The 115,008-nt window shown below is 72.5% G+C and carries 102 protein-coding genes, 3 tRNA genes and 1 pseudogene (2 of these 106 running past the window's edge); 35 read left to right on the plus strand and 71 right to left on the minus strand.

Features of this window, described 5'->3' with window-relative positions; all coding sequences use genetic code 11:
• The 3 genes from AB0F98_RS03285 to ftsY form a co-directional block, all read right to left on the minus strand.
• Positions 1–165, minus strand: partial view of an ammonium transporter gene (locus AB0F98_RS03285; protein ID WP_357727857.1) — the 5' portion only. It extends 1,200 nt beyond the left edge of the window; 165 of the gene's 1,365 nt are visible here — the first part of the coding sequence; its start codon is at positions 163–165; the stop codon falls past the left edge of the window.
• A 232-nt stretch (positions 166–397) separates the two neighbouring features.
• Entirely contained in the window at positions 398–1,237 is an 840-nt protein-coding gene (locus tag AB0F98_RS03290) for an aminoglycoside phosphotransferase family protein (RefSeq protein ID WP_357729060.1), read from the minus strand.
• Positions 1,238–1,267: 30 nt separating this feature from the next.
• Positions 1,268–2,458 (minus strand): signal recognition particle-docking protein FtsY, encoded by a 1,191-nt coding sequence (ftsY, locus tag AB0F98_RS03295; RefSeq protein WP_357727860.1) that lies wholly within the window; start codon positions 2,456–2,458, stop codon positions 1,268–1,270.
• A 151-nt stretch (positions 2,459–2,609) separates the two neighbouring features.
• Here ftsY and AB0F98_RS03300 point away from each other — a divergent pair, with 151 nt between their 5' ends.
• From AB0F98_RS03300 to AB0F98_RS03320, 5 genes are all read left to right on the plus strand, one after another.
• Positions 2,610–4,379 (plus strand): alkaline phosphatase D family protein, encoded by a 1,770-nt coding sequence (locus tag AB0F98_RS03300; protein ID WP_357727863.1) that lies wholly within the window; start codon positions 2,610–2,612, stop codon positions 4,377–4,379.
• A gap of 25 nt (positions 4,380–4,404) precedes the next feature.
• On the plus strand, positions 4,405–4,842 hold the full coding sequence (locus tag AB0F98_RS03305) for a MarR family transcriptional regulator (protein WP_076470503.1): 438 nt from the start codon (positions 4,405–4,407) through the stop codon (positions 4,840–4,842).
• A 147-nt stretch (positions 4,843–4,989) separates the two neighbouring features.
• Positions 4,990–6,591 (plus strand): MDR family MFS transporter, encoded by a 1,602-nt coding sequence (locus AB0F98_RS03310; protein ID WP_357727867.1) that lies wholly within the window; start codon positions 4,990–4,992, stop codon positions 6,589–6,591.
• 10 nt (positions 6,592–6,601) lie between these two features.
• On the plus strand, positions 6,602–7,096 hold the full coding sequence (locus tag AB0F98_RS03315) for a universal stress protein (protein WP_357727869.1): 495 nt from the start codon (positions 6,602–6,604) through the stop codon (positions 7,094–7,096).
• A gap of 45 nt (positions 7,097–7,141) precedes the next feature.
• Positions 7,142–7,663 (plus strand): DinB family protein, encoded by a 522-nt coding sequence (locus tag AB0F98_RS03320; protein WP_357727872.1) that lies wholly within the window; start codon positions 7,142–7,144, stop codon positions 7,661–7,663.
• A gap of 113 nt (positions 7,664–7,776) precedes the next feature.
• On the opposite strand, the gene AB0F98_RS03325 is transcribed toward AB0F98_RS03320, so the two are convergent.
• The 3 genes from AB0F98_RS03325 to AB0F98_RS03335 form a co-directional block, all read right to left on the minus strand.
• Positions 7,777–8,397: an HAD-IA family hydrolase gene (locus AB0F98_RS03325; protein WP_357727875.1), complete on the minus strand. Its 621-nt coding sequence runs from the start codon at positions 8,395–8,397 to the stop codon at positions 7,777–7,779.
• Positions 8,394–11,990, minus strand: coding sequence for a chromosome segregation protein SMC (smc, locus tag AB0F98_RS03330; RefSeq protein WP_357727878.1), 3,597 nt, complete (start codon positions 11,988–11,990; stop codon positions 8,394–8,396). Before smc ends, AB0F98_RS03325 begins: the two co-directional genes overlap by 4 nt.
• Positions 11,991–12,358: 368 nt before the next feature.
• Positions 12,359–12,553, minus strand: a complete 195-nt coding sequence (locus AB0F98_RS03335) for a hypothetical protein (protein ID WP_076470495.1) — start codon at positions 12,551–12,553, stop codon at positions 12,359–12,361.
• Positions 12,554–12,911: 358 nt separating this feature from the next.
• On the opposite strand from AB0F98_RS03335, the gene AB0F98_RS03340 reads away from it, so the two are divergent.
• Entirely contained in the window at positions 12,912–14,408 is a 1,497-nt protein-coding gene (locus tag AB0F98_RS03340; RefSeq protein WP_357727882.1) for a CAP domain-containing protein, read from the plus strand.
• Positions 14,409–14,576: 168 nt separating this feature from the next.
• Positions 14,577–15,413: an endo alpha-1,4 polygalactosaminidase gene (locus AB0F98_RS03345; protein ID WP_357727885.1), complete on the plus strand. Its 837-nt coding sequence runs from the start codon at positions 14,577–14,579 to the stop codon at positions 15,411–15,413.
• Between the two features lie 78 nt (positions 15,414–15,491).
• Here AB0F98_RS03345 and mutM read toward each other — a convergent pair whose 3' ends face one another.
• The 8 genes from mutM to rsmD all read right to left on the minus strand — a co-directional run bounded on the left by mutM (position 15,492) and on the right by rsmD (position 20,867).
• On the minus strand, positions 15,492–16,349 hold the full coding sequence (mutM, locus tag AB0F98_RS03350; protein ID WP_357727888.1) for a bifunctional DNA-formamidopyrimidine glycosylase/DNA-(apurinic or apyrimidinic site) lyase: 858 nt from the start codon (positions 16,347–16,349) through the stop codon (positions 15,492–15,494).
• Positions 16,342–17,160, minus strand: coding sequence for a ribonuclease III (gene rnc / locus AB0F98_RS03355; RefSeq protein ID WP_357727891.1), 819 nt, complete (start codon positions 17,158–17,160; stop codon positions 16,342–16,344). The genes mutM and rnc overlap by 8 nt, the downstream gene beginning before the upstream one ends.
• Entirely contained in the window at positions 17,157–18,140 is a 984-nt protein-coding gene (locus AB0F98_RS03360) for a phosphate acyltransferase PlsX (RefSeq protein ID WP_357727894.1), read from the minus strand. The genes rnc and AB0F98_RS03360 overlap by 4 nt, the downstream gene beginning before the upstream one ends.
• A gap of 114 nt (positions 18,141–18,254) precedes the next feature.
• Complete coding sequence (gene rpmF, locus AB0F98_RS03365; RefSeq protein ID WP_076470490.1) at positions 18,255–18,428, minus strand: 50S ribosomal protein L32; 174 nt, start codon at positions 18,426–18,428, stop codon at positions 18,255–18,257.
• A 5-nt stretch (positions 18,429–18,433) separates the two neighbouring features.
• Positions 18,434–18,997, minus strand: coding sequence for a YceD family protein (locus AB0F98_RS03370; protein WP_355147601.1), 564 nt, complete (start codon positions 18,995–18,997; stop codon positions 18,434–18,436).
• A 109-nt stretch (positions 18,998–19,106) separates the two neighbouring features.
• On the minus strand, positions 19,107–19,604 hold the full coding sequence (locus AB0F98_RS03375) for a hypothetical protein (protein ID WP_076470488.1): 498 nt from the start codon (positions 19,602–19,604) through the stop codon (positions 19,107–19,109).
• Positions 19,605–19,818: 214 nt separating this feature from the next.
• Entirely contained in the window at positions 19,819–20,307 is a 489-nt protein-coding gene (coaD, locus tag AB0F98_RS03380) for a pantetheine-phosphate adenylyltransferase (protein ID WP_357727899.1), read from the minus strand.
• Positions 20,304–20,867 (minus strand): 16S rRNA (guanine(966)-N(2))-methyltransferase RsmD, encoded by a 564-nt coding sequence (gene rsmD / locus AB0F98_RS03385; protein WP_357727902.1) that lies wholly within the window; start codon positions 20,865–20,867, stop codon positions 20,304–20,306. Before rsmD ends, coaD begins: the two co-directional genes overlap by 4 nt.
• Positions 20,868–21,159: 292 nt before the next feature.
• Between rsmD and AB0F98_RS03390 the strand changes: the two genes are divergently transcribed.
• Positions 21,160–22,308 (plus strand): LPXTG cell wall anchor domain-containing protein, encoded by a 1,149-nt coding sequence (locus AB0F98_RS03390; protein WP_357727905.1) that lies wholly within the window; start codon positions 21,160–21,162, stop codon positions 22,306–22,308.
• Positions 22,309–22,414: 106 nt separating this feature from the next.
• On the opposite strand, the gene recG is transcribed toward AB0F98_RS03390, so the two are convergent.
• Positions 22,415–24,613: an ATP-dependent DNA helicase RecG gene (gene recG / locus AB0F98_RS03395; RefSeq protein ID WP_357727908.1), complete on the minus strand. Its 2,199-nt coding sequence runs from the start codon at positions 24,611–24,613 to the stop codon at positions 22,415–22,417.
• Positions 24,614–24,649: 36 nt separating this feature from the next.
• Entirely contained in the window at positions 24,650–26,260 is a 1,611-nt protein-coding gene (locus AB0F98_RS03400) for a DAK2 domain-containing protein (RefSeq protein WP_357727911.1), read from the minus strand.
• A 218-nt stretch (positions 26,261–26,478) separates the two neighbouring features.
• Between AB0F98_RS03400 and rpmB the strand changes: the two genes are divergently transcribed.
• The gene (gene rpmB, locus AB0F98_RS03405; protein ID WP_013284551.1) at positions 26,479–26,670 is read left to right on the plus strand and encodes a 50S ribosomal protein L28; all 192 of its coding nucleotides are present in this window, start codon (positions 26,479–26,481) and stop codon (positions 26,668–26,670) included.
• Between the two features lie 184 nt (positions 26,671–26,854).
• Positions 26,855–28,108 carry an ATP-grasp domain-containing protein gene (locus AB0F98_RS03410; protein WP_357727914.1) on the plus strand — a complete coding sequence of 418 codons (1,254 nt, stop codon included), beginning with the start codon at positions 26,855–26,857 and terminating at the stop codon, positions 28,106–28,108.
• A gap of 73 nt (positions 28,109–28,181) precedes the next feature.
• Here the strand turns inward: AB0F98_RS03410 and AB0F98_RS03415 are convergent, their stop codons facing one another.
• Positions 28,182–28,649, minus strand: coding sequence for a GNAT family N-acetyltransferase (locus tag AB0F98_RS03415; RefSeq protein ID WP_357727917.1), 468 nt, complete (start codon positions 28,647–28,649; stop codon positions 28,182–28,184).
• 18 nt (positions 28,650–28,667) lie between these two features.
• Positions 28,668–29,606 (minus strand): thiamine-phosphate kinase, encoded by a 939-nt coding sequence (locus AB0F98_RS03420; RefSeq protein WP_357729063.1) that lies wholly within the window; start codon positions 29,604–29,606, stop codon positions 28,668–28,670.
• A gap of 146 nt (positions 29,607–29,752) precedes the next feature.
• Here AB0F98_RS03420 and AB0F98_RS03425 point away from each other — a divergent pair, with 146 nt between their 5' ends.
• Positions 29,753–29,986: an Lrp/AsnC ligand binding domain-containing protein gene (locus tag AB0F98_RS03425; protein WP_076470483.1), complete on the plus strand. Its 234-nt coding sequence runs from the start codon at positions 29,753–29,755 to the stop codon at positions 29,984–29,986.
• A gap of 45 nt (positions 29,987–30,031) precedes the next feature.
• The gene (locus AB0F98_RS03430) at positions 30,032–30,631 is read left to right on the plus strand and encodes a DUF3515 domain-containing protein (protein ID WP_357729066.1); all 600 of its coding nucleotides are present in this window, start codon (positions 30,032–30,034) and stop codon (positions 30,629–30,631) included.
• Between the two features lie 69 nt (positions 30,632–30,700).
• Here AB0F98_RS03430 and AB0F98_RS03435 read toward each other — a convergent pair whose 3' ends face one another.
• The gene (locus AB0F98_RS03435) at positions 30,701–31,807 is read right to left on the minus strand and encodes a D-alanine--D-alanine ligase family protein (RefSeq protein WP_357727920.1); all 1,107 of its coding nucleotides are present in this window, start codon (positions 31,805–31,807) and stop codon (positions 30,701–30,703) included.
• 125 nt (positions 31,808–31,932) lie between these two features.
• Between AB0F98_RS03435 and AB0F98_RS03440 the strand changes: the two genes are divergently transcribed.
• Positions 31,933–32,193, plus strand: a complete 261-nt coding sequence (locus AB0F98_RS03440; RefSeq protein WP_357727923.1) for a hypothetical protein — start codon at positions 31,933–31,935, stop codon at positions 32,191–32,193.
• 87 nt (positions 32,194–32,280) lie between these two features.
• Here the strand turns inward: AB0F98_RS03440 and AB0F98_RS03445 are convergent, their stop codons facing one another.
• Positions 32,281–32,499 (minus strand): hypothetical protein, encoded by a 219-nt coding sequence (locus tag AB0F98_RS03445; protein ID WP_350787020.1) that lies wholly within the window; start codon positions 32,497–32,499, stop codon positions 32,281–32,283.
• Positions 32,500–32,775: 276 nt separating this feature from the next.
• On the opposite strand from AB0F98_RS03445, the gene AB0F98_RS03450 reads away from it, so the two are divergent.
• Together AB0F98_RS03450 and AB0F98_RS03455 are read left to right on the plus strand one after the other, a co-directional pair.
• Entirely contained in the window at positions 32,776–33,621 is an 846-nt protein-coding gene (locus AB0F98_RS03450; RefSeq protein ID WP_357727927.1) for a helix-turn-helix transcriptional regulator, read from the plus strand.
• A gap of 5 nt (positions 33,622–33,626) precedes the next feature.
• Positions 33,627–33,827, plus strand: a complete 201-nt coding sequence (locus AB0F98_RS03455; protein ID WP_357727930.1) for a DUF397 domain-containing protein — start codon at positions 33,627–33,629, stop codon at positions 33,825–33,827.
• Positions 33,828–33,905: 78 nt separating this feature from the next.
• On the opposite strand, the gene AB0F98_RS03460 is transcribed toward AB0F98_RS03455, so the two are convergent.
• The 5 genes from AB0F98_RS03460 to AB0F98_RS03480 form a co-directional block, all read right to left on the minus strand.
• Positions 33,906–34,955 carry an ROK family protein gene (locus AB0F98_RS03460; RefSeq protein ID WP_357727933.1) on the minus strand — a complete coding sequence of 350 codons (1,050 nt, stop codon included), beginning with the start codon at positions 34,953–34,955 and terminating at the stop codon, positions 33,906–33,908.
• A gap of 122 nt (positions 34,956–35,077) precedes the next feature.
• Positions 35,078–35,866 carry a putative protein N(5)-glutamine methyltransferase gene (locus AB0F98_RS03465; RefSeq protein WP_357727937.1) on the minus strand — a complete coding sequence of 263 codons (789 nt, stop codon included), beginning with the start codon at positions 35,864–35,866 and terminating at the stop codon, positions 35,078–35,080.
• A gap of 164 nt (positions 35,867–36,030) precedes the next feature.
• Complete coding sequence (locus AB0F98_RS03470; RefSeq protein ID WP_357727940.1) at positions 36,031–37,152, minus strand: cystathionine gamma-lyase; 1,122 nt, start codon at positions 37,150–37,152, stop codon at positions 36,031–36,033.
• A 7-nt stretch (positions 37,153–37,159) separates the two neighbouring features.
• Entirely contained in the window at positions 37,160–38,176 is a 1,017-nt protein-coding gene (locus AB0F98_RS03475) for an NAD(P)H-dependent glycerol-3-phosphate dehydrogenase (protein WP_357727943.1), read from the minus strand.
• Positions 38,173–38,904 (minus strand): lysophospholipid acyltransferase family protein, encoded by a 732-nt coding sequence (locus AB0F98_RS03480; protein WP_357727946.1) that lies wholly within the window; start codon positions 38,902–38,904, stop codon positions 38,173–38,175. Before AB0F98_RS03480 ends, AB0F98_RS03475 begins: the two co-directional genes overlap by 4 nt.
• A gap of 127 nt (positions 38,905–39,031) precedes the next feature.
• Here AB0F98_RS03480 and cofC point away from each other — a divergent pair, with 127 nt between their 5' ends.
• The 4 genes from cofC to AB0F98_RS03500 all read left to right on the plus strand — a co-directional run bounded on the left by cofC (position 39,032) and on the right by AB0F98_RS03500 (position 43,282).
• A complete protein-coding gene (gene cofC / locus AB0F98_RS03485) occupies positions 39,032–39,670 on the plus strand; it encodes a 2-phospho-L-lactate guanylyltransferase (protein ID WP_357727949.1) in 639 nt (212 codons plus the stop codon).
• A gap of 27 nt (positions 39,671–39,697) precedes the next feature.
• Positions 39,698–39,895 carry a cold-shock protein gene (locus AB0F98_RS03490; protein WP_076470471.1) on the plus strand — a complete coding sequence of 66 codons (198 nt, stop codon included), beginning with the start codon at positions 39,698–39,700 and terminating at the stop codon, positions 39,893–39,895.
• A gap of 54 nt (positions 39,896–39,949) precedes the next feature.
• Positions 39,950–42,271 carry an RNA degradosome polyphosphate kinase gene (locus tag AB0F98_RS03495; RefSeq protein WP_357727952.1) on the plus strand — a complete coding sequence of 774 codons (2,322 nt, stop codon included), beginning with the start codon at positions 39,950–39,952 and terminating at the stop codon, positions 42,269–42,271.
• A gap of 141 nt (positions 42,272–42,412) precedes the next feature.
• On the plus strand, positions 42,413–43,282 hold the full coding sequence (locus AB0F98_RS03500; protein WP_357727955.1) for an NUDIX hydrolase: 870 nt from the start codon (positions 42,413–42,415) through the stop codon (positions 43,280–43,282).
• A gap of 183 nt (positions 43,283–43,465) precedes the next feature.
• On the opposite strand, the gene AB0F98_RS03505 is transcribed toward AB0F98_RS03500, so the two are convergent.
• The 3 genes from AB0F98_RS03505 to leuC all read right to left on the minus strand — a co-directional run bounded on the left by AB0F98_RS03505 (position 43,466) and on the right by leuC (position 46,317).
• Positions 43,466–44,098: an HU family DNA-binding protein gene (locus AB0F98_RS03505; protein WP_357727959.1), complete on the minus strand. Its 633-nt coding sequence runs from the start codon at positions 44,096–44,098 to the stop codon at positions 43,466–43,468.
• A gap of 166 nt (positions 44,099–44,264) precedes the next feature.
• The gene (leuD, locus tag AB0F98_RS03510) at positions 44,265–44,858 is read right to left on the minus strand and encodes a 3-isopropylmalate dehydratase small subunit (protein ID WP_357727962.1); all 594 of its coding nucleotides are present in this window, start codon (positions 44,856–44,858) and stop codon (positions 44,265–44,267) included.
• A gap of 13 nt (positions 44,859–44,871) precedes the next feature.
• Positions 44,872–46,317 carry a 3-isopropylmalate dehydratase large subunit gene (leuC, locus tag AB0F98_RS03515; RefSeq protein WP_357727965.1) on the minus strand — a complete coding sequence of 482 codons (1,446 nt, stop codon included), beginning with the start codon at positions 46,315–46,317 and terminating at the stop codon, positions 44,872–44,874.
• 49 nt (positions 46,318–46,366) lie between these two features.
• Here leuC and AB0F98_RS03520 point away from each other — a divergent pair, with 49 nt between their 5' ends.
• Positions 46,367–47,053 (plus strand): IclR family transcriptional regulator, encoded by a 687-nt coding sequence (locus tag AB0F98_RS03520; protein ID WP_076470465.1) that lies wholly within the window; start codon positions 46,367–46,369, stop codon positions 47,051–47,053.
• Between the two features lie 223 nt (positions 47,054–47,276).
• Here AB0F98_RS03520 and AB0F98_RS03525 read toward each other — a convergent pair.
• From AB0F98_RS03525 to AB0F98_RS03540, 4 genes are all read right to left on the minus strand, one after another.
• Positions 47,277–47,349: transfer RNA gene (locus tag AB0F98_RS03525), tRNA-Glu, on the minus strand.
• Between the two features lie 150 nt (positions 47,350–47,499).
• A tRNA-Glu gene (locus tag AB0F98_RS03530) sits at positions 47,500–47,572 on the minus strand.
• 127 nt (positions 47,573–47,699) lie between these two features.
• Positions 47,700–47,771, minus strand: a tRNA-Gln gene (locus tag AB0F98_RS03535).
• A gap of 108 nt (positions 47,772–47,879) precedes the next feature.
• Positions 47,880–48,683 carry a fumarylacetoacetate hydrolase family protein gene (locus AB0F98_RS03540; RefSeq protein ID WP_357727968.1) on the minus strand — a complete coding sequence of 268 codons (804 nt, stop codon included), beginning with the start codon at positions 48,681–48,683 and terminating at the stop codon, positions 47,880–47,882.
• Between the two features lie 226 nt (positions 48,684–48,909).
• Between AB0F98_RS03540 and AB0F98_RS03545 the strand changes: the two genes are divergently transcribed.
• Both AB0F98_RS03545 and AB0F98_RS03550 read left to right on the plus strand, forming a co-directional pair.
• Positions 48,910–50,274 (plus strand): hypothetical protein, encoded by a 1,365-nt coding sequence (locus tag AB0F98_RS03545; protein WP_357727971.1) that lies wholly within the window; start codon positions 48,910–48,912, stop codon positions 50,272–50,274.
• A 34-nt stretch (positions 50,275–50,308) separates the two neighbouring features.
• On the plus strand, positions 50,309–51,202 hold the full coding sequence (locus AB0F98_RS03550; protein ID WP_357727974.1) for a 3-methyladenine DNA glycosylase: 894 nt from the start codon (positions 50,309–50,311) through the stop codon (positions 51,200–51,202).
• A 47-nt stretch (positions 51,203–51,249) separates the two neighbouring features.
• Here the strand turns inward: AB0F98_RS03550 and AB0F98_RS03555 are convergent, their stop codons facing one another.
• The 9 genes from AB0F98_RS03555 to AB0F98_RS03595 form a co-directional block, all read right to left on the minus strand.
• The gene (locus AB0F98_RS03555) at positions 51,250–51,849 is read right to left on the minus strand and encodes a TetR family transcriptional regulator (protein ID WP_357727977.1); all 600 of its coding nucleotides are present in this window, start codon (positions 51,847–51,849) and stop codon (positions 51,250–51,252) included.
• A 212-nt stretch (positions 51,850–52,061) separates the two neighbouring features.
• A complete protein-coding gene (locus tag AB0F98_RS03560; protein WP_357727980.1) occupies positions 52,062–53,060 on the minus strand; it encodes an aldo/keto reductase in 999 nt (332 codons plus the stop codon).
• Between the two features lie 302 nt (positions 53,061–53,362).
• Positions 53,363–53,788, minus strand: a complete 426-nt coding sequence (gene arfB / locus AB0F98_RS03565) for an alternative ribosome rescue aminoacyl-tRNA hydrolase ArfB (protein WP_357727983.1) — start codon at positions 53,786–53,788, stop codon at positions 53,363–53,365.
• Between the two features lie 9 nt (positions 53,789–53,797).
• The gene (locus AB0F98_RS03570; protein WP_357727986.1) at positions 53,798–54,097 is read right to left on the minus strand and encodes a hypothetical protein; all 300 of its coding nucleotides are present in this window, start codon (positions 54,095–54,097) and stop codon (positions 53,798–53,800) included.
• Between the two features lie 134 nt (positions 54,098–54,231).
• Positions 54,232–55,098: a trypsin-like peptidase domain-containing protein gene (locus AB0F98_RS03575; RefSeq protein WP_357727989.1), complete on the minus strand. Its 867-nt coding sequence runs from the start codon at positions 55,096–55,098 to the stop codon at positions 54,232–54,234.
• Between the two features lie 54 nt (positions 55,099–55,152).
• The gene (locus AB0F98_RS03580) at positions 55,153–56,112 is read right to left on the minus strand and encodes a VWA domain-containing protein (protein WP_357727992.1); all 960 of its coding nucleotides are present in this window, start codon (positions 56,110–56,112) and stop codon (positions 55,153–55,155) included.
• A complete protein-coding gene (locus AB0F98_RS03585) occupies positions 56,109–57,086 on the minus strand; it encodes a DUF58 domain-containing protein (RefSeq protein WP_357727995.1) in 978 nt (325 codons plus the stop codon). The genes AB0F98_RS03580 and AB0F98_RS03585 overlap by 4 nt, the downstream gene beginning before the upstream one ends.
• A 26-nt stretch (positions 57,087–57,112) precedes the next feature.
• Positions 57,113–58,159: a MoxR family ATPase gene (locus AB0F98_RS03590; RefSeq protein WP_357727998.1), complete on the minus strand. Its 1,047-nt coding sequence runs from the start codon at positions 58,157–58,159 to the stop codon at positions 57,113–57,115.
• Between the two features lie 194 nt (positions 58,160–58,353).
• Positions 58,354–58,851 (minus strand): hypothetical protein, encoded by a 498-nt coding sequence (locus tag AB0F98_RS03595; RefSeq protein ID WP_357728001.1) that lies wholly within the window; start codon positions 58,849–58,851, stop codon positions 58,354–58,356.
• A 366-nt stretch (positions 58,852–59,217) separates the two neighbouring features.
• Here AB0F98_RS03595 and AB0F98_RS03600 point away from each other — a divergent pair.
• Positions 59,218–60,180 (plus strand): annotated as a pseudogene (locus tag AB0F98_RS03600) (endonuclease/exonuclease/phosphatase family protein); the annotation flags it as partial.
• 71 nt (positions 60,181–60,251) lie between these two features.
• Here the strand turns inward: AB0F98_RS03600 and cimA are convergent.
• Entirely contained in the window at positions 60,252–61,835 is a 1,584-nt protein-coding gene (cimA, locus tag AB0F98_RS03605) for a citramalate synthase (protein ID WP_357728004.1), read from the minus strand.
• A gap of 499 nt (positions 61,836–62,334) precedes the next feature.
• Between cimA and AB0F98_RS03610 the strand changes: the two genes are divergently transcribed.
• The 3 genes from AB0F98_RS03610 to AB0F98_RS03620 all read left to right on the plus strand — a co-directional run bounded on the left by AB0F98_RS03610 (position 62,335) and on the right by AB0F98_RS03620 (position 64,249).
• Positions 62,335–62,865, plus strand: a complete 531-nt coding sequence (locus AB0F98_RS03610) for a carboxymuconolactone decarboxylase family protein (RefSeq protein ID WP_357728007.1) — start codon at positions 62,335–62,337, stop codon at positions 62,863–62,865.
• A gap of 123 nt (positions 62,866–62,988) precedes the next feature.
• Complete coding sequence (locus AB0F98_RS03615) at positions 62,989–63,447, plus strand: PRC-barrel domain-containing protein (protein ID WP_357728010.1); 459 nt, start codon at positions 62,989–62,991, stop codon at positions 63,445–63,447.
• A 61-nt stretch (positions 63,448–63,508) separates the two neighbouring features.
• Positions 63,509–64,249 (plus strand): tyrosine-protein phosphatase, encoded by a 741-nt coding sequence (locus AB0F98_RS03620; RefSeq protein WP_357728013.1) that lies wholly within the window; start codon positions 63,509–63,511, stop codon positions 64,247–64,249.
• Between the two features lie 75 nt (positions 64,250–64,324).
• Here AB0F98_RS03620 and AB0F98_RS03625 read toward each other — a convergent pair whose 3' ends face one another.
• Both AB0F98_RS03625 and AB0F98_RS03630 read right to left on the minus strand, forming a co-directional pair.
• A complete protein-coding gene (locus AB0F98_RS03625) occupies positions 64,325–65,422 on the minus strand; it encodes a branched-chain amino acid aminotransferase (RefSeq protein ID WP_357728016.1) in 1,098 nt (365 codons plus the stop codon).
• A gap of 276 nt (positions 65,423–65,698) precedes the next feature.
• The gene (locus AB0F98_RS03630) at positions 65,699–66,730 is read right to left on the minus strand and encodes a 3-isopropylmalate dehydrogenase (RefSeq protein ID WP_357728019.1); all 1,032 of its coding nucleotides are present in this window, start codon (positions 66,728–66,730) and stop codon (positions 65,699–65,701) included.
• 223 nt (positions 66,731–66,953) lie between these two features.
• Between AB0F98_RS03630 and AB0F98_RS03635 the strand changes: the two genes are divergently transcribed.
• Positions 66,954–67,799, plus strand: a complete 846-nt coding sequence (locus AB0F98_RS03635; RefSeq protein ID WP_357728022.1) for an FAD:protein FMN transferase — start codon at positions 66,954–66,956, stop codon at positions 67,797–67,799.
• 315 nt (positions 67,800–68,114) lie between these two features.
• Positions 68,115–68,471 (plus strand): hypothetical protein, encoded by a 357-nt coding sequence (locus tag AB0F98_RS03640; protein WP_357728025.1) that lies wholly within the window; start codon positions 68,115–68,117, stop codon positions 68,469–68,471.
• 163 nt (positions 68,472–68,634) lie between these two features.
• Here the strand turns inward: AB0F98_RS03640 and serA are convergent, their stop codons facing one another.
• From serA to AB0F98_RS03665, 5 genes are all read right to left on the minus strand, one after another.
• Positions 68,635–70,233: a phosphoglycerate dehydrogenase gene (serA, locus tag AB0F98_RS03645; RefSeq protein ID WP_357728028.1), complete on the minus strand. Its 1,599-nt coding sequence runs from the start codon at positions 70,231–70,233 to the stop codon at positions 68,635–68,637.
• Between the two features lie 452 nt (positions 70,234–70,685).
• Positions 70,686–71,699: a ketol-acid reductoisomerase gene (gene ilvC / locus AB0F98_RS03650; RefSeq protein ID WP_350787076.1), complete on the minus strand. Its 1,014-nt coding sequence runs from the start codon at positions 71,697–71,699 to the stop codon at positions 70,686–70,688.
• Between the two features lie 101 nt (positions 71,700–71,800).
• The gene (ilvN, locus tag AB0F98_RS03655) at positions 71,801–72,316 is read right to left on the minus strand and encodes an acetolactate synthase small subunit (protein ID WP_357728032.1); all 516 of its coding nucleotides are present in this window, start codon (positions 72,314–72,316) and stop codon (positions 71,801–71,803) included.
• A 27-nt stretch (positions 72,317–72,343) separates the two neighbouring features.
• The gene (locus AB0F98_RS03660) at positions 72,344–74,224 is read right to left on the minus strand and encodes an acetolactate synthase large subunit (RefSeq protein ID WP_357728035.1); all 1,881 of its coding nucleotides are present in this window, start codon (positions 74,222–74,224) and stop codon (positions 72,344–72,346) included.
• Positions 74,225–74,409: 185 nt separating this feature from the next.
• Positions 74,410–76,851 (minus strand): bifunctional diguanylate cyclase/phosphodiesterase, encoded by a 2,442-nt coding sequence (locus AB0F98_RS03665; protein WP_357728038.1) that lies wholly within the window; start codon positions 76,849–76,851, stop codon positions 74,410–74,412.
• Between the two features lie 110 nt (positions 76,852–76,961).
• Between AB0F98_RS03665 and ilvD the strand changes: the two genes are divergently transcribed.
• A complete protein-coding gene (gene ilvD, locus AB0F98_RS03670) occupies positions 76,962–78,809 on the plus strand; it encodes a dihydroxy-acid dehydratase (protein WP_357728041.1) in 1,848 nt (615 codons plus the stop codon).
• Between the two features lie 159 nt (positions 78,810–78,968).
• Here ilvD and AB0F98_RS03675 read toward each other — a convergent pair whose 3' ends face one another.
• The 4 genes from AB0F98_RS03675 to AB0F98_RS03690 all read right to left on the minus strand — a co-directional run bounded on the left by AB0F98_RS03675 (position 78,969) and on the right by AB0F98_RS03690 (position 85,967).
• Complete coding sequence (locus AB0F98_RS03675; RefSeq protein ID WP_357728044.1) at positions 78,969–80,660, minus strand: SulP family inorganic anion transporter; 1,692 nt, start codon at positions 80,658–80,660, stop codon at positions 78,969–78,971.
• Positions 80,657–80,995, minus strand: coding sequence for a metalloregulator ArsR/SmtB family transcription factor (locus AB0F98_RS03680; protein ID WP_076470437.1), 339 nt, complete (start codon positions 80,993–80,995; stop codon positions 80,657–80,659). Before AB0F98_RS03680 ends, AB0F98_RS03675 begins: the two co-directional genes overlap by 4 nt.
• Positions 80,996–81,101: 106 nt before the next feature.
• Positions 81,102–83,543 carry a glycoside hydrolase family 2 protein gene (locus AB0F98_RS03685; protein ID WP_357728048.1) on the minus strand — a complete coding sequence of 814 codons (2,442 nt, stop codon included), beginning with the start codon at positions 83,541–83,543 and terminating at the stop codon, positions 81,102–81,104.
• Between the two features lie 57 nt (positions 83,544–83,600).
• Positions 83,601–85,967, minus strand: a complete 2,367-nt coding sequence (locus AB0F98_RS03690) for a GGDEF domain-containing phosphodiesterase (RefSeq protein WP_357728051.1) — start codon at positions 85,965–85,967, stop codon at positions 83,601–83,603.
• 215 nt (positions 85,968–86,182) lie between these two features.
• Here AB0F98_RS03690 and AB0F98_RS03695 point away from each other — a divergent pair, with 215 nt between their 5' ends.
• Positions 86,183–86,560 (plus strand): PH domain-containing protein, encoded by a 378-nt coding sequence (locus AB0F98_RS03695; RefSeq protein ID WP_355151372.1) that lies wholly within the window; start codon positions 86,183–86,185, stop codon positions 86,558–86,560.
• 31 nt (positions 86,561–86,591) lie between these two features.
• On the opposite strand, the gene AB0F98_RS03700 is transcribed toward AB0F98_RS03695, so the two are convergent.
• Positions 86,592–87,518 carry a 2-hydroxyacid dehydrogenase gene (locus tag AB0F98_RS03700; RefSeq protein WP_357728055.1) on the minus strand — a complete coding sequence of 309 codons (927 nt, stop codon included), beginning with the start codon at positions 87,516–87,518 and terminating at the stop codon, positions 86,592–86,594.
• A gap of 164 nt (positions 87,519–87,682) precedes the next feature.
• Here AB0F98_RS03700 and AB0F98_RS03705 point away from each other — a divergent pair, with 164 nt between their 5' ends.
• Complete coding sequence (locus tag AB0F98_RS03705) at positions 87,683–88,858, plus strand: PQQ-dependent sugar dehydrogenase (protein WP_357728058.1); 1,176 nt, start codon at positions 87,683–87,685, stop codon at positions 88,856–88,858.
• 22 nt (positions 88,859–88,880) lie between these two features.
• Positions 88,881–90,449 carry a metallophosphoesterase gene (locus AB0F98_RS03710; protein ID WP_357728061.1) on the plus strand — a complete coding sequence of 523 codons (1,569 nt, stop codon included), beginning with the start codon at positions 88,881–88,883 and terminating at the stop codon, positions 90,447–90,449.
• A gap of 396 nt (positions 90,450–90,845) precedes the next feature.
• On the opposite strand, the gene AB0F98_RS03715 is transcribed toward AB0F98_RS03710, so the two are convergent.
• From AB0F98_RS03715 to AB0F98_RS03785, 15 genes are all read right to left on the minus strand, one after another.
• Entirely contained in the window at positions 90,846–93,206 is a 2,361-nt protein-coding gene (locus AB0F98_RS03715; RefSeq protein ID WP_357728064.1) for a pyruvate dehydrogenase, read from the minus strand.
• Between the two features lie 98 nt (positions 93,207–93,304).
• Positions 93,305–94,798: an Asp-tRNA(Asn)/Glu-tRNA(Gln) amidotransferase subunit GatB gene (gene gatB, locus AB0F98_RS03720; protein WP_357728067.1), complete on the minus strand. Its 1,494-nt coding sequence runs from the start codon at positions 94,796–94,798 to the stop codon at positions 93,305–93,307.
• A 13-nt stretch (positions 94,799–94,811) separates the two neighbouring features.
• Positions 94,812–96,287 (minus strand): Asp-tRNA(Asn)/Glu-tRNA(Gln) amidotransferase subunit GatA, encoded by a 1,476-nt coding sequence (gene gatA / locus AB0F98_RS03725; RefSeq protein WP_357728070.1) that lies wholly within the window; start codon positions 96,285–96,287, stop codon positions 94,812–94,814.
• A 70-nt stretch (positions 96,288–96,357) separates the two neighbouring features.
• The gene (gatC, locus tag AB0F98_RS03730; protein WP_357728073.1) at positions 96,358–96,663 is read right to left on the minus strand and encodes an Asp-tRNA(Asn)/Glu-tRNA(Gln) amidotransferase subunit GatC; all 306 of its coding nucleotides are present in this window, start codon (positions 96,661–96,663) and stop codon (positions 96,358–96,360) included.
• Between the two features lie 159 nt (positions 96,664–96,822).
• Positions 96,823–99,426 carry an EAL domain-containing protein gene (locus tag AB0F98_RS03735; protein WP_357728076.1) on the minus strand — a complete coding sequence of 868 codons (2,604 nt, stop codon included), beginning with the start codon at positions 99,424–99,426 and terminating at the stop codon, positions 96,823–96,825.
• Between the two features lie 202 nt (positions 99,427–99,628).
• The gene (gene ligA / locus AB0F98_RS03740; protein WP_357728079.1) at positions 99,629–101,764 is read right to left on the minus strand and encodes an NAD-dependent DNA ligase LigA; all 2,136 of its coding nucleotides are present in this window, start codon (positions 101,762–101,764) and stop codon (positions 99,629–99,631) included.
• Positions 101,765–102,008: 244 nt separating this feature from the next.
• The gene (locus AB0F98_RS03745) at positions 102,009–103,016 is read right to left on the minus strand and encodes an ADP-ribosylglycohydrolase family protein (RefSeq protein WP_357728082.1); all 1,008 of its coding nucleotides are present in this window, start codon (positions 103,014–103,016) and stop codon (positions 102,009–102,011) included.
• Positions 103,017–103,064: 48 nt separating this feature from the next.
• Entirely contained in the window at positions 103,065–103,424 is a 360-nt protein-coding gene (locus tag AB0F98_RS03750) for a VOC family protein (protein WP_357728085.1), read from the minus strand.
• Between the two features lie 36 nt (positions 103,425–103,460).
• Positions 103,461–104,465: a methionine synthase gene (locus AB0F98_RS03755; protein ID WP_357728088.1), complete on the minus strand. Its 1,005-nt coding sequence runs from the start codon at positions 104,463–104,465 to the stop codon at positions 103,461–103,463.
• A 48-nt stretch (positions 104,466–104,513) separates the two neighbouring features.
• Positions 104,514–105,587: a tRNA 2-thiouridine(34) synthase MnmA gene (mnmA, locus tag AB0F98_RS03760; RefSeq protein ID WP_357728091.1), complete on the minus strand. Its 1,074-nt coding sequence runs from the start codon at positions 105,585–105,587 to the stop codon at positions 104,514–104,516.
• Between the two features lie 177 nt (positions 105,588–105,764).
• A complete protein-coding gene (locus AB0F98_RS03765) occupies positions 105,765–106,940 on the minus strand; it encodes a cysteine desulfurase family protein (protein WP_357728094.1) in 1,176 nt (391 codons plus the stop codon).
• A gap of 439 nt (positions 106,941–107,379) precedes the next feature.
• The gene (locus AB0F98_RS03770; protein ID WP_357728097.1) at positions 107,380–108,339 is read right to left on the minus strand and encodes an electron transfer flavoprotein subunit alpha/FixB family protein; all 960 of its coding nucleotides are present in this window, start codon (positions 108,337–108,339) and stop codon (positions 107,380–107,382) included.
• A gap of 11 nt (positions 108,340–108,350) precedes the next feature.
• Positions 108,351–109,130, minus strand: a complete 780-nt coding sequence (locus tag AB0F98_RS03775) for an electron transfer flavoprotein subunit beta/FixA family protein (RefSeq protein ID WP_350793672.1) — start codon at positions 109,128–109,130, stop codon at positions 108,351–108,353.
• Positions 109,131–109,546: 416 nt separating this feature from the next.
• On the minus strand, positions 109,547–109,954 hold the full coding sequence (locus tag AB0F98_RS03780) for a hypothetical protein (protein ID WP_357728101.1): 408 nt from the start codon (positions 109,952–109,954) through the stop codon (positions 109,547–109,549).
• Positions 109,955–109,956: 2 nt separating this feature from the next.
• Complete coding sequence (locus tag AB0F98_RS03785) at positions 109,957–110,754, minus strand: GNAT family N-acetyltransferase (protein ID WP_357728104.1); 798 nt, start codon at positions 110,752–110,754, stop codon at positions 109,957–109,959.
• A 41-nt stretch (positions 110,755–110,795) separates the two neighbouring features.
• On the opposite strand from AB0F98_RS03785, the gene AB0F98_RS03790 reads away from it, so the two are divergent.
• From AB0F98_RS03790 to AB0F98_RS03800, 3 genes are read left to right on the plus strand one after another with little or no spacing between them, the layout of a single operon-like run.
• A complete protein-coding gene (locus AB0F98_RS03790) occupies positions 110,796–111,188 on the plus strand; it encodes a DUF202 domain-containing protein (protein ID WP_355146306.1) in 393 nt (130 codons plus the stop codon).
• Positions 111,185–111,559 carry a DUF202 domain-containing protein gene (locus AB0F98_RS03795; RefSeq protein WP_357728107.1) on the plus strand — a complete coding sequence of 125 codons (375 nt, stop codon included), beginning with the start codon at positions 111,185–111,187 and terminating at the stop codon, positions 111,557–111,559. The genes AB0F98_RS03790 and AB0F98_RS03795 overlap by 4 nt, the downstream gene beginning before the upstream one ends.
• Positions 111,560–111,585: 26 nt before the next feature.
• A complete protein-coding gene (locus AB0F98_RS03800) occupies positions 111,586–112,038 on the plus strand; it encodes a PLD nuclease N-terminal domain-containing protein (RefSeq protein ID WP_357728110.1) in 453 nt (150 codons plus the stop codon).
• Between the two features lie 113 nt (positions 112,039–112,151).
• Here AB0F98_RS03800 and AB0F98_RS03805 read toward each other — a convergent pair whose 3' ends face one another.
• Positions 112,152–113,774 carry an acetolactate synthase gene (locus tag AB0F98_RS03805; RefSeq protein WP_357728113.1) on the minus strand — a complete coding sequence of 541 codons (1,623 nt, stop codon included), beginning with the start codon at positions 113,772–113,774 and terminating at the stop codon, positions 112,152–112,154.
• A gap of 179 nt (positions 113,775–113,953) precedes the next feature.
• Positions 113,954–115,008 carry the 3' end of a kelch repeat-containing protein gene (locus AB0F98_RS03810; protein ID WP_357728116.1) on the minus strand. The gene runs 2,848 nt beyond the window's last position, so 1,055 of the gene's 3,903 nt are visible here — the last part of the coding sequence; its start codon lies off the right edge, out of view; it ends in the stop codon at positions 113,954–113,956.

Below are 115,008 nucleotides of genomic sequence, written 5' to 3' on the forward strand. Positions count from 1 at the left end.
GAGCCCCATCGACGAGAAGCTCATCATCATCATGTTCAGGACGCCCTTGGACCGGTTCAGCCCGCCGTAGAACAGCGCCAGCCCCGGCGTCATGAGCAGCACGATCGCGCTCGAGATCAGCAGCCACGCGGTGTTGCCGGTGTCGATCGTCGGTGCATCAGGCACGCTGGCCTCCTATAGGTGGAATTCCCTCCTTTGCGGCTTCCGGGGCAGCGTCGCCCGTACGCCGGCTGCCGAGAGCCTGATCGTCTGCTGTTTCACCTGGGGACTCCGGTGGGTTTCCGTTCCATGACGGGTTGTTTCGTATGTGTGACGGCCGGCATCCGCCCGGGAGGTATCGGCGGTGACGGGTCGGTCAGAGCTCGACCCACGACCCGAGGACGCTCCCGGGTGCGGTTCAGCGCAGTGCGTACTCCAGCGCGTGCCGCTCGTAGTCGAGCAGCCGCAGGTCCCGCATCGGCCGGCGCAGGTGCCCCTTGTGCACGATCCGCACGAACGCCGGGTCCCCGGCGGCGGCCATCCGGCGGATGCCTTCCACGTGGTCGACGATCCGCTTGCGGATGGTGCGGATCAGCCGGTGCCGGTCGCGGGGGATCAGCCCGTACGCGTCGGCGAAGAGGCGCAGCCGGCGCGGCCTGTCCGGATGCCTCCAGCCGAGGGTGATCGAGTCCCGGTCGGCGAAGATGGGCACCCAGGTCCAGGCCGCGTACGCGACGTCGTAGATCCGGGCGCCCGGCGAGGCGAGGTCGAAGTCGATCAGACCTAGGGTGCCGTCCGGCCGCCAGATGACGTTGTGTGGGGCGGCGTCGTGGTGGCAGATCACCTCGGTGTCCGGCGGTGGCGGCCCGAACGAGCGCCAGACCGCGTTCTGCGGCGGCACGAAACCGTACTGGGCGTCGTGGAACATCCGCAGCATGGTGGCGACGGTCACCAGCGCCTCGTCGGTCACCCAGTGCGGGGCGAGCGGGTACTCCCCGCACTCCCCCTCCAGGTACGACAGGACCTCCCGGTTGCGCTCGTCCATGCCGAGCGCGCGGGGCGCCCCGGTGAATCCGACGTACTCCAGATGGCGCAGCAGGGCGTGCACCGAGGGGGTCCACGGCCCGGCGTTGCGCCGCACCGTGTCACCGACCCGGACGACGGTGCTCACGTTCCCGCCGTGCAGCGGGATCTCCTGTGACGTCACGTACGGTCTCCCCAGGCGCCGCGAGGAGTGGTTCGGGTCGCGCCAGTCCACGTATGCGCGATCGTCAGTGCCCACCCGAGCCTACGCGTCCCGTGCCGCGGGTTCGGTGCCGAGCAGCGCGTCGACGAACTGGGCCGGGTCGAACGGCGCCAGGTCGTCCGGCCCCTCGCCGAGACCGACCAGCTTCACCGGGATGCCGAGCTTGCGCTGCACGGCGATCACGATGCCGCCCTTGGCGGTGCCGTCGAGCTTGGTGAGCACCACGCCCGTCACGTTGACCACCTCGGTGAACACCCGAGCCTGCTCGAGGCCGTTCTGGCCGGTGGTGGCGTCCAGGATGAGGATCGTCTCGTCGATCGGGCCGTGCTTTTCCACCACCCGCTTGACCTTGCCGAGCTCGTCCATGAGGCCGACCTTGTTCTGCAGGCGGCCGGCGGTGTCGATGAGCACGGTGTCCACGCCGCTGTCGATGCCGCGCCGCACCGCGTCGAAGGCGACGCTGGCCGGGTCGGCGGCCTCCGGGCCGCGGACCGTCTCGGCGCCCACCCGGCTGCCCCACGTCTCCAGCTGGTCGGCGGCGGCGGCGCGGAAGGTGTCGGCCGCGCCGAGCAGCACGCTCCGGCCGTCGGCGACCAGCACCCGGGCGATCTTGCCGCAGGTGGTGGTCTTGCCCGCGCCGTTGACGCCGACCACCATCAGCACGGCCGGTACGCCGTCCTTGCGGGCGGTCTTCAGCGAACGGTCCAGCGTCGGGTCGAGGGCGTTGACCAGCTCGGCGGCGAGCAGCACCTGCAGCTCGCCGGCGGTACGCGTGCCCAGCACCCGGGTGCGCTCGCGCAGCCGGTCGACGATCTCGCGGGTGGCGTCGACGCCGACGTCGGCGGTGATCAGGCTGTCCTCGATCTCCTCCCAGGTGTCCTCGTCGAGGTGCTCCCGGCTGAGCAGGCCGAGCAGCCCCTTGCCGAAGACGGTCTGCGAGCGGGACAGCCGGGTGCGCAGGCGGACCAGGCGGCCGGCGGTCGGCTCCGGGACCTCCAGCACCGGCGCCGGAACCTCCACGACGGGCGGCGCCTCGACCAGCACTCCCGTTGAGAGATCCGACTCCGGTGCCTCGACGGGCGGACCGGCTAGATCCTCCTCCGCCCGTGTGTCGATCTCCGTCGTCGGCAGCGGTGGCTCCGGGCGGCGGCGCAGGCGCGGCACGACCAGCCCGAGTGCGCCGAGGACCAGCACACCGAGCAGGACGAGTGCGATGAGGAGGTAATCCGTCATGCCGAAATCCTGTCAGATGCCGGCGACGACGTCCCAGCCACCGCACCCGGGACCTGTCCGGTGGCGGCGGTAGTCTCGGTCACAGCCAGCAGTGGTGCGACCGCCGGCCGGGTAGGGAAAGATGAAGTCCGCTCATCCCGGAGGTCCTGCCATGCCTGCCCCCCACCTGCTCATCGGTCCGCTGCTGCGCCGGGTGGTAGGGACACGCGCCACCGTCTGGGTCGAGACCGCCGCGCCCGCCGTGGTCCGCGTCCGCACCGCGCACGGCGCCGGTGGCAGCGCGCACACCTTCACGGCGTACGACCACCACTACGCGCTCGTCGTCGTCGAGGGACTGGACCCGGACAGCGCCACGACGTACGAGGTGCTGGTCGACGACGAGGTGGTGTGGCCGGAGCCCGGTTCCGGGTTCCCGCCGAGCGTGATCCGCACCCGGGCCGCCGACGACCGGGACCAGCCGGTGCGGTTGCTCTTCGGCTCCTGCCGGGAGACCACCCAGCACGCCACCGCGCGCAAGCTGCCCCCGGACGCGTTGGACGCGTACGCCCGGCGGCTGATGGTCGACTTCGAGCCGACGGCGCTGCCCGATCTGCTGGTGCTCCTCGGCGACCAGGTCTACGCGGACGTCACGTCACCGACGGTGCGCCGGCTGCTGCGGCGGCGCCGTCGCCGCCCGCGGGGCGCTCCGGCCGACCAGGTGGTCAGCTTCGACGAGTACACCAAGCTCTATCTGGAGTCCTGGCGCGACCCGGAGATCCGCTGGCTGCTCTCCACCGTGCCGAGCGTCATGATCTTCGACGACCACGAGATCATCGACGACTGGAACACCTCGGCGTCCTGGCGGGCCGACGCCCGGCGGCAGCCGTGGTGGGCCGAACGGATCGGTAGCGGACTCGCGTCGTACTGGGTCTACCAGCACCTCGGCAACCTCTCACCCGACGAGATCGCCGCCGACCCGCTGCTCGCCAAGATCGTCGCCGCCGAGGACGCCACCGGCGTGCTGCGCGAGTTCGGCGAGCGGGTCGACGAGGAGTCCGACCTCGCGCACGACACCGGGCCGAGTTGGTCCTCGGCCCGCGACCACGGGGTTCGCTCCGCTCACTCCGCGCCCGGGCCCGTGCACGCGCGCAGTTACCAGTGGAGCTACGCACTCGACCTGGGCCGGACTCGGCTGGTGATGCTGGACAACCGGTGCAGCCGGGTACTTGCGCCGACAAACCGGGTGATGTTGCCGCCCGGCGAGTGGTCCTGGTTCCTCGACCAGGCGCACGGCGTCTACGACCACCTGGTCGTCGGCGCCTCGCTGCCCTGGCTGCTGCCGCCGGGCATCCACCACGTCGAGGCGTGGAACGAGCGGCTGGCCGACTCCCGGCGGCCCTGGGTCGCCCGCGTCTCCGAGAAACTGCGTCGCGGGCTGGACCTGGAGCACTGGGCCGCGTTCCGCCGGTCGTTCGAGGCCCTCGGTGCGACGTTCGCCCGGATCGGCAGCGGCAGCCCGGGCCGCACGGGTGACCGGGTGGGCGCCGGGCCGGCGTACGCCCCGCCGGCGTCGATCAGCGTGCTCTCCGGCGACGTACACCACTCGTACGTGGCGCGCGCCCGGTTCGACGATCCGTCGGTGACCACACCGGTGCATCAGCTCACCTGCTCCCCGATCCACAACCAGGTGCCGGCCGCGATGCAGCCGCTGATGCGGATCGGCTGGTCCCCCGGCCCTACCGGGGCGGCCTGGGCGCTGGCCCGGTCGGCGGGCGTACGCAGTCCGGGCCTGCGTTGGCGAAAGTTGGCCGGTCCCTACTTCGGCAACGCCATCGCCACTCTCGTGCACCAGGGGCGGGACGCCGAGGTGATGATCGAGGGCACGACGAGCGACGGTCACCTGCGACCGGTCATGCGCCAGCGGCTCACCGACGCGGCCTGACCGTCGGCCCCGTACCCTCTAGGCCGTGGACGAGCACCTGGAGACGCTGCGGGCGGTCGAGCACGAGCTGACCGCCCTGCTGCGACGCGGTCGGGCGGTTTCCTGGGAGGTCGCCCGGGAGGTGCACCAGAATCTCGAACCGAACGCCTACGGGCTGCTGCTCTGGCTGCGCCGGTGCGATTCGATCCGGCTCACCGACCTGGCCGGCCGACTCGGCATCGGCAAGGGCACGTTGAGCCGGCAGATCCGGGCGCTGGAGGAACTCGGCCTGGTGCGCCGTACGCCGGACCCGACCGACCGACGCGCCTCCCAGCTGAGCCTGACCGAGGAGGGCCGGCAGCGCTTCGACGCGGCGCGGGCCGCGCGGATGGATCACATCCGGCGGGTGCTGGAGAGCTGGCCGGATCGGGACGTGGCGGAGTTCGGGCGGCTGCTCGGTCAGTTCAACGACGCCTGGTCCTGATCTCACGGGAAGGGGAATATCGGATACGTCCGGTTAGTTGTTGCTCCAGGCAACCAAAAGTTGCCTCAGGCAACTCTCTACCGGCCGGCCTCGGCGCCACCCCGCCGAAACGCCGCCCCTCCCCTCGACCAGCCCGGAGGCTGCACGATGAGCCAGGCGACAGCGCCCCCACCAACGACCGCCCTGAACATGTCCCACCGGCAGGTGCTGGAGGCCCTCTCCGGCCTGCTGCTGGGCTTGTTCGTCGCGATCCTCTCCTCGACGGTCGTCTCGAACGCGCTGCCGCGGATCATCACCGAGCTGGGCGGCGGTCAGTCCGCGTACACCTGGGTGATCACCGCCGCACTGCTCGCCACGACGGCCACCACCCCGATCTGGGGCAAACTAGCTGATCTGATGAGCAAGAAGGCGTTGATCCAGATCGCCTTGCTCATCTACGTACTCGGGTCGGTGCTCGCCGGCGCCGCCCAGGGCACGGGTGAACTCATCGCCTGCCGGGTGCTACAGGGCGTGGGTGCGGGCGGCCTCACCGCCCTGGCCCAGGTGATCCTGGCGACGATCATCGCGCCCCGCGAGCGGGGCCGGTACAGCGGCTACCTCGGCGCCGTGATGGCCGCCGGCACGATCGGTGGCCCGCTCGTGGGTGGCGTGATCGTCGACACCTCGTGGCTCGGCTGGCGTTGGTGCTTCTACGTCGGGGTCCCGTTCGCCGTGGCCGCCCTCGTCGTGCTCCAGAAGACGTTGCGGCTGCCGGTGGTGAAGCGCAAGGCGCAGATCGACTGGTGGGGTGCCACGCTGATCACCGCTGCCGTCTCGGTGCTGCTGATCTGGGTCTCCCTCGCCGGCGACCAGTTCGCGTGGATGTCCTGGGCGACCGTGGCGATGGTGGGCGGCGCGCTGGTGCTCGGCGCGCTCGCGATCCGGATCGAGACCCGCGCCGCCGAACCGATGATCCCGCCGCACCTGTTCCGTTCCCGGACCATCGCCCTGGCCACCGTCGCCAGCGTCGCGGTCGGTATCGGCATGTTCGGCGCCTCCGTCTTCCTCGGCCAGTACTTCCAGCTCAGCCGCGGAGAGAGCCCGACCATGGCTGGCCTGATGACCCTGCCGATGATCCTTGGCCTGGTGGTCTCCTCCACGCTCTCCGGTCGGGTGATCAGTCGGACCGGACTCTGGAAGCGGTACCTGGTCACCGGCTCGGCGCTGCTGACCGTCGGATTCGCGCTGCTGGGCACGCTCCGCGCCGACACGAACTTCGCGCTGCTCAGCGGCTACATGGCGTTGGTCGGCATCGGCCTGGGCATGACCATGCAGAACCTGGTGCTGGCCGTGCAGAACACCGTCCGCCCGCACGAGCTGGGCGCGGCCAGCAGCGTGGTCGCGTTCTTCCGCACCCTGGGCGGCGCCGTCGGCGTGTCCGCGCTCGGCGCGGTCCTCGCCCACAACGTGAAGGGCTACCTGGCCGACGGTCTCGCACGGCTCGGGATCCCGGCCGCAGGCTCGGGGGGCGGTGCCCTGCCGGACGTGCACGCGCTGCCCGCCCCGATCCGGGCGGTGGTGGAGGGCGCGTACGGCCACGGCGCCGGCGACATATTCCTCGCCGCCGCACCCTTCACCCTGCTCGCGCTGATCGCGGTGAGCTTCATCAAAGAGGTGCCCCTGCGCCGGCACAACGACGACGTGCCAGTTGTTGACAGTGAGAGGAAACTGACGGTGGCCACCGCCACGCGTACCGACGAGCAGAGGTGAGGGAGAGGTCATGAGCGTCGGAGCCCCCGACCGTGAGCAGTACGGCCCGCAAGCCCAACCGCAGCCGTTCGAGCGTGGAACAGACGGCCCGCGGGTGGTGCTGGTCGGCGTGGACGGCACCCGCACCTCCGAGCGGGCCGGCTGGTACGCCGCCGGCCTGGCCCGCCGGCAGGGCGCCTCGCTGGTGGTGGTCTTCGTCAACGCGCCGAACGGTCTCGTCGCGATGATGCCCGGCGTGGACGCCGCCGCCATCCAGCGCAGCCAGGACGAGCTGACCGCGGAGCTGCGCAAGGACATCAAGCGCGCCGCCCACGAGCTGGGCCTGCCGATCACCTTCGAATGCCGGCGCGGCGACCCGTACAACGAACTGCGCGACGCCGCCGACGAGTTCCAGGCGGACATGGTCGTCGTCGGCGCGTCGGAGCAGGCCGGCCACCGGCTGGTCGGCTCGGTCGCCACCCGACTCGTCCGCACCGGCCGCTGGCCCGTCGTCGTGGTGCCCTGACAAACCCACTGGCCCGTTCTCAGGGGCCCGGAGAGGATGGTCGGCATGACTTGGACCGCACCGGCCGTCGTCCGGACCCCTGAGATCACCGTCGGCGACGAGCGCGCCATGCTCGAGAGCTGGCTCGACTACCACCGGCAGACACTGCTGCTCAAGTGCGCGGGACTGACCGCCGAGCAACTGCGCACGGCCAGCGTCGAGCCCTCCGGGCTCACCCTGCTGGGGCTGGTCCGCCACCTGGCCGAGGTGGAGGCCTGGTGGTTCCGGGAGAACTTCGCCGGCGAGACGGTGGACTACCCCTACTTCACGCCGGACAACCCGGACGCCGACCACGACGTGCGCCACGCCGACGCCGAGGCCGACCTCGCCACGTTCCACCGCGAGGTCGAGCTGGCACGGGCCGCCGCGGCCGGCCGGACGCTCGACGAGACCTTCACCGAGGTGGGCCCGAAACGGCGCACGTTCAACCTGCGCTGGGTCTACCTGCACATGATCGAGGAGTACGCCCGGCACAACGGGCACGCCGACCTGATCCGCGAGCGGATCGACGGCGTCACCGGCGACTGAGGCCGGCGGTCAACAGCCAGCTCAACGCTGCCGTGCCCACACCGCCGTTCACCGTGACGGAGGTGCCGGGACTGTGCTGATCCGGGCCGGCCAGAACCGCCGCCGCGGTCGGCTCAGTAGGCCAGCGCGGCTCGCAGGTAGCGCAGGTCACCGTGGCCGGTCCAGCGGTGGGCGGAGAGCCCGGCCGCCCGGGCACCGCGTACCGACCAGTCCTCGTCGTCGGTGAAGAGCACCCGGCCGGGCGGGGTGGCGACGGCCTGGCAGGCGGCCTGGAAGTACTCCTTGGCCGGCTTGTTCACGCCGAGCCGGTACGAGCTGACCACCGCGTCGAACTCGCCGGTCAGATCGAGCGCGGCCAGGTCCTCCTCCAGCCGGTCCGTCGCGTTGGTCGCCAGACCGACGCGGATGCCGCCGGACCGGGCGTCGCGGATGAAGTCGAGCAGGTCGCCGTCCACCTCGCCCCGATAGCTCTGCCACTCCTCGACCGCGGCCCGGGCGCGCTCCGTGCCGCCGGCGGGTCCCGTCAGCGCGTCGGCCACGCTGGTCATCCAGTCCGCGTGGCTGACCTGCCCGGTGAGCACCGGCTGGAGCCGCCCCCACTGCATGGCGATCTCGAGGAGCACGCCCCCGGCCAGGCCGTAGCGCTGCTCCACCCCGGCGGCGACCGCCGGATCCCAGCGTCGCAGTACGCCGTCGAAATCCACCAGGAGCGCCGTCGCGCGTTCCCGACTCACCCGTTCTTCTCCTGCCCGTCGTCGGCCCGGTTGAGCCGCTGGCTGATCACCTGGGTCACGCCGCCGCGCATGGTCACTCCGTAGAGCGCGTCGGCGATCTCCATTGTCCGCTTCTGGTGCGTGATAACGATCAGCTGGCTCTTCTCCCGCAACTGGGCGAGGAGCGTGATCAGCCGGCCGAGGTTCACGTCGTCGAGGGCGGCCTCCACCTCGTCCATGATGTAGAACGGGCTGGGCCGGGCCCGGAAGATCGCCACGAGCATGGCCACCGCGGTCAGGGACCGCTCACCGCCGGAGAGCAGCGACAGCCGCTTGATCTTCTTGCCCGGCGGCCGGGCCTCCACCTCCACGCCGGTGGTGAGCAGGTCCTCCGGTTCGGTGAGCACCAGTCGGCCCTCGCCGCCGGGGAAGAGCACCTCGAAGACCTGCTCGAACTCGCGGGCGGTGTCGGCGAACGCGCTGGCGAAGACCTCCAGGATCCGGTCATCGACGTCCTTGACCACAGTGAGCAGGTCCCGGCGAGTCGCCTTGAGGTCCTCCAACTGCTCCGAGAGGAACTTGTAGCGCTCCTCCAGCGCCGCGAACTCCTCCAGCGCCAGCGGGTTCACCTTGCCGAGCAGGGCCAGCTCGCGCTCCGCCTTGGCGGCTCGTTTCTCCTGCACCGGGCGCTCGTAACGGACCGGCTCCGGCACCGGCAGGCCGTCCCGCTCGGCGGCGGCCACGTCGGCCTGGGTGGGTGGGACGAGCTGTCCCGGTCCGTACTCGGCGACCAGGGTCTCCACGTCCAGGCCGAAATCCTCCGCCGCCTTCGCCTCCAGCTGCTCGATGCGCAGCCGTTGCTCGGCGCGGGCCACCTCGTCCCGGTGCACCTGGCTGGTCAGCCGTTCCAGCTCGGCGCCGAGCCGCTTGGCCGCGCCGCGTACCTCCTGCAGCTCCGCCTCCCGCGCGGCCCGCTCCCGCGCCACCTCGTCGCGCTGCTCCTCGGCCGCGGCGATCGAGGTGGTCAGCTGGACGAGGGCCGCACGCGCACCCCCGGCGACCGCCCGGGCGATCGCCGCGCCCCGGGTCCGGGCGGCGCGCCGGGCCGCGGCCCGCTCCCGCGCCGCCCGCTCCGCCGTCGCCTGCCGCAGCAGCGAGTCGGCCCGGCCGGCGATCGAGGCGACCCGCTCCTCGGCGGTACGCACCGCGAGCCGGACCTCCATCTCGTTCTGCCGGGCCTGGGGCACCATCGCGGCGAGCTGGTCCCGCTCGTCGGTGGAGGGCTCGGCGTCGAGCGGGGTCTCCTCGGCCAGCCGGAGCCGCTCCTCAAGTTCGTCAAGGGCCAGCAGGTCCCGCTCCCGGGCCGCCTCCGCGCGGGCCCGGGACTCGCCGAGGCGCTCGCACTCCGCCTTCGCCGAACGGGCCGCCGCGCCCAGCTCGGCCAGCCGGCGCGCGGCGGCGTTGCGGTGGCTCTCCGCCTCCCGCTTGGCGGCGGCGGCGTGCTGCACCACCTCCTTGGCGGCAGCCACCTCGGCCCGCGCCTCCGCCAGCTGATCCCGCAACTCGGCCGCGGTCTGTTCGGCGACCGTCCGGTTCGCCCGGGCCTCCTCGACCGCAGCCTGCACCTCGATGTAGCTGGGCGCCTTCGCCGAACCGCCCGCCGCCGCGTACGCGCCGACCACGTCACCGTCGGGCGTGACCGCGCGCAGCTCCGGGTTCTCGGCGACCAGCTCGGCGGCCGCGGCGAGGTCGTCGACCAGCACCACGTCGCGCAGCGCGCGGTGCACCGCCGGCCGCAGCTGTTCGGCACACTCGACCAGGTCCGGGGCCCAGCGCGCGCCGTCCGGCAGCTTCGGGCGCAGCGCGTCGACCGGGCCGGCCATGCCCGGGCCGGCGGGACCGCCGACCAGCAGGCCGGCCCGACCGGCGTCGGAGATCTTCAACAGCCGCATCGCCTCTACGGCCTCGTCCACACCGGTCACCGCGACCGCGTCGGCCAGGCCGCCCAGCGCGGCGGCGAGCGCGGCCTCGTGGCCCGGCGCGACGGTGAGCAGGCCGGCGAGGCTGCCGAGCAGGCCCGGCACGTCACCGGCCCGAGCGAGCAGGGCGCCGGCTCCGTCCTTGCGGCGCAGGCCCAGGGCGAGCGCCTCCTCACGTGCCTTCCAGGTGGCGGCATCCTTCTCCGCGGCGCGCTCGGCGTCCGTCAGGGAACGAACGGCCGCCTGGACCCGCTCGTGTGCGGTCACCGCTTCGGCGTGCCGCTCGTCGAGGTCGGCATTGTCCCGGTCCGCCTCGGTCGACTGGGCGGCCACCGCGTCCAGGTCGGCCTGCGCCTTCTCGGCCCGGCCCAGCGCGTCGGCATGGGCGGCGGCGAGCCGGTCGATCTCCTCCCCACCGCTGGTGGTCCGGGCCCGGGCGGAGTTGACCTGGCCCGTGAGCCGCGCCAGCCCTTCCCGCCGATCCGCGATCGCCTTGGCCGCCGCGACCAGTTCCCGCTCGGCGGCGGCGAGCTGCCGCTCGAGCTCCTGCCGGTGCTCGACGGCCTCGGCGAGCCGGATCTGGTCGTCGGTGAGCGCGGCGCGCAGCTCCTCCTCCTGCTCGCGTACCCGCTCCGCCTCCGCCTCGAGCTGGTCCGGGTCACGGCCCGGGCGCTCGTCGTCCGGGGTCGCGCTCAGATGCCGCAACCGTTCCAGAGCCAGCTGCTCGATCGACCGGAACCGTTCCTGGAGCGCGGAGAGCTTGTACCAGGTGTCCTGCGCGGCGGCCAGCAGCGGGGCATCCTCGGCGAGGGCCGCCTCCAGTTCACCGAGGCGTCGCTGCACCTCGGTGTGTTCGGCCTCGACGTACTCGCGCCGCTCACGCACCGCGGTCTCGTCGGCGATCTCCTTGTCGAGGGTGGTGCGGAGCGTGGCGAGGTCGTCGGCGAGCAGCCGCAGCCGGGCATCGCGCAGATTGGCCTGGATGGCGGCGGCGCGCCGGGCCACCTCGGCCTGCCGGCCCAGCGGCTTGAGCTGACGGCGCAGCTCAGCGGTGAGGTCGGTGAGCCGGTTGAGGTTGGTCTGCATCGCGTCGAGCTTCCGCAGCGCCTTCTCCTTGCGCTTGCGGTGCTTGAGTACGCCGGCCGCCTCCTCGATGAAGGCCCGCCGATCCTCCGGCTTGGCGTGCAGCATGCCGTCGAGCCGGCCCTGACCGACGATGATGTGCATCTCCCGGCCGATGCCGGAGTCGGAGAGCAGCTCCTGGATGTCGAGCAGGCGGCACGAGTCGCCGTTGATCTCGTACTCGCTCTCGCCGGAGCGGAACATCCGGCGGGTGATGGAGACCTCGGTGTACTCGATCGGCAGCGCGCCGTCGGTGTTGTCGATGGTCAGCGTGACCTCGGCCCGGCCCAGCGGCGCCCGCCCCGCGGTGCCGGCGAAGATGACGTCCTCCATCTTGCCGCCGCGGAGCGCCTTCGCGCCCTGCTCGCCGAGCACCCAGGCGATGGCGTCGACGACGTTGGACTTGCCGGAGCCGTTCGGACCGACCACGCAGGTGATCCCCGGCTCCAGCTTGAGCGTCGTCGCGGAGGCGAAGGACTTGAATCCCTTCACCGTCAGGCTCTTGAGATACACCTTCTCGATCCTCGTCCGGTGGCCGCCGTACCGTCGCCGGCTGCGCGGACCTGGTGAACTCGCAGACTAACCCGGCAGACCCGAGGCCCCGCTACGCGACCCGCCCCGAGGCGTCGCCGTGCGGGCCCGGGTCCGCTCCCCGGCACCCGGATCCTCCGGCGGCTCGTATCCGTCGACAAACACAAACGTTATTCGCGCCGGGGCGGAATCGTCGCACGTTTCCCTCAGTGATGATCGTGCCACTCAGCGGAACGGCGACAAGATCGAAAAATGGGCACCCGGGAAAGACGTGGAGACAAAGCTGCGCGCCGGCACGGATGTGTCGGCGCGCGTTTTGCGTGGTGCGATTCAGTTTTCCGACGCGATGATCAGGTGAGCGCGGGCTCGGCGAGCCGGAGCAGATCGTCCGCCTCGTTCGCTGCGGCAGCGAGCCGATCATTCTCGGCACGCAGACGCGTGAGCTCGAACTCCAGTGCCTGAACCCTGGCACGCAGTCGGGTGACCTCGTCGAGCAGACGCCGGTCGGGCGCTGCACCTACGTGGCCGTAGAGGGCCTTCGCCATGTTGACTCCTTGATATGCGCTGCCGGAAAGGCCGGCCAACGCGCGCCCATGTGTTCGCGACTACCATTCCAGGCTGTATCTGGGCATGGCCGGGCGCGACTGGCGACACCTATATATTGAGCCGCAAACCCCCTTGTCGTCAAGTTTTCGCAGGCCGTAGATCATCTCCACGTCGACCTGTCCACTCGTTGGGGGGCTGCCACGAGGCACGGACACGCTCTGTCCGGACTCCCTAACAGTACGCCCGCGATGGCGGGAAGTGCGTCCCCGGGTGACCGCTATCCCCTTAACTCTTTCTTAGCCGCGTTGCCGCAGGTCGCAGGGCACCCGTAGCGTCAGCGCGGCCCGCAACCGACCCGTGGAGGCGACAGGCGTGTACGGCTGGACCGACCCGAACGACCCGGAAGGCGCGAAGCGGCGCCGAGAGCCACCCACCGACGAACCGGCCTGGCTCACCGACCGTCCCGCACCCCGGTCGGCATACCTGTTCGGCGACGACCCCGACGCACCGGCCGACACCCGGCACGACGAGCGTTCGACGGACACCTGGCGTAACGACCAGCCGACGAGCACGTGGCGCGACGAGCCGACCGGCCGATGGGCGAGCGAACCGGTGCCACCGGTCGAACAGTCGTCGGACGCTCACCGCGACCTCCCCACCGGCGCCTGGTCCGCACCGGATGCGTCCTGGTCCGCGCCGCACCGCGGCTGGTCGGGCCAGGAGCCCGATCACCAGCCGACGGAACAGATTGGCGGATGGCGCTCCGCCGACCGGCCCGGCTCCGGGGAGGCGACCCACGGCTGGTCCGACGGGATCCGGCCGGACGAGCGCCCAGCCGGCCGCACCGGTTGGTCGAGCGAATCGGCCGGTTGGTCCGGCGAGGCCGGGGACCGCTCCGGCGGGGCGACCGACGGCTGGTCCCCGGGGTACACCGCCGAGCAGCCGGCGTACGGCGTACGACCGGACCGGTGGGACGCCGACCCGACGACCGACTCCCGGCGGCCTGCCGTCGACGACACCGCCCAGCTGTACCCGGTCAGCACGGACGCGGCCGACGGCCAGCCACGCACCGCCCCGGCGCAGCCGGCTCCCGAGGGGCGGCACCGTTCCCGGCGTCGGCTTCCCCGGCCGCTGCTCATCGGTGGCGCCGCGGCGGCCGCCACCCTGGTGGTCAGCCTCGGCGTCGGCGCGATCGCGCTGCCCGGTGGTGGCGGCGGCGAGGTCGACGCGACAGCGGTGGACGACACCGTCGCCGCCGCGCCGGTCGTACCCACGGAGGCGGCACCGGCCCCGGCGACCACCTCCGCCTCCCCGACGGCCTCGCCGAGCACCGTGCGCCCCACACCCTCGGCCAGCCGGACGACCCGGCCCACCCCGTCGCAGGCCCGGACCACGGCACCCTCGCGGCGCAGCGTCGAGCGCAGCATCGCACCGAGTAGCGGCGGCGCCACGAACGCCCCGAGCGGCAACGTCAGCGCCCAGGCGCGCGAGGTGGTCGACCTGGTCAACGCCGAGCGCGCCAAGGCGGGCTGCAAGGCGCTGAGCATCGACGACAAGCTGATGACGGCGGCCCAGCGGCACAGCCAGGACCAGGCCGACCACGAGAACATGTCGCACACGGGCAGCGACGGCAGCGACCCCGGCGACCGGATCGACCGGGTGGGCTACCAGTGGCGCACCTACGGCGAGAACGTGGCCTGGAACCAGAAGACCCCGGCCGCCGTGATGGACGCCTGGATGAACAGCCCCGGACACCGGGCCAACATCCTCAACTGCGCGTTCACCGAGATCGGCGTGGGGATCGCGAGCAGCAACGGGCCGTACTGGACGCAGGACTTCGCCGCTCCGCGCTGACCGCCGGAGGGACCGCGCGCGACGCTCCGCCCGGCCGGGTGGGGCGTCGCCACGCGAACCGGCGAGTCGTCCTCGGGTCCGTGCTCGTTCACCGGGTGAGGTACGCCGACATGGGGCGGCGTACCGGTGCGGGCGGCGAGGGCGCCGTCCGGGACCCGGGAGCTGCCGATGCGGATCCGGCTGCGACGAGGCGCCGGCCGACTGCGCCGAGTGCTGTCCACCGGCGTCGCGCTGGTCCTGCTCGTCCCGGTGTGTGCCTGCCGGATCGAGCTGACCCCGCCCGGGTCACCGACCCCCTGGCCGGCCGCGTCGGCTCGCCACTGGCAGTGGCAGTGGCAGCTCAGCGGACCGGTCGACCCGGATGTGGACGCCGACGTCTTCCTGCTCGACGCGGTGCGCACCACCTCGGCCGAGACCGCCGAGCTGCGCGCGCGTGACCGCCGCCTGATCTGCCAGGTGCACGTCGGCTCGGTGGGCGCCGACGAGCCGGATGCCAGTCGCTTCCCGGCGGGCGTCCGGGGCTCGGCCGGCCATCGCCCGCAGAGCCGCTGGCTGGACGTACGACGGTGGGACGTGCTCGAACCGGCGTTGGCCGACCGGTTCCGGCTCTGCCGCGGCAAGGGCTTCGGCGCGGTCGCGCTGGCCGACGCGGACGCCTACCTGTACCGCTCGGGTTTCCCCCTCGACTTCGACGACCAGCTGGAATTCAACCGCCGGTTGGCCGGGCTCGCCCGCTCGCTGGACCTCTCCCCCGGGCTGATGAACGACGTGCCCCAACTCGCCGCGCTCGCCCCGGACTTCGACTTCGCCGTCAACGAGGAGTGCGTACGGCTGGCCCAGTGCGGGAAGCTGCTGCCGTTCGTCGACGCCGGCAAGCCGGTCTTCCACGTCGAGTACACCGGCACGACCGAGGAGTTCTGCGTCACCGCTGTCGGCTACGGCTTCGCCTCGATGCGCAAGCAGCGGGCCCTCGACGCCTGGCGGGAACCCTGCGCGCTGCCCTGACAGCCCGGCCGCGCCCGCGCCGGAATCGCCGCTCCCCGCGCGACCGCGGTGGTCAGCCGCTCCCCGCGACCGCGGTGGTCAGCCGCGAAGTGTCGTCCGGGGCCGCGGCTGGCAGCGCGGGCAGCTGTACGAGGACCGGTTCATGAACGGTTCACGACGGATCGGGGTGCCGCAGCGCCGGCACGGCTCGCCCTCGCGTCCGTAGGCGTTGAGCGACCGGTCGAAGTAGCCGCCCTCACCGTTCACGTTGACATAGAGGGCGTCGAAGCTGGTGCCGCCCGAGGAGATCGCCTCTCCCAGCACGTCGCGGACGTGCCCGAGCAGCCGTTGCGCGGCCGGGCCGGTCAGCGCGTCGGTGGCCCGGGCGCCGTGCAGCCGGGCACGCCAGAGCGCCTCGTCGGCGTAGATGTTGCCGACACCGGAGATCAGCGTCTGGTCGAGCAGAGCGCGCTTCACCTCGGTATGCCGCCGGCGCAGCGCGGCCACGAAGGCCGCGTCGGAGAAGAGCGGGTCCATCGGGTCCCGGGCGATGTGCGCGATCTCGACCGGCAGTTCCGCCCCGCCCTCGCTCACCGCCAGCCCGCCGAACGTGCGCTGGTCCACGAAGCGCAGCTCCGGGCCATCGTCGGCGAACCGGAACCGGACCCGCAGATGCGGCTCGTCGGGCGCGTCGGCGGGCTGCAGCAGCAGCTGACCGGACATGCCGAGATGCCCCACCACCGCGTCGCCACTGTCCAGCGGCAGCCACAGGTACTTTCCCCGGCGCCGTACGTCCAGCACGGTCCGGCCGGCCAGCACGTCGGCGAAGTGCACAGCGCCCAGGAGGTGCCGGCGTACGGCCCGCGGGTGGCGTACCTCGACGGAGCTGATCCGGCGTCCGGTCACCCACTGGGCGAGCCCCTGCCGGATGGTCTCGACCTCGGGCAGTTCAGGCACGGATCGGGTCCGATCCGGCAGCGTCGTCGCCCCGCGTACCGTCGGCATCATCCGATCGGTCGGTCACCCCGGCCTCGGAGTCGGCCTGCCCGTCCTGCTCCGCCTGCTCGGTGAGGGTCCGCCAGGCCGCCTCGGCGGCCCGCTGCTCGGCCTCCTTCTTGCTCCGCCCCTCGGCGCCGCCGTACCGGTTGCCGGCGACCACCACCCAGGCGGTGAACGTCTTCAGGTGATCCGGTCCGGTGCCCTCGATCCGGTATTCAGGTACGCCCAGCCCGAGCGCCGCCGTGAGCTCCTGCAGGCTGGTCTTCCAGTCGAGCGCGGCACCCCGTCCGGCCGACTCGGCCATGAGCGGGTCGAAGAGCTTGTGGATCACGGTGGCGGCGGTGTCCAGGCCGTACTGGAGGTAGATCGCGCCGAGCAACGCCTCCAGCGTGTCGGCGAGGATGCTCGCCTTGTCCCGGCCACCGGTGGTCTCCTCGCCCTTGCCGAGCAGCAGGTAGGCACCCAGCCCCTCGGGGCCGAGGCCACGGGCCACGTCGGCCAGGGCCCGCATGTTGACCACGCTCGCCCGCAGCTTGGCCAGCTGACCTTCGGGCAGGTCGGGATGGTTGTGGAAGAGCGCCGTGGTGATCACCACGCCGAGGACCGAGTCACCGAGGAACTCCAGCCGCTCGTTCGTGGGCAGGCCGCCGTTCTCGTACGCGTAGGAGCGGTGGGTCAGCGCGCGCTCCAGCAGCTCCGGGTCCAACGAGATGCCGAATGCGGCCTCGAGGTGCCCGACGGACGCCCGTCGCCGCTTGTCGTTGCTCATGGTGTGGTTACCTCGGTGTCGATGATGTGGTCGTGGCCCTTCCAGGCGTGCCCGGCGAGCAACGCGGCCATCTGGTCGGTGGCGCGGTGCCGCCACAGGTGGGCGGCGAGTGCGATGCCGGACGCGACGTCGGCGGCGACGGCGGCACCGTGGCAGACCACCACCGTGCCGGAGACGCCGAGCAGGGCCGCGGCCCGGGGAACGCCGCCGCCCGCCGGGGGGCCACCGGCCATCGCGTACGCGCCCTCGACCGCCTTGAGCAGCACGTTACCGGTGAACCCGTCGGTGACCACGACGTCGGCACGCGCGCCGGACGAGACGTCGTACCCCTCGACGAGACCGACGTAGCGGGCATTGCAGGGCAGCGGTTCGGCGGCGAGCACAGGATCGGCGGTGCGCCGGGCCCGGTCGCCCTTGCCCGCCTCGGTGCCGACGGAGAGAAGTCCGACCCGGGGTGCGTCGACCGCGTGCGCCACGGCGGCGTACGCGGCCCCGAGCACGGCGTGCCGGGCGAGGATGCCCGCGCGGGGCTCCAGGGAGCCACCCACGTCGAGCAGCACCACGGGACCGCCGACCGCCGGCAGGGTCGCGACGAGAGCCGGGTTACGAATCGTCGGCCAGCGACCGAGACCGAGCGCGGCGGCGGTGACGGTGGCGCCGGTCGAACCGGCGGACACCATGGCGTCGGCGGTACCGTCGCGTACCGCGGCGACGGCTTCGCGAACGGTGCTCGCCTCGCGTGCGGCGCTGGGGTGGTCGGACATCCGGACCGCGGCGCGAACCGGGCGCACCGTGACCCGGGCCCGGTCCACCGGGTCCAGGGCGGCGATCACCGCGTCGGCGGCCTCGGACGGGCCGACGAGCAGCAGATTCAGGTCCGGATCGGCGCGTACGGCCCGCAGAGCGCCGTCAACCACGACGGCGGGAGCGTCGTCCCCGCCGAGGAGGTCAACGGCGATCCGCACGGTGCCCGGCTCCATCGGAACGCCGGCCGGAACGGACCGGCCGGCGTCGGAGGGAGCCGGGGCACCGGGCGATTGCCAGGGCGCGCGCGCCGCCCGACCAGGGGTCGGGGGCGTCACTCGGCGTCCAGGTCAGACCTCGAGGACCTGACGGCCGTTGTACGTGCCGCAGACGGAGCAGGCGGCGTGCGGCAGCTTCGGGGACTTGCACTGCGGGCACGCCACGGTCGCGACCGCCGCGGTCTTCCACTGCGCCCGGCGGGACCGGGTGTTGCTGCGCGACATCTTGCGCTTGGGGACGGCCACGGTTCTTACTCCTCTTTACGGGTCAGTTGCGACAGGCTTGCCCATCGCGGGTCGATCTGCTGGTGGCTGTGGTCGGCCGGCAGATCGTCCCAATGCACCCCGCACTCGGGGCACAGGCCTGGGCAGTCCTCCCGGCAGAGCGGGTTGGTCGGCAGTGTGAGCACCACCGCGTCCCGCAACGCGGGTTCCAGGTCGATCAGATCGCCCTGCATCCGGCCCACCTCGTCCTCGTCGGTCGTGGTGTCCGTGGTGCTGTTCTCGTACGCGTACAGCTCCTGGATCCGCACGACCACCGAGTCGTTGATCTCGCGCAGGCAACGGCCGCACTCGCCCCGAACCGGACCACTGACGGTCCCCGAGACGAGCACACCCTCGGACACCGACTCCAACCTCAGGTCGAGGTCGAGGTCCGCGCCCTCCGGCACGCCGATCAGCTCTACGCCGAGGTCCTCCGGTGCCGGCACCACCTGCTTGACCGTACGCAACGCGCCAGGCCGACGCGGCAGGTCCCTCGTGTCGAGGACCAGCGGCGACCTGGGGTCGAGTGGGTTCGGCGTGTGTTTAGGCATAGTTAGACTCCGGCCGTACGAGGCCGACAAACGAGGTTACCTGGGCGACCGCCGGGCCGTCGAACCGGGGGCGACGCCCACCGCGCGTACCGGCTGGCTGTGGTGCCGCTCAGAAGGGTAGCGGGCGCTCCGCCTCGTCACCGCCGAAGGTTCCGATCTCACGCAGCGCATGCATCTTGTCGCGGCCGCGCTCGATCGAGGCGAGCGCCCGGGTGAGGAACTGCTCGAAGTTGGCCAGGGCGGTGTCGACGTAGTCGTCGACCTCCTCGCGCAGCCGCTGGGCCTCGGCCCGCGCCTCCGCGATGATCCGCGCACCCTCGTGCTCGGCGGAGACCGTGATCTCGTTCACCGAGACCAGGCGGGCGTGTTCTGCCTCACCCTCGCTGATGATCCGGTCGGCCTCTCGCTTGCCGGCTTCCATGATCTTGTCGCGCTCGTCCAGCAGCGCGGCGGCCCGACGCAGGTCGGCAGGGAGTTCGGCGCGCAGCTCGTCGAGGGCGGCGATCATCTCGCCGCGGTCGACCATGCAGTTGTTCCGCGACATCGGGACGGACCGCGCCGTATCCACCATGGCGATCAGTTCGTCGATGCGATCGAGCGGGTCCACCGGTACCTCACTCCTGTCGTTCGTCGGCCGATCTCCATGATGCGGGCTACGGCCAGTTTCCCGCTCCACCCATCATCTCGCGCGGCGCGGCCCGACCGCTCCCCCCGGCGGCCCGGCGAGTCGAGCCACCCGGCGGGTCCGGACCGACTCGCGACACTTCCCAACCAATCGCCCACGAGAGGCGGACGATGGCCCCGACCGTCGAACCGGCGGGTCAGGGGCGTGTGGGCGGGGAAAGGCGGGCGAGAAGCTCGGAGCGGACCCGGTCGGGGACGTGCGAGGAGACGTCGCCGCCCCACTTGGCCACGTCCTTCACCAGGCTGGAGGAGAGGAAGGAGTAGAGCGGGTTGGTGGGCATGAAGAGCGTCTCGACCCCGGCCAGCCCCATGTTCATCTGCGCCATCTGGAGCTCGTAGTCGAAGTCACTGACCGCGCGCAGACCCTTGACCAGCACGCTCGCGTGCTGCGCGCGGCAGAAGTCGACGAGCAGCCCGCGGAAGGACTCCACCCGGACGTTGTCGTACGAGGCGGTCACCTCGCGGAGCATGTCGATCCGCTCCTCGACGGTGAACAGGCCACTCTTCGACTGGTTGACCAGCACCCCGACGATCACCTCGTCGAAGAGCCGGCTCGCCCGGCCGATGATGTCGAGGTGTCCGTTCGTGACCGGGTCGAAGGAGCCGGGGCACACCGCACGTCTCATGATCGGCGACCGTACCAAAGTGTGGTCTCCCCGTAACGACGACTGCGCTCGCCGGTGACACCCGGCACCCAGCCCAACGGGGCACTCCGGCTGGACCGTTCCACCACCACGAGGGCGTCCGGCGCCAGCCAATCGTGCTCGACGAGGGCGGTCAGCATCGCCGTGATCTCCTCGTCCGACACGGCGTACGGCGGGTCGGCGAAGACCACGTCGTACGGCTCGCCCCCCGGCCCGCCGGCCAGCACCGTGGCCACCCGGCCGGTCACCAGGCGGACGGCGGGGCCGGCCCCGAGGGAGGCGACGTTGTCCCGGATCACCCGGGCCGCCCGGGCGTCCGCCTCCACCAGCAGGACGTGCTCGGCGCCCCGGGACAGCGCCTCCAGTCCGACGGCTCCGGAGCCGGCGTAGAGATCGGCGACGCGTGCGCCACTCAGGTCGACCTCTGTCTGCACCGCACTGAACAACGCCTCCCGCACCCGGTCGGAGGTCGGCCGGGTGCCCGCGCCGGGCGGCGCGGCGATCCGCCGCCCGCCGAACGTCCCCGCCACGATCCGGGTCACGGTCTCCCCCTGTCCATGCCCACGACGCTACGCGACGGCCGGCGCCCGGCGGACGCAGCGGGTCCGGCCTAGAAACTCGTACGGAGCAGCACCACCGACATCGATGCGGAGTCGCGACATGACTACTCGTAAATCTAAGATCACGGATCTACAACATCATCCTTAAGGATCGCTGAGCGCTGTAACGCGCAGCGCCGTATCGCTATGGTCTGCCGGGTGTCGGGCACGGCGTGACCACTCCGCCCCGCCCGACACGATCTCCTACCTCCAATCCCCCAGTCATGGAGTAGACGTGAATCGTCTGAGCTTCCGACGCGCCGTGGCGGTAGCCGCCGGCGCGCTGCTCGGCCTTGGCGGCGTCGCCACGTTCGCCGCCCCGGCCAGCGCCCACCACAGCGAGCTCAAGGTCACCGCCGAGTGCGACAGCGCCACGGGTGAGTGGGTCACGACCTGGACGGTCGGGACGGTCGCCCCCGAGGGTGTACGGAACTACAAGCTGATCCAGGCCGACGCCGTGAGCAAGATCGGCGAGCAGGTCGACCAGTTCACCATCGACGGCATCCAGGCCAGCGCCATGGAGGGCACGGAGTACCCGTACGCGGTGGGCGAGCCCGTGGTGGGTCAGGCCCGGCTGGCGAACGACGTCACCGAGGCGTCGCTGACCGTCCGCGCCAAGTGGGACAACGGGTTCACGGAAAACGAGGCGAAGAGCACCTCGATCAAGTTCAGCGAGAGCTGCGACAAGGTCGTCACCCCGCCGCCGTCCACCGCCAGCCCCAAGACCACGGTGACCGCCGACTGCACGGGCGACGTCGCGGTCAAGCTGGAGAACGGCGAGGAGGCGACCAAGCCGGCCTCGTTCACCGTCACCGGCACCGACGGCTTCAGCGAGAAGGCGACCGTCGAGCCGGGCAAGAACAAGACCGTCAAGGTCCCGGCCGAGAACGCCGGCAAGATCACCGTCACCGAGGAGGGCCAGGAGGAGCCGCTCTTCGACGACAAGCCCGCCGCGGCCGAGGACTGCGTCAAGCCCGGCGAGCCGTCGGGCGGCTACCTGTCGACCTGCGACGAGCTGCTCTTCGAGATCTCGAACCCGACCGACGGCGAGACGGTCACCCTCACCTTCACCCCGAACAAGGGTGAGGCCAAGACGCTGACCGTCGAGCCGGGCAAGACCGGCACCGTCGCCTTCAAGGCCGAGGAGGGTCTGACCGTCACCCCGACCGGCGACGGCCTCGACGAGACCGAGCCGATCGCCTGGGAGAAGCCCGAGGAGTGCGACACTCCGGCTCCGGGCCAGGGTGGCGGCGAGGACGAGCCGACGCTGCCGCTGACCGGTGCCGCCACCAGCGCCATCATCGCCGGTGCGGCCGTGCTGCTGGCCGCCGGCGTGGTGCTGTTCCTGGTGGCGCGTCGCCGTAAGGTGCGCTTCACCGCCTGAGCACCAGTGAACTGAACCGAGGGCGCGTCGACCATCCGGTCGGCGCGCCCTCGGCGTACGTGCACGGCCCTCGCCGCCCCCGCCGGGCCATCCCGGTCGGGGTGCGTCACCCCTTCTCCAGGTACTCCGCCCGTTCCTCGTCGACCAGGGCGGCCACCGAGGCAGCCAGCGCCGGATGCGCGGTCAACTCCGGATCCTCCTCGACCAGTGCGATCGCCTCGGCCCGCGCGTCCCGGATCAGATCCGCGTCGCGCAGCAGGGACAGCAGGCGTAGGTGCGATCGACGCCCGGACTGGGTCGCACCCAGCACGTCGCCCTCACGGCGCTGCTCCAGATCGAGTTCGGCGAGCTTGAAGCCGTCCGTGGTGGAGGCCACCGCGTCGAGCCGTTCCCGGGCGGGAGTGCCCTCCAGCGCCTCGGTGACCAGCAGGCACAACCCGGCCGCCGAACCCCGCCCGACCCGACCTCGCAGCTGATGCAGCTGGGACACGCCGAACCGGTCGGCGTCCAGCACGATCATCACGGTGGCGTTCGGCACGTTCACCCCGACCTCCACCACAGTGGTGGCGACCAGCACGTCGAGCTCCCCGGCGGCGAACGCCCGCATCACCGCGTCCTTCTCGTCGGCGGGCAGGCGCCCGTGCAGCACGCCGATCCGCAGCCCGTGCAGCGGCCCCTCGGCCAACAGCGGCGCCACCTCGGTCACCGCCAACGGCGGACGCCGCCCGGAGTCGTCCTCCCGGGGCGCCTCCTCCTCCGCGGCCGGCCCGTCACCGATCCGCGGGCACACCACGTACGCCTGGTGCCCGGCCGCGACCTCCTCGCGCAGCCGACGCCAGGCGCGGTCGAGGAAGGCCGGCTTCTCGGCGGCCGGCACCACGTGCGAGCCGATCGGCGACCGCCCCTGCGGAAGCTGGGAGAGGGTGGAGATCTCCAGGTCGCCGTAGACCGTCATCGCCACGGTGCGCGGGATCGGAGTCGCCGTCATGACCAGCACGTGCGGCGGCTGGTCGGCCTTGGCCCGCAACGCGTCCCGCTGCTCCACCCCGAAGCGGTGCTGCTCGTCGACCACCACCAGCCCCAGGTCGGCGAAGTCGACTCCTTCGTAGAGCAGGGCGTGCGTACCGATCACGACGCCGGCGCGTCCCTGCGCCACCTCGGCGAGCGCCCGGCGTCGGGCCGCCGCGCCGAGCGAGCCGGTGACCAGCTCCACCCGGGTCGCGTCGGGTGCGGCGTCCAGCTCCCCGGCCCGACCGAGCGGGCCGAGCAGGTCGAGGATGCCCCGGTAGTGCTGGGCGGCCAGCACCTCGGTCGGCGCGAGCAGCGCCGCCTGCCCGCCGGCGTCGACGACCTGGAGCATCGCGCGCAACGCGACCACGGTCTTGCCCGAGCCGACCTCGCCCTGGAGCAGCCGGTGCATCGGATGCGCGGTGGCCAGGTCCGCGGCGATCTCCCGACCGACGGTCTGCTGCCCGGAGGTCAGCTCGTACGGCAGCCGGGCGTCGAACGCGTCCAGCAGCCCGCCCGCACGCGGCTCCCGGGCCTTCGCCGGCCAGTCGGCGGCCCGGTGCTTGCGCTGCACCAGCGTCAGCTGCACGGCGAACGCCTCGTCCCACTTGAGCCGGCGCCGGGCGCGGTAGAGCTCCTCCTTGCTGGTGGGCCGGTGGATCTCCCGCAGCGCGGACCCGATGCCCACCAGATTTCGGCTGCCCCGCACCGCCGCCGGAAGCGGATCCTCCGGCGGGGTGAACGTGTCCAGGACCACCCGGACGCACCGGGCGATCACCCAGGTCGGCACCGCCGCGGCCGCCGGGTAGACCGGGATCAGCGCACCGGCGAACTCCTCGACCTCCTCGTTGGCCGCCGCCTCGCCCTCGCCTCCCTCACCGAGCAGGACGTACTCCGGGCCGTTGAGCTGCCGCTTGCCCCGGAACTCGGTGACCTTGCCGGCGAAGAGCCCCCACCGCCCGGGGCGCAGCTCGCGCTCGCGCCAGGCCTGGTTGCCGAAGAAGGTGAGGGTGAGGACACCGCCGGAGCCGTCGCCCACCGTCACCTCGAGCAGGTTGCCCCGGCGCTGGCGCATCGGCCGCACCGCGGTGCGCTGCACCTGGGCCAGCACCGTCACCTGCTCACCGACGTCCAGGGAACGGATGTCGGTGTGCTCGCCGCGCTCGTCGTAGCGGCGCGGGAAGTGGTAGATCAGGTCGCCGGCGGTGTGCAGGTCGAGGTGGGACGCCAGGGCCTTGGCGGTCTTCTCCCCGACCAGCTTCTTCAACGGCGTGCCCACCCCGGCCGCTTCACTCATGACGCTCACCCGCGCCGAATCCGATGATCTGCTCGCTCATTCGACCCCCACCAGGAGCGGATAGTGCGGTTGCCCACCCGGGTACGCGTGCACCTCCACGAACGGCCAGCGACTCCCTACGTGCGCGCGGACCGCTTCGACGAGCCCGGCCGGTGCGTCGGCTCCGGAGATCAGGGTGACCAGCTCGCCGCCGCCGCCGAGCATCCGGTCGACCACCGCGACGCAGGTGCCCACGAGATCGGCGCCGATCAGGTGCACCTCCCCGTCGACCAGGGCCAGCACGTCGCCGGGCGCGCACGGCCCGGCGACGGTGAGCGCCGCGCGACTGGCGTGGCAGACCTCGGCGTAGCGGCAGGCCCCCGCCGCCTCGGCCATGGCGATGACGTCGTCCTCGAAGCGTCGCCCCGGGTCACGGACCGCCAGGGCGGCCAGCGCCTGCACCGGGGAACGGGTGGGCACCACACTGACCTTGACACCCAGACGGTGCGCCTCCTTCGCGGCGGCGCTCGCCACCGCTTCGGTGTTCCCGTCGTTGGGCAGCACCACCACCCGCGCCGCACCGGTGGCCCGGATGGCGTCCAGCAGCTCACCGGTGGACGGGTTCCCCGGAACCACCGTGGCACCCTCGCCGCGGAAGAGTTCGGCGATCCCGGCGCCGGGCGCCACCACCACGGCCGCCCGGCCGTCCGTGGCGGAGGGCGGTGGCGCGGTCTGGTCCGCGAAGCGGGTCACCGAGATCCGGTGCGGCCGGCCGGCGACCACACCCGCCTCGATCGCCGCGCCGACGTCGTTGACGTGCACGTGCACGTTCCAGGTGCCGACGTCGGCGGCGCCGTCCCCGACGATCACGACGGAGTCGCCCAACGCGTCGAGCACACCGCGCATCCGGTCGACCGCCGCCCGATCGGCGTCGAGCAGGAACTGCACCTCGTACGCGTACCGGTCGGAGCCGGCCTCCCGGACGGCGGTGGCGGGCGGGACGACCGCCCGCGGTGCGGGCACCGGCCGGGCCGGACGCTCCCCGGTCACGACCTCGACCAGGGCGTCCAGCAGCAGACACATTCCCCGGCCGCCCGCGTCGACGACGCCGGCCCGGGCCAGCGCGGGCAGTTGGTCGGGGGTGCGCGCCAGCGCCGCCGCGGCTTCCCGCGCCGCGGCCCCGGCCACGGCGCACAGGTCGTCGGTGTCCGCCTGCGTCGCCGCGGCGGCCGCCGCGGCGACCACGCTGAGCAGGGTGCCCTCCACCGGTCGGGTCACCGCCCGATAGGCGGCGGCGGTCGCGTCACCCAGCGCGGACGCCAGCGCCCGCCCACGTACCGCCGGCACCGCGCCGGCCGCGTCGGCGAAACCACGCAGGATCTGCGAGAGGATCACCCCGGAGTTGCCCCGGGCGCCGAGCAGGGCACCCCGGGCCATCAGCCGCAGCGCGTGCCCGTGCGGCGTGGCCTCGCCGTCGGGGAGCGTGTCCAGGTCCATGGCGAGCGCCTGCTGGGCCGAGGTCAGCGTGAGCACCATGTTCGTGCCGGTGTCGCCGTCGGGCACGGGGTAGACGTTCAACTGGTCGATCTCGGTCTGGTGCCGCTTGAGCGCGGCCAACCCGTCCGCGCACCAGCGGCGGACCGCGGCGGCGTCGAGGGTGTCCAGCACGGCGAGAAGCCTACTGGCGGCGGCGGACACCCGCCGGGCTCGCCCGGCGTGTCCCGCGGCCGCCCGCTATCCTGCTCGGCGGCTCCGGCACGCTGACCGGCGCTCGCCGCCCCGGCCCGGTTGGGCAGACCGGCAGGTCATCGGGTAACCTGGCCAGGTTGCCCGGGCAGCACCTGCGGCCGGCGACCTCATGAACGTTTCAATCTCAGGAGTATCCCGTGGCTAGCGTGTGCGACGTCTGTGGCAAGGGGCCGGGCTTCGGCCACAACGTGTCCCACTCGCACCGGCGGACCAACCGCCGCTGGAACCCGAACATCCAGTCGGTGCGTACCCCGGCCGGTGGCGGCACCACCAAGAAGCTGCAGGTCTGCACCTCGTGCATCAAGGCCGGCAAGGTCACCCGCGCCTGATCCGGCGGTAGCCGACCACACCCGATCACGACCAGCCGGCGGACTCAGGTCCGCCGGCCTTGTCGTATATCCGAGGTCTGACAGGTAGCCGACGAGGCATAGACCATCGCCGTGTGTCCGGTTAGGGTCTCCCTGCGCTGAGCGCCGGATCGTCCGGTGCGGCGCTCACGGGGAGGGGCAGGCCGTGCAGGACCTGGGCCGGGAGCAGATGATCATCGTCGGGGCCTCGCAGGGAATGCTGCGCTGGCTCGCCGACGATCTACCCGCCGGAAGCGTCGTGCTCATCGAGGAACCCGACGTGATCCGCCGCCGGGACATCGGTCGCCTCACCACGGAGCTGCCCTTCATCTCCCGGGTCGTCCCCGCCGAGTACCAGACGGGCCTCGACGCGGACGCCCTGATCGCGCGCGAGCCCGGGCTCACCAACGCCCGGCTGGTGATGCCCGGTTTCGAGTGGTCGGTGGCTGCGAGCGCCAGCCTGGCCGAGGCGCTCGGGCTACCCGGCGCCGGGACCGCTGCCGCCGAGATCTTCACCGACAAACACCGGATGCGGCTGCTGGCAGCCGAGGCCGGCCTCGCCAACCCGGCGTTCGAGCTGGTCGACGACCCGGCCGCGGCGACCGCGTTCGCCCGCCGGCACGGCGGCCGGTGCGTGCTGAAGCCCACCCGCCGCTCGGGCAGCCTGGGCGTGCAGATCCTCACCGATCCGGAGCTGATCGCCGACGCCTGGGCGGAGACCGCCGATCCGATGCTCACGCCGGAGGTCGCCGCTCGCGGGCTGCCCAGCGCCGTCCTCGTCGAGCAGGTGCTCGACGGACGGGAACACAGCGTCGAACTGCTGGTCGTCGACGGTGAGGTCATCTTCGGCAACGTCACCGACAAGCGGGTGATGCTCGGACGACGCCCGGTGGAGGCGGGGCACACCGTGCCGTCCCTGCTGCCCGACGACGCCCAGCAGGCGCTGCTCGGCGCGGCCGCCCGGCTGGGCCGGGCCGCCGGCTTCGGCACCGGCGTGCTGCACAGCGAATGGATCATGGCTGACGGCGTCCCGACCCTGATCGAGTGTGCCGCGCGGCTCCCCGGCGACATGATCACCGCGCTGATCTCGATCGCGTACGAGTGCGGGTTCGTCGAGGCTTACCTGCGGACGCTGCGCGGCGAGCGGCCCACCCTACCCACCAGGACGACCGGCGCGGCGGCGACGGAGTTCCTGGTCGCCCCGCCCGGCACCGTCACCGCCATCGAGGGCGTCCGGGCGGCCCGCCGGGTCGCCGGAGTGCTGCACGTGCAGTTCGATGTCGCGATCGGCTCGGCGGTCGCCGAGGTGACGCACTCGCTGGCCCGCAGTGGGCACGTGACGGCCTGGGGTGCCGACCCGACCGAGGCCACCGCGGCGGCCGGCAAGGCTGCCGAGCAGATCCAGATCGTCACCGCTTGAGGCCTGTTTCATCAGGCTCGCCCGAGCGAGCCGAGGTCCAGGCGGCGGTCCGGCGGTGCCGGACGGAGCGGTGTCAGAGGGTACGGCCGAACGAGATGCAGCCCGGCGAGTCCTTGTAGTAGCCGAAGTTCGGGATGCGCTCGTAGCCGGCCGAGGCGTACATGGCGACCGCCTCGGGCTGCTGGTCGCCGCACTCCAGGATCATCCGCTTGCGCCCGTGGGCGAGGGCCGAACGCTCGATCGCCGCCAGCACCGTCCGGGCCACGCCGCGCCCCCTGGCCTCGGGGGCGGTGTACATCCGCTTCAGCTCGGCCGTGTCGCCCTCCGCGCCGTGGCCGCGCCAACCGCCGCAGCCGACGGGCTCACCGTCGAGGTAGGCGACGAGGAACGTGCCGTCCGGCGGGACGAACTCGGCCGGGTCCACCGGCGTCTCGTCGCCGCTGCCGCCGTACCGCGCGCCCAGGTCGGCCAGCGCGGCCCGGATGAGCTTCTGCGCCACCGCCGAGTCGAACGGCACGACGCGGATATCGATCTCACTCACCGGCAAAGGGTACGACCCTCATCGGAAGTGGTCCCAGCCAGGCGATCCTGTGTACGGGCTCCCGTCGACCGTCACCCCGGAACCCGCGGTCACCTCGCCGATCGGCCGCCACGGCGCGGGCAGGGCCACGTCCGGCGGGAAGGTCGCGGCCAGCGCGTGGTCCTCGCCGCCGCTGAGGAGCCAGGCGTACGGGTCGGCGCCCAGCGCCTGCGCCGCGTCGCGCATCTGCGGGGGCACCTCGAACGCGTCCCGCCGCACGTCGACAGCGACCCCGCTGGCCTTCGCCACGTGTCCCAGGTCGGCCAGGAGCCCGTCCGAAACGTCGATCATGGCGGTGGCCCCGAGTTGGGCGGCTTGCGGCCCCGCCGGGTAGGGCACCTCCGGCCGGCGGTACGCCTCGACGAGCAGCCGGGGCGTACGGAACCCGCGGGAGAGCACGGTCAGCCCGGCCGCCGCGTAACCGGTCCGACCGGCGAGGGCGACGACGTCGCCGGGACGTGCGCCGGAGCGCACCACCGGCGCTCGTCCGTCGAGGTCGCCCAGCGCGGTCACGGCGATGGTCAGCGTGGGGCTGGCCGACATGTCGCCGCCCACCACGCTCGCGCCGACCGTGGCCGCCTCGGCCGCCAGCCCGTCGGCCAGTTCCTCCGCCCAGCTCAGTTCGAGCTCCGCCGGCATGCAGAGCGCGACCAGCAGTGCGGTCGGGGTCGCACCCATGGCCGCGATGTCGGCCAGGTTCGCCGCCGCCGCCCGATGCCCGATGTCCCGGGCGCTGCCCCAGTCCCGCCGGAAGTGCCGCCCCTCGACCAGCACGTCGGTCGACGCGGCGACCCGGCCGTCCGGGGCGGCGATCACCGCCGCGTCGTCACCGGGCCCCAACAGGGTGGCCGGCCCGTGCGACAGGCGGGCGGTCACCCGCTCGATCAACCCGAACTCACCGACCGCTGCGACGCTCACTCGGTCACCCTCGTTCCGCTCCTGCTGCCCGGCCCCGCCGTGCTCGCTCAACGCATCTCCTCGACCACCGATAGGGATCGGACCTGCACCGTAGGGTAGTTTCACCCTTCGGGCCGCTCGACGCGGCGACGGAGGGAGGTCGAGTCGTGGTACAGGCGTACATCCTCATTCAGACGGAGGTCGGCCGCGCGCGTGACGTGGCCGGCCGGATTGCCGACCTCGCCGGCGTGGTACGCGTCGACGCTGTCACCGGCCCGTACGACGTGGTCGTCCTCACCGAGGCGAACACCGTTGACGAGCTCGGCAAACTCATCGTCAGCAACGTGCAGATGGTGCCCGGCATCACCCGCACCCTCACCTGCTCCGTGGTGCGTCTTTAAGTGGACAAGATCACTGAATCCCCCACCGACGACCGGACCGACGAGCTGTCGGACGAGGCGCCTACGGGTGCCCGGCGTGGCCAGGAGGGCACGAACCGGCGCGCGGCCCTGATCGCGACGTTGGTCGCGCTGCCGATCACGCTGCTGGTGGGCGTGCTCGCCTTCATCCAGCTCGCGCCGGACTCGCCGGCGCCCGAGCCTAGCCCGTCGGCCACCGCTGCCCGGCCGCAGTCGACCGCGCCGGTCGAGATGGCCGCTCCGGCGCTCGCCAACCGGCCGGCCGTCCTGTGCCGTGCGCTGCTCTCCCAGCTGCCACCGACCGTCCGCGATCTGCACCAGCGTCCGGTGACCGCCGGTCCCGAGCAGAACGCCGCCTACGGGGACCCGGCGGTCACCCTCGCCTGCGGCGGCACCGAGCCCTCGCTCCCGCCCACGTCCGACGTCTACTCGGTCAACAAGGTCTGCTGGTACGCCGACGAACAGCCGGACGCCACCGTGCTCACCACCGTCGACCGGGAGACCGCGGTGACGGTGCGGGTACCGCGCGAGTACGGGGCGGCGTTGCAGTGGGTGCCGCAGATCTCGGACACGATCGTGGCCGCGGTTCCGTCCGGCGGCGACATTCCCGCCGGCTGCCGCGGCTGACCTCGCCCCACCGGGCGGGCCCGCCCGCCCGGTCCTGGTCGCCCGGCACCTGCGGCGGTTGCTCGGGCGTCAGCGCAGGCCGACGCCACGGGCGAGGGCGGTACGGACCAGGCGGTCGACCAGTTTCGGATATTCCAGCCCCGACATCGCCCACATCTTCGGAAACATCGACGACGGCGTGAAGCCCGGCATCGTGTTGACCTCGTTGAGGTAGACGTCCAGTTCGGGGGTGACGAAGAAGTCGGCCCGGGCCAGGCCGGCGCAGTCGAGCGCGGTGAAGGAACGTACCGCGTAGTCCTGGATCTCCCGGGTGACCCGCTCGGGCAGGTTGGCCGGGACGTCGTACTCGCAGGACGTCGCCGAGTCGATGTACTTCGCCTGGAAGTCGTAGAACTCGTGGTCGGCGACCAACCGGACCTCGGCGATCACCGACGCCTCGGGGCTACCGCCGGCCTCCCCCTCCAGCACGCCGCACTCGACCTCGCGGCCGACGATGGCGCTCTCCACGAGCACCTTCGGGTCGGTCTGCCGGGCGAGGGCGACCGCCGCGTCCAGGTCGGACCAGTCGTTCACCTTGCTCACGCCGACAGACGACCCGGCCCGGGACGGCTTGACGAAGACCGGCAGGCCCAGCCGTTCCCTGTCGGCGTCGCTCAACGTCATCCCGTTGCGCAGCACCGCGTACGGGCCGATCGGGATGCCCTCGGCGGCGCAGAGCTTCTTGGTGAACTCCTTGTCCATGGCGGCGGCCGAGGCGAACACGTTCGCCCCGACGTACGGGATGCCCGCCATCTCCAACATGCCCTGGATGGTGCCGTCCTCGCCGTACGCGCCATGCAGGACGGGGAAGACCACGTCCACGTCGGCGAGCGCGCGGGGACCCTCGATCTGGTCGAGGACCATCAGCCCGCGCCCGGTGGGGTCGGCGCGAAGCACCAGGTCCACGCCGGAGTCCGCGGTGATCTCCGGCAGCTGCCGGGCCCGGATGACGAGTTGCTCCGGCTCGCCGTCGGTGAGCACCCACTGCCCGGCCCGTGTGATGCCCACCGGCACCACCTCGTACTCGTCCGGGTCGAGGGCGCCGATCACGCCTCCGGCGCTGACGCAGGAGATGCCGTGCTCCGGGCTGCGACCGCCGAAGACGACGGCCACGCGGGTCTTGCCAGGGGTGCTCACTCCGGTCACCTCTCGGGTCGACGGGCGCTGGTCCCTCACCGGTGACCTTACTGTGCGTGGTGGAGGCTGCGGGCGATACCAGCCGAGACGCGGCGACCTCCGAATTCGGTCAGCAGGTGTTTACGGTGAGTAGCAGCCCAGAGTGCATGCATCCGCGCACCGCCACGGTGCGCGGGTACGCCCGGCGCCCCCCACTAGGCTGCGTGGCCCGCGACCCGGGCGACGAGGATGCTCAGGCGTCGATGCAGCGGCCGATCGCGCGCATCGGTCTACGCCGGATCGTGTCGGCGACCGAGGACTACTCGGGGGCGGACCTGGCGCACCTCCGCGAGACCGCGGCCGAGCACGCGATGGCGGATCGGTCCGCACCGGCGAGGTACGCATGATCGAGCAGCGGGGCTTCGACCGGGCCCTCGGGGAGGTTCCTCCGTCGACCCGGCCCTTCGGCGCCGGCCGCGGTGGCTCCGATGTGGTCAGTCACGGGAATGTCGCCGTCCGACGGCGATCACCTTCACCCGCTGCCGGCCGGCTCGGACCATGCCCAGCGCCATGAAGGCGCCGGCGATCCGCTCGGCCGCCTCGCGGTTGCTGGCACCGACAACCTGGCGGCGCCGTTCCGGAGAGGTCCGCTCGTTGCGGCCGTTCCCTTCGAACGGGCGCACGTCGGTGAGCACCACCAGGAAGCGGGTCATCGCCGGCTCCCGGGGGGGCCGGGGTGGACTCGCGGACCGGTACGCACGCTCACTCCCTTCCGCCAGGTGGGAACGGCGCGGCACGCGGCGATCGGGTACGGGGGAGAAACCCGACCGCCGCGCGCCCCATCCCCTCCGGTCGCTCACCACCACCGTCGCCACGACAACCGGCGGTGAGGACGCTGTAACAGATTGACAGGTGTGCAGGCGTGAATGCAACTCTCACTGGCGTTCTCTCATGTACCGATTCCCAGAAAAATGTGCAACCATCGATGTATGGCTCCGAAGACCGCCCGCGCCCGCCGTCTCGGGCTCGCCCTGCGCACCCACCGGGAGGCAGCCGGCCTGACCCTGGAAGCGGCGGCCGACGAAATCAGCAGCACCCGTAGCACCCTCTCGCGCTACGAGAACGCCCAGTCACCGGTCAAACCCGCGACCGTACGCGCCCTGCTCACCCTCTACGGCGTCGCCGCGGAGGAGATCGCCGCGGCGGTGCAGCTCGCCAAGGACGCCCGGAAGCCCGGTTGGTGGGTGTCCTACTCGTACCTCCTGGATCGCCGCACCATCGACTTCATCGCCCTGGAGGCCGAGGCGACCGGCATCGCCAACTTCGAGCCCTCGGTGGTGCCCGGCCTGCTCCAGACCGCCGACTACATCCGCGGCGTCATGCGGGGCGGCCCCCACACCCTCAGCGACGACCAGGTGGAGCAGCGGGTCAAGCTGCGCCTCGACCGTCAGCAACGACTCACCGGTGACGCCCCGCCCATCCTCGACGCCATCATCGACGAAGGCGCGCTGCTGCGACCGGTCGGCGACCGACCGGCGATGGAAGGCCAGCTCCGGCACCTGGTGAAGATGGCCGAGCTGCCGAACATCACCGTCCAGGTGATCCCGATCGCCGCCGGCTACCACCGGGGCACCCGTGGGTCGCTGCACATCCTGGAGTTCGCCGACCCGGAGGACCCGATCATCGCCTCCGTGGAGACGGTGGCCGGTCAGATGATCCTCGACGGTCCCGGTGACCTGCGCACCTGCACCAAGATCATGGAGCACCTGCGGACCGTCGCGCTCAGCCCCGCCGACAGCCGCGACAAACTTCTCGACCTCCTGAAGGGACGGTAGGACGGATGACACCGACGATCAGCGCGGCCCTGGCCGCGGCCGCCTGGCGCAAGAGCAGCCGCAGCGGCGACCAAGGCGCCTGCGTGGAGGTGGCCCTGATCCCCGACCTGGTTGCCGTACGCGACTCCAAGGATCCGCACGGCCCGGCGCTCCTCTTCACACCGGCGGCCTGGGCCGCGTTCGCCCAGGCACCGCCGCAGCCCTGACCTCCGGCGTCCGGCCACCGCTGGCCGGACGCGCGGACCCGGCCGGCCGCCGGTGGGCGGTGGCCGACCGGCCCGCGCTCAGGTCATCACCGGCCGGGGCGCCGGACCGCCGCGCAGCGCCTCCAACGCGGCGATGGCCACGCCGCGCGCGCCGGCCATGTCCCGGTCCGGTACCAGGGCGAAGGTGGCGACCGCGGCCTGCTCCTCGCGCAGCGTGGTGTGCTCGCGAACGGTCGCCAGGAACCAGTCGCGGAATTCCGGCGCCGCCTCCACCACGCCGCCACCGACGAAGTACGCGTGCGGATCGGTGAAGTTCGCGGCGATGGTGAACAGCCGGCCGATGGCTGCCGCCTGCTGAGTGAAGATGGCACGGGCCAGTTCGTCGCCCCGCTCGCCGTAGCCGCGCACCAGACGTGCCGCCCGGCCCAGCGGCTCGGCGGCCAGCGGATGGTCCGGATACCGGCCCAGCCAGTACGGCAACAGGTTGCGCTCGATGGCCGTCAGCGAGGCGACGCTCTCCACGTCTCCGCCGAACCCGCAGGCACAGGCCGGCACGGGCTGGTCCGGGGCGAGCAGTCCGGTGAGCGGGATGTGCACGTGACCTAGTTCGCCCGCCATCCCGGCCGCCCCGGAGATCACCCGGCCGTTCTCCACCACCCCACCACCGAGACCGGTGCCGACGATCGCGGAGACCGACGACCGGACCATCGCGTCGGCTCCGAAATGGACATGGTGGGCGTAGAGCGCGGCCGCGTTGCCGTCGTTGTGATAGGTCACCGGCAGATCGAGTCTCCGCTCGAGCGCACCGCGCACGTCGAAGCCCCGCCAGGCGGGTTCGGAGAAGTTGGTCGAACCACGTGAGGAGATCACTCCGGTGGCGCTGGCCGGGCCGGGGGTGTCCAGTCCCACCGCGCGTACCAGCTCACGCGGCACACCCGTGTGGGCCAGGACGCCGTCCAGCGCGCGGGCCAGCGCCTCGATCGCCGCCTCCGGCCCGGCGTGCACCTCGCTCGGGATCTCCACCAGCTCGTCCACCAGGAACCGACCGTCCACCGTCAGGACTGTGGCGTTGTTGCTGCTCCCGCCGTTGTCCAGCCCGACCACCACCGGCACCCCTGCGCTGCCCACGCCCACCCCTCCCCCCACGAACCTGATCAGAGGCTAGTTCGATCTCCATCGGCCCACCAGGCTCCGGCCGGCCCCGTGGTCGGATCGGGTGACCGGAACACCCGACCCGAACGAGTGCGGGCTCAGGCCGGGCGGCGACCGGTGACCGCCGTGGCGTCCCGTTCCTCGTCGTGCCGTACCCGAGGCACCAGGCCGGCCGCGGTGAACGCCGCGCTCAGCGCGTCGGCCTGCCTCTCGGACGCCTCCACGACCAGGTGTCCACCGGGCGCGAGCCAGTGGGCCGCACCGGCGGCCACCCGGCGCAACACGGACAGCCCGTCCGGGCCACCATCGAGCGCCACCGGCACCTCGTGCAGACGCGCTTCCTGTGGCATCAGCGCCACCGCCGCCGTCGGCACGTACGGGGCGTTGGCGACGACCAGGTCCAACCGGCCCCGCCACTGCTGCGGCAGCGGTGCGAACAGGTCGCCCGCGAACACCGGGACGGCCAGGCCCGCGAGGTTGCGTCGGGCGCAGGCCACCGACGCCGGGTCTATGTCGACGGCGGCCAGCCAGCGTGGTTCGAGCCGCCGCGCCAGAGCCAGCGTGGTCGCGCCCGAGCCACAACACAGGTCGGCCACGGCCGGGGACGGGCCGGCGAGCTCCGCCGCGACCTCCACCAACAGAGCGGTACGCCGGCGGGGCACGAACACGCCCGGGTCGACGGCGATCCGCAGCCCGCAGAACTCGGCCCAGCCGAGCAGGTACTCCAACGGTTCACCGGCGATCCGGCGTTCGACGAGGCCGGCCAACGCCACTGGGGACTCGGCGGCGTCGAGCAGCAGCTCCGCCTCGTCCTCGGCGAAGACGCAACCGGCGGCACGTAGCTGCCGCACCAGGGCGGAACGATCGAGGTGGGACGGCACGGTCATGGCAAACCTCCGGGGATGCTCGTCGGCGCCCCCGGTGGCCGCTATCGGCGCGGCCTGGACTCGGAGGGGAGCGCCGGTCCTGCTGTCGGTCGGATCGGACTCACCTCCTCAGGTCGGGGGCCCGGCACCGGGCCACCCGGAACGATAACCAACCGCGGCGGCGATCAGTTGGTCGGGCCCGCGGCGTCCAGCGCGGCGGCGATGTCGGCCACCAGATCGGCGGTGTCCTCCACGCCGCAGGAGAGGCGGACGAAGCCCGCGGAGGTGTCGTCCCCCCACTGGGCCCGCCGGTCCGCCGTGGTGTGCAGGCCGCCGAAGGAGGTGGCCGCGACGACCAGCCGGGCGGCGTCGATGAACCGGGCGACCCGGTCGGCGTCGCCGAGGTCGAAGGAGAGCACCCCCGGCATCCGGCGCATCTGCGCCGACGCCACCGGGTACGCCGGATCTTCCGGCCGGCCCGGCCAGCGCAGGCCGGTCACGTCCGCGCGGCCGGCGAGCAACGCGGCGACCGCCTCAGCGTTGGCCGACTGCCGGCCCAACCGCAGGTCCATCGTCGCCAGCGAGCGATGCGCCAGCCACGCGTCGAACGCGCCCGGAACCGCCCCGGTGGCGTTGCGCCAGAGCGTGACCGCCTCGATCAGCTCCGTCGACCGGCTGGCCACGTAGCCGAGCAGCAGGTCGGAGTGGCCGGTGAGCGCCTTGGTGCCCGAGGCGACCACCAGGTCCGCGCCGAGGTCCAACGGTCGCTGCCCGAGCGGGGTGGCGGTGGTGTTGTCCACCGCGAGCAGCGCGCCCGCCGCGTGTGCCAGGTCGGCCAGCGCGGCCACGTCGACCACGTCCAGCCCCGGGTTCGCGGGAGTCTCCACCAGCACGAGCCGGACCCCCTCCAGCGGTGGGTACGGCCCGACCGTCGGCACGAAGACCACCCGCACGCCCATCGGCTCCAGCGTGTCGGTGGCGAAGGCCCGGACCGGAAAGTACCCGTCGGCGGGAAGCAGCACCGTGTCACCCGGACGCAGCACGGTGAGCAGCAGACCGGTGATCGCCGCCTGCCCACTGGCGAAGACCCGGCAGTCACCGCCCTCCAACTCCCCGACCGCGGCCTCCAGCAGCCGCCGGGTCGGGTTGTCGGGGCGGCCGTAGCCGTTCGCCGCGCCCGCCGGCCCCTGCCACGGGTCGAGGTGGTACGGCGCGGCGAAGACCGGGCCCGGCAGGAAGGGCTGCCCCGGCGCCGGCTCGGGCAGGCCCGCGTGCACGCAGCGGGTGCCGTCCCCCAGCTCGCTCATTCGGTCCTCACTCATACGACTCGGGCTTGGCGGTACGGCTCATCAACGTGTCGACCGCGATCCGGGGATCCATCCCCTCGTGGCAGATCCGCTCGACCTGCTCGGTGATCGGCATCTCCACACCGTGGGCCCGGGCCAGGTCGCGGATCGAGAGGCAGCTCTTCACACCCTCGGCGGTCTGCCGGGTGGCGGTCTGCGCCTGCTCCAGCGTCTCGCCCCGCCCCAGGTGCTCACCGAAGGTGCGGTTGCGCGCCAACGGCGAGGAGCAGGAGGCGACCAGGTCGCCCATGCCGGCGAGGCCGGCGAAGGTGATCGGGTCCGCCCCGAGCGCCACGCCCAGGCGGGCGGTCTCGGCCAGCCCCCGGGTCATCAGCATCGCCCGGGTGTTGTCGCCGAAACCCATCGCGGTGGCGATGCCGTACGCCAGGGCGATCACGTTCTTGACCGCCCCGCCCAGCTCGCAGCCGATCACGTCGTCGTTCGTGTACGGGCGGAGGTAGGGCGTCCGGATCGACGACTGCACGAGCGCTGTCCGCCGGCTGTCCGTACCGGCCACCACGGTCGCGGCCGGCTGCTCGGCGGCGATCTCCGGAGCCAGGTTCGGACCGGAGACGACCACGACCCGCCGCGCCGCCACCCCGGCGGCCTCGACGATCACCTCGCTCATCCGCTTGGTGGTGCCGAGTTCGATGCCCTTCATCAACGACACGAGCGTGGCGTCCGGGTGTACGTGGCCGGCCCACTCGGCGAGGTTGGCGCGCAACGTCTGCGACGGTACGGCCAGCACCACCAGCTCGGCGTCGGTGATCGCCTCGGCGGCGTCGGTGGTCGCGGTCACGTGCTCCGGCAGGACCAGGTGCGGCAGGTACTCCGGGTTGCGCCGCTCGGCCCGCAGGGTGTCGGCGACCGGCTGCCGCCGCGCCCAGATGGTCACCTCCCGGCCGGCATCGGCGAGGATCTTGGCGAACGCGGTGCCCCAGGAGCCGGCACCGAGCACCGCGACGTGTCCGCTCCGCTCGCTCACGCCGACTCGCCCTGCTGCTGGCGCTGCGAACGGTTCGATCGCTCCCAGAGCGGCGGGGGTGTGCCGCCGCGGATCTCGGCGAGCATGTCCCGCAGCCGCAGCATGATCGTGTCGCTGACCTCCTCGAGGACGACCCGACCGGGGGCGGCGCCCGCCCACCGGCTCAGGTCGATAGGCGGGCCTGCCACCACGGTCACCGGGATCCGCGGGCGCAGGCTGAGCCGGCTCGTCCGCGGGTCGAAGATCCGCTCCGGACCCCACATCGCGACCGGGACGACCGGAGCGCCGGTGGCCAGCGCGAGCCGCGCGGCGCCGGTCTTGCCCCGCATCGGCCACAGGTCCGGTTCCCGGCTCGTGGTGCCCTCCGGGTAGATCACCACGGCGTCGCCGGCCTGGACCGCCTTCACCAGCGTCGCGAGCGACCGGGCCGCGTCGACGGTGCCCCGCTCCACCGGGATCTGGCGGCAGCGGTGCAGGATCCACCCCAGCACCGGCACCCGGAACAGGCTCGCCTTCGCCAGGTACTGCGGCCAACGGCCCGCGTCGAAGATGAAGTGCGCGGAGACCAGCGGGTCGGCGTGCGACAGGTGGTTCGCCACGATGATCACGCCGCCGTCCTGCGGCAGGTGTTCCATGCCCTGCCAGGTCCGCCGGGTCCACACCGACATGATCGGCTTCACCAGCATCGCGGCCAACCGTGGCCAGAATCCCAGTCTCCGCCGTGCCACCGCGCCTCCTCGTGCCGCTCGGGGTCCGCGCACCGGACCGCCGGCGCTCCCCGCAGCGGAAATCATGCCTGCTCGCCCATGGTGCGGGCCAGCGAGGGTACCGACGACCAGCTGGCAGGATTGTGGCGTGAGTCAGCCGAGGTGGGCCGTGGTGGTGCCGGCGAAGCGCCTGACGGCGGCGAAGAGTCGCCTGCGTGGAGCGCTGCCGGGCGTACCCCACGAGGAGTTGGCGTTGGCCCTGGCGGCCGACACGGTCCGCGCGGTGCGGGCCTGCCCGGTGGTCGCCGACGTGCTCCTCGTCACCGACGACGCCCGGATCGGCGCCGTGGCCCGGGAACTCGGGGCCCGGGTGCTGCCGGATCCGCCGACCGCCGGGCTGAACGCGGCCTTCCGGCACGGCGCGGACGTCGCGGGTGCCGGCTGGGTGGCCGGCCTCACCGCGGACCTGCCGGCGCTGCGTCCCGCCGACCTCGCCGACGCGCTCCGTGCCGCCGCGGACGGCCCGACGGTACGGCGGTACGTGGCCGACGCCCCGGGTGACGGGACGGTGCTGCTCACCAGGCCGCCCGGTGTGGCGCTGCGACCCCACTTCGGGACGCGCTCGGCGGCGGCGCACGCCGCGAGCGGGGCGCTGCCGTTGACCGGCGAATGGCCGAGTCTGCGGCGCGACGTGGACACGGCGGCGGACCTGACCGCCGCCGCCCGGCTCGGGTTGGGGCCGCACACCGCCGCGCTCACCGTCGACTGCGCCGCCGCACCGGGCTGAGCCGGTCCGCCGGTGTACGGTGCTCGCATGCAGGGCACGGTGGCCACCTACGACGCGGCGACCCGCAGCGGCGTGCTGCTCCTCGACGACGGCACCGAGCTGCCCTTCCCGGCACGTGCCTTCGACGCTTCCGGCCTGCGCCTGCTCCGTCTGGGCCAGCGGGTACGGGTGGAGACCGACGCGGCCGGCGAGGTGCTGCGGGTGACATTGCCGACGATGATCTGACCAGTCGGCTCGAAGTTCATTTTGCGTTCACCCGTATCGGGTGATTATGGGCGGGTGAGCACCCCTCGCGAGGATCCCGCCCAGCCCGTCACCGAAGAGTCAGCGGCCCGTAACGGCAACCGGCGGCGCGGCACCGACGGCCGCTTCCGCGCCGACCGTCCGGCCGAGCACGCCCGCGCCGAAACTCCCGAGGCCGACGCGGCGGCCGCCTCCAGCGGGTTGGAGGAGGTGCTCGACCCGGTCGCCGAGGCCGGGCCGGTGAACCTGCCCCCCGTGACGGCCGCTGCCGGGGAGGACCCGCCGGAGGCGGCCCCGCTGCCCGAGGATCGGTTCCTCAACCGGGAACTCTCCTGGCTCGACTTCAACGCCCGGGTGCTCGCCCTCGCCGAGGACCCACGCACCCCGCTGCTGGAACGCGCCAAGTTCCTGGCCATCTTCGCCAGCAATCTGGACGAGTTCTACATGGTCCGGGTCGCCGGACTGAAGCGCCGTCTGCAGGCCGGGCTGCCGGTTCGTGGCGGGGATCGGATGCCGCTGCGCACCCAGCTGGGCCTGATCGCCGAGAAGAGCGCCGCCCTGGCGGCCCGGCACGCCGCGACCTTCGTCGAGGACGTGCTCCCGCAGCTCGCGGACGAGGACATCCGCATCATGCGCTGGGGCGAACTGGACGACGCGGAGCGGGACCGGCTGCGCGCGTACTTCCGCGAGCAGATCTTCCCGGTGCTCACGCCGCTGGCGGTCGACCCGGCGCACCCGTTCCCGTACATCTCGGGGCGGTCACTCAACCTGGCCGTGGCGGTACGCGATCCCGACGGTGGGTCGGAGCTCTTCGCCCGGGTGAAGGTGCCCAACAACGTGCCCCGCTTCGTCCGCGTACAGCGCGACCGGCCCGGCGTGCGGATGCTGCCGGTGGAGGACCTGATCTCGGTGCATCTCGGCCAGCTCTTCTCGGGCATGCAGGTGGTCGAGTGTCACCTGTTCCGGGTCACCCGCAACGCCGAGGTGGAGGTCGACGAGGACCGGGACGAGGATCTGCTCCAGGCCCTGGAACGGGAGCTGGCCCGGCGGCGGTTCGGCCCGCCGGTACGGCTGGAGGTGGCCGCCTCGATCACCGACTACATGCTCGACCTGCTCGTCCGCGAACTCGACATGGACGACCAGGACGTGCTGCGGGTGCCCGGCCTGCTCGACCTTTCCGCGCTGTGGCAGCTCTACGGGGAGGCGGACCGGCCGGACCTGAAGGACAAGCCGTTCGTACCGGCCACCCACCCACGGCTCACCGAGGGCGAGGTGCCGCGCAGCGTGTTCGCCACGCTGCGCGACGGGGACATCCTGGTGCACCACCCGTACCACTCGTTCGCGACCAGCGTGCAGCGCTTCATCGAGCAGGCCGCCGCCGACCCGAACGTGCTGGCCATCAAGCAGACCCTCTACCGCACCAGTGGCGACTCCCCCATCGTCGACGCCCTGGTCGACGCCGCCGCGGCGGGCAAGCAGGTGGTGGTGCTGGTGGAGGTGAAGGCCCGCTTCGACGAGGTGGCCAACATCGGCTGGGCCCGGACGCTGGAACGGGCCGGCTGCCACGTCGTGTACGGCCTGGTGGGGCTGAAGACGCACTGCAAGACCGCGCTGGTGGTACGGCAGGAAGGCAACCAGATTCGCCGCTACTGCCACATCGGCACCGGCAACTACCACCCGAAGACGGCCCGGCTCTACGAGGACTTCGGGATGCTCACCGCCGACCCGGAGATCGGCGCCGACCTGACCGACCTCTTCAACGTCCTCACCGGCTACAGCCGGCAGACCGCGTACCGCCGGCTGTTGGTGGCGCCGCAGGGCATCCGCCGTGGCCTCATCGAGCGGATCGAACGGGAGATCGCCCACGTCCGGCTGGGCATGCCCGGCCTGGTCCAGTTCAAGGTGAACTCGCTGGTCGACGAGGCCGTCACCGACGCGCTCTACCGCGCCTCCCAGGCCGGCGTCCACGTCGACCTGCTGATCCGCGGGATGTGCACGCTGCGGCCGGGGGTGCCGGGGCTGTCGGAGAACATCCGGGTCCGTTCGATCCTCGGCCGTTTCCTGGAGCACTCCCGGATCTTCCGATTCGGAAACAACGGCGACGCCGAGTTCTGGATCGGTTCGGCCGACCTGATGCATCGGAACCTGGATCGGCGGGTCGAGGCGCTGGTGCAGGTCACCGACCCGGTCGCCCGGGCCGAACTGGACCACGTGCTGACCGCCGCGATGAGCCCCGATGTGGAGGCGTTCGAGCTGGCCGAGGAGGGCACGTGGACCCGCCGGGCCGGTACGGCGGAGGATCCGTTGGCCCATCTTCAGGAACTGCTGCTGACCCGCGCCGGTGGCACCCCGGGCTGACGGCCACGGGGCATAGGCTGACGACGTGAGGCGAGAGCGACGCGGGAACGCGACGGGCGGGGGCCGTACGCCGTCCGCGCCGCCGGCCGTCGCCTCGTGGGTACGGCCACGGCCCGGGTCCACGCGAGCCGGACTGCCGCGATGACCGAGATCCGCGCGGCCGGCGGGGTCCCGTGGCGACCTGGTGCCGGCGGAACCGAGGTGTGCGTGGTCCACCGGCCCCGCTACGGGGACTGGACGCTGCCGAAGGGCAAGCTGGAACCGGCCGAGCACCCGCTGGTTGCCGCCGTCCGCGAGGTGGCCGAGGAATCCGACGTGCGGGGGGTGCCGCAGGTCCGGCTGCCGTCCGCGCACTATCGCAGTGAGGGCCACCCGAAAGTCGTCGACTACTGGTCGATGCGGGCGGTGGCCCACGGCGGCTTCCAGCCCGACACCGAGGTCGACGAGGTGCGCTGGCTTCCCGTAGACGATGCGGCCCGGTTGGTCAGCTATCCGCACGACGCCGAGGTGCTGGCCGCGTTCGCGGCCCTTCCCCCGGTGACCGCGACCCTGCTGGTGGTCCGGCACGGCCACGCCGGCATGCGGGGTGCCGGAACCGGGCCGGACACCGCGCGGCCGCTGGACTCCGAGGGCTGGGCGCAGGCGTACGCGTTGGCGGAGCTCGTGGCGCTGATCCGCCCGCAACGGCTGCTGTCCGCATCGCCCCGGCGATGCGTGCAGACCCTCGACCCGGCCGCTGCCCGCCTGGACCTGCCGATCGAGGTCTGCAGCGACCTGGACGAACCGCGAGCGGGCCAGCAGCCCGACGAGCGGGCCCTCGCCCTCGCCGGCTGCCTGCTGGGCCTGGCCGGTGCCGGCGGTACTGCGGCGGTGTGCAGTCAGGGCAAGGTGATTCCGAGGGCGCTGGAACAGCTCACCGGCCGCGTCGGGGAGGATTTCAGCACCCCGAAGGGCGGGGGCTGGCTGCTGGCGTTCGCCGGCGACACCCTGCTCACCGCCGAGCGCCTCTGACCTCTCGACGCCCACTCGTCACGGCGGCGCCCCGGCCGGTCCGCTCGGCGCCCGGTCGACACGGGTGCGTCGAGGTCCGGCATCGCCCACCGACGTCGAGGCACGCGCGTCGAGCGATCAGGTCGAGCCCGTACACGGCGAAGGGCGTCCACCCGCCGGGTGGACGCCCTTCGAGCCGACCGGTCAGCGCCGGGTGGCTGCCTTCTTGGCCGGGGCCTTCTTGGCCGGAGCCTTCTTTGCCGCTGTCTTCTTCGCCGGCGCCTTCTTCGCCGCCGTGGTCTTGGCCGTCGCGGTGGTCTTCTTCGCGGCGGCGGTCCGACCCGCCGCCGCGGTCTTCCGCGCCGGAGCGGCCTTCTTGGTCGCCGCCGCCTTGGTCGCCGCAGTGGTCTTGGTCGCCTTGGTCGCGGCCTTCTTCGCCGCCGTGGTCTTCTGCGCGGTCGCCGTGGCCTTGGTGCCGGTCGCCTTGGCACGAGTGGCCTTGGCGCCGGTGGTCTTGGCGGCCGCGGTGGTCTTCTTCGCCGCAGCCGTGGCCTTCGGCACCTTGCCGCTGGCCACCATCTCCTTGAAACCGGCGCCGGCGCGGAAGGTCGGGACGGATGTCTTCTTGACCTTCACCGCCTCACCGGTCCGAGGGTTCCGGGCTGTTCGCGCGCCCCGTACACGCTTTTCGAACGCTCCGAATCCGGTGATCGCCACCTTCTCGCCCTTGGTGACCGCCGCCTGGACCTCAGCGAGGACCGCGTCGAGCGCGGCCGTCGCCATCTTCCGGTCTCCCAGGCGAACGGCGAGCGCCTCGATGAGCTCGGCCTTGTTCACGACTTCCTCCCGATTGTGCAACTGACTCGACGCGAGCCATTCTGCGCGCACGGTATGCCCTGTGCTGCCGGGACACAAACATTCGGTCGAAAAAAGCCCTTGTGTCGCAACGAATTCGCACCCACCAGCCGGGCCGGTGGGGGCGAATCGCTGCTACGCCTCGGATCTAAGGCTGCGCGACGGACGGCAGGAACGGTAGTCGGGCCGCCTCGTAGGCACCGATCTCGGCCTCGTGCCGGAGGGTGAGTCCAATGTCATCCAAGCCCTCCATCAACCGCCAGCGGCTGAAGTCGTCCAGGGGGAACGACCAGGTGGCATCCCCGGCGCGGACCTCGCGGGTGGTCAGATCGACGGTGACCGGGGTACGCGGGTCGGACTCGACGCGATCCCACAACTCCTCGACCGCTTTCAATTCCAACTCGACCGGCAAGAGGCCCTCCTTGAGGGCGTTGCCGCGGAAGATGTCACCGAAGCGCGGGGAGATCACCACGCGGAACCCCCAGTCCCGCAGCGCCCAGACCGCGTGCTCCCGAGAGGACCCGGTACCGAACTCCGGGCCGGCCAGAAGAATCGACGCCCCCAAATACTTTTGATCGTTGAGCACGAATGCGGGATCTTCCCGCCACGCGCTGAAGAGCCCGTCGGCGAAACCGGTCCGGGTCACCCGCTTGAGGTACACGGCCGGAATGATCTGATCCGTATCCACATTGGAACGGCGCAGCGGAACGGCGGTGCCGGTGTGGGTGGTGAAGCTCTCCATCAGCAGTGTCCCCTTACAGGTCGGCGGGTGCGGCCAGCCGACCCACCACGGCGGTGGCGGCGGCGACCGGCGGGGAGACCAGGTGGGTACGTCCGCCCCGGCCCTGGCGGCCCTCGAAGTTGCGGTTGGAGGTGGAGGCGGAGCGCTCGCCCGGCTTGAGGGTGTCCGGGTTCATGCCGAGGCACATGGAGCAGCCGGCGAAGCGCCACTCGGCGCCGGCGTCGGCGAAGACCTTGTCGAGCCCCTCCGTCTCGGCCGCCTCCCGGACGGCGGCGGAACCGGGCACCACGAGCATGCGTACGCCGTCGGCGACCTTCCGCCCGCGCAGCACCTCGGCGGCGGCGCGCAGGTCCTCGAGCCGGCCGTTGGTGCAGGAACCGACGAACACCACGTCGACCGGCAGGTCCCGCAGCGCGGTACCGGGGCGCAGATCCATGTACTCCAGCGCCCGCCGGGCGGCGGCCCGCTCGGATTCCGTGACGAACTGCTCCGGATCCGGAACCCGTTCGCTCAGCGGGGCGCCCTGGCCCGGGTTGGTGCCCCAGGTGACGAACGGAGTCACCTGGCTGGCGTCCAGGGTCACCTCGGCGTCGAAGGTCGCTCCCTCATCGGTGGGCAGCGTCCGCCAGTACGCGACCGCCGCGTCCCAGTCGGCGCCCTGCGGCGCGTTGGGCCGCCCCTTGAGGTACGCGAAAGTCGTCTCGTCCGGCGCGATCATGCCGGCCTTGGCGCCCCACTCGATGGACATGTTGGCCACGGTCATCCGCCCCTCCATGGAGAGGGCGCGGATGGCCTCGCCGCGGTACTCGACGACGTGCCCGCGGCCGCCGCCGGTGCCCACCTGCGCGATCAGTGCGAGCACCAGGTCCTTCGCGGTGACCCCGGGGGCGAGCCGGCCGGTCACGTTCACGGCCATCGTCCTGGGGCGGCTCTGCGGCAGCGTCTGGGTGGCCAGCACGTGCTCGACCTCGCTGGTGCCGATGCCGAAGGCGAGCGCACCGAAGGCGCCGTGGGTGGCGGTGTGCGAGTCGCCGCAGACGATGGTCGTGCCGGGCTGGGTGAGCCCGAGCTGCGGACCGATGACGTGCACGATGCCCTGGTTCTCGTCGCCGAGCGGGTGCAGCCGGACACCGAACTCGGCGCAGTTGGCGCGCAGCGTCTCCAACTGCGTACGCGAGGTCGGGTCGGCCACGGTGAGCAGATCGCCGCGCCGCTGACGGAACGCCGGATCGGCGTACCCGGTGGGTGTGTTGTGGTCCTCGGTCGCGATCGTCAGGTCGGTACGGCGCACCCGGCGGCCCGCGAGCCGCAGCCCGTCGAACGCCTGCGGGCTCGTCACCTCGTGCAGGAGGTGCAGGTCGATGTAGAGCAGATCCGGCTCACCGGTGGCGGCTCGCACAACGTGCGCGTCCCAGACCTTCTCGGCCAGGGTCCTCGGCTCAGCAGTGACTCCCACCATCTGGACATCCTAAATTCTGGGAGGTAAGTTTCGGCTTGTGGGACACAGTATGAGCGGTGTCGGCGTTCTCGACAAGGCGGTGGTCATCCTGGCCGCCTGCGTGGACGGCGCCAGCCTGGCCGAACTCGTCGAACGCACGAAGCTCCCCCGGGCCACCGCGCACCGGCTGGCACAAGCGCTTGAGATCCACCGGATGCTGGTCCGGGACACCCAGGGCCGCTGGCGGCCAGGGCCCCGGCTGGGCGAGCTGGCCAACGCCGCGCCCGACGTACTGCTGACCGCGGCGGAGCCGCTGCTGTCAGCGTTGCGCGACGCCACCGGTGAGAGCGCGCAGCTCTACCTACGCCGGGCGGACGAGCGGATCTGTGTGGCCGCCGCAGAGCGGGCCAGCGGGCTGCGCGACACCGTCCCGGTCGGATCGGTGCTGCCCATGACGGCGGGTTCGGCCGCGCAGATCCTGCTGGCCTGGGAGCCGCCGGAGGCGGTGATGCCGCTACTGCCCCGAGCCAAGTTCACCGGGCGCACACTCGCCGAGGTACGCCGACGCGGCTGGGCGCAGAGCGTCGCCGAACGGGAGGCCGGGGTGGCGAGCGTCTCGGCGCCGATCCGCGACCGCACCGGGCGGGTGATCGCCGCGATCAGCATCTCCGGTCCGATCGAACGCCTCGGCCGCCGTCCGGGCGAACGCCACGCGATGGCCGTCGTCCGCGCCGGCCAACGCCTCTCCGGCCTCTGACCCACCACCCTTCCCCACCCCAACCACCCCTTCCCCGCTCCCTCCTCACCCGCCGCGTTGATCATGAAGTTATTGCCCTGACACGCCGTTGGCGGCAGCAATAACTTCATGATCACCGGGTGAAGCCGGGGGGGAACCGGGGGGAGGCCGGGGGGAGGCCCGGGGGGGGAGGGTTGGGGGAAGGGAAAGGCCCGTCTCGCGGGGCGAGACGGGCCTTTGGGTGTAGCCCCGACCGGATTCGAACCGGCGCTACCGCCTTGAGAGGGCGGCGTCCTGGGCCGCTAGACGACGGGGCCAGGCACATGCTGTGCGGCAACCAACCCGTTGGGCGGTGCCGCTGTAGTTTAGCGGCGTCCCCTCGGCAGGTGTGAACCGGGTCCACGGGGGTAGACCCCGCAGAAGCGAAACGGCCCGCCTCGCCGAAACGAGACGGGCCGCACCCGATGTAGCCCCGACCGGATTCGAACCGGCGCTACCGCCTTGAGAGGGCGGCGTCCTGGGCCGCTAGACGACGGGGCCAGAACCTTCTTCCCTCGCCGCTCCTGCGAGCGGCGCCGCTGAACCCTACCAGACGCCCGATCGGCCCTCACAGGCCAGAACGCGCACCTCAGAATCCAGCGACCGACATTCTCACGAACATCGGTTGCTGGGGTACCAGGACTCGAACCTAGACTAACTGAACCAGAATCAGTCGGGCTGCCAATTACCCCATACCCCATTGGCCCCTTGCGGTGCCGGGAATGAACTTTACCCTCCCGCCGCCAGCAGGCCAAATCCAACCCCCCAAACCCAGCTTGACCTGCGGTTTCAGGGCGTCGGAGCCGGATCAGGCGACCGGCAGCACCGTGTTGGTGAGCTCGCCGATCCCCTCGATCCGCACCGTGACCGTATCCCCGTCGGTGAGCGGGCTAACCCCCGCCGGCGTGCCGGTGAGAATGACGTCTCCGGGCAGCAGCGTCATCACGTGCGAGATGTACGACACGAGCGCCGGCACGTCGAAGACCATGTCCCGGGTACGGCCCAATTGGCGCACCTCCAGCGCGTTCGGGTCGGAACCGACCTCGCACCGGATCTCCACGTCGGAGACGTCCAGCCCCGTCGTGATCCAGGGCCCGATCGGGCAGAACGAGTCGAAGCCCTTCGCCCGGGTCCACTGGCCGTCGGACCGCTGCAGGTCCCTGGCGGTCACGTCGTTGGCGCAGGTGTAGCCGAAGATGGCCCGTTCGGCGGCGGCCCGGTCGGCACGACGGGCACCCGTCGCCCCGATCACCACAGCCAGCTCCGCCTCGTGCTCGACCTGCTTGGAGAAGATCGGCAGCCGGATCGCGTCGCGCGGACCGATCACGGACGTGGACGGCTTGAGGAAGAGCAACGGCTCCTTCGGCACCTCGCTGCCGTGCTCGGCGGCGTGCTCCGCATAGTTACGGCCGACGCCGATGACCTTGCTCGGCAGGATCGGCGAGAGCAGCCGCACATCGGACAGGGCCCAACGGGCACCCGTGAACTTGATCTCGCCGAAGGGGTGGCCCTCGATCTCGGCGACGGTCAGGCCCTCCAGTCCGGCCGACGCCTCACCCTCGGCGACCCCGAACGACAACCCCTTGGCATGAAGGAAACGAACGATACGCACCCGGCAAATCTAGCCCGGCCGCCGTCGCGACCACCCCCGCCGGGCGGGCGAGGCCCCACGATCTCCGCGCCGGGGGCCCGCCGTGCCGGCACAGCCGCCGCCGAGGCCGTCCGGCGGACGCGACCAGGCAGCGTACGCGAACCGGTGCCGCCCGGGGCGGGTTTCGCCAAGTCGTACCCGCACGACGTGCCCGCGCCCCTAGCGTCGGCTCCGGAGGTTCGTTCGCATGCCTGCATCGACACGACACCACAAGGCCCTCGCGGTGTTCGTACACTGCCTCGGCATCCTCGCCGCCGTGCCGGCCCTGCCAGCGCTGGCGCCCGACCCGGCCGCCGCGCGGCCGCGACCGGCGGTGGCGCCGGAACCCTCGTCCTCGGGGTCCTCACCGTCGCCGTCCCAGCTGCCCGGCATGCCGGCGGCCCCGCCGGCGGTCCCCACGCCCACCCGGGCGTTGCCACCGCCGCCGAAGCCGCCGGTCACCGTCGCGGTGGCACCGGCACCGACGCCGGCCCCGGCGTACCGGATCCACGTGCGCAACACCGGCGGCACGCCGGTCGACACCACGGTCCGGCAGGAGCTGCCGGCCGGTTCGGCGGCGTCGATCATCACCGCTGGCGGCCAGGCCAGCCGGATCGCGGGCCAGTCGGCGAGCGAGGTGACCTGGCGGCTGAAACTGCCGGCGCACAGTGTCACCACGCTGAACACGTCGCTGGCACAGGCTCCCACGGGGCAGCCGGTGACCGCACCCGCCTGCGCCTTCACCGGCGACGGCAAACGGCCGTACGACTGCGCCACCGCCACCTGGAACGCGGCAGCGCCCGCGACCACGAAGGACCCGGCACCGCCGGCGTGGCAACGGACACCGTTCCTGGTCGGAGTGCCGGCGGCCGTGGTGCTGCTGGGCGGGACAGCGGGATGGTGGCTGTGGCGACGACGGCGCCGGACGGTCGCGTCCGCCCTCGCCGCCGGTGACGGATCCGCCGGCCGGGGACCGGCCGCCGACCCTCGGCACGGCCGCGGCACCATCTACCCCCGCCCGTCAGCGCCCCAGATCGCGGCACGACGCCGCAAACCGCCCGTATGGCTGCTGGTCACCTCGGCCGTGGCGGTGCTTGCCGCGGTGGTCGGTGTGGCCGGTTGGACGGCCACCCGCCAGGTCACCTCGATCGACACCGACAGCCGGCCGACGAGCGGCGCCTGGCACGGCAAGGGTGTCGCCGGCCCGATGGGCGTGCCGCTGCGCGAGTCGGCCTTCGAGTTCACCGTGTACCGGGTCGCCTGCGCCGCACCGGGCGCCGCCGCTCGTCGGCAGTGTCAGGCCACCGTCGGGATTCGCAACATGACCCCGGAACACCAGGCCTGGCACGGGGAGCTGCAACGCGTGTACCTGCCGGGTGGCCGATTCGTGACCACCGACGAGGCGGCCACCCAGCTGGCCAACCTCGGCCGGGACGTCTTCGCCCAGCCGTTGGCGGCCGGCAGCCGGGTGGTGCTGCCGCTGGTCTTCACTGTCGACGGCCGGGAGCCACCGAAGCAGCTCGAGCTGCGCAGCGGGGTGTTCTCCCCCGGTGTGCGGGTGGACGTGCCCTGATCAGCCGGGTCGGCGGCGGTCGTACGCTGGTGCGGTGACCGCCGCCGCCCTCACCCCGTCGACGGTGCTCGCCGCGGCCGACTGGCGGCCGCGGCGGCAAGCCCACCGGGAGCGGGTCGACGCCTGGCTAGCTCCGCACCTGGCCCGACGGCGTCGAGGCGAGAGGCACCCGGTGGAGGACTTCCTCTTCACCTACTACTCGTACCGGCCGGCGCAGCTGCGCCGCTGGCATCCCGGTCCGGGCGTGGAGCTGCGTGACGCGGACCCGGCCGAATTCGGCCGTGACTACCGTGCGACCGCCGGTGGCGTGACCCTCGACACCGCCGCGGCACACGCGCGGCGCGCCGAGTCGATCGGTTGGATCCGTACGCTTCTCGCCGCGACCGCCGGCCGCCAGCCGCACCTCGGCTGCTTCGGGATGCACGAGTGGGCGATGGTCTACCGGCAGACCCAGGCAGAGGTACGGCACAACAGCTGGCCGCTGCGGCTGAGCCCGGAGGAGACCGCGCGGACGGTGGAGGCGAACCGGATCCGGTGCAGCCACTTCGACGCGTTCCGGTTCTTCACCGCGCCGGCCCGGCCGCTGAACCTGCTCGCCCCGAGCCGGGAGACCCAGCACGCGCTCGAGCAGCCGGGCTGCCTGCACGCCAACATGGATCTCTACAAGTGGGCGTACAAGCTCTCCCCACTGGTGCCGAGCGAACTGGTCGCCGATGCCTTCGCGCTAGCTCGGGACATCCGCACGCTGGACATGCGGGCTTCGCCGTACGACCTCGCCGACCTGGGCTACCCGCCCGTGCGGGTCGAGACCGTCGAGGGCAGGCACGAGTACGTGCAGGCGCAGCGCTCGTTCGCGGAGCGCGCCGCACCGCTGCGGGCACGCCTGATCGCGGAGTGCGACCGGCTCGCTCCCGCAATGCAGGGGTGAACGTGTACCGCGGACTGCGGCGGGAGTTACCTGTCTTCGCCGCCCGCTCAGTTCGCCGGGCGGACGCGCAGGCCGTCGAGGAGCAGCGCCAGCACAGCGGCCAGGTCGTCTTCCAGGACCGGCTCGGCCCACTCCGTGAGATGCGCCGGGTGGTGGAATCGGGTCGTCGCCTGCAATACCGCCCGCCCGGCGAGTGCCGGATCCGCCACGTCGAACTCCCCGGCGGCCACCCCGTCGGCGATGATCACCGCTAGCTGGCCGGCGAGCACCTCCAGGTGGGCCGCGACCACGTCCTCCAGCTGGGTGGCCAACAGGTTGAAGGTGTCGAACAGCTCCGGGTCCTCACGGGCGATCCGGCGCTTGGAGCGGTTCAGCTCGAACAGCCACCGGCGCAGCCGCTCCGCGGCCGGCTCGTCGGCGGTCGCGACCTCGGCGAGGGGGGTGGACATCCGGGCGAGCCAGCGTTCCGTGACCGCGGAACGCAGCGCTGCCTTGCTCGGGAAGTGGCGGTAGACACTTCCGTGGCTGACGCCGAGTGCCCGGGCCACGTCCAGCACTGTCGCTTTCGCCGGGCCGAAGCGGCGCAGCACCTCCTCGGCGGCGTCCAGGATGCGCTCGGCGGAGAGGGTGCCCGGGTCACTGCTCATCGCTCAAGCCTCCCTGATCCGACGTCGGTGGTCGTCGTCACCCCCACCGTCCGGGCAGGGCCACCACCGGGCGCGCCGGGGACAGCGTCCGCCGGACCGGGGTGAGGTGCTCCCCCGCTCCGGGCGGTTCGTCCTCGGCCACAGGCGGAGCGGCGAGCCGGGGCACGGGCTTGCGACCGGAGGACCGGCGCGCCCGTGCCCCGTCGCACGGGTCATGCCCGCTCGCTGTCCAGGAAAGCCATGTGACCAGCGTCGTAGCGGGTGCCGGCGGCGGCACCGGCGGGGACCACGGCCTCGATCGCCGCCAGGTCGGCGGCGGTCAGCGTGACCGCGGTCGCGCCGAGGGCCTCGGCGAGGCGGTCCCGGCGGCGGGCGCCCACCAGCGGGACGATGTTGTCGCCGCGGCCCAGGACCCAGGCGATGGCGACCTGGGCGACGGTTACGCCACGTGCCTCCGCGATCGTTCGCAGCTGCTCGACGAGGGCCAGGTTGCGGTCCAGGTTCTCACCGCTGAAGCGTGGCAGGTGGGCCCGGTAGTCGTCGGGGGCGGGGGTCCGCTGCGCCGACCAGTGCCCGCTGATGAGGCCGCGGGAGAGCACCCCGTACGCGGTGACGCCCACCCCCAGCTCCCGGGCGGTCGGCAGGATCTCCTGCTCGATGCCGCGGGAGATCAGCGAGTACTCGATCTGCAGGTCGCTGATCGGGTGCACCTTGTGCGCCCGGCGCAGCGTGTCCGCGTTCACCTCGGAGAGTCCGATGTTGCGGATGTGGCCGGCGGCGACCAGCTCGCTGAGGGTCCCGACCACGTCCTCGACGGGCACGTCCGGGCTGATCCGGGACGGCCGGTAGACGTCCACGTAGTCGGTGCCGAGTCGGCGCAGGGTGTAGCCGAGGAAGTTCTTGATCGCGTTCGGGCGGATGTCGTTGCCGATCCAGCCGCCCTGGGGGTCGCGCATCGAACCGAACTTGACGCTGATCACCGCGTTTTCCCGGTTGCGTCCGCGCAGGGCCTCGCGGAGCAGCATCTCGTTGTGCCCCTGCCCGTAGAAGTCGCCCGTGTCGAGCAGGGTCACGCCGGCGTCGAGGGCGGCGTGGATCGTGGCGATGCTCTCGGTGTCGTCGGCGCCGGTGTAGAGGTCCGACATGCCCATCAGGCCGAGTCCGAGCGCGGAAACGGACGGGCCGGTCGTTCCAAGCGTGCGGGTGTCCATAACAGTTCTCCTCGTCGTGGTGACGAGTCAAGGTTACACCATCTCGATGACAGATCCTGAATTCTGTCAGCCGAGCCAGCTGTGGCCGACCACGGTGGCGCGCCCGCGCGGGTGCGAGGATCGACATGACGGTGGTGTCCACCCAGCTGTCGCCGCCGCGCAGGGAGTCACTCAGCACCTTTTTTCGGCCACGAAGTCGGCCTTCTCGCAGACGTGCCGTACCGACCTGACGGCGGCGTACACCTCCAGCGGTCCGCCGACAAGGACCGGAACGGGCGGACGCCCGCGAACATCGGCGCCGGCTATTCGCCGTCGACGCGGCGTTCCCGCTTGCGCTGGGACTGGCGCTTCTTGTCGGCCAGACGCCGTTCCTTGGCGCCTCGGGACGGACGCGTCGGGCGCCGGGGCGGAGGCGGTGGGGAAATCGCCTCCCGCAGCAGCGCGGCGAGCCGTTCCCGGGCCGCCTCACGATTGGCCAACTGGGCCCGGTGCTCGCTGGCCGTGATGGTGAGTACGCCGTCGACGAGCCGCCCGGCGAGCCGCTCCAGCGCCCGCGTCCGCAACGACTCGGGCAAGCTGGGTGAATTGGCCAGGTCGAAGCTCAGTTCGACCCGTGTGTCGGCGGTGTTGACGCCCTGCCCGCCCGGGCCGGACGAACGGGAGAATCGCTCCCGCAACTCCGCGGCGGGGACTGTCCACCTGTCGGTCACCCGCACATCGCCGTCCACACCTTGAGGCTAACGTCCCGGCCGCTCGCTCGAGGTCGCGGACGGACCAGGCGCCGGCCCGGTCGCCTCATCGTCGTCGGGGGCGACCGCGGCGTACGCGACGGCGCCGATCAGCAGCAGGGCGACCACACCGACCTTCGTGGTGACGCCCCGAATCAGCAGCCAGGCCGTCTTACGCGCGGTAGGCACAGTTTTCTTGACCGTCTGGTAGTCGGCCCAGCCACGCCGCGCGCGCGTGTACGCCGACCCCACACCACTTCCGATGAGCAGGCCCACCAGCAGGAGGACCGCGATGAGAGGACCTTCCACCCACGCCAGTATCCATACCCAGCGTAATATTTCCATTGACCGATGGTCCCGCGCCGGATATCCGACAGTGGGCGCCTTCCCACCAGCGGCAACGCGCGGAGTCGGTCGACAACCGCCCGACGGTCCGGCCCGGATCAGCCGCCCTTGCCGATGATGGTGTCGGCGGTCTGCTGCACCTGCTCGATCGGAATGGCGAAACCGATGCCGATCGAGCCGTTGCCGTCGATGGTGGCGATCGCGGTGTTCACCCCGACCACCTCGCCGCGCGCGTTGACCAGCGGCCCGCCGGAGTTGCCCGGATTTATCGACGCGTCGGTCTGCACCGCCGTGTGCCGGTTCGTACCTAGCCGTACCTGCCGGTCGACGGCGCTCACGATGCCGGCCGTGACGGTACCGGCCAGACCGAGTGGAGATCCGACCGCGAGCACCGGTTCGCCGACCCGGGTGGTGCCCGGTTTGGCCAACGGCAGCGGGGTGAGCCCCGCGGACGGCGGCACCCGCAGCACCGCCAGGTCGCTGCTCGGCTCCCGGCCCACCACCTCTGCGGTGTAGCGACGGCCGTCCGGCAACTCGACGGTCACCGAACCACCGCCCCCCTTGGCCAGGATGTGGTCGTTGGTGATGATGTGCTGCTGGTCGTCGATGGCGAAGCCGGACCCGCTGGCCCCGCCGCCGGTCCCCGTGCCGCCCGCCAGCACGGAGACCACGCCGGGCACCGTCCGCTCGGCGGCGGTGACCAGTTCCGCCGGCACCGGAGCGGCGGACGCCGCCGTCTCCCCCGGGGCACCGCCGCGGCTGGCCACCCAGCCACCCGCCGCGGCACCGGAGACGGTGGAGAGGGCGATCACCGCGAACGCGGCCAGCAACCGGCCACGCCAGTGCCGGCCGCCACGGTCGCGCCGCGATCCGTCCCCGTCCCGCCGGGCCCGTCCGTCCGGGTCCAATTCCGGCGATACGAACCACGGGCCACGGGGCTCACCGAGTCCGGTCTGTACTGCCATGCGTACTCCTCACGTGATGTCCTGCGAGGTGGGGCCGGGCTCACCGGCGGCCCGTCAGGGCAGGCGGGAGAACCAGCGCATCGAGCCGGCCGCCGCGCCCATCGCCAGTACCAGCCCGAGACCGATGAAGCGGGCCGAGACGTCCTGCCGTTCCGTGCGGTAGCCGACCGAGGTGCCGATGTCGTCGTAGACCGCACGCAGTTCGTCGCTGGTGCTGGCCTCGTGGAACATCCCGCCGGTCTCCTGCGCCACCGCCTCGAGGGTCTGCCCGTCCACCGGCACCTGTATGGGGCGGCCGCCCTGGTCGACGAAGCCGCCCGGGGTGCCGAACGAGATGGTGTGCACGGGCACCTTCGCGGCCACCGCCTCGACGGCCGCCTCCATCGGGTCCAGCCCGGACGTGTTCGCCCCGTCGGACAGGAGCACGATCCGAGCCGGTGGTGGGTCCTTCGCCGCCTGGCTGTCCAGCCCCTTCACCGCGCCGAGCGAAGTGTTGATCGCCTCGCCGATCGCGGTTCCCTGTACGCCGGTGATCCCCTCGGCCAGCCGGCCGATCCCGTCGTGCAGCGCCTCGCGGTCGGTGCCCGGCGGCACGACGACCGCCGCGCTGCCGGCGAACGCGACCAGGCCCACGTTGAACTCGTCGGGCAGCCCGTCCACGAAGCGCTTCGCCGCACCCTTGGCCGCGGCGAGCCGGTCCGGGTCCACGTCGGTGGCGAGCATCGAGGTGGAGACGTCCACCGCGACCATGACGGTCGCCCGTTCCCGGGGCACCCGCACCTCGGCGGTGGGCCGGGCGAAGCCGACCACCAGCAGCGCCAGCATGACCAGGAACAGACCGGCGGGCACGTGCCGGCGCCACGCGGGGCGCTCCGGCGCGATCCGGTCGAGCAGCCGCAGGTTGGTGAAGCGGACGGCGTACCGGCTGCGCCGTCGCTGCACGAGCAGGTAGCCCACCGCGAGGGCGAGCACACCGAGCAGCAGCCATAGCCGGGCGGGCGACAACCAGATCACCTCGTGCCTCCCCGTGCCGCTCCGGCCGGCACCGCCGCCAACCGGCGCTGCGACTGGACGTGCCGCGCGATGTCGGCGCACCAGTCCCGATCGGTACGCAGCGACAGGTGGGTGACCCCGCTGCGGCGCAACGCGAGGCGTACCTGTTCACGCTGGGCGGCCGCGGCGGCCGCGTACCGTTCCCGCAGCCGGCGGTCCGAGGTGCACACCTCGCGGCGGCGGCCGGTCTCCGGATCGACCAGCGTGATCAGCCCGACGTCGGGCAGCTCCAGCTCACGCGGGTCGGTCACCTCCACGGCGAGCACCTGGTGCCGCGCGGTCAGCCGGCGCAGGCTCCGTTCCCAGGGTGGCGGCCGATCGGGGTCGTCGGGCAGGCCGTCGAGGAAGTCGGAGACCACCACCACGAGCCCGCGCCGGGTGGCGACCCGTTGCACGGCGGCCAGCGCGTCGGCGAGGTCCGGCGGTTCGAGAGGCTCGCCCCGGTCGCCGGTGCGTGGGGCGGCCAGCAGGGCCCGGAGCAGGCCGAGCAGATGGGTACGCCCGCTGTGCGCCGGGAACCTGCGCAACCCCGTCGACGCGACCAGCAGGGCCCCCAACCGGTTGCCGACCCCTGCGGTGAGGAACCCGACCGCGGCCACCGCCGCCACGGAGAGCTCCCGTTTGTCCAGCTCCGCCGTGCCGAACTCCATGCTGGCGCTGGCGTCGACCAGCAGCCACGTGGTCAGTTCCCGGTCGGCGTCGACCTCCCGGACGTGCGGCACCGTGGTCCGGGCGGTGACCGCCCAGTCCATCCGGCGTACCTCGTCCTCGCCCGGCCGGTACTCGCGGCTGCCGGCCGGCTCACTGCCGGGGCCGGGCAGCAGGCCGCGGTACTGCCCGTGCAGCAGCCCGTCCAACCTCCGGATGACGGTCAGCTCCAGCCGACGCAGCCGCTGGTCGGGCGCGAGGTCGGCCAGGCGCGGTCCGGCCGGCACGGCGGCAGGCTCCCGGCCCGTGCGCCTCATGCCGCCGCCAGATCCGATGCCTGCTCCGGCTGGGGTGCGAGCCGTGGTGGAGGCACCACCTCGACCAGCCGGCGTACCACCGACTCGGCGGTGACGCCGTCGGCGATCGCGTCGAAGCTGAGCACCAGCCGGTGGGCCAGCACGTCGCTGGCGAGTTCGCGGACGTCGTCCGGCAGCACGTACTCGCGGCCGCGCAGCAGTGCTTGCGCCCGGGCGGCGGCCACCAGGCCGAGAGTGGCCCGAGGACTCGCCCCGTACGCCAGCATCGGCTCGATCTCGGCCAGCCCGAACCGTCCCGGGTCGCGGGTGGCCAGGATGAGCCGGACCACGTACTCGGCGACGGCGTGGTGGACGAAGACCCGTTCGGCGTGACGCTGCATGCGTCGCAGCCGTTCCGGGTCGAGCACGCGCCGAGGTTTGGGACGGTCGGTGCTCATCCGGTAGAGGATCGCCAGCTCGTCGGCGTCGCTCGGATAGTCGACCACGATCTTGAGCAGGAAGCGGTCCCGCTGCGCCTCCGGCAGCTGGTAGACACCCTCCGACTCGATCGGGTTCTGGGTGGCCAGCACCAGGAACGGCGACGGCACGGGATGGCTGCGTCCGCCGATGGAGACCTGGCGCTCGGCCATCGCCTCCAGCAGCGCCGACTGCACCTTCGCGGGGGCGCGGTTGATCTCGTCGGCGAGCACCAGGTTGGCCATCACCGGGCCCAACTCGATGTCGAAGGTCTCCCGCGACGCCCGGTAGATCCGGGTGCCGACGATGTCCGACGGTACGAGGTCGGGAGTGAACTGGATCCGGGAGAAGGTGCCTCCGACCACGGTTGCGAGGGTCTGCGCGGCCAGCGTCTTGGCCACGCCGGGTACCCCCTCCAGCAGGCAGTGCCCGTCGGCGAGGAGGGCGACGAGCAGACGCTCGACGAGCCTGTCCTGCCCGACGATCACCCGCTTGACCTCGGAGAGGGTCTGTTCCAGCTCAGCGGCTGTCGGTTCGTCTTCGACCGGGGTGGCCACGCTGGCCAGGGTGTCCGAGATGTCCGTCACGGTGCTTGCTTCCCGGGCCGCCGGGCGACAAACGTCGGATTGTGGGCCCCTGGCGGGGCCTTTGGTGACCGAACGGAATGATCCGCCTGAACGGTGGACGGGCGCTCGGAGCGGTACGTGCGGTTACAGACCGGATACGAAGGACACGAACCGGCCCCCGCGCACGTCTGCGCGGGGGCCGGCGCCGGATGCCGTCAGTAGGTGTGGACGACCAGGTGGAACGGCAGGTCGACCGGGGTGCCGGCCGAGTTGCGGGTCTGGATGAAGACCGCGTTCGGTGTGCTGAGCCGCGGAGCCACCACGATCTCCCCGCCCGGCGGGATGCAGCAGGCGTCCGGGCGGCCGATGGTGGCCTGGTAGACCCCGGAGCTGACGACGTAGCCGTACTGGACCTCGTACTGGCCGGTGCCGTACTTGATCACGTAGCCGGTGCCGCGCGCCTTGGTGCCGTTGGCGTTGACGACGGTGCCCACGTTGCTGGCCGCGAGCGTGCCCACGCTGGCCTTGAGGGCGGCCCGCGCCGAGCGGGCCGACTCCGCCGTCACCGCCGGCTGGGTGCTGCTCGCGCGGACCGCCGGCTGGCTGGGTGCCTGCGCGGCGGGCTGGGCGATGGCGATGCCACCCCCGGCGAGGGTGAGCCCGAGGACTGCGAACGCGACCGCGATCGCCTTACGTCGGAATGGTTTGGTCATGACAGGTCCCCCTTGTGTGACCGTGCAAATTCGGCCGACCCGCGGGGCGGGACGGTCAGTGCCCTGTTGCCGTCGGGCACCCCCGCTACAAATCACCGGGAAATAAGATCCAGCGCACCTGAAATATGAGTTTCCCGATGATCGACATCCACCCTGAGCAGGTATAACTACTCACAGTGGCGATGCTCCGACCAGGTGGAAACGTAGCATCGCAAAAAGCGACGGGTCAATAGCCGAACCAGCCCGCAAAATTGTCAGACACCTGTCACGAGAATTGTGAAAGACGAACTCAAGAGCATTCACGAAAAATGCTATCCGGGGCCATGTTCCCCCCACCCGGGCGGCCACTCCGGGATAGTTACCCCCATGATCGTCGATTTGCGGGAGCCCGTCAGCCGTCGGCGGCGGCGAACGGTTGAGGCCCTCTGCTGGCTCGCCGTGGTGCCCGGTGCCGCGTGGGCCGCCCTCCGGCTCGTCGGGCTGGACCGGGGGCCACTCGTGCAGGCGCTGGCCTTCACTCCGTACGTCGCGGCCTGGAGCCCGCTACCCCTGGTGCTGACGCTCGTCCTGAAGCGCCGCCGGCCCGCGCTGGTCGCGGCCGTGGCCACGGTGGCGCTCGTGGCGGTGGTGGCGCCCCGGGCACTGCCCTCGGCGCAACCCACGGCCGCCGGCCCGACGGTACGACTGCTCACCGCCAACCTGCTCGCCGGAGCCGCGGATCCGCGCACCCTGGTCGAACTGGTCCGCACCCACCAGGTCGACCTGCTGGCCGTGCAGGAGTTCACCCCCGCGGCCCGGGCCGAACTCGACCGGCTCGGGCTCGATCGGCTGCTGCCGTACCGGCAGCTCAACGCCGTCGACGGCACACCCGGGTCCGGCCTCTACTCACGCTTCCCGATCGGCGACGCGGGGGTACGCCGCAACCGCGGCGCCTGGGGCTTCACCCAGGCATTCGGCACGATCGCCGTTCCGGGCGCGCCACCGGTGCGGGTGGAGTCCGCGCATCCCGCCGCCCCGTACGCCGTCGATCAGGTGGACTTCTGGCGCACCGACCTGGCGGCGCAGCCGCCGGCCACCCCCGACGGGATGCTGCGGATCCTCGCCGGGGACTTCAACGCGACGCTCGACCACGGTCCGCTTCGTGCCCTGCTGCGCACCGGCTACGTGGACGCGGCCGACGCCACCGGCCAGGGGCTGACCGGCACCTGGGGCCCGTACGACGGTGACCTGATCCCTCCCGTCACCATCGACCACGTCCTGGCCGACCGCCGGATCGCCGCCCGGTCGGTCGACGTCTTCCGCCTGCCCGGCAGCGACCACCGCGCGGTCCTGGCCACCCTGACCCTCCCGACCCAGGTGGGGACGGGTGCCCCGACCTGGACGGCCCGCGCGACGACAGGTCAGACCCGGGCGCGGGCCAGGCCGTAGGTCAACGCGTCGACGAGAGCGTGCCAGCTCGCCTCGACCACGTTCGGGTGCACGCCGACCGTGGTCCAGTCCCGGCCCGCGCCGTCGGCCGTCTCCAGCAGCACGCGGGTCACCGCGTCCGTGCCGCTGCTGCCGTCGAGGATGCGCACCTTGTAATCGGCCAGCTCGAACTCGCGCAGCTCCGGATAGTGCCGGACCAGACCGACCCGCAGCGCCTCGTCCAGGGCGTTGACCGGGCCGTTGCCCTCGGCGGTGGCGATCACCCGCTCACCGCGTACGCGGATCTTGACGGTGGCCTCGGACATCACCGAGCCGTCCTCCCGGTGCTCGACGAGGACGCGGTACGACTCGAGGGCGAACGGCCGGGCGGGTGCGCCCTCCGGAAGTTCGGAGCGGACCAGCAGCTCGAACGAGGCGTCGGCCGCCTCGAATGACCAACCGCCCGCCTCCAGTTCCTTGACCCGTCGGGTCACCCGGGACAGCGTCTCCGGATGACCGGCCAGGTCCAGCCCGAGCTCGCGGCTCTTGAGCTCGACGCTGGCCCGGCCGGCCATCTCGGTTACCAGGATCCGCATGTCGTTGCCCACTACGGACGGGTCCACGTGGTTGTAGAGCAACGGGTCGACCTTGATCGCGCTCGCGTGCAGCCCGGCCTTGTGGGCGAAGGCAGCGGCCCCGACGTACGCCTGATGGGTGTCGGGAGCGATGTTGGCGATCTCAGCGATGGCGTGCGAGACCCGCACCATCTGTTCCAGGCAGCCCGCTGGTAGGACGGGCAGCCCGAGCTTGAGTTGAAGGTTGGCGACCACCGCGAAGATGTCGGCGTTGCCCGGCCGTTCGCCGTAGCCGTTCGCGGTGCCCTGGACGTGCCGGACCCCGGCCTCGACGGCGGCGACGGTGTTCGCCACCGCGCACGCGGTGTCGTTCTGGCAGTGGATGCCGAGCCGCTCGGGGCCGACGCCGAGCCGGGCGGTCAGGTCGGTGATCGCAGCCGTGACCTGGGACGGGAGCATCCCGCCGTTGGTGTCGCAGAGCACCATCGCCTCGGCGCCGGCGGCCAGCGCGGTCTCCACCACCGCGGCGGCGTACGCGGGATCCTGCCGGTAGCCGTCGAAGAAGTGCTCGCCGTCGACGAAGACCCGGCGCCCCTCGGCGACCAGGTGAGCCACCGTGTCCTGGACCATCGCGAGGTTCTCGGCCGCGGTGGTGCGCAGCGCCCGTTCGACGTGCCGCAGGTCGGCCTTGGCGACCAGCGTCACCGCCGGCGTCTCCGCGTCGAGCAGGGCGCGTACCTGCGGGTCCTCGGTGACCGCGACACCTGCCCGGCGGGTCGCGCCGAACGCGACGAGCAGCGCGTGCCGCAGGTCGAGTTCGGTCCGCGCGCGCCGGAAGAACTCGGTGTCCTTCGGCACCGCACCGGGCCAGCCGCCCTCGATGAACCCGACGCCGAACTCGTCGAGCAGCCGGGCCACGGCCAGCTTGTCGACCACCGAGTAGCTGAGCCCCTCGCGCTGCGCGCCATCACGCAACGTCGTGTCGTAGACCTGAAACGTCATGGCGTGCCTTCCTGGGTACGGGGAACGAGCGAGCGGGGGCACGGCGGGCCCGGGCCGCGAGAGCAACAAAAAGACCCCCCGCTGATGCGGGAGGTCTGCGCGCTCGGCGGGCGGGCCGGCGCGCTAGTTGCTAAGAATCAGGGCGTTGCTGGTCACGTTGAGTACTCTTCCACCCGAGAGTTGATTTTGGGAAGCGCAACCCACATGTCGGGACGGTGTGGGCGGGCCACGGCATCGCACCGACCGACATCCGCGAGGCCAGTGCCCATCTCGTGACCTGCTTCACACGCCTTCGCCGGGCACCCGGAGGGAGGATCGGTCTGGCCGGTTCGCCGGCTGCTCGACGTCCACCCGGGAGGACCATTGCTCACTGTCGGTGATCGCATCCACATGTATGACCTCGCTGCCCGCGTCGTGACCGATGGCCGCGGCACCGAGCGTTCCCGCTCGCGCGACAGGGACGACACCGGCGTGCCGTACCCGTCGACCGGGGCCTGACGTGGGAGTCGACGGGATCAGGGCAGGGCTGCCCGGCTACGCCAGGGACATCGCGCACAACCTCGGCTCGACCGTCGAGAACTCCCTGCTCACTCCGGCACAGTCGTGGGGCACGGCGTTGGCGTGCGCGGTGGCGGCCCGGAATCCGGTGGTGCTGAGGGAGATCGCCGCCGAGGCGGCCGGGCACCTCACGCCGGAGGCGGTCGACGCGGCCAAGGGCGCGGCCACCATCATGGCGATGACCAACGTCTACTACCGGTCCAAGCACATGCTCGGCGACGAGGCGTACCGGACGATCCCGGCCCGGCTCCGGATGCAGATCGTCGCCCGACCGGGTGTGGCGAAGGTGGACTTCGAGCTCTGGTGCCTCGCCGTCTCGGCGGTCAACGGCTGCGAGGTCTGTCTGGAGTCGCACGAGAAGAAGCTGCGCGCCGCCGGCGTCGGACCCGACCAGGTGAACGAGGCGCTCCGGATCGCCTCCGTGGTGTACGCCACCGCGGTCGCGTACGACGCGGAGTCCGCGCCGGCCTGAGCACCGTCGACCGTCCTCGACAGTTTCACGCGCCACTTCCGGTGTAGCGATCTCGACAGCGGGTAGGACATGGGACTGACAGGGCACCACCCCCCGATCAGTCGAGTAGAGGAGTGAAACGCCATGGAGCGGCTCGACCCTCGAACGACCCACGGGACGCCGGACCCGCTCGTACCCGGTGGCGGCGGCGCCTTCCCGGGTGGCACACCCGGCGGCGCCTTCGACCCCTGGCGGTACCGCGACGATGCCGCGGTGACCGGCGTCGACCTGGTGGGCTACAAGGTGGAGGCGCAGGACGGCGGCATCGGCAAGGTGGACCGGTCCAGCCATGAGGTGAGTTCCAGCTACCTCGTGGTCGACACCGGTCCGTGGATCTTCGGCAAGAAGGTCATGATCCCTGCCGGGACCGTCAACCACGTCGACCACGACGAGCGGAAGGTCTACGTCGACCGGAGCAAGGACCAGATCAAGGCCGCGCCCGAGTTCGACGAGACCGCCGACACCGACCCGGCCTACCGGGACAAGCTCGGTGGTTACTACAGCGACACGTACTCGGCGATCCCGCCGGGTACCGCTCGCTGACGGTTGTTCCTGTTCTGCCGGCCGGTGGGGTTCCACCCCGCCGGCCGGTACCGTGTCAGGCGTGGACGCCACCGAGGTCGATCGACACATCCCGTTCGGCACGATCTTCAACTTCCGCGATGTCGGCGGCTACGCCGGCCACGACGGACGCACCGTACGCCGAGGGCGGCTCTTCCGCTCGGACTCCCTGCACCGGCTCGACGAGAACGACCGGGAGGCGTTCACCGCCCTCGGCATCCGGACGGTGATCGACCTGCGCCGTCCGTACGAGGTGGAGCGTGACGGCCGGGTGCCGGACTGGCCGGGCCTCACCTACCGGCACATCCACCCGGAACACGCGGAGTGGGGAAACGTGCCGCAGGAGCCGGGCACGCCCCTGGCGCGCTACCTGGCCGACCGTTATGCCGACCTGGCCCAGACCGGCACAGCCGGGCTGGCCGAGGCGCTCGGACTGATCGCCGACGCCACCAATGCGCCCGCCGTGGTCCATTGCGTGGCCGGCAAGGACCGCACCGGCGTCGTCTGCGGGCTCACCCTGGCCGTGCTCGGTGTCGCCGACGACGAGATCGCCGCGGACTACGCGCTGAGCAGCGCGGCGTCGGAACGGTTCAGCGCCTGGGTGGCCACCACGACGCCGGACGCGGAGGAGCTGCCACCGCCGTTCCTGGCCTCGCCGTCCGACACGATGCTGCTCTTCCTCGCCGAGCTGCGGGAAGGGTACGGCTCGATCGAGGGCTACCTGCGGCACGCCGGGGTCACCGACGCCCAGCTCGTCGCGCTCCGCGAACACCTGTTGGAGTGACGTGCCGGCCCACGTGCCGAGGCCGACGTCGAAGGGCCCCTCCTGCGCCGAAGACGGTGAGAAGGGGCCGTTTCCTCAGAACAGTCGAGTGACCCAGCCGTGGGGGTCGGGGGCGTCGCCGCGCTGGATGTCGACCAGCTGCTGACGCAACGCCATGGTGACCCGGCCCGGCTCACCGCCGCCGATCAGGAATTCGCCGGCCGGCGACTTCACCTGGCCGATCGGGGTGACGACCGCGGCGGTGCCGCAGGCGAAGACCTCCCGCAACCGGCCGCTCTCCGCGTCCGCCTGCCAGTCTTCGAAGCTGACGGGACGCTCCTCCACCCGGTGTCCCGACTCGCCGGCGAGCGTGAGCACCGACTCCCGGATGATGCCGGGCAGGATCGTGCCGGTCAGCGGCGGCGTCACCACGCTGCCGTCGTCGTAGACGAAGAAGACGTTCATGCCGCCCAGCTCGTCGACGTAGCGGCGCTCCACCGCGTCGAGGAAGACCACCTGGTCGCAGCCGTGCTCGATCGCCTCCGCCTGCGCAACCAGCGAGGCGGCGTAGTTGCCGCCGCACTTCGCCGCCCCGGTGCCGCCCGGGGCGGCGCGGGTGTACTCCGGGGTGGCCCAGACCGAAACCGGCTTCACGCCACCGCTGAAGTACGCCCCGACGGGCGAGGCGATCGCCACGTAGAGGTACTCGGTGGCCGGGCGGACGCCGAGGAAGACCTCGCTCGCGAACATGAACGGTCGCAGGTAGAGGCTGCCGTCCGGGTCGGTCGGGATCCAGTCCCGGTCGATCTCGATGAGCCGGCGCAGCGAGTCGACGAACGTCTCCGGCGGCAGCACAGGCATCGCCATCCGCTGTGCGGAGACCCCGAAGCGGGCCGCGTTCGCCTCCGGACGGAACAGGGTCACCCCACCGTCGGCGGTACGGTACGCCTTCATCCCCTCGAAGATCTCCTGCGCGTAGTGCAGCACCGCGGCGGCCGGGTCCATCGGGATCGGCGCGCGCGCCTCGACCCGGGCGTCGTACCAGCCCTTGCCGTCGGCGTACCGGATGGTCACCATGTGGTCGGTGAAGATCCGACCGAAGCCCGGATTGACCAGCAGGGCGGCCCGATCCGCGGCGGATACCGGCGCGGGATTCGGACGGATCTCGAAGTCGAGCTTGTCACCACCGCTCATCGCGCTGACCTCCCTACCGGACAACGACATGCGCGATCGCATGCCGACGAACTGGTGCCCAGAAACTTACCCCGAACGTTCGTTCAGGGGGAAGCGCCGCCCGGTTTGGTGGGCAGCGCCGAAAGAACGGTACCGGTGACCGGCGGAGACGTTGCACGCACGCTCCACCTCGGGCACCGGTGCCGCCGCGCCGGGATCGCCGTACGCGCGTGCGGCACACGGTCGGTAACCGTCGGCTGATCCCGCGGTCAGCCGGTCGTCCTCACCGTCGCGGGTTCAGCCCGCGGCGAGGCTCGCGAGCCGGTCGCCCACCTCCGCCGTGCCCACGGGTACGCCCGGTACGCGGTTGGCCAGCTCGGTGGCGACGGCTTCGGTGACCCGGCCCGCGGCGTCGGTGTGCCCGAGCTGATCGAGCAGGAGAGCTGCGGAGAGGACGGCGGCGACCGGATCGGCCACCCCCTGGCCGGCGATGTCCGGCGCGGAACCGTGCACCGGTTCGAACATCGACGGGTACCGACCTTCCGGGTTGATGCACCCGCTGGCGGCCAACCCGATGCCGCCGGTGACGGCGGCCGCGATGTCGGTGAGGATGTCGCCGAAGAGGTTGTCGGTGACGACCACGTCGTAGCGCTGCGGCTGGGTGACCAGGAACATCGCCGCGGCGTCGACGTGCTGGTATTCGGTGACGACGTCGGGGTGCTCGGCCGCGACCGCCTCGAACGTGCGCGACCAGAGCGAGCCGGCATGGGTGAGCACGTTGGTCTTGTGCACGAGGGTGACCTTGCGCCGCTCACGGCGGCCGGCCCGGGCGAACGCGTCGCGGATCACCCGCTCGACACCGTGCCGGGTGTTCAGGCTCTCCTCGGTGGCGACCTCGGCGGGGGTGTCGCGGTGCAGCGTCCCGCCGGCTCCGGCGTAGAGCCCCTCGGTGCCCTCACGCACCACGACGAGGTCGACCTCGCCGGGCTTCACGCCGGCCAGCGGGCCGGGCACGCCCGGCCAGAGCCGCGACGGGCGGAGGTTCACGTACTGGTCGAAGGCGAACCGGAGCTTGAGCAGCAGGCCACGCTCCAGCACACCGGGGGGCACGGTCGGGTCGCCGACCGCGCCGAGCAGAATCGCATCGTGCTGCGCCAGCTCGGCCAGGACCGAGTCCGGCAGCACCTCGCCGGTGCGGTGCCAGCGGGCGGCGCCGAGGTCGTACTCGGTGGCCTGCACGCCGGGGAGCACCGCGTCGAGGACCTTGCGGGCCTGCGCGACCACCTCGGGACCGATTCCGTCCCCGGCCACCACCGCGATCCGTGCCACGCCTGCGCTCCTCTGCTCGCTGTTTGCGACCACGGTACGCCGCTGTCCCGCTACCCGGTACAGTGCGTCCACATGTCGAGACGAGGCTGACGCACAGGACCCTCCCAGCTCAGTTTCATGAAGCAGTCATCTTGGCTGCCTAGCCTGTCTCCGGGTGGGTCAAGGGGGGCCCACGCCGGTGGTCGCGTCGACGCGCCCACCACTCCCGAGGGGGCGAATCGCCATGCGCATCGACGAGCAGCCGAGGACCCGCTGGCCCGACCCGGCCGCCTTCCGACACCGCCGGCCCGACCTGCGGCTGGGGAGCCCCGCCCACCGTGTCGACCGCGCCCGCACCGTCACGCCGGACCGGATCGCGGTGCAGCATCAGGTCCGTACGGCCACCGCCGAGTACACGCTGCTGCTCAACGCGCCCACCTGGCTGGGCCGCCGGGGCGTCGGCGAGGCGTTGCGGGACGCGGTCGCCGAACTGCGGGCCATCGACCTCACCTACGGCCCGAACCGACCCGACAGCCTCGTCTCCCGGCTGCGCCGCGGCGAGATCAGCCCCGAGTCGTACGCTCCGCTCGCCGACCTGGTGGACCGCTGCGCCGCGATGCGCGCGGCGACCGACGGGTGGTTCGACGCGTGGGCGGTCCCCGGCGGTTTCGACCCCGGCGGCCTGCTCGGCGGCTGGGCGGTGGAACGCGCCGCCGCCCGGCTGCGGGCCAACGGTGTCCACGACTACGCCGTGGTCTGCGGCTCCGACCTGGTGGTACGCGGACACGCCCCGCACGGCGGCCCGTGGCGGATCGCCGTGCACCACCCGGTCGAGCACGACCGCCCACCGCTGGTACTGGAGATGACGGCGGGCGCGATCGGCACGTCCGGCGTGAGCGGCCGGCACGGGCACGTCGTCGACCCGCACACCGGGCAGCCCGCCGACCAGCTGCTCGCCGCGACCGTGGTGGGCCCGGACCTCGCGGTCGCCGACGCGTATGCGACCGCGCTCTACGCCGCCGGCCCGGCCGGGTTGGCCTGGTTCAAGGGCAGCTCGGACTACCGGGCACTCTCCGCCCCGCGTCGGTGACGATTCCCAGGGTCCGGACCGGCGATCGGCCCCCACGCCCGCGGCAACGGCCGTGGGGGCCGGTCAGCGACGAGTGCGCGTGGCTTGCGCATTCGAGGGGTGCGGGCCGGTCGGGCCGGGGTCGACCGCGCCACCCGAAGACGGGTCGACGTCGCGGTGCTCGGCCGGTGACCGCACGGGTACGCTAGCGAATCGACGCAACTCGACGCAAGAGTCTCCACAGCGGACCGTCGTGGCAGGATGACGGCAACCCGACGGCTGGCCTGCGGCGGGGCAGTTTCGACACGGTGAAGGTTGAATGGCACTCTGTCCGCCGTGAGTTTCGATCTGAGCGTGTGGGCCCTGGCGGACGGGGCGACGCCCGAGGACGTACGAGCAGCGGTGCAGCGGTGCCGGCAGGGAGAACACGTCGAGCGCCAGCCGGATCCCCGCGTGGTCGGCTTCTACCGTGCGATCACCGCCACCTATCCGGATCGGCCCCCGAGGCACGGCACCCCGTGGGAGGTCGCGCCACTGCACGCGATGGCCGACCACATCGAGATGAACCTGAATCCGTCCTGCGAGGACCAGGTGCTGCTCGACATCGAGCGGCTCGCCGGTCAGTACGGGCTCATGCTCTTCGACATGCAGGACGGCTCGGTCTACCCACCGCCCGCCCGCCTGCCCAGCTGACGAGGCGGGCGACCGGACCGGCTGGCCGGCAGCGCCCGGTTGCTTCGGCCCGCCTCGCCTCCATCGACCTGTTGCCGGCCCGTCCGGACCTCGGCACCGGCAGACGGCCCGGTACGGCAAGGGCCCGGCGAATCCGCCGGGCCCCCGTCGTGCTGCGTTCAGCTCACTCGTCGCGCAGGTCGGCGGCGCTCGCCGCGGTCGCGCCGATCGACTCGGCGGCGGAGGTGAGCAGGTCGGCGCCGAGCGCCTGGTCGACGGTGAGCGACATCAGCGTCTCGCCACCGGCCTCGCGACGCGCCACCTGCATCGCGGCGATGTTGACGCCGGCCTTGCCGAGCAGGGTACCCACGGTGCCGACCACGCCGGGCCGGTCGGCGTAGCGGAGGAAGACCAGAATGCCCTCCGCACCGATCTCCACGTCGAAACCGTCCACCTCGGTCAGCTTGATGACGTCGCGGGCACCGGCGCTGGTCACCGTCCCGGAGACGCTGACCGTCCGGCCGTCCGGCAGCGCGCCGCGAACGGTGACGAGGTTCGGGTGCTCGACCGTCTCGGCCTGGGCGGCCAGGGTGACCTCGACGCCACGCTCGGCGGCCAGGTGCGGCGCGTTGACGTAGGTCACCTGCTCCTCGACCACCGAGCTGAACAGCCCCTTGGTGGCGGCGAGCTTGAGCACCGATACGTCGTGCTCGACGACCTCACCGCGTACCTCGACGGTCACGCTGGCGGCGATGCCGCCGGCCACCGCGGTGAACGCCCGCCCGAGCTTCTCGGCCAGCGGCAGCAACGGGCGTACGTCCTCGGCGACCACGCCACCGGCCTGCACGTTCACCGCGTCCGGCACGAACTCGCCCTGCAGCGCGAGCTTCACGCTCTTCGCCACGGCCAGGCCGGCCTTGTCCTGCGCCTCGTGGGTGGACGCGCCCAGGTGCGGGGTGGCGACCACGTTGTCGAACGCGAACAGCGGCGACGAGGTGCACGGCTCCTTCGAGTAGACGTCCACGCCCGCGCCGCCGACGCGCCCCTCGGCGATCGCGTCGGCGAGGGCCTGCTCGTCGACGAGACCACCGCGGGCGGCGTTGACGATGCGCACGCCCGGCTTGACGATGGCCAGCTCCTTCTCACCGACCAGACCGACCGTCTCGGGAGTCTTCGGCAGGTGGATGGAGATGAAGTCGCTCTCCCGCAGCAGCTCCTCGAGGCCGACCAGCCGGACGCCGAGCTGCGCGGCGCGAGCGGGCTGGATGTACGGGTCGTACGCGATGAGCCGGGTGCCGAAGGCGGCGATCCGCTGCGCGAAGAGCACGCCGATGCGGCCGAGGCCGACCACGCCGACGGTCTTGCCCTGGATCTCGACACCTGTGTACTTCGACCGCTTCCACTCCCCCGCCTTCAGCGCCGCGCTGGCGCTCGCGGTGTTGCGGGCGACGGCGAGCAGCAGTGCGACGGCCTGCTCGGCGGCGGAGACGATGTTGGAGGTGGGCGCGTTGACGACCATGACGCCGCGCGCGGTGGCGGCCGGCACCTCGACGTTGTCCAGACCCACGCCGGCGCGGGCGACCACCTTGAGCCGCGGCGCGGCGGCGATCGCCTCGGCGTCGATCTGGGTGGCGCTGCGCACGATGACGGCGTCGGCGTCGGCGAGGGCGGAGAGCAGCGCGGCGCGGTCGGTGCCGTCGACGTGGCGGACGTCGAAGTCGTGCGCGAGCACCTCGATGGCGGCGGGGGCGAGTTCTTCGGCGATCAGTACGACAGGATTCATCGGTCCTCGTAGCTGTAGTCAGAGCGGTCGGCCGGGCTGTCGGACGCCGCACTGCGCCCTGCGCCGAACCGGATCGTGGCCGTCAGGTGCCGGCTTCGCGCACCTATGAGCGATGGTAGGGGGCGCACCGCCCGGCGTGTCCGGGACATTGGGGTGAGCGCCCTCACACGGTGTTGCAGCGGAGCTAATCGCCCGTTCACCTGGCGTCCGTCCACCGCTCGACGGCAACGTCACCGCTGATCCCCGACGGCGGCGGCAGGTTCGCGGCGTCTCACTGCGCGGTCGCGCCCACGTTGCCGGATCCGCCGGCCTCGGTCGGACAGCTCGGCGAGTCGGTCGATCTCACGAAACGGGGAGCAGCCGACGGCCCCGGCGCGGCACCGGGGAGAGCGCCACGTCGGGGCCGCCGATGGGCCGCCCGGGCCTTCGTCCCGGGCGGCCGGCGAGAGAACTCAGGCGGTCTCGGTGATCGGCCGGTCGACCCAGCTCATCATGCCGCGCAGCTTCCGCCCGGTCTCCTCGATCGGGTGCGCCGCGCCCTCGGCCCGCCACTTGACGAAGTTCGGGCGACCCGCGTCGTCCTCCGCGATCCACTCACGGGCGAACTCGCCGGACTGGATCTCGGAGAGGATCTTGCGCATCTCGTCCTTGACCCGGCTGTCGATGACGCGCGGGCCTCGGGAGTAGTCGCCGTACTCGGCGGTGTCGGAGACGCTGTAGCGCATCCGCTCGATGCCGCCCTCGTACATCAGGTCGACGATGAGCTTCAGCTCGTGCAGGCACTCGAAGTAGGCGATCTCGGGCGCGTAGCCGGCCTCGGTGAGCACCTCGAACCCGCTCTGCACCAGCGCCGTCGCACCGCCGCAGAGCACCGCCTGCTCACCGAAGAGGTCGGTCTCGGTCTCCTCGGTGAAGGTGGTCCGGATCGCGCCGGCGCGGGTACCGCCGATGCCCTTGGCGTACGCCAGCGCCAGGGCGAAGGCCCCGCCGGAGGCGTCCTGCTCCACGGCGACCAGCACCGGCACACCCTTGCCGTCGACGTACTGGCGGCGGACCAGGTGACCGGGGCCCTTCGGGGCGACCATCGCCACGTCGACGTCGGCCGGCGGCTCGATGAAGCCGTAGCGGATGTTGAAGCCGTGGCCGAACAGCAGCGCCTTACCGGGAGCCAGGTTCGGGGCGATCGCCTCGGCGTACAGGCTGCGCTGCACGGTGTCCGGCGCGAGCACCATGATCACGTCGGCCTCGGCGGCCGCCTCGGCCGGGGTGACCACCCGCAGGCCCTGCTCCTCGGCCTTCGGCCGGCTCTTGGAGCCCGCCGGCAGACCGATCACGACGTCGACACCCGAGTCGCGCAGCGACAGCGCGTGCGCGTGGCCCTGGCTGCCGTAACCGATGACGGCGACCTTCTTGGCCTGGATCAGGCCCAGGTCGGCGTCGTCGTCGTAGTACACCTCAACGCTCATGGAACTTTCCCTTTCGTACGGCGGCCCGGGCGGCCCGTCGTGGTTGTGCGGATGTGTCAGGCAGCCCGCGGGGCCGGCCCCGGTGCCGACCCGCAGGTTGGTCAGGCGGCGCGCAGGGCCGGGCCGGCGGTGATGGAACGGGAACCACGCCCGATCGCCACCAGTCCGGACTGCACCATCTCCTTGATGCCGAAGGGTTCGAGGTCGCGCAGCAACGCGTCCAGCTTGTCCGGGGTACCGGTGGCCTCGATCGTCAGCGTGTCCGCCGCGACGTCGACCACCCGGGCCCGGAAGAGGTTCACCGTGTCAAGCACCTGCCCGCGCACCGACCGGTCGGCGCGGACCTTGACCAGCAGCAACTCCCGGGCCACCGAGATTTGCGGGTCGAGCTCCACGATCTTGAGCACGTTGACCAGCTTGTTGAGCTGTTTGGTGACCTGCTCCAGCGGGGACGAGTCCGCGTTGACCACGATGGTGATCCGGGAGACGTCCGGGTTCTCGGTCTCGCCGACCGCCAGGCTGTCGATGTTGAACCCGCGCCGGGAGAAGAGCCCCGACACCCGGGCCAGGACACCCGGCTTGTTCTCCACGAGCACGCTCAGCGTGTGCGTCGTCATGCCGTGACCTCGCTTCGCTCACTCATGTCAGATGTCATCCTCGTCGAAGGCCGGGCGGACGCCGCGGGCGAACATGATCTCGTCGTTGCTCGTGCCGGCGGCGACCATCGGCCACACCATCGCGTCCTTGCCGACCACGAAGTCGATGACCACGGGCGCGTCGTTGATCTCCATGGCGGCCGCGATGGTCTTGTCGACGTCCTCGGCGGTCTCGCACCGCAGGCCGACGCAGCCGAGCGCCTCGGCCAGCTTCACGAAGTCGGGGATGCGGTGCTTGTGCGTGCCGAGGTCGGTGTTCGAGTATCGCTCCCCATAGAAGAGCGTCTGCCACTGCCGGACCATCCCGAGATTGCCGTTGTTGATCACGGCGATCTTGACCGGGATGCCCTCCAGGGCACAGGTCGCCAGCTCCTGATTGGTCATCTGGAAGCAGCCGTCACCGTCGATCGCCCACACCACCGTGTCCGGCTTGCCGACCTTGGCGCCCATCGCCGCCGGCACCGCGTAGCCCATCGTGCCGGCACCGCCGGAGTTCAACCAGGTGTGCGGCTTCTCGTACGAGATGAACTGGGAGGCCCACATCTGGTGTTGGCCGACACCGGCGACGTAGATCGCGTCCTGACCGACGATCTCGCCGAGCCGCTCGATCACGTACTGCGGCGAGAGCGTGCCGTCGGCCGGCTCGTCGTACCCCAGCGGGTAACGCTTGCGCAGGTCGTCCAGCTGGTGCCACCAGTCGCCGAGGTCCGTCGTGGGTCCGGCCGCCCGCTCGGCGGTGACCGCGGCGATCAGCTCGTCGATCACGTGCCGCGCGTCGCCGACGATCGGCACGTCCGCGTGCCGGTTCTTGCCGATCTCGGCCGGGTCGATGTCGGCGTGCACGACCGCGGCGTCCGGCGCGAACGAGTCCAGCCGGCCGGTGACCCGGTCGTCGAAGCGGGCGCCGAGCGCCACGATCAGGTCGGCCTTCTGCAGCCCGTAGACCGCGGCGACCGTGCCGTGCATGCCGGGCATGCCCAGGTGCTGCGGGTGCGAGTCGGGGAACGCGCCGAGCGCCATCAGCGTGGTCACCACCGGGATGCCGGTCAGCTCGGCGAGCTGCCGCAGCCCGTCGGTGGCGCCGGCCTTGAGCACCCCGCCACCGACGTAGAGCACCGGCCGGCGGGCTTTCGCCATCAGCCGGGCCGCCTCGCGGATCTGCTTGCCGTGCGGGTGCAGGGTCGGCCGGTAGCCGGGCAGGTCGAGCGCCGGCGGCCAGGTGAAGGTGGTGGCGGCCTGGAGCACGTCCTTCGGGATGTCGACCAGCACCGGGCCGGGTCGACCGGTGCTCGCCAGGTGGAACGCCTCGGCCAGCACCTGCGGGATCTCGGCGGCGTCCTGCACCAGGAAGTTGTGCTTGGTGATCGGCAGGGTGATGCCCTGGATGTCCGCCTCCTGGAAGGCGTCCGTGCCGATCGCGGGACGGGCGACCTGGCCGGTGATGGCGACCACCGGCACCGAGTCCATGTACGCGTCGGCGATCGGCGTGACCAGGTTGGTCGCGCCCGGACCGGAGGTGGCCATGCAGACCCCGACCCGACCGGTCGCCTGCGCGTAGCCGGTGGCCGCGTGCCCGGCGCCCTGCTCGTGCCGAACGAGGATGTGCCGGACGGTGGAGTCGTAGAGCGGGTCGTACGCCGGCAGGATCGCGCCGCCCGGGATACCGAAGACGACGTCGACGCCGAGCGCCTCGAGCGACCGAACGAGCGAGCCGGCCCCGGAGACCTGGGCCGGGGCGGGTGTCCGTACCGCCGGAACGGCCGGACCAGCGGCGGCCCGGGAGGCGGGTTCGGCGTCGGTCGCCGAAGTGGCGGCCGCGCGGGCTCGACGTGCGGAGTGGGCGAGTGTCTCTGGCGTGGGTCTCGTCATGGCGGTTCGGGCCTTCGGCTGGAGTGGGCGCGGCAGGTGTTGCGGATGGAACGCGGGCGGGCCCGGCGATCGGGTCCGACGGCAATAAAAACGGCCCTCGTGCAGATGCACGGGGCCAGCGCACTCTCGATGAGGGAGAGTGCGCTCAGATAAGTACTCGCAGCGACCAGTGAGACGACATGCGCTCAAGCCTGACGCATCTCACGCGATGAGTCAACTGATCCCACATGTTGGTTCACCGGTGTCGGCGCGTCGGTCCGCGACGCGCCCGCGACGCCCGGCGTGAGCTGCCCGGACGCGCGCTGCGGAAGGCGCGACGAAGGCGGCATCGGTGGGCGGGAGCCGGCGTCCACTGAGCCGCCGGCGTGACCCGGTGACCGGACGCCCGACGAGGGGCCTGCCGGCCGCGCCCCCGGCGAGGTGGCCGCCACGAGCATCGCCTCCAGGTGTTCGGCCGGTACGCCCCAGCCGCAGAGCGCCCCCTGGCCGAACCGGCAGCCCGCGGCGACCACCGCGGCCAGTTCGGTGGGCGTGGTGACCCCCTCGGCGATGACCTCCAGGCCGAACTGGTGGCCGAGGCGCATCACGATGTCGACCATCGGCGCGAAGGCCGGCCCTTCCTGCCCCTCCGGACGGACCGGCTCGTGTTCGGCCACCAGGCCATGGTCGATCTTGAGGATGTCGATCGGCAGCCGGCGCAGCTGCCCCAGCGAGGAGTACCCGGCGCCGAAGTCGTCCAGGGCGATCCGCACCCCGGTCCGGCGCAGCGCGGTCAGCCGCCGGATCAGCTCGTCGAGGTCGGTGGCGACCGCGTGCTCGGTCACCTCCAGCACCAGGCGCTGCGGCGGGACACCGTGCCGGCGCAGCGCGTCGGCGACCAGCAACACGTAGTCCGGGTCGTGCAGCTCACGGGGTGAGACGTTCACCGAGACCCACACGTCGTGCCCGTCGGCGAGCCAGCGGGAGAGCTGGTGGCAGGCCTGGTTGAGCACCCACGCACCGAGCTTGGCGATCATGCCGCACTCCTCGGCGAGCGGGATGAACTCGTCCGGGCGGACGTTGCCCAGCTCCGGGTGACGCCACCGCAGCAGCGCCTCGGCGCCGACCGGGCGTACCGACGGCAGCGAGGCGACCGGTTGGAAGACCAGCCGCAGCTCATCGCGCTCGATCGCCCCGCGCAGCTCGTGCTCCAGCGTCGTCCGGCGACGCAGCAGCTGGTCGTACGCGACGTCGTAGCGCTCGATCCGGCTCTTCCCGCGCTGCTTGGCGTAACGCAGCGCCAGGTCGGCGTGGCGCAGCAACAACTCCACGTCGGGCTCGCCGTCCCAACCGGCCACCCCGATGCTGACGGAGAGGAACAGCGGCCCGCCCGTCTGCTCGTACGCCCGGCCGAGCACGGCCAGCAGCCGCTCGGCGACGCGGTCCGCCTCCTCCGCGCGACCGGGCAGCAGTATCGCGAACTCGTCACCGCCCAATCGGGCCGCCACGTCGCCGGGGCCGAGGGTCTCCCGCAGCCGGCGCCCCACCTCGGCGAGCACCGCATCACCCACGTCGTGCCCACGCATGTCGTTGACGTGCTTGAAGCCGTCGAGGTCGAGGCCGAGCAGCACGCACGGATCGCCCGCCGCGACGCGGCGGTGCACCGCTCGCAGCAGCCCACGCCGGTTGGCCAGCCCGGTCAACGCATCGGTGTGCGCCAGCTCGCGGAAGTGCGCCTCACGCTCGGCCAGGCGCTCCGCGTACGCCCGCACGTCCCGGACCGCCAGGTACTGGCGGGCCACCAACGCGAATCCCTCGACGGCGCAGACCGCGACGGTGAGCGGCGTGAACCGGCCGCCCTGGACGAGGTGGTAGGTCGCCGACACGGTCATGGCGAACATCGGGATGAACGCGTTCTTCCCGCTACGGTCGGTGTCGTCCGACTCGACCCGATCCCGGGGATCGACCCGCAGCGCCGACAGCGCCACGGCGAGCAGACCGACCGACGACAGCCCCGCACCGGTCAGCACCATCGGCTGCCCGGACTGGCAGAGCCCGGCGGCGATGCCGAGCCCACCGGCGGTCACGGTGGCGATGGCCGCGGCGAGGACGGCCAGGGGGCCGCGTGTGGCGACACCCCGGCAGACGGCGACCGGGCCGATCCCGGCGGTCAGCGCCGCGGCCCCCGCGGCGAGCAGGACCGGGGCGCGGCCCGCCGGGGTGGCGTCGCCGAGCAGCCGGGTCGGTTCGCTGACGAGCACCCAGCCGACGAACCAGACGGCGGCGGCCATCATCAGCCCGTCGAGGACGAGCCGCAGGGTCACCACCGGGGAGGTCGCCACCCCGGGCAGCCGGAACAACCCGACCAGGAAGATCAGCCCGCTCGCGGCCGTGGCGACCGAGACGACGACCGTCCAGCCGGTGCCCTGCCCCTGCTCCTGCGCCCCGTGCGGCGCCGTGGCGAGCGCCGCGCCGAGCCCGCTCACGAGGCCGGCCAGGGCGATCCCGGCGGCGACCCCGAGCAGCACGAGCGCCGGCCGGTGCGGGCCCGTACGCCGCCAGAGGCCGACCGCGAGCAGCGCGGTCGCCGCGGCGGCGACCAGCCAGTTCAACGCCGCGGGGACGGCCAGGCCTGGGGGAAGCTGCACGCAGTTACTGTGCCGGATCGGCGCTCTCCGTGGGGTCCCGGATGTGCATCTGTTGGGACACGGCGCATTCGCGCGGGGGCCTTCGCCGGCCCGGTGCCAGACTGGTACGCATGCCTGAGCTGCGGTCGAAGACCTCCACGCACGGTCGGACGATGGCCGGCGCCCGGGCCCTCTGGCGGGCCACCGGGATGACCGACGACGATTTCGGCAAGCCGATCGTCGCCATCGCCAACAGTTTCACCCAGTTCGTACCCGGCCACGTACACCTCAAGGAGCTGGGCGGCCTGGTCGCCGACGCGGTGGCCGAGGCCGGTGGCGTGGGACGGGAGTTCAACACCATCGCGGTCGACGACGGCATCGCGATGGGACACGGCGGCATGCTCTACTCGCTGCCCAGCCGGGAGCTCATCGCCGACGCGGTGGAGTACATGGTCAACGCGCACTGCGCGGACGCCCTGGTCTGCATCTCGAACTGCGACAAGATCACTCCCGGCATGCTGCTCGCGGCGCTCCGGCTCAACATCCCCACGGTGTTCGTGTCCGGCGGGCCGATGGAGGCCGGCAAGACGGTGGCGATCGAAGGGATCGTGCACAGCAAGATCGACCTCATCGACGCCATGATCGCCTCGTCGAACGAGGCGGTCACCGACGACCAGCTCGGCGCCATCGAACGCTCGGCCTGCCCGACCTGCGGCTCCTGCTCCGGCATGTTCACGGCCAACTCGATGAACTGCCTCACCGAGGCCATCGGGCTCGCGCTGCCCGGCAACGGCTCGACGCTGGCGACCCACGCCGCACGCCGGTCGCTCTTCGTGGACGCCGGCCGCACGGTCGTCGAGATCGCCAAGCGGTGGTACGAGCAGGACGACGCCTCGGTGCTGCCCCGCTCGATCGCCTCCCGGCCGGCGTTCGAGAACGCGGTCGCGCTCGATGTGGCGATGGGCGGCTCGACGAACACGGTGCTGCACCTGCTCGCCGCCGCCCGCGAGGCCGAGCTGGACTTCGGCGTCGCCGACATCGACGCCATCTCCCGCCGGGTTCCCTGCCTGGCGAAGGTCGCCCCGAACTCGCCCCAGTACCACATGGAGGACGTCCACCGCGCCGGCGGAATCCCGGCGATCCTCGGTGAGCTGGACCGGGGTGGCCTGCTCCACCGGGACGTGCACTCCGTGCACTCCCCCTCACTGGAGCAGTGGCTCGCCGAATGGGACGTCCGGGGCGGCTCGGCCCGGCCGGAGGCGGTGGAACTGTTCCACGCCGCACCGGGCGGGGTCCGCACCACCGAACCGTTCTCCACCGCCAACCGCTGGTCGTCCCTGGACACCGACGCGGCCGGTGGCTGCATCCGGGACGTGGCGCACGCGTACTCGGCCGACGGTGGCCTGGCCATCCTGCACGGCAACCTCGCGCCGGACGGCTGTGTGGTGAAGACCGCCGGTGTGCCCGAGGAGTGCCTGACCTTCCGCGGCCCCGCGAAGGTCTTCGAGTCGCAGGACGACGCCGTCGAGGCCATCCTCAACAAGGGCATCGTCGCCGGCGACGTCGTCGTGATCCGGTACGAGGGTCCGAAGGGCGGCCCCGGCATGCAGGAGATGCTCTACCCCACCTCGTTCCTCAAGGGCCGGGGGCTCGGCCGGGCCTGCGCGCTGCTCACCGACGGCCGGTTCTCCGGCGGCACCTCCGGGCTCTCCATCGGGCACGTCTCCCCCGAGGCGGCCTCCGGCGGGCTGATCGCGCTGGTCCGCGACGGCGACGAGGTCGTGATCGACATCCCTGGCCGCTCGATCGAGTTGAACGTGCCGGAGGACGTGCTCCAGGCCCGCCGGGTCGCGGAGGAGAAGCGCGACCGTCCGTACACCCCTACCGATCGGCAGCGGCCCGTCTCGGCCGCGTTGCGGGCGTACGCCTCGATGGCCACCTCGGCCAGCGACGGCGCGTACCGCCGCGTCCCGGAGTAGACCGGCCCGGCCCCCTGCCGTCACATCGGGTGGCAGGGGGCCTGTGCCGCCAGGTGCAGACCCCGCAGACCACCGCACGGCCGAAGGTTCGCCCAACGCTGTGCACCGGGGCTTGGAGGCGGCCGCCCACGTCGGAATCGGGCCAGAATTCGACCGGGCTCACTGGGTGCCAGCGGGCGCGGACGGCTGGAGCACGCCGAGCGCGACGGTCCGGGCATGCCGGATCGCGCTCGGCGTGTCCGGGAAGACCAGGCCGTCACGTCGTAGCTGCTCGGCGACGCCGAGAGTGGTGAGCACCTGGTCGTGGCCGGGCGCGATACCGGAGAGCAGCACCGTGATCCCGCGGCGTTGCAGCCGTAGGACGGCGTCGCCGAGGACCTGCGCGCCGGTGGCGTCGATGGTGGACACCCGGGACATCCGCAGGATGACGACGCGGACGTCGGCGACGTCGGAGAGCTGGAGCAGGAAGTTGTGCGCCGCGGCGAAGAAGAGCGGGCCGTCCAACCGGTACGCCACGATGTGATCGGCGAGCAGGGCGTGCTCCTCGTCGCTGTGCTCGCCCCGGTCGAGCGGCACCTGCTCCAGGCGGGCCGTACGAGCCACCGCGCGCAGCGCGATGAGGACTGCCACGCCCACCCCGACGGCGACCGCGGTGACCAGGTCGAGCGCCACCGTCACCGCGAAGGTGAGCACGAGCACCAGCGCGTCGCCGCGGGTCGCCCTCGCCAGCGCCCGCAGCGAGCCGGCCTCGACCATCCGGACGGTGGTGGCGAGCAGTACGCCGGCCAGCGCCGCGAGCGGAATCCGTCCCACCACCGGCGAGGCAGCCAGCACGATCACGGCCAGCGCGACGGCGTGCGTGAGGGCCGCGAGTTTCGAGCGCGCGCCGGCCCGCACGTTCACGGCCGTACGAGCGATCGCCGCGGTGGCCGGTATCCCGCCGAACAGCGGGGCGGCCAGGTTGGCCAGGCCTTGACCGAAGAGTTCCCGGTCCGGGTCGTGGCGCTCACCGACGGTCATCCCGTCGGCCACGGTCGCGCTGAGCAGGCTCTCCAACGCGGCCAACGCCGCCACCGCGAGCGCGGACGGCAGCAGCATCCCGACGGCGCCCAGGTCGAAGAAGTCCAGCGAGGGTGAGGGCAGCCCGCTGGGCAGGGCACCGATACGGGCCAGGTCGATCGGGAGGAGCTCCGCCAGCCCGGTGGCAGCGGCGACGGCGACGAGGGAGAACGGCCAGCCGGGCCGCCACCGGGCACCGACCAGCATCACGGCGGCGACGCCGAGCGCCATGAGGAGCGGGACCGGGTGCGGCCGGGCGGCGAAGCGGGCCACCGCGTCGGCGGCGACAGCCCACACCCGCTCGCCGTGCGCGTCGGCCACGCCGAGCGCCGCCGGCACCTGCTGCAACGCGATCACCACGGCGATGCCGGCGGTGAAACCCTCGATCACGGGCACCGGGAGGTAGCGCACGTACCGGCCGAGCCGAGCCCCGGCCAGAACGATCAGCACGAGACCGGCGAGCAGACCGACCATCAGCACGCCGGTCGCGCCGAAGCGCTGCACCACCGGCACCAGCACCACGGTCATCGCCCCGGTGGGGCCGGAGACCTGGAGGTTGGAACCACCGAAGAGGGCCGCCACCGCTCCGGCGATCACGGCGGTGACCAGACCGGCCTCCGCACCGAGGCCGGAGGTGACCCCGAAGGCCAGGGCGAGTGGAAGGGCCACCACCGCCACGGTCAGTCCGGCGAGCAGATCGCGGCCGGGCGAGCGCCGGGCCGCCGCCCAGTCGGCGCGCTGCGGGAGCAGACCGAGCAGGCGATCGCGGATCGTCAGGACCGCGCCGCTCACCGGGTGGGCCGGTCGGTACGCAGTTCGTCGAGGAGGGCGTCCCGGTCGGTGAGGACGGCGCCGAGGATGCGCCGCCCGGCGGCGAGCAGGTCGGCGACGTCCGGGGTGCTGAGCGCGTACATGACGAGCGGGCCGTCCCGCCAGGTGCTGACCATGCCGGCCCGACGTAGCACCGCGAGCTGCTGGGAGAGGTTGGACGCCTCGACGTCGATCGCGGCCAGCAGGTCGCGTACCGCCTTCGGTCCGTCCTGGAGCAGCTCCAGCACCCGGATCCGCACCGGGTGCCCGAGCGTACGGAACAGCTCCGCCTTGGCCTGGTACAGCGGTACCGACATCCCACCCTCCTCCGAACAACTCTGAAGACTTTAGCAGTTGCGAAAGTTTTCAAGTCGATGGTGTCGGCGGGGCCCCTCCAGCTCGATCCAGCGGAGGGGCCCGTGCTCAGATGTCGTTCACGCAGCGCAGAACCGGCCGGCTCGTCAGGGCCGCCGGGTCCAGCTCGTGTGGAGCGCGCACCAGGAACGTCGCCGACTCACCGGGCAACAGGGTGACCAGGGCCTCGTCCACGCTCGCCGCGGGATCGACGCGGTCCGGGAAGAGGGTGAGGTCGCGCAGCACCGTGCCGGCCGTGACCCGCACCCGCTGGCCGCCCTCGACCGGCTCGACCACCGCGTCCCACCGCGCCGCCGGCCACTCGATCTCCCTGTCCTCCGCGAAGAACCAGAACGCCCGCTCGACGCCCGCTCCCGCGTCGGCGACGAGCAGTTCCCGCCGGGCGTGCTCCGGCCGCGCCAGCTCCGCCGGCACCGCCAGCGTCACCGTGCCGTGCGCGGGGACGTCCAGTTCCACCGTCGCCTTCGCCCGCGGCTCGCCGGCCAGGCCCACCCGGTCCACCGACGCGGTGGCCCGCCACGGAGTACCGCCGTCGTTCACCGCGACCAGGACCAGTCCACCGTCGCGAGGCTGCACGGTGAGCAGCCGGTCGGCGTACGCGCGGCGAAGCGCGTACCAGAGCGGCTTGCGCCGGCCGTCACCGTCGACAGCCGACCAGGAGGTGACCGGCCAGCAGTCGTTGAGCTGCCAGACGATCGTGCCCATGCAGATCGGACGCAGCGACCGGAAGTGCTCGACACCGAGCTGGATCGCGCGGGCCTGGTTGAGCTGGGTCAGGAAGTGCCAGTCGTCGAAGTCGCGGGGCACCGGCAGGTGCGCGTCCAGGCCGCGCTGGAGCTTGGCGTCTCCACCGGCTGCCTTCTGGTGGTGCGCCATGCCCGGTGAGTCGGGCGCGAGCGGCTCGTCGGAGAGTGCGCGGCGCAGCGTGGCGTACGCGGGCGGCGCCTGGTAGCCGAACTCGGCCACGAAGCGTGGCGTGTAGGCGCGGTACTTCGTGTAGTCGTCGGTGTTCCAGACGTCCCAGATGTGCGTGGTGCCGTGCGCCGGATCGTTCGGGTGCAGGTCTTCCCGGCCCGACCACGGGCTGCCCGGCCAGTACGGTCGGGTCGGGTCCAGCTCGGCCACCACGCTGGGCAGCAGCTCCAGGTAGTAGCCGCGCCCCCAGGTACGCCCGGCGAGCGGCTCCTGCCAGTCCCAGTCGTGCCAGCCCCAGATGTTCTCGTTGTTGCCGGTCCAGAGCACCAGCGACGGGTGCCCGGCCAGCCGGGTGACCTGCTCCCGAGCCTCCGCCTCGACCTCGGTGCGGAACGGCTCCTCCTCGGGGTACGCGGCGCACGCGAAGAGGAAGTCCTGCTGCACCAGCAGCCCCAACTCGTCGGCGAGGTCGTAGAAGTCCGCCGACTCGTACCGACCGCCGCCCCACACGCGCAGCAGGTTGACGTTCGCGTCGATGGCCTGGGTGAAGCGCTCGGCGAGCCGATCGCGGGTGATCCGGGTCGGGAACGGGTCGTCGGGGATCCAGTTGACCCCTCGTACGAAGACAGGAACGTCGTTGACGTGCAGCGTGAACGCGGAGCCGTGCGCGTCCGGCGCGGTGTCCAGCCGCACCGCGCGGAAGCCGATCCGCCGGGACCAACCATCCAGAATGGATCCGGACGGGCCGAGCAGCGTCACCGTCAGCGGGTACCTGGGCTGCTCGCCGTACCCGCGGGGCCACCAGCGGTCCGGCTCACTGACGGCGAGGGTGAGCACCGCCGTGCGTTGACCCGCGGGGATCGTCGCCTCGGCTGCCACGCCGGCCACCTCGGCGTGCACGGTCAGCGGATCGTCACCGGCCCGCTCGACCTCGACGTGCACCTCCACCCGGCCGTCGGCGCCGTCGAGGGTCACCAGCGGACGTACGGTCGCCAGCCGCGCCGTCGACCAGGCGTGCAACCCGATCTCCTGCCAGATGCCCGCGGTGACCAGGGTCGGACCCCAGTCCCAACCGAAGTTGCAGGCCATCTTCCGGATGAAGTGGAACGGCTCCGGGTAGGCGTTCGGCCGGTCGCCGAGCCGGTCCTGGTGCGCCCGCGCGTACCGGTAGGCGGAGTCGAACCGTACGGTGAGGGTGTTGTCGCCGGCCCGCAGCAGCGACCGGACGTCGAAGCGGTAGCCGCGATGCATGTTCTCGGTGTGGCCGACCGCCACGCCGTTGACGCTCAGCGTGGCGACCGTGTCGAGGCCGGCGCAGACCAGGTCGACGCGGTCCTCGCCGTCCGGCTCGTGCCGGAAGGTGGTCTCGTAGACCCAGTCGGTGTGCCCGATCCACGTCACCGTGCGCTCGTTGTCGTCGAGGAACGGGTCGGCGATCAGTCCGGCGTCGAGCAGGTCGGTGTGCACGCAGCCGGGCACCGTCGCCGGGATCTCCCGGTCGGCGACCTCCGACGGCACCTGCGGCCCCGGTACGGCCCGCAGCGTCCAGCCCTCGTGCAGCGGTTGCTGGCTCACGATTTCACCGCGCTTCCATGATCGATCTCTGGGCCGTCCAGGGTACGGCTGCGCCCGTCACCGGGACGCGGACGGGAACTCCTCGAAGTACGCCTCGACCCGTTCCGCGGTCGCGGGCCGGGCGAGCGCGAAGCCCTGCCCGTACCGGCAGCCCGCCCGCCGCGCGCCCTGCACCTGGGCGGCCGACTCCAGGTTCTCCGCCACGACCTCGAGCCCGAGCCGGTCACCGACGTTCACCACCACGTCGATCAGTGGACGCTGCGTGTCGGGCGCGGGATCGACCAGAGGAGCACCGACCTTCAACAGGTCGATGGGGAGTCGCCGCAGCTGCGCCAGCGAGGCGTGCTCGGCGCGGAAGTCGTCCAGGGCGGTACGCACGCCGACGGAACGCAGACCCGCCAGCCGGGCCACCACCGTGGACAGTTCGCTGCCGATGCGCGGCTCCGCCACCTCGACCACCAACTGCTCGGGCGGCACCCCGTACGCGGCGAGGACAGCCGCCGTACGCTGCACGAAGTCCGGCGTGGTCAGTTCACCCGTGGTGACGTTCACGGCCATCCAGAGCTGCCGGCTGCTCGCGGTCCACTCGACGAGCTGCCGGCAGGCCCGGTCCAGCACCCACCACTCCAGCTCACCGACGATGTCGAGGTCCGCGGCGACGGGGAACAGCTCGTCGGGGAGCACCGTACCGAGCACCGGGCTACGCCAGCGCAGAAACGCCTCGGTGCCGACCGGCTGGCGGTCGCCGAGCCGCAGCACCGGCTGGTAGACCAGGTCGAGCTCGCCCCGGGCGACCGCACCCGGCAGTTCCCGTTCCAGGTCGAGCCGGCGGACAAGCTGCTCCTCCAGGAACGCGTCGTACCACTCGACCCGGTCCCGACCGAGCTGAACCGCCCGCCGGCGGGCCAGATCGGCCTGGCGCAGCACGTCCTGCGGCGAATCGCCGCTGACCTCGGCCAAACCGATGCTCGCCGCCACCCGGAGCACCGCCCCGCCGAGCTGGTAGGGCTGGGTGAGCGCGGCGAGCAGCCGATCGCCCAGCGCGTACGCCAGCATCGGCCCCGCCTCGGTGACGACCGCGAACCCGGCCTCACCCACCTGCGCGAGCAGGTCCCGCCGGCCGACCGTCGCGCGTGCGCGCTGCACCGCCTCGGCCAGTACGTCGGCGCGCAGCGCCAGCGGCGCCGTGTCGCCGTCCGGCAGGTGCAGCTCCACGACCAGCAGCGCCCCACCGGGCGCCGGGCTTCCGCCCAGCACGGTGAGAGCCCGCAGCAGGGCGGGGCCGTCGGCGAGCCGGTCGACCGGCCGCGGCGCCGGGGCGGACACGAGGGACGCCGGAACGGCCGCGGTGGCCTGCGACGGCGACTCGCCGGCCGGGGCCGCGGCGAACCCGGCCGGCTCGCCACGACGACGGGCCGTGCGCGCCTCCCCCGCCCGGAGCAGCTCGCGGAGCACGAGCGGCGGTACCGCCGCCAGGGCGAGCAGCACGGTGGTGCGGTCCGTCGGCAGACCGGAGTCGAGGTGCCGGCCCACGGCCGGCAGCAGCGCCACCGCGGGCAGCACCGCCCGGAGCCAGGCCGGGGCCGGGGACCGGAGCGCGTGCTCGGCGGCCACCGCTCGGGCCGCGCCCGCGGCGACGAGCAGCAGCCCCACCAGCAGCGGCGGTACGGCCAGCAGCGGCCACACGGCCACCCCCGGGTCGAGGACGGCCAGCAGCACCAGCCCGAACAGGGTGAGCGTCACACCGCCTCGGCAGGTGGCCGCGCCGGGGCGACGATGCACCCCGGTCAGCGCGGTGAGCCCGATGATGCCGAGCACGCCCAGCAGCGCCGCCACGGCGAACCGGGCGGATGCCGGTTCGGTGGTCCGGGGCAGCAACAGCCAACCGGCGAGGACCAGGGCGGTCGCCGGGGCACCCGCGTCGGCGAGCCGGCGCAGCCGGACCCGGACCGGCGGCAACGAGCGTCCCGGCAGAGCGCGCAGGCCGAGTACGGCGAACGCCGCGACCAGGACCGGGCCGGCGGCGCTCGCCACCCGGTGCTCCGGTCCCAGCAGCAGTGGCGCGGCGGTGGCCAGCCCGGCTGCCACCACGGCGGCGTAGAGCAGCAGGACGGCGCGGCGGGCGGAGGGTTCCCGGATGCCGCTCATGCCCGCGTCGGCGGGCACGTTCGACGTCGAGGAACCTGCGGCCGCACCCGTGGCCGGCACGTGCGGGTCGTCGCGGGCGGCAGGCCGGATGGCGAGCCGGGTGAGGCGTACCCCGGCGAGCGTGGCGCCGGCCCCGCCGGCGAGCGCGACCACTGCCGCGGCCGGAAGCAGGTGCGCGGCCCCAGCCAGGACGAGCGACGTGACCGCCGCGAGCACGGCGGTTGCGGGCGCCGCTCGGCGGAGGGTAGGGGTGCGGAGAGGAGCGGCGAGGGGCACGGCGGTCGCCTTCGTGAGGGGGCACGGGGGCGGTGCGGCGATGCGGGCAGCGGGCTTCGAGTCCGTTGCCCATTGTTCGGGAACGATCCGCCCCGGGCAGTGGTTACGCGCCCCACACCGCCGGAGTCGGTGATCCCTGTCACGTTGCGGCCCGCCGGGCGGCGGGTACGCGGCCCGGCGGACAAGCGTCCCGCCGGAGGTGGGATCATCGGAGGGTGACCAAGCCCGCCACCGTCCGTTTCCGGTACAACCAGGCGCTCCTGGCCGCGGCGATCATCGCCGTCATCGGCGCCCTGCCGCTGGCCAACGCCCGGGCGTACCTGCTGCCGGTGCTGCTCGTCCCGCTCGCCGTCGGCGTCTGGGCGTGGCGGGCGGGCACCGACGCGGACGCGCGCGAGCTGCGCGTACGCGCACTTGCCGGGCAGCGCCGGATCGCCTGGGACGAGGTGGTCGAGCTGGCCACCGACCCGCGTGGGCGGGCGGTGGCCCGGCTCGGCGACGGTCAGCAGGTCGTCCTTCCCGCCGTACGCGGCACCGACCTGCCCCGTCTGGTCTCGGCCACCGGCCAGGCCCTGCCCGACTCGGCCGGCTGATCCGCCGACGCACCGGCGGGAGACAGCCGGCTCAGTACCCGTCGACCACCACGTTGATCAGCGGCTGACCGGTCGCGAATCGCCGCACCTGGTCCCCGACGAGCCGGTACGCCCGAGGCAGCAGACCGCGTACCGAGCCCGCGACGTGCGGGGTGATCAGCACGTTGGGCATCTCCCACAGCGGATGGTCGGCCGGCAGCGGTTCCGGGTCGGTGACGTCCAGCGCGGCGGCGATCCGCCCGGTGGCGAGCTCGGCCGTCAGTTCGTCGGTGCGGGCCACCGGTCCCCGCGCGGCGTTGACCAGCAGCGCCCCGTCGCGCATCGAGGCCAGGAACTTCGCATCGATCAGCCCCCGGGTCCGCTCGGTGAGCGGCACCAGGACCACCACCACGTCGGCCTCCGGCAGCAGCTCCGGCAGCTCCTCGACGGCGTGTACGCCCTGGTCGGGGCGGGCGGTGCGGGCCACCAGCGTGAAGTCGACCCCGAACGGGGCGAGCCGGTCGCGGACCGCCGTGCCGATCGAACCGGCGCCGACGATCAGCACCCGCTTGCCGGTCAGCTCGTCGGTGGGGGTCACGTCGCCGTACGCCCACTCCCGTCGGGCCTGCGCCCGCACGAAGGCGGGGAACGATCGCAGCTGGGTGAGGATCGCGGTGACCACCCACTCGGCCGTCGACGGGTCGTGCACCCCGCGGGCGTCGCAGAGGGTCACGCCTTCCGGCGTCCGGCCCACCCAGGCGTCCGCGCCGGCGGAGAGCAACTGCACCACCGTGAGGTCGGGCAGCTCGTTCAGGAACGCGGCGGCGTCCCCACCGGAGAGGAAGGGCGGTACCCAGAACCGGACGTCGGCCGGCTTCGACGGAAGCTCCTCCGGACGTTCGGCGACCTCGACGGTGACTTGCGGGGGCAGCTCGCCGAGCAGCGCCAACCCGGCCTCGTGCGGAATCCATACCTTCACGCTCGCCGACGATAGCCCCGTCGGTGGCCACGTCCGTCGCCGGTGCCGAGAATCGGCCGGTCGCCGGGTTTCGCACGGGCCGGCGACCCGTTCGTGGAAACCGCTTGCGGACGAAGCGCCCGCACGAGCCGCCGGCAGCGGCCCGGCGGGATACCCTGGGCCGGGTGAGCGCCCGTCCCCCGTACCCCCGTGTCCGCCGCGCCCGTCGGGCACTCGCGGCGTGTTGCGCGGCTCTGCTGCTGGCGGCCACCGGATGCAGTTTCGGCGAGCCGGAACCCGACCCGGCGGGCGAGCCACCGAACTTCCCCACTCCCTCGACCTCCGCCAACCCGGGCGGAGCGGGCCGGCAGGCGGTGGCCACGGTGCTGGCCAAGGGCCTGCGGGTGCCGTGGGCGATCGGCTTCCTGCCCGACGGCGGCGCCCTGGTCACCGAGCGGGACAGCGGCCGGATCCTCAAGGTCGGCCCGGAGTCGGGACCGGACGGGCTGCGGGTGACGGTCGCACAGACCATTCCCGACGTGGCCGCGGCCGGCGAGGGCGGGCTGCTCGGCCTCGCGATCTCGCCGGACTACCAGCGGGACCGGACGCTGTTCGTCTACTACACGACGGAGCGGGACAACCGGATCGCCCGGCTCCAACTCGGCGGTGAGCCGACCCCGATCCTGACCGGCATTCCGAAGGCCTCCGTCCACAACGGCGGCGGGCTCGGGTTCGGGCCGGACGGTCAGCTCTACGCGAGCACCGGGGACGCCGGGGAACGCCCGAACGCGCAGGACGTGAAGAGCCTCGGCGGCAAGATCCTGCGGATCACCCGGGACGGCAAACCGGCGGCCGGCAACCCCTTCCCCAACTCGCCCGTCTGGTCGCTGGGGCATCGCAACGTGCAGGGCTTCGCGTGGGACGCCGCCAAGCGGATGTACGCGGTGGAGTTCGGCCAGAACACCTGGGACGAGATCAACCAGATCGTCAAGGGGAAGAACTACGGCTGGCCGGTGGTGGAGGGGCGCGGCGACGACAAGCGGTACGTGGACCCGATCACCCAGTGGTCGACCTCGGACGCCTCCTGTTCGGGTCTGGCCGCGACCGACCGGCTCCTGGTCACCGCCTGCCTGCGCGGCAAGCGGCTCTGGGTGGTCGAACTGACCGACACGGGCGCCATGCTCGGGCAGCCGCAGGAGCTGCTGACCGAGCGGTACGGCCGGCTGCGGGCCGTGGCCTCCGCCCCCGACGGGTCGGTGTGGGTGTCCACCTCGAACCACGACGGGCGGGGCACCCCGGCGCCGGAGGACGACCGGCTTCTGCGGCTGGTGTTCGCCGACGGCGGGGCCGGACGGAGCTGACCGGAGAGCCACGATTTCCGACATGGACGGGGAGCGGGACGAAGAACGGGCCGCCGGTGAAGAGACCCGGGCGGCCCGCCGGCGTCGCCGGCCGCTGCGGCGCGGCACCGGCCCGGCGGGTCGGCGCGGTCTGCTGCGCATGATCGGGGTGACCCTGGCGATACTGCTGGTCACTCTCGCCGGCGTCACACTCGGCGTACTCGGCGGCGGCCGGGTCGACACGGACATCGGTCCGTTCCAGGCGACCCTCACCATCTCTCCCGACACCGCCGGGGGGACCACTGTCGACATCCCGCCGCTGGGTGCCCTCCTGCTGGACAGCCACGACGGCCCGACCCACCTGACCGTCCGCCTCGGCGCGCTCGACCAGGGACGCACCGAGGCGTTGATCGACGACCCGGCGAGCATCCAGCGGGCGAGCATCTCGGCGGTGGACGACGTCCGGACCGGGGTGATGCGGCTCGGTCTGCGTACCCTCGCCTCCGCCGTGCTGGCCACCCTGCTGCTGGCCGCGCTGGTGTTCCGGAACGTGCGCCGTACCGCGGTGGCCGGCGGGCTCGCGTTGCTGGTCACGCTGGGGAGCCTGGGCGCGGCGGCGGCGACGATGCGCCCGCAGGCGATCGAGGAGCCGCGGTACGAGGGGCTACTGGTCAACGCGCCGGCCATCGTCGGTGACGCGCGTCGGATAGCCAACGACTACACCCGGTACGCCGAGCAGCTCCAGCGACTGGTCGGCAACGTCAGCCAGCTCTACACCACGGTTTCGGCGCTGCCGGTGTTCGAGCCCGCACCTGAGACGACCCGGGTGCTGCACGTCTCGGACATGCACCTCAACCCGACGGGGTGGCAGCTGATCCGGACGGTGGTGGAGCAGTTCGACATCGACGTGGTGATCGACACCGGCGACATCACCGACTGGGGCAGCGAACCGGAGGCGTCCTTCGTGGGCTCGATCGGGGTGCTGCGCAAGCCCTACGTCTACATCCGGGGCAACCACGACTCGGCGCGGACCGCGGCGGCCGTCGCCCGGCAGCCGAACGCGATAGTGCTGAACAACTCGACCACCACGGTCGCGGGGCTGACCATCGCCGGCATCGGCGACCCACGCTTCACACCGGACAAGAACACCTCCCCGGCCGGCAGCGGGATGACCCAGGAGGTGGCCGATCGAATCATCGGGACCGGCGAGCAACTCGCCACGACGATCCGCAAGTCGCCTCGCCCGGTGAACATCGCGCTGGTGCACGATCCGGCCTCCGCCGGGCCGCTGTCCGGCACCTGTCCGCTGGTGCTGGCCGGGCACACCCACGCCCGGCAGGTCTCGAAGCTGCCCGAGCAGCCCGGGCAGATGCCGACCCAGCTGCTGGTGGAGGGCTCCACCGGCGGTGCCGGGCTGCGCGGCCTGGAGGGCGAGCAGCCCACTCCGCTGTCGATGAGCGTGCTCTACTTCGACCAGGACAAACTGCTCCAGGCGTACGACGACATCACCGTCGGGGGCACCGGCCAGGCCCAGGTGAACCTGGAACGCCATGTGATCCAGGACCCGAAGGCCGGCGAGCAGGTGCCCGTCACGCCGACCCCGACCCGCTGACCCCGCGTCGCCCGGCCCCGTTTTGGCCGCGCGTCGCCCGTGTGGCCGCAGGTTACCCCGGTGTCGCCCGCGGGTGGCCGTGTGTCGCCGCGTCTCGTCCGACGCTCGGACACCGCACCGCCGACACCGACAGTAATCACCGCCCGGCCGCACGACCCCGCACCTCGCGCCCTTTGCTCTGCACCCCACTAGCGCCAGTCACGGTGAGTGACGCGCCTGCCGATCGGGGCTTCAACCCGTTTTCCCTGGTCGAGGCAGATGGTGCGTATCGGGGTGCAGAGCAAAGGAGCGGGGCCGGTGTGGCCGGCCCGGGCGGGGCGGTGACTCTCAGTCGCATCGCCTCACTCGGGCCGAGTCGTCACTCGTGGTGACCCTCCAGCGCCGACCGACCGTCGGTCAGCGGCGGAGCGAGAGCGCGGCCAGCGCGGCGTTGACGATGCTGCCGGGAAGCAGATCGTGCAGCTCGTACAGTTCGGCGACGCTGCCGGACTGGCCGAACTCGTCCACCCCGAGCGGCACCGTGGGCACCCCGAGAGCGGACCCGAGCCACGCCATCGCGTGCGAGGCCGCGTCGTGCACGGTGACCACCGGCGCCCGGTCGTCGAACGCCGAGCGGAGCGCGCCGGGCACGCTCGGCACAGTCGCCGTACGCACCCCCTGGCGCAACGTGCGCTGCCAGGCCCGGTAGATCCGATCCAGGGAGGTGATGTCGACGACGTGCGCGGCGATGCCCTCGTCCGCCAGCTCCGCCGCTGCGGTCAGCACCTCGGGCAGCGCCGCCCCGGAGGCCGCCAGCTGCACCACCGGCGCGTCCGCGAGGTGCGGGTACGCCTGATGGGCGTCGACCAGCCGGTACGCACCGGCCACCACCTGCCGGCGCAGTACCGCGTCCCCGAGCCGGGCGCGCGCCGCCTCGAACGGCGCCTGGTCGACCGGTCGGGTGCTCAGCCGGAAGTAGTAGGCCCCGTCCTCGGTCGGCGCCGCCGTCGCCGATGGCGCCGCGCCTCCCGCGATCTGGCCCAGGGCGTCGCAGAGCAACCAGTCCAGAGTGACCGCGTACGCCGGCTCGATGAACGTCACACCGGGCAGCTCCAGCCCGACCGAGGCGGTGATGGTCGACTGGTGCGCGCCGCCTTCGGGAGCGAGGGTGATCCCGGACGGGGTGCCGGCGACCACGAAGCGGGAACCCGAGTACGTCCCGTACAGGAACGCGTCCAGGCCGCGCAGCACGAACGGGTCGTAAACCGTGCCGACCGGCAGCAGCGGCTGGCCGGACAGGTCCCAGGACAGGCCGAGCTGACCCAGCAGCAGGAACAGGTTCATCTCCGAGATGCCCAGCTCGATGTGCTGACCGGCGGGGCTCTCGGTCCAGCGCAGCATCCGGTCCTCGGCCCAGTCACGCTGCGCGCTCGGTGCGAACACGCCCGTCTTGTTGATGAACCCGGCCAGGTTGGTCGACGTGGCCACGTCCGGGGCGGTGGTCACCAGGTACCGGCCCAGCTCCGGGTCACGAGCCAGATCCACGAGGACCCGGCCGAAGACCTCCTGCGTGGAGATCGGCTTGTTGGCGCGTACCTTCGTGGCCTCCGGGACGGTGACCCCCAGCGCCCGCTCCCGTGGCGTACGGGACAACGCCTCCCGGCGCTCGCCGGCCCGGATGCCGGCCGGGGACGCCGGGTCGAGCCGGTCCCACTCCGTCTCCCGGGTCAGGCCGTACGTGGCGCGCAGCGCGTCGACCTGCTCCGTGCTGAGCAGCGCCGAATGGTTGCGCGGGTTGCCGGCGATCGGCAGCCCCCACCCCTTCACCGTGTACGCGAACACGACGCTGGGACGGTCCGTGACGGCGTCGCACTGGGCGTACGCGTCGAGCAGCGCCGCGAGGTCGTGCCCGCCGAGGTCGGTGACGAGCGGACCCAACTCGTCGTCGGGAACGTCGGCGATGAACGTGGCGACCGCCTCCGGCGCGCCGTCGAGGAACCGCTTGCGCAACTCCGGCCCGGTGAGCCCGAACAGCGACTGGTACTGCTCGTTGGGCATGGCGTCGATCCAGGTCCGCAGCGCCTCCCCACCCGGCCGCTCGTACGCCGCGGCGAGCCGGCGACCGTACTTGACCTCCACCACGTGCCAACCGGCCGCCTCGAACTGGCCCCGCCACTGGTTGATCCGCACACCCGGCACCACCCGGTCGAGCGACTGACGGTTGAAGTCGACCAGCCACATCACGTTGCCGAGACCGGTGGTGGCCGGGTCGGCGACGGCCTCCCAGATGTTCCCCTCGTCCAGTTCGGCGTCGCCGATCAACGAGATGAACCGGGACCGGGGCCGGGGACCGAAGTGCGCGTCCACGTAGCGGCGGGTGGCCGCCGCGAAGAGCGGTGCCGCCGCGCCCAAGCCGACCGAGCCGGTGGAGAAGTCCACCTCGTCCGGGTCCTTGGTGCGTGACGGGTAGGACTGGAGGCCGCCCCGCGCCCGCAGCCGGGGCAGGTAGGAGCGGTCCAGGTTGCCCAACAGGTACTGGATCGCGTGGAAGACCGGCGAGGCGTGCGGCTTCACCGACACCCGGTCCGCGGCGTCCAGGTGGGCGAACCAGAGCGCCGTCATCGCGCTGACCAACGAGGCGCTCGACGCCTGGTGCCCGCCGACCTTCACGCCGTCGCCGGCGTCGCGGTCGTGGTTGGCGGCGTCCACGATCCGGGTGGCGAGCCAGAGCACCCGGTGCTGAATCTCGTCGAGTACGTCCAGGTCGTGCTGGTTCACGGTGGCTCCATCCGGGCGTCGCCGATGACGCCCATGCGAAAAGGGGTGGGGGCCCCTTGCCACGCGCCGGGCGTCGACAAGGGGCCCTCCGTGTGAGATCAGGCGCCGAGGCGGGCCAGGATCAGTTCCCGGACGGTCTTCGCGTCGGCCTGGCCGCGGGTGGTCTTCATGACCGCGCCGACCAACGCGCCGGCCGCCGCGACCTTGCCGCTGCGGATCTTGTCGGCGATGTCCGGGTTGGCGGCGATCGCCTCGTCCACGGCGGCGGTGAGCGCGCCGGTGTCCGAAACCACCTCCAGGTTCCGGCTGGTCATGATCTCGGTCGGCGAGCCCTCGCCGGCCACCACGCCCTCGAGCACCGTCCGGGCCAGCTTGTCGTTGAGCTTCCCGGCGTCGACCAGGCCCTGCAGCTCGGCCACCTGCTCCGGGGTGGCCCCGACGTCGAGCAGCTCGACGCCGGTCTCGTTGGCCCGCCGGGACAGCTCACCGAGCCACCACTTGCGGGCCGCGGCCGGCGTGGCGCCGGCGGCCACGGTCCGCTCGATCAGCTCGACCGCGCCGGCGTTGAGCACCGACTGCATGTCCAGGTCGGACAGACCCCACTGCTCCTGGAGCCGCCGGCGGTGCACCCGGGGCAGCTCCGGCAGGGCCGCCTTCAGCTCGGCCACCCACGCCGGGTCCGGCGCGATCGGCACGAGGTCCGGCTCCGGGAAGTACCGGTAGTCGGTGGCGGTCTCCTTCGAGCGGCCGGGGGTGGTGTCCCCGGTGTCCTCGTGGAAGTGCCGGGTCTCCTGGGTGATCCGGCCGCCCGCGTCGAGCACCGACGCCTGCCGCAGCATCTCGGACCGGACCGCCCGCTCCACCGAGCGCAGCGAGTTGACGTTCTTCGTCTCGGTGCGGGTGCCCCACTCCTGACCGGGCAGGTTCAGCGACGTGTTCACGTCGCAGCGCAGCGAACCCTCCTCCATCCGGACGTCGGAGACGCCCAGGGAGCGGATCACGTCCCGCAGCTCGGTGACGTACGCCCGGGCGACGTCGGGGGCGAGCTCGCCGGTGCCGGGGATCGGCTTGGTGACGATCTCCACGAGGGGGATACCGGCCCGGTTGTAGTCCACCAGCGACTCCGTCGCACCGTGGATCCGGCCGGTGGCGCCGCCGACGTGCAGCGTCTTGCCGGTGTCCTCCTCCATGTGCACCCGCTCGATGCCGATCCGCACCGTCTCGCCGTTCACCTCGACGTCCAGGTAGCCGTCGACGCAGAGCGGCTCGTCGTACTGGCTGATCTGGAAGTTCTTCGGCATGTCCGGGTAGAAGTAGTTCTTCCGGGCGAAGCGGCACCAGTCCGCGATCGAACAGTTCAACGCGAGGCCGATCCGGATCGTCGCCTCGACCGCCGCCTTGTTGACCACCGGCAGCGAGCCGGGCAGCCCCAGGCAGACCGGGCAGACCCGGGTGTTCGGCTCGCCGCCGAAGTCGGTCGGGCAGCCGCAGAACATCTTCGTGCGGGTGCCGAGCTCGACGTGGGTCTCCAGGCCGATCACCGGTTCGTAGCGGGCGACGACGTCGTCGTACGAGGGCAGTGTCGTGGTCATCGAAGCTCCTGCCTCACAGTGCCGGTGGGGTGAACGTGCCGACGGCGCTCTCCAGCGCGGCGGCGACCCGGTACATGCGGTCGTCGGCCATCGTCGGGGCCATGACCTGTAGACCGACCGGCAGGCCGTCCGAGAGCCCGCACGGCACCGAGATGCCGGGTCCCCCGTACAGGTTGGTCGGGATGGTGAACAGGTCGGCCAGGTACATCTGGTAGGGGTCGGAGGTGCGCTCGCCGATCGGGAACGCCACGAACGGGGTGGTCGGCGAGATCAACGCGTCCACCTGCTCGAACGCCGCGGTGAAATCCCGGGTGATGAGCGTACGGACCTTCTGCGCCTGCCCGTAGTAGGCGTCGTAGTAGCCCGACGAGAGCGCGTACGTGCCCAGCATGATCCGGCGCTTGACCTCCGGGCCGAAGCCGGCCTCCCGGGTCAGGGACATGACCTCCTCCAGCGACCGGCTGCCGTCGTCGCCGACCCGCAGACCGAACCGGACGCCGTCGAACCGGGCCAGGTTGGATGAGCACTCGCTCGGCGCGATCAGGTAGTACGCCGGCAGCGCGTAGGTGAAGTTCGGGCAGGAGACCTCGACGATCTCGGCGCCCAGCTTGGTCAGCGCGTCGACCGCCTCCCGGAACACCGCCAGCACACCCGGCTCGGCGCCCTCGCCGGCGAACTCGGTCACGATGCCGAGCTTCACGCCGGTCAGGTCACCGGTCGCACCGAGCTTCGCCGCGGCCACCACATCCGGCACGGGCTGCGGGATCGACGTCGAGTCACGCGGGTCGTGCCCGCCGATGGCCTCGTGCAGCAGCGCGGCGTCCAGCACTGTGCGCGCGCACGGGCCGGGCGTGTCCAGCGACGAGGAGAAGGCGACGAGCCCGTAGCGGGAGGTGCCGCCGTAGGTCGGCTTCGCCCCGACGGTGCCGGTGACCGCGCCCGGCTGGCGGATCGAGCCACCGGTGTCCGAGCCGATCGCCAGCGGCGCCTCGTACGCCGCCAGCGCCGCGGAGCTGCCGCCCCCCGAGCCGCCCGGGATCCGGCTCAGGTCCCACGGGTTGCGGGTCGGACCGTACGCCGAGTACTCGGTGGAGGAGCCCATCGCGAACTCGTCCATGTTCGTCTTGCCGAGCATCACCGTGCCGGCCGCGCGCAGCCGCTCGACGATCGTCGCGTCGTACGGTGGGCGCCAGCCTTCCAGGATCTTGGAACCGACGGTGGTCGGCACACCCTTGGTGGCGAGCACGTCCTTCACGGCGACCGGCACGCCGGCCAGCGGGCCGAGCGGCTCACCGGCCGCGCGGCGCTCGTCGACCGCGCGGGCCGCGGCGAGCGCACCCTCGGTGTCGACGTGCAGGAACGCGTGCACCTGGTCGTCGACCGCCGCGATCCGGTCGAGGTGGGCCTGGGTGACCTCGACGGCGGAGGTCTCCCCGCCGGCCACCAGCGCGGCGATCTCCGCCGCGGTCTTCGTGGTCAGGTCGCTCATGCCGCCGCCTCGCTTCGCTCGCCGGCGCCCCGCCGCGCGCTGATGATGCCGATTCGCTCGTTACGTTCGCTCATGACGCCAGGTCCTCGTTGAGGATCCGCGGGACCCGGAACCGCTGCTGATCGACGTCCGGCGCGCCCGACAACGCCTCCTCGGCGGTCAGGCACGGCGTCTCGACGTCCTCACGCAGAACGTTCGTCAGCGGCACCGAGTGCGAGGTCGGCGGGATGTCCGCGGCGGCGACCTTGCCGACCTGGGCGACCGCCTGGAGGATCACGTCGAGCTGGCCGGCGAACGTGTCCAGCTCCTCCTCGGTGACGGCGAGCCGCGACAGGCGCGCCAGGTGCGCGACCTCCTCGCGGGAGATGGCGGCCATCGTGCCCCCTTCGTAACGGTCCTGTGTCCGGCCGGTCTGCCGACCGCGCGAGCTGTACGGAGTGACGCGCGGTGACCGGAGCGAGTCTATTGTTCCGTGTCGGCGTGGCGTCCCCCCACTCCCCCTCCACACCGCCGCGTCGCCCCGTCCGGGGCCGGTTCAGCGGGCGTGCCGGCTGCGCAGGTCGGGCTCCGGACCGCCGGTGGGGCGCACCGGACGGTACCGGGCCAGCCAGGTGACCAGTTCCTGGGCGGGCATCGGCCGAGCGTAGAACCAGCCCTGGGCGGCGTCGCAGCCGGCGGCGTGCAGCATCCGCCAGGTCCGCTCGTCCTCGACTCCCTCGGCGACCACCCGCAGACCGAGGGCGCCCGCGAGCTCGATCATCGACCGTACGATCGCCGCGTCGTCGGGGTCGTCGGCCATGCCGAGGACGAAGCTGCGGTCGACCTTGACCTCGGACAGCGGCAACCGGCGCAGGTGTTGCAGGGACGAGTAGCCGGTGCCGAAGTCGTCGAGCGCGATGGCCACACCGATGCGGTGCAGCCGGGAGATGGTGGCCAGCACCCGTCGCGGGTCGGCCATCAGGGCGCCCTCGGTGATCTCCAGTTGCAACCGCTCGGGCGGTACGCCGTACCGGGAAAGCCGGTCGGCGATCTGGTCGGCGATCTCGCCGGTGTGCAGGTCGCGCACGCTCACGTTGAGCGCGGCCCGCAGGCCGACCCCCGCGGCCGACCACTTCGCGAGCTGCTCCACGACGTCGTCGACCACCCGGCGGGTGAGCAGGCGCATCACGGTGCTCTGCTCGGCGACCCGGATGAGCTCCTCCGGGTCGACCATTCCGCGCCGCGGGTGTCGCCAGCGCAGCAGCGCCTCGACCCCCACCACCTCGCCGGTGGCGATGGCGATCTGCGGCTGGTAGTACATCGTGATCTCGCCGGCGTCGACGGCCGGGTCGGCGTCCGAATCCTCGACCCGGTGCTCACCGGCGTCCGCGTCGGCGGCCAGAGCGGCCACAGCGTCCTCGTCGGCGGCCACACCGAGCCCGTGGTGGCCCGGCTCGGCGGTCGGCCCGCGACCGTTCGCCGCCCGGCGGTCGACGACCGCGCCCCGGTCGACCACTCGCGCACCGGGACGGCCGGTGCGGCGGCGGATCGGGTCGGCGCCGGACACGATCCGGCTGATCAGCTCGTCCTCGGGCACCACCTCGGGACGGCGCTCCCGCTGTCGCGACCACCAGCGGCGCGCCCGAGGACCCGTCACCCCGCCGTTCAGCGCCGCACCGTCGCCGCCCGGGCCTCCACTCGGCGCCCTGCCGGCGCGATCAACGGCGGTGCCGAGGGCGGCGCCGTCCCCGCCCCGTGTCGCGCCGGTGACGAGCTGGCCCTCCCCTGCCCCGGACGTGCCATCGGGTCGCACGTCGGCCGGCTGGTCGGTGTCGGCCCGCTCGTTTACGGCCGGGCCGGCCTCCAGCACCCGCCGCAGATCGGCCAGGAGTCCGAGCCGCTCGGCCGAGTTGTGGTCGGACTCGGCGGTGTAGACGGCGATGGTGTCGTTGCGGTGTTTCGCGTCGTACATCGCCACGTCGGCGTGGCGCATCAGGGTGGCGAAGTCCTCCCCGTGCTCCGGGAAGACCGCGATGCCTATCGACCCGCCCACGTCCAGCGGCAGCCCGTCCAGCGGCACCGGCTCGGCGAGCGTCCGGACCACCCGGTCGGCGAGTTCACGTGCCTCGGCGGCGTCGGTGAGACCGGTCATCACGATGGCGAACTCGTCACCGCCCAGCCGGGCCACCATGTCCCGCCCACCGACCAGTGTGGTCAGTCGCTGGCTGACCTCGACCAGCAGCCGGTCCCCCACCGCGTGGCCGAGGGCGTCGTTGACGTTCTTGAACCGGTCCAGGTCGATCAGCAGCAGCGCCAGGTGCCCGGCCGGTTCGCCCCGGCCGGTCCGCTCCCCGTGCAGGTGGACCTGCTCGGCGACCTCGGCCAGCAGCGCCTTGCGGTTCGGCAGCCCGGTCAACGGGTCCAGGGAGGCGAGCTGCTGCTGCTCGACGGTGAGCCGGGCCATCCGGTAGACGGCGAAGAGTGGCACCAGCACCAGCGGGATCAGTGCGGCGCTGGTGCGGGCCGCGGCGACCAGCACCGGGGCGAGCAGCAGCAACGAACCGGTGGAGAGCAGCTCGAAGCCGAGTCCCTGCCGGAAGCTCGGCCACCACCGGCCACCGAAACGGAGGCGTACGGCCATGCTGACCAGTACGTAGTTGACCAGGAACCAGACCAGCGTCGCGCCACCGACCGCCACGACGTCGGCGGTGTGCAGCACTCCGCCGGAGAAGACGGTGCCGGGTCCGAGGCGGGTGACCGTGTACGCGGCGGCGAGGGCGCAGGCGTACTGGCCGACGTTGAACGCCGTACGCCACACGGCGTGCCGCAGCCGCCAGCCGGAGACGATGACGGCCACCGCCTGCACCACCACCGCCGGGCCCAGCCCCCAGCCGAGCAGGATGGCGAAGGTGAAGCAGGTGGACGGGAAGACCGCCGACGTGTGCCGCCGGCCCGGCGGTACGAACGGGCGGGCGTCGCAGACCACCGCGAGCGCCGCCATCGTCCAGAAGGCCACCGGAAGTTTCGGCAGTTGCTCCGGCAGCGTCGCCAGTGGACCGGCCGCGAGCAGCAACGCCAGGGCCAGGACGGCGCCGATGAAGGCGGTGAACGGCGCCACGCGTCCGGGCGGGACGACGTTGCGCGGGTCCGCGACCTCCATCACACCTCCCGGACAACGGTCGGCGTGCCCGTGTACACGCCGTGCACCAATGAAACGCCCTCGGTGCCGGCTTTCCCGGTATGACAGTCACGAATCGGTTGTAGTCGTAATTAACTTGGTATGCGCACCCGCCGGGCCAACCCAGTCGCCACGCTCTTCGACACCCCCGCCGACCAGGCACGACGGGCTGCGATGGCGAGTCTCAGCCCTCGACGCGGGCCACCTCGCGAGCGGCGTCCGGCCCCTTGTCGAGCAGCACCCGGAAGCCGTCCTCGTCGAGGATCGGCACCTTCAGGCCGGCCGCCTTGTCCGCCTTCGACCCCGGGTTCTCGCCCACCACCACGAAGCCCGTCTTCTTCGAGACCGAGCCGCTGACCTTGCCGCCGCGGCTCTGCACCGCCTCCGCGGCCTGGTCGCGGGAGAAGCCGGCGAGCGTGCCGGTGACCACGACTGTGACACCCTCCAACGGGCGCGGCCCCTCGTCGACCGCTTCCTCGGCCATCCGCACGCCGGCCTCGGCCCACTTGCGGACCAGCTCACGGTGCCAGTCCACGGCGAACCATTCGCGGATGCTGGCGGCGATGGTCGGGCCCACCCCGTCGACCGAGGAGAGCTCCTCCTCGCTGGCCTTGTCGATCGCCTCGACGGAACGGAAGTGCTGGGCCAGCGCCCGGGCGGCCGTCGGGCCGACGTGCCGGATGGAGAGCGCGACGAGCACCCGCCAGAGCTCACGCTCCTTGGCGACGGCCAGGTTGTCGAGCAGCTTGACCGCGTTGCTGCCGAGGCTGCCGTCCTTGTTGACGAAGAACGGCGACCGCTTGAGCTGCTCGGCGTCGAGTTGGAAGAGGTCACCCTCGTCGCGGATGATCTCCGCGTCGAGCAGGGCGGCCGCACCCTTGTAGCCCAGCACCTCGATGTCGAACGCACCGCGGCCGGCGAGGTGGAAGACCCGCTCCCGCAGCTGGGCGGGGCAGCTGCGGGTGTTCGGGCAGCGGATGTCGACGTCGCCCTCCTTGGCGGGGGCGAGCGGGGTGCCGCAGGCGGGGCAGTGGGTGGGCATCACGAACGGCCGCGCGTCGGCGGGCCGCAGATCGACGACCGGGCCGAGGACCTCGGGGATCACGTCGCCGGCCTTGCGGATGACCACCGTGTCACCGATCAGCACGCCCTTGCGTTCCACCTCGCGGGCGTTGTGCAGGGTGGCGTACGCGACAGTGGAGCCGGCCACCTTGACCGGCTGGAGGACCGCGCGCGGGGTGACCCGGCCGGTGCGACCGACCTCGACGTCGATGTCGAGCAGCTTGGTGGTGACCTCCTCCGGCGGGTATTTGAAGGCGATCGCCCAGCGCGGCGCACGACTGGTGGAGCCGAGCCGGCCCTGGATCGCCACCGGGTCGACCTTGACGACGACACCGTCGATCTCGTGCTCGACGTCGTGCCGGTGCTCGGCGTAGTAGGCGATGTATTCGGCGACGCCGGACAGGTCGGGCACCACCCGCCAGCGGTCGCTGGTCGGCAGGCCCCACGCCTTCAACGCCGCGTACGACTCGGACTGGGCCACCGGCTGGAACCCCCGGCGCGCGCCGATGCCGTGCACCACCAGGCGCAGCGGCCGGGACGCGGTGACCCGTGGGTCCTTCTGCCGGAGGCTGCCGGCGGCGGCGTTGCGCGGGTTCGCGAACGGCGCCTTGCCCTGCTCCACCAGGCCGGCGTTGAGGTCGGCGAAGGCCGCCACCGGGAAATAGATCTCGCCCCGGACCTCGAGGAACTCCGGCACGTCGGGGAACTCGGGGGACGGGGTGAGCTGACCGGGCACGTCCCGGATGCTGCGCACGTTGGCGGTCACGTCCTCACCGGTGCGGCCGTCGCCGCGGGTGGCCGCACGGACCAGCCGGCCGCGCTCGTAGGTGAGGTTGATCGCGAGCCCGTCGACCTTCAGCTCGCAGAGGTAGGGCACCGGCCCGCCGGCGTCGCGCTCGACCCGCTCGGCCCAGGCCGCGAGCTCCTCGTCGGCGAAGGCGTTGTCGAGTGAGAGCATCCGCTCCGCGTGCTGCACCGGAGTGAAGTCGGTGGAGAACGTGCCGCCGACCCGCTGGGTTGGCGAATCCGGCGTACGGAGCGCCGGGAACTCCTCCTCCAACGCCTCCAGCTCGCGCAGTTGCCGGTCGAACTCGACGTCGGCGATGGTCGGCGAGTCGAGCACGTAGTAGCGGTACTGATGCTCGGTCAGCTCGCGGCTCAGCGTGGCGTGCCGCTCGCGCACCTCCGGGGTCGGCTCGCCGCCCGCCGCAGCTTCCTGCGCCGGGCTGACCTGCTGGCCGATCTGCTCGTCGGACACGCCGCCACCTTCGGACACCGGTTGACCTCCCTGATCACGCTACCCGGGCACGGTAACCGGCAGGTACGACAACCCGCCGCCCACCCACCCCACCCACCCCACCTCGCCCCCCGCCCCGCCCTCGCCCTCGCCCCACCCTCGCCCCGTTGATCATGAAGTTATCGTCGCGACACGCCGCTGAGGGCGACAACAACTTCATGATCACCGCGCGAAACGGGGGGTGGGAGGGGTGGGGGGGTGGGGGTTAGGGGGTGGTTAGGGCGGTCAGTTGGTCGGCGTACTCGATTCGGGTGGCCCAGGCGGCCGGCCAGGCGGACATGCCGGCCGCCGCTCCCACGAACGCGCCGGCCAGCGCGGCGATCGAGTCGGAGTCACCGGCCGTGGTGGCGCCCCTCGCCAGCGCGCCGACCGGGTCGTCGGCGTGCCGCAGCGCGCAGTACAGGGCGGTGGCCAACGCCTCCTCGGCCACCCAGCCCTCCCCGGTCAGCCGGCACGGGTCGCCACCGTCGTCCGGCCGGGCCAGCGCGTCGGCCAGCCGGCCCAGCACGGCGAGGCACTCGTCCCAGCCCCGAGCGATGAACTCCGCCGGGACGGTCGCGCCCGGGCGCTGCCACAGGTCGCCCAGCCAGTCGGCGCGGTAGCGGTGGCGCTGCTGCCGGGCCCGATCGGCGAGCAGGGCGGGAAGTTCGTCGAGCGCGGCGCCGTCACGCAACCGCCGCACGGCGTACGCGGTCAACTCGCTGGCGGCCAGCCCAGTCGGATGGCCGTGGGTCAGGCCGGCCTGGAGCTGGGCGAGCCCGGCGAGGGTGTCCAGGTCGACGTCGAGCAGCCCCACCGGGGTGACCCGCATGTTCGCCCCGCAGCCCTTCGAGTCGGCCACGGTGGCCTGCTGCCAGCGCACTCCCCGGGCCAGCTCGCCGCAGGCGCGCAGGCAGGTCATGCCCGGGGCCCGGTTGTTCTCCGGGCTCGCCGCCCAGTCGACGAACCGACGGCGCAGCACCGGCTCCACCGCTTCGGGCGTCAACTCGGACGCCTCGCGCAGCGCCCAGGCCACCGCCAGCGCCATCTGGGTGTCGTCGGTGACCAGCGCCGGATCTCCGACCAGCTCGCGGGGGCCGGCCGGCCCGTGCCGGCGAACGATCTCGGCGACCGGAAGGAACTCCGTCTCCTTACCGAGCGCGTCGCCGTAGGCGAGCCCGAACAGCGACCCGGCGGCGCGGTCCCGCGAGGAATCGATCATGACGGTGATCATGCCCGTCGGGAGCAACCGTCGCCAGGGGGTGCGCCCGTCGGCCTGCCGTCAGTCCCAGCAGAGGCAGAACGGATGGCCGGCGGGATCGGCGTACACCCGGAAGCCCTCGCCCTCGCCGGGCAACCGCCGGGCACCGAGCGCGATCGCCGCCTTCTCGGCGGCCTCGATGTCGGTCACCGTGACGTCGAGGTGGAACTGCTGGGGGACCTCCTGCTCCGGCCAGGTCGGTGGACGCAGGTCGGGCGCCTTCTGGAACGCCAGGCGCGGATGCTGCCCGGGCGGGCCGCCGAGCACCACCCAGTCGTCCTCGTCGTGCACCAGCGGCAGGCCGAGCAGCTCCGAGTAGAACGCCGCCAGGGCCCGGGGATCCGGGCAGTCGATCACCGTCGAACGCAGCTGTCCAATCATGCCGGTCATCCTGCCCGGCGGGTACGACGGCGAAACTCAGTCCTCGGCGAGTCGCCGACCGGCGTCGTGGCAGGCCTTCAGCACGGCCCGGGCGTACTCCGGCGTGGCACCCGCCAGCCCGCAGGCCGGGGTGACCACCACCTGCTCGGCCAGGCGGGCGCGGGGGAAGGCGAGGCGATCCCAGAGCACACGTACCCGCTCGGCCACCTCCGCGGAGGTGGGCGCGCGACCGTTCGACGGCGGTCGCGTGGGGACGGCGCCGGCGAGCAAGCCCAGCCCGGCGTCGATCGCCTCGCCGAGCGGGTCCAGGTCGGTGACCAGCGACAGGTCGAGGGCCAGACCGGCCGCGCCCGTGGAGCGGATCAGCTCCACCGGCACGTCGGGCGCGCAGCAGTGCACCACCGTCGGCACCCCCACGGCCTCGATGAGCGAGCGCAGCAGGGTCGACACGAGTTCGACGTCCGCGGCCGGGTACGTGCCGAGCCCGCTCTCCGTGCGCACCCGTCCGGCGAGCACCGCGGGCAGCGACGGCTCGTCGAGTTGGAGCAGCACCGACGCCCGGGGCAGCCGCCGGGCCACCGCCGCGACGTGCTCGCGCAGCCCCTCCGTGAGCGAACCGGCCAGGTCACGCACCGCGCCCGGGTCGCGCAACATCCGGCCGCCGATCGGCAGCTCCAGGGCGGCGGCGAGGGTGAACGGCCCCCCGGCCTGCACCTTGATCGGCCCGGCGTACTCCTCGGCCTGCTCGGCGAGCTGGTCGAGGTCGCGCTCCATCAGGTCCCGGGCCCGGCGCAGCTCACGGCCCGGGCGCGGGGCGATCCGCCAACGGGCCGCGTACAGCTCGACGGGCAGCTCGACCAGCAGGCCCGCGGTGCGGCCGATCAGGTCGGCGCCCGGGCCGCGGGCCGGCAACTCCGGCAGGTGCGGCAGGTTGGGTAGCTCCCCGAGGACGATCCGCTGTGCCTCGGCGATGTCGGTGCCCGGCAGCGAGCCGATGCCGGTCGCCGCGCCGGTCGGCCACGGCCACGCCTGATCTGTCACGGGCGAAGGGTATCCGGTGGACCCTGCAGATCCGACCGGCGGCGGCACTCAGCCCGCGATGGTGGCGGAGCCGAGCACGATGTCGCCGGCCGGATCCGGCCGGTACGCCACCACCGCCTGCCCGGCGGCGACTCCCCGCATCGGACGACGCAGCTCGGCGTGGAGCGTGTCGCCGTCCAGGGCGACGGTCGCCGGCACCACGTCACCGTGCGCGCGCAGCTGCACCTCGCACTCGATCGGGCCGTCCGGACGCGGGCCGCCGGTCCAGACCGGACGCTCCGCGCGGACCTGGGACACCTCCAGCGCCTCGGCCGGGCCGACGGTCACCGTGTTGGTCTTCGGGGTGATGGAGAGCACGTAGCGCGGCCGGCCGTCCGGCGCTGGCCGGTCCAGGTGCAGACCGCGTCGCTGGCCGACGGTGTACGCGTACGCCCCGGCATGAGTGCCGACCACCGCGCCGTTGGTCGCGTCGACCACCTCGCCCGGCTGCTCGCCCAGCCGCTGCGCGAGGAAACCCCGGGTGTCGCCGTCGGCGATGAAGCAGATGTCGTGGGAGTCCGGCTTCTCGGCGACCGCGAGCCCCCGCCGCGCGGCCTCGGCCCGGACCTCCGCCTTCGTCGAGTCGCCGAGCGGGAAGACCGAGCGGTCCAGCTGCTCCCGGGTGAGCACCGCCAGCACGTACGACTGGTCCTTGGCCACATCGACGCTACGCCGCAACAGGCCGTCCGCCCCGAGCCGGGCATGGTGGCCGGTGACCACCGCGTCGAAGCCCAGGGCGATCGCCCGGTCCAGCACCGCGGCGAACTTGATCTTCTCGTTGCAACGCAGGCACGGGTTCGGGGTACGCCCGGCCGCGTACTCGGCGACGAAGTCGTCCACCACGTCCTCATGGAACCGATCTGCCATGTCCCACACGTAGAACGGGATGCCGATCACGTCGGCGGCGCGACGCGCGTCCCGCGAGTCTTCCAGCGTGCAGCAGCCTCGCGCCCCGGTGCGGTAGGTCTTCGGATTGCGGGAGAGCGCCAGATGCACGCCGGTCACGTCGTGCCCGGCGTCGACCGCCCGCGCCGCCGCGACCGCCGAGTCGACCCCGCCGGACATCGCCGCCAATACCCTCACCAGCTGACTCCCTTCCGCCTTTCAACCCTAACCACCCGATCCGGCCGACTGCCCGCCCGATCCGGCCGCTGCCGCGTATCCCACTCGCCCGGCGGTTCGACAGCGGTGTGCCGGACGACGAATCGGACGTCACGCCCCACCGATCGGCGGCCGAGGCCCGGGCGAGGGCAGCCGGGATCAGCGAGGGGTGCGGTACGCGGCGGCGCGCCGGGCGCGCTCGACCGCGCCGGGAAGTGCGGCGATCAGCGCGTCGACGTCCTCCCGCGACGAGGTGTGGCCGAGGGTGAAGCGCAGCGACGAACGGGCCCGGTCGTCGTCGGCACCCAGCGCCAGCAGCACGTGCGAGGGCTGGGCCACCCCCGCCGAACAGGCCGACCCGGTGGAACAGGCGATGCCCTGGGCGTCGAGGAGCAGCAGCAGGGCGTCGCCCTCGCAGCCGGGGAAGGAGAAGTGCGCGTTGCCGGGTAGCCGGTCCACCGGGTCGCCGTTGTAGACCACCTCCGGCACGGCCCGGCGGACCCGTTCGACCAGGTCGTCGCGGAGCGCGGCGACTCGCGCCGCGTACTCCTGCTGGCCCTTGACCGCCGCCTCCACCGCGACGGCGAAGGCCACGATTCCGGCGGTGTCCAGGGTGCCGGAGCGTACGTCGCGCTCCTGGCCGCCGCCGTGCAGCAGCGGGGTGGCCGCCACGTCACGGCCCAGCAGCAGGGCGCCGACTCCGACCGGCCCGCCGAGTTTGTGTCCGGTCACGGTCAGCGCCGACACCCCGCTGGCGGCGAAGTCGACCGGCACCTGCCCGACCGCCTGGATCGCGTCGGTGTGGAAGGGCACGCCGTACTCGGCGGCGACCGCGGCCAGCTCGTTGATCGGCTGGACGGTGCCCACCTCGTTGTTGGCCCACATCGCGGTCACCAGGGCGACCCGGTCGCCGTGGGTCTCCAGTTCGGCGCGGAGCGCGGCGGCGTCGACGTGGCCGGTGGGGTCGACCGGCAACGAGCCCACCTCCGCGCCCTCGTGTTCGCCCAGCCAGTCCACGGCGTCCAGCACCGCGTGGTGCTCCACCGCGCTGGACACCACTCGACGGCGGTGGCCCACGCTCGCCCGACGTGCCCAGAAGATGCCCTTGACGGCCAGGTTGTCGCTCTCCGTGCCACCGCCCGTGAAGATCACTTCAGAGGGCCGGGCGCCCAGGACCGCCGCCACCCGTTCGCGGGACTCCTCCACCCGGCGACGAGCCTGCCGGCCGGCCGCGTGCAGCGACGACGCGTTGCCGACCTCGCGTGCGGTGGCGACGTACGCCTCCAGTGCCTCGTCGAGCATCGGAGTGGTCGCCGCGTGATCCAGGTAAGCCATCACCGCTCAGCCTACGGCGGCGCTACGGACGGTCGACGGGCGAGGGCACCTCGGGTACGTCACAGGTCGTCCCGACGATCCAGCGGGGGCGGGCGCGATTCCCCGGGGTGTTCCGGGGCACCGTCTTCGCCAGTCGCCGAGCCGCGATCATCGCCTTTTGGGCAGTGCTGAACGGCGCACATCAGGCATACTCGGATATCGACGTCCCCACCCGGTCAGGCATCACCTGCCCCGCTCGGCGACCGCCACGCCGGGGCACCCCGACGGGCTGATCGGCGGGCCGGCTCAGCTCCCCGGCCCGCCGATCAGCTCCCATTCAGTCAGCCGCCCACCGGCCACGGGTGGACGGGTACGGAGAAGGAGTGGCGGCCCACCGCGGACCGGCCACTCCTTCTCGATATCTGCTCGCGTCGGGCGGGGCGATACTCCGCCCGACAGCTCACTTGCGCTTGCGGATCTCCTCCGCGGCCTGCGGTACGACCTTGAACAGGTCGCCGACCACGCCGAAGTCGGCCAGCTCGAAGATCGGCGCCTCGCCGTCCTTGTTCACCGCGACGATGGTCTTCGAGGTCTGCATGCCGGCCCGGTGCTGGATGGCCCCGGAGATGCCGAGCGCGATGTAGAGCTGCGGCGAGACCGTCTTACCGGTCTGGCCGACCTGGAACTGGTGCGGGTAGAAACCGGAGTCGACTGCCGCCCGGGAGGCGCCGACCGCGCCGCCGAGCAGGTCGGCCAGCTCCTCGACGAGCTTGAAGTTGTCCGCGTTGCCGACGCCGCGTCCGCCGGAGACGACCACCGACGCCTCGGTCAGTTCCGGACGCGAGCCCTTCTGCTCGGCGACCCGGTTCACGACCTTGGCCAGCTTGTCGGTGTCGCCGACGGTGACGGCGAGCTGCTCGACCGCCGGGCTGGCGGCGGCCGGGACCGGGTTGACGGAGTTCGGCCGGAGGGTGACCAGCGGCAGGCCGCGGGTGACCTTGGACTTCACGATGGCGGAGCCGGCGAAGGCCACCTGGGTGGCGGTGCCGTCGGCGTCCAACGCGACCACGTCGGTCAGGATGCCGTTGTCCAGCTTGATCGCCAGCCGGGCGGCGATCTCCTTGCCCTCCTGGGAGGAGGCGAGCAGCACGGCGGCGGGCTCGACCCGGCGGACCAGCTCGGCCAGGACGGTGGCCTTCGGGGCCACCAGGTAGCCGTCGACCTCCTCGCCCTCGGCGGCGTAGATCTTCTCCGCGCCGTACTCGCCCAGCTTGGCGCTCAGCGCCTCGGCCGCGCCGGTGCCGCCGAGCACGACGGCGCTGGGCGTGCCCAGCTCGCGGGCGAGGGTGAGCATCTCCAGGGTGACCTTCTTGACGCCGAACTCGCGGGTGGCTTCGACGACGACGAGAACCTCAGACATGTCCAGACCTCTCACACGAACTTCTCGGTGGCGAGGAACTCGACCAGCTTGACGCCGCCGTCGCCCTCGTCGGTGACCTTCGCGCCGCCCGAGCGCGGCGGACGCTTGCTGTGCTCCAGGACGGCGCTGGTGGCACCCTCGAAGCCAACCTCGGCCGGGGCGACACCGAGGTCACCCAGGGAGAGGGTCTGCACGGGCTTCTTCTTGGCCGCCATGATGCCCTTGAAGGACGGGTAGCGCGGCTCGTTGATGGTGTCCCAGACCGAGACCACGGCCGGCGTGGCCGCGGTGACGACCTCGTAACCCTCCTCGGTCTGCCGCTCGATGGTGAGCGTGCCGCCGTCCACGGTGAGCTTGCGGGCGCCGGTCAGCGCCGCAACGCCCAGCCGCTCGGCGATCATGTGCGGCATGACCTGGACCCGACCGTCGGTCGACTCCGCGCCGCAGATGACCAGGTCGGCGTTGAGGGTGCCCAGCGCGGCGGCGAGCACCTTCGAGGTGGTCACGGCGCAGGAGCCGTGCAGCGCGTCGTCCACGACGTGCACGGCCTTGTCCGGGCCCATCGACAGCGCCTTGCGGATCGACTCGGTCGCCCGGTCCGGACCCATGGTCAGGATGGTCACCTCACCGCCGTGCGCCTCCTTGATCTTCAACGCCTCTTCGATGGCGTACTCGTCCATCTCATTGATGACGTTGTTCGCCGAACCGCGGTCGACGGTGTTGTCGTCACTGCGCAGGTTGCGGTCCGCGCCCGAATCGGGCACCTGCTTGACGAGTACGACGATGTTCATCGCGCTTCGACGACCCCTCCTGTGTGGTGTTGCGAATCGCTCGCCCGGTCTGGGCCGCAGCCTCCCGCGTGACTTAACGATCGGTCAACTGCGGGCCGCTGTGCGGTTGCCCACGGGCGTGATGTTACCTGTCAGTAGCTAAGACCTCCGGCGGGGCACAGAGTGACACAGCCCACTGAGCCGGCCCGGCCGTGGGTACACTCCCGCTCGGGAGGTGACCGAAATGTCCGAGCTTGCGGAATATGCCGCGTCGGCGGGCTCGACCGGCGGCCTGCCGCGACGGCGGGAGACGTGCCGCCGGCAGCTGCCGGACTCGTACCGCTGCGCCTGCGGGCAAATTCGCGACCGCTGCGTACGGGCCGCGGTGCGGGCGCTCTGGTCGCCGTCCGGCCCGACCGCCGCACCGCCCGCCCGGATCAGACCTCCTCGCCCAGCGCGGCCCTGATCCGTTCGATCATCGCCGCCTCAGCCGGTGCCACCCCCGCGTGCGCCCTGGCCACCCGGTCGGCGGCTGCGAGCACCACCTCGCGGTAGGCCGCCAGGTCCGCCGGCGACTTCTCGCGCAGGATCCGCACCGCCGCGCCGAGCGCCGGCAGCACCGTCGCCTCGACCTCGAGTGTCGAATCACGCGGGAGTCTCGGCAGCGGACCCGTGGTGAGCGCCGCCCGGACCACGCCCGACGCGCCGGCGAACGCGTCCGACGCGGCCAGGCTCTCCTTGAGCACGGCGAGCATGCCCGGGTCCACGTTCGACACCAGGAAGACCGCGCCGAACGCGCCGGTCTTGAGCGTCAGCCGATCCTCGTCCGTCAACTCCTGAGGCATGATCACGGAGTGTAGACGTACGGGGTGGTAGTGGTGACCGCGACGAGGCCGAGCCGCTCGAGAATGGGTCGACTCTCCTCGGAGGCGTCCACCTGGAGCAGGGTCCGGTCGCGCTGCGCGGCCAGCCGCGCCCGGTGGACCACCAGCGCACGGTAGATGCCGCGGCGCCGCCACTGCGGCAGCGTCGAACCACCCCAGAGCGAGGCGAAGCCGGTACCCGACGGGTAACGGACCCAGCCGGCGCTCACCACGGTCTCGTCCGCCTCGGCCACCACGACGGTGATCGACTGTGGGTCCGCGGCCATCTCCCGCTCCAGGGCCACCCCGAGGTGGCTGCGGTCGGCCTGCCAGACCTCCTCCTCCATCGCCACGATCCGGTCCAGGTCCGCGCGGGCGGTCACCTCCCGCAGACGTACCCCCTCGGGCAGCACCGGAAGCGTCGCGGCCAGCGGCGCGGCCGGGCCGATCACGACGGACTCCTGCTCCTCCGGCACGAACCCGGCGGCGCGCAACCGGTCGGGCAGGTCCGCCGGCTCGTCGTGGCCGACGAGCTTCCACTCCACCTGCTCGCCCCGCTGCCGGAACAGCTCGACCTGCCGGGCGATCAACTCGTCGAGCGCGGCGCCCGTCAGACCGCCCAGGTCGCGGTAGGTGAGCAGACCGCCGTGATCGAAGCCGAGCACCCGGTACAGCGGCCCGTCCTGCTCGACGGTCACCCCCGCCGGCACCGGATCCGGCAGGCCGGGTCGCAGCTGGGTGTCGTACGCGGCCCGCAGGGCGGTGACATCAAGATCCGTCATCGCTTCAGGCTACGACCCGTGGCCAGCGGATAATCGGCATCGTGTGGGAGTCGATCAGGCGTTGGTTCGACCCGCGGGAGCTGCGCTCGGTCGGTAGCACCCCCGACTACCGGTTCTCGCTGGCCAACGAGCGGACCTTCCTCGCCTGGTTGCGTACCGGGCTGGCGCTCGTTGGCGGCGGGCTGGCCACCGCCCAGTTCCTCCCGCCGCTGCCGCTGCGGCACCTGCGCGAGGCGATCGCGGTCGTCCTGCTGCTGCTCGGCGGCGCCGTGGCGGTCCGCGCGGTCGACCACTGGGCGCGTACCGAGCGGGCGATCCGGCTCGGCGAGGAGCTGCCCGCCTCCCGGTTCCCGGCGATCCTCGCCCTCACCGTCGGCCTCGGCGCGCTGCTGCTGGTGGCCACGGTGCTGGTGACGGCGCTCGGCGGTCGATGACGACCCGGCCCGGCCCCCCGGAGCCCGCCCGAGAGCCGAACGCCGGCCCGGGCGGGACAACCGGCGACGGACCGCTGCGCGATCCCGGTCTCCAACCGGAGCGGACCCGGTTGGCGTGGCGACGGAGCGCCCTCACCCTGACCGTGGTGACCGCACTGGCCGTCCGCCTGGGGCTCACCGGCGACCTGGCGGACGCGGTGCTCGCCGGCCTGACCGTGATCCTGTGGGGAACCGTGCTGCCGATCTACTGGCGGCGCGGCACCAGGACCGGCCCGGCCTCCCACTACGGGCCGTCCCTTCCCGCCGTCGCCCTCGGCGCGGCGGCACTCGCCCTGCTGGGTGTGGTGCTGGTGTTGCGTGGGCTGTCATGAGCGCCCGGGTACGCAATGATGGGCGCATGGTCCGCCTCTACGCCCTCCTCTTCGTGGCACAGATCATCCTCGCCGTCTGCGCGCTGATCAGTTGCCTCTCCGCCGAGGAGGGTCAGATCCGCGCCCTGCCCCGGGTCGCCTGGGTGTTGATCATCTTGTTCTTCCCGCTGGTCGGCTCGATCGCCTGGTTCCTCGCCGGCCGGGAGAAAGTCCCTGGCCCGGCGGCCGGCGGGCCGAAGCGGTGGACGCCCGCACGTGAGCGCCCGCAGCAACTCGCCCCGGACGACGACCCCGAATTCCTCAAGTCCATCGCCGAGCGGTCCCGCCGCGACGACCAGGAACTCTTCCGCCGCTGGGAGGAGGACCTGCGCCGCCGCGAGGAGGACCTGCGCCGCCGGGAGACCGACGGGCCGGACGGCCCGCCACGAGCGGCCCGCGACGGCGAACCGCCTCGCGAAGAGGACCGCCCCGAGGTGTAGGTGATCGTCGAACACAGGCTCGGCGGATCGACGGCGGGCGGCACGCAGATCCGCGCTGCGGCTGACGCCGGCGCCCGCGCCGCCGCCACGACCGGCGGCAGCGCGGGCGCCGGTCAGGCGAGGTTCGACGAGCGGGGGTACGCGTCCGACGGGTCGGTGATCACGTTCACCAGGTACGGCACGCCGGCGTCGAAGGCGCGGTGCAGCGCCGGCCCGAGGTCGGCGGCCTTCGCCACGGTCTCGCCGGCACCGCCGAGCGCGCTGACCACCTGGTCGTAGCGCAGCTCCGGCTGCAGGTCGGCGGCGACGTCGTAGCCGTACATGGCACGCATCGGGTGCTTCTCCAAGCCCCAGATGCCGTTGTTGCCGACCACGATCACGACGGGCAGCTTCTGCCGGACCAGCGACTCCACGTCCATCAGCGAGAAACCGGCCGCGCCGTCTCCCATCAGCACACAGATCTGCCGGTCCGGGTGGCTGATCCGCGCGCCCATCGCATAGCCCATGCCGGTGCCGAGGCAGCCGTACGGGCCGGGATCGAGCCAGGTGCCGGGCTGCGCGGGTTCGAGGTAGCGTCCGGCGTACGACACGAAGTCCCCACCGTCGCCGATGGTGATGGCGTCGCGGGCCAGCACTCTGCGCAGCTCGCCGTAGACCCGGGCCGGGCGGATCGGGTCGGTCTCGGCGGCCATCTCCTCGGCGTGACGGGCGCTCGCGGCGTCCTCGGCGGCACGAAGGTCGGCGATCCACCCGGTGTGGTCCGCCCGGTCGCCCGGGTGATCGGCCAGGGCCGAGAGGATCAGCCGCAGGTCACCGGCCGGGGCGGCGGCCGGCTGGACGTGCCCGGCGCGCTGGCTGGGTGCGTCCACGATGTGCACGACCTCGGCGTCGCCGAAGTCGCCGAAGTTGAGCCGGAAGTCCAGCGGAGTGCCGACCACCACGACGACGTCGGCGCCGGAGAGCGCGGCCCGGCGGGCCTTGGCGAAGGCGAGCGGGTGCTCCGGTGGGAGCGAGCCGCGCCCCATGCCGTTGGTGAAGACCGGCACCTGCAACGCCTCGGCCGCCTCGCGCAGCGCCGCGGTCGCGTCGCCGGCGTAGACGTCCGAACCGGCGATGATGACCGGTCGTTCGGCGGCGGCGACCAGGCCGGCCGCCCGGGCGACCTCCTCCGGGTCGGGCTCGACCGGGGCGATACCGGGTGGCGCGGGCAGCTCCGCGTCGGCGACGGAGAAGACCGTCTCGAGCGGGAAGTCGAGGAAGACCGGCCCACGGTGCGGAGTGAGGGCGGCGGTCAGCGCGGTGGTCACGGCGCGGGGGATGTCATCGGTGCTGAAGACCGTCTCGGCGTGCTTGGTGACCGGCGCGACCAGCGGCAGGTGGTCCATCTCCTGCAGGCTGCCCGAGCCCCAGCGGAAGGCCGGCGCCCGCCCGCCGAGCACCAGCACCGGAGAGGCGTTGAAGAACGCGCTGGTCAACCCCGAGATGCCGTTGGTGACGCCGGGGCCGGCGGTGAGGACGGCCAGGCCGGGGCGGCGCTGGAGCTTCGCCACCGCCTCGGCCGCGAAGACCGCGGACTGCTCGTGCCGGACGTCGTAGATCGGAAAGCCGGTCTTGTGGGCGGCGTCGTAGAGCGGGAAGACGTGCCCGCCGGAGAGGGTGAACATCTCCCGTACGCCGTGCGCGCGTAGTGCCGCGAGCGCCAGCTCCCCACCGTGACCTTCGATCTGCTCCGTCATGGTCGCTCCCCTCGTCCGTGGCCGGGGTCACAGGTTACCCACCGGTCACTCCGCTCGGGCGACCGCGCCCCGGCCGGCGGTTCGCACCACCGTCGGCCGGGGCCGCGGGGTCACGGAACGGCCGCGCCCGCCCGGGCGCAGGGGTCGTGACACCGGGCGGGCGCGGTCGCGGAGATGGGTCAGCGGAGCTTCATCACCACCGCGAGCGGCTCGGTCCGGTACGGAGTGTCCGTCTCGAACGCCAGCCGTGCCTGGTACTGGCCGTGCCCGGAGTGGACCGGGGCGGCGGCGGTCAGCGTCACCGTGACCGACTTACCCGCGGGGATGGTCAGCTCGGTGTGGTTCGCGGACAGCCACGACACGTCGCTGCCCCGGATGCAGGACTCGAGACCCGGCAACTGCTGCGCCGAACCGGTCTCCGTGCTGCCGTCCGCCAGGCCACCGATCTGGTACGTGCCGCAGGCGGCGCCACCGCGCTGCCGCGCGTTCAACGCGTCCGGCAGCTTCGACCAGACCGCGGTGGCCGGGTCGAACTCCAGCACCTGCCGGCTGAGGTCACCGCCGATGGTGCCGCCGATGATCCGCAGCTTGCCGTTGACGGTGGCGTACGCCATGCCGTAGCCCGACACGGGCAGGCCGGTCGTCTGCACCCAGGTGTCGGACTCCGGGAAGTACCGGTAGCTCTCCAACACGGCGTCGTACTGGCGCGGGATGTACCCGCCGGTGCAGATCACGCCGTCGCCGGCCGCACCGCAGGCGTGGTAGGCGACGGTCCGCGGGTAGTCGGCGAGGCGGGTCCAGCGGTCCGCCGCGGGGTCGTAGCGGTACGCCCGCGCCGTGGGGTCCGGGCAGGCGCCGTCCGGGCAGCCCCCGACGACGTAGAGCTGGCCGTCGACGGTGGTGGCCGCCGCGTTGGCGACTCCGGCGGGCAGGTCGGCCCGACGCGACCACTTGTCGGTCATCGGGTCGTAGGCCCAGGTCTGCGTCGCGGGAATCCCCGAGCCGGTGAGACCACCGGTGACGTACAACTTGCCGTCGATGAAACCGCCCGCCGCGCCGGCTCGCCCCTCGGGCAGGTCGGCGATCCGCTTCCAGGCCCGGGCCTGCGGGTCGAGGACGTACCCCTCGTTCATGACGTAGCCGTAGGAATCGCCACCGACCGAGTAGACCGTGCCGTCGTTGTCGGCCACCACGTTGTCGACCAGCGGCAGCGGAAGGTCGGGCAGGTTGATCC

Origin of the sequence: Micromonospora sp. NPDC023737, from assembly GCF_040639715.1 — a bacterium.
Lineage (GTDB): Bacteria > Actinomycetota > Actinomycetes > Mycobacteriales > Micromonosporaceae > Micromonospora.

Excerpts from the sequence above, each read along its gene's own strand:
- AB0F98_RS03335 (WP_076470495.1), bottom strand. The coding sequence starts at position 12,553 with ATGGCGAAGGCCCTCTACGGCCACGTAGGTGCAGCGCCCGACCGGCGT.
- AB0F98_RS03635 (WP_357728022.1), top strand. The coding sequence starts at position 66,954 with ATGCGCATCGACGAGCAGCCGAGGACCCGCTGGCCCGACCCGGCCGCC.
- leuD (WP_357727962.1), bottom strand. The coding sequence starts at position 44,858 with ATGGAGAGCTTCACCACCCACACCGGCACCGCCGTTCCGCTGCGCCGT.
- AB0F98_RS03560 (WP_357727980.1), bottom strand. The coding sequence starts at position 53,060 with ATGGACACCCGCACGCTTGGAACGACCGGCCCGTCCGTTTCCGCGCTC.
- AB0F98_RS03445 (WP_350787020.1), bottom strand. The coding sequence starts at position 32,499 with ATGACCCGCTTCCTGGTGGTGCTCACCGACGTGCGCCCGTTCGAAGGG.
- ilvC (WP_350787076.1), bottom strand. The coding sequence starts at position 71,699 with ATGAGCGTTGAGGTGTACTACGACGACGACGCCGACCTGGGCCTGATC.
- coaD (WP_357727899.1), bottom strand. The coding sequence starts at position 20,307 with ATGAGACGTGCGGTGTGCCCCGGCTCCTTCGACCCGGTCACGAACGGA.
- leuC (WP_357727965.1), bottom strand. The coding sequence starts at position 46,317 with ATGGTGGGAGTCACTGCTGAGCCGAGGACCCTGGCCGAGAAGGTCTGG.
- AB0F98_RS03455 (WP_357727930.1), top strand. The coding sequence starts at position 33,627 with ATGACACCGACGATCAGCGCGGCCCTGGCCGCGGCCGCCTGGCGCAAG.
- AB0F98_RS03735 (WP_357728076.1), bottom strand. The coding sequence starts at position 99,426 with ATGGAGGTCGCGGACCCGCGCAACGTCGTCCCGCCCGGACGCGTGGCG.
- recG (WP_357727908.1), bottom strand. The coding sequence starts at position 24,613 with ATGAGTGAAGCGGCCGGGGTGGGCACGCCGTTGAAGAAGCTGGTCGGG.
- gatC (WP_357728073.1), bottom strand. The coding sequence starts at position 96,663 with ATGGCCGCCATCTCCCGCGAGGAGGTCGCGCACCTGGCGCGCCTGTCG.
- AB0F98_RS03680 (WP_076470437.1), bottom strand. The coding sequence starts at position 80,995 with ATGTCGGTACCGCTGTACCAGGCCAAGGCGGAGCTGTTCCGTACGCTC.
- serA (WP_357728028.1), bottom strand. The coding sequence starts at position 70,233 with ATGAATCCTGTCGTACTGATCGCCGAAGAACTCGCCCCCGCCGCCATC.
- rnc (WP_357727891.1), bottom strand. The coding sequence starts at position 17,160 with ATGAGCAACGACAAGCGGCGACGGGCGTCCGTCGGGCACCTCGAGGCC.
- gatA (WP_357728070.1), bottom strand. The coding sequence starts at position 96,287 with ATGAGCGACCTGACCACGAAGACCGCGGCGGAGATCGCCGCGCTGGTG.
- AB0F98_RS03575 (WP_357727989.1), bottom strand. The coding sequence starts at position 55,098 with ATGGCAGTACAGACCGGACTCGGTGAGCCCCGTGGCCCGTGGTTCGTA.
- AB0F98_RS03500 (WP_357727955.1), top strand. The coding sequence starts at position 42,413 with ATGACCGAGATCCGCGCGGCCGGCGGGGTCCCGTGGCGACCTGGTGCC.
- AB0F98_RS03310 (WP_357727867.1), top strand. The coding sequence starts at position 4,990 with ATGAGCCAGGCGACAGCGCCCCCACCAACGACCGCCCTGAACATGTCC.
- AB0F98_RS03450 (WP_357727927.1), top strand. The coding sequence starts at position 32,776 with ATGGCTCCGAAGACCGCCCGCGCCCGCCGTCTCGGGCTCGCCCTGCGC.
- AB0F98_RS03805 (WP_357728113.1), bottom strand. The coding sequence starts at position 113,774 with ATGACGGAGCAGATCGAAGGTCACGGTGGGGAGCTGGCGCTCGCGGCA.
- AB0F98_RS03660 (WP_357728035.1), bottom strand. The coding sequence starts at position 74,224 with ATGACGAGACCCACGCCAGAGACACTCGCCCACTCCGCACGTCGAGCC.
- AB0F98_RS03490 (WP_076470471.1), top strand. The coding sequence starts at position 39,698 with ATGCAGGGCACGGTGGCCACCTACGACGCGGCGACCCGCAGCGGCGTG.
- AB0F98_RS03360 (WP_357727894.1), bottom strand. The coding sequence starts at position 18,140 with ATGGAGCCGGGCACCGTGCGGATCGCCGTTGACCTCCTCGGCGGGGAC.
- AB0F98_RS03470 (WP_357727940.1), bottom strand. The coding sequence starts at position 37,152 with ATGAGCGAGCTGGGGGACGGCACCCGCTGCGTGCACGCGGGCCTGCCC.
- AB0F98_RS03520 (WP_076470465.1), top strand. The coding sequence starts at position 46,367 with ATGAGCGGTGTCGGCGTTCTCGACAAGGCGGTGGTCATCCTGGCCGCC.
- AB0F98_RS03795 (WP_357728107.1), top strand. The coding sequence starts at position 111,185 with ATGACGACCCGGCCCGGCCCCCCGGAGCCCGCCCGAGAGCCGAACGCC.
- AB0F98_RS03800 (WP_357728110.1), top strand. The coding sequence starts at position 111,586 with ATGGTCCGCCTCTACGCCCTCCTCTTCGTGGCACAGATCATCCTCGCC.
- AB0F98_RS03465 (WP_357727937.1), bottom strand. The coding sequence starts at position 35,866 with ATGACCGTGCCGTCCCACCTCGATCGTTCCGCCCTGGTGCGGCAGCTA.
- ftsY (WP_357727860.1), bottom strand. The coding sequence starts at position 2,458 with ATGACGGATTACCTCCTCATCGCACTCGTCCTGCTCGGTGTGCTGGTC.
- AB0F98_RS03785 (WP_357728104.1), bottom strand. The coding sequence starts at position 110,754 with ATGACGGATCTTGATGTCACCGCCCTGCGGGCCGCGTACGACACCCAG.
- AB0F98_RS03320 (WP_357727872.1), top strand. The coding sequence starts at position 7,142 with ATGACTTGGACCGCACCGGCCGTCGTCCGGACCCCTGAGATCACCGTC.
- ilvN (WP_357728032.1), bottom strand. The coding sequence starts at position 72,316 with ATGACGACGCACACGCTGAGCGTGCTCGTGGAGAACAAGCCGGGTGTC.
- AB0F98_RS03545 (WP_357727971.1), top strand. The coding sequence starts at position 48,910 with ATGCCTGCATCGACACGACACCACAAGGCCCTCGCGGTGTTCGTACAC.
- AB0F98_RS03595 (WP_357728001.1), bottom strand. The coding sequence starts at position 58,851 with ATGACCAAACCATTCCGACGTAAGGCGATCGCGGTCGCGTTCGCAGTC.
- AB0F98_RS03370 (WP_355147601.1), bottom strand. The coding sequence starts at position 18,997 with ATGCCTAAACACACGCCGAACCCACTCGACCCCAGGTCGCCGCTGGTC.
- ilvD (WP_357728041.1), top strand. The coding sequence starts at position 76,962 with ATGCCTGAGCTGCGGTCGAAGACCTCCACGCACGGTCGGACGATGGCC.
- cimA (WP_357728004.1), bottom strand. The coding sequence starts at position 61,835 with ATGACGTTTCAGGTCTACGACACGACGTTGCGTGATGGCGCGCAGCGC.
- AB0F98_RS03555 (WP_357727977.1), bottom strand. The coding sequence starts at position 51,849 with ATGAGCAGTGACCCGGGCACCCTCTCCGCCGAGCGCATCCTGGACGCC.
- AB0F98_RS03775 (WP_350793672.1), bottom strand. The coding sequence starts at position 109,130 with ATGAACATCGTCGTACTCGTCAAGCAGGTGCCCGATTCGGGCGCGGAC.
- AB0F98_RS03345 (WP_357727885.1), top strand. The coding sequence starts at position 14,577 with ATGCGGATCCGGCTGCGACGAGGCGCCGGCCGACTGCGCCGAGTGCTG.
- AB0F98_RS03780 (WP_357728101.1), bottom strand. The coding sequence starts at position 109,954 with ATGCCTCAGGAGTTGACGGACGAGGATCGGCTGACGCTCAAGACCGGC.
- AB0F98_RS03765 (WP_357728094.1), bottom strand. The coding sequence starts at position 106,940 with ATGGCTTACCTGGATCACGCGGCGACCACTCCGATGCTCGACGAGGCA.
- AB0F98_RS03315 (WP_357727869.1), top strand. The coding sequence starts at position 6,602 with ATGAGCGTCGGAGCCCCCGACCGTGAGCAGTACGGCCCGCAAGCCCAA.
- AB0F98_RS03625 (WP_357728016.1), bottom strand. The coding sequence starts at position 65,422 with ATGAGCGGTGGTGACAAGCTCGACTTCGAGATCCGTCCGAATCCCGCG.
- AB0F98_RS03615 (WP_357728010.1), top strand. The coding sequence starts at position 62,989 with ATGGAGCGGCTCGACCCTCGAACGACCCACGGGACGCCGGACCCGCTC.
- AB0F98_RS03770 (WP_357728097.1), bottom strand. The coding sequence starts at position 108,339 with ATGTCTGAGGTTCTCGTCGTCGTCGAAGCCACCCGCGAGTTCGGCGTC.
- AB0F98_RS03745 (WP_357728082.1), bottom strand. The coding sequence starts at position 103,016 with ATGATCACCGTCATGATCGATTCCTCGCGGGACCGCGCCGCCGGGTCG.
- AB0F98_RS03710 (WP_357728061.1), top strand. The coding sequence starts at position 88,881 with ATGGACGGGGAGCGGGACGAAGAACGGGCCGCCGGTGAAGAGACCCGG.
- AB0F98_RS03750 (WP_357728085.1), bottom strand. The coding sequence starts at position 103,424 with ATGATTGGACAGCTGCGTTCGACGGTGATCGACTGCCCGGATCCCCGG.
- AB0F98_RS03300 (WP_357727863.1), top strand. The coding sequence starts at position 2,610 with ATGCCTGCCCCCCACCTGCTCATCGGTCCGCTGCTGCGCCGGGTGGTA.
- gatB (WP_357728067.1), bottom strand. The coding sequence starts at position 94,798 with ATGACCACGACACTGCCCTCGTACGACGACGTCGTCGCCCGCTACGAA.